At 73.5% G+C, this 114,573-nt stretch carries 97 protein-coding genes and 5 pseudogenes (1 of these 102 only partly in view); 57 read left to right on the top strand and 45 right to left on the bottom strand.

All coding sequences use genetic code 11. The annotated features are described in order from the left end of the window. Positions 1-346, bottom strand: the 5' portion of a protein-coding gene (locus tag ABZ862_RS14170; protein WP_360956880.1) for a DUF6479 family protein. Its footprint begins 23 nt before the window's first position; only the first 346 of its 369 coding nucleotides appear in the window; its start codon is at positions 344-346; its stop codon lies beyond the left edge, outside the window. Further along, positions 343-894 (bottom strand): hypothetical protein, encoded by a 552-nt coding sequence (locus ABZ862_RS14165; RefSeq protein WP_360956877.1) that lies wholly within the window; start codon positions 892-894, stop codon positions 343-345. Before ABZ862_RS14165 ends, ABZ862_RS14170 begins: the two co-directional genes overlap by 4 nt. Positions 895-1,237: 343 nt before the next feature. Between ABZ862_RS14165 and ABZ862_RS14160 the strand changes: the two genes are divergently transcribed. From ABZ862_RS14160 to ABZ862_RS14060, 21 genes and pseudogenes are all read left to right on the top strand, one after another. Beyond that, positions 1,238-2,377 carry a glutamate--cysteine ligase gene (locus ABZ862_RS14160; protein ID WP_360956874.1) on the top strand — a complete coding sequence of 380 codons (1,140 nt, stop codon included), beginning with the start codon at positions 1,238-1,240 and terminating at the stop codon, positions 2,375-2,377. A 134-nt stretch (positions 2,378-2,511) separates the two neighbouring features. Next, complete coding sequence (locus ABZ862_RS14155; protein WP_360956872.1) at positions 2,512-3,495, top strand: Rieske (2Fe-2S) protein; 984 nt, start codon at positions 2,512-2,514, stop codon at positions 3,493-3,495. A gap of 181 nt (positions 3,496-3,676) precedes the next feature. Beyond that, entirely contained in the window at positions 3,677-4,366 is a 690-nt protein-coding gene (locus tag ABZ862_RS14150; RefSeq protein ID WP_360956870.1) for a GAF and ANTAR domain-containing protein, read from the top strand. 242 nt (positions 4,367-4,608) lie between these two features. Then, positions 4,609-4,896, top strand: a complete 288-nt coding sequence (locus ABZ862_RS14145) for a gas vesicle protein (protein WP_360956868.1) — start codon at positions 4,609-4,611, stop codon at positions 4,894-4,896. Between the two features lie 45 nt (positions 4,897-4,941). Then, positions 4,942-5,382, top strand: a complete 441-nt coding sequence (locus ABZ862_RS14140; RefSeq protein WP_360956866.1) for a gas vesicle structural protein GvpA — start codon at positions 4,942-4,944, stop codon at positions 5,380-5,382. Then, positions 5,379-6,131: a GvpL/GvpF family gas vesicle protein gene (locus ABZ862_RS14135; protein ID WP_360956864.1), complete on the top strand. Its 753-nt coding sequence runs from the start codon at positions 5,379-5,381 to the stop codon at positions 6,129-6,131. Before ABZ862_RS14140 ends, ABZ862_RS14135 begins: the two co-directional genes overlap by 4 nt. A gap of 7 nt (positions 6,132-6,138) precedes the next feature. Beyond that, positions 6,139-6,399, top strand: coding sequence for a gas vesicle protein GvpG (locus ABZ862_RS14130; RefSeq protein WP_360956862.1), 261 nt, complete (start codon positions 6,139-6,141; stop codon positions 6,397-6,399). Next, a complete protein-coding gene (locus tag ABZ862_RS14125) occupies positions 6,399-7,055 on the top strand; it encodes a DNA primase (protein ID WP_360956860.1) in 657 nt (218 codons plus the stop codon). The genes ABZ862_RS14130 and ABZ862_RS14125 overlap by 1 nt, the downstream gene beginning before the upstream one ends. Continuing rightward, positions 7,052-8,161 (top strand): SRPBCC family protein, encoded by a 1,110-nt coding sequence (locus tag ABZ862_RS14120; RefSeq protein ID WP_360956858.1) that lies wholly within the window; start codon positions 7,052-7,054, stop codon positions 8,159-8,161. The genes ABZ862_RS14125 and ABZ862_RS14120 overlap by 4 nt, the downstream gene beginning before the upstream one ends. Continuing rightward, on the top strand, positions 8,158-8,532 hold the full coding sequence (locus ABZ862_RS14115; protein WP_360956856.1) for a gas vesicle protein: 375 nt from the start codon (positions 8,158-8,160) through the stop codon (positions 8,530-8,532). Before ABZ862_RS14120 ends, ABZ862_RS14115 begins: the two co-directional genes overlap by 4 nt. Continuing rightward, complete coding sequence (locus tag ABZ862_RS14110; protein ID WP_360956854.1) at positions 8,529-9,398, top strand: GvpL/GvpF family gas vesicle protein; 870 nt, start codon at positions 8,529-8,531, stop codon at positions 9,396-9,398. The genes ABZ862_RS14115 and ABZ862_RS14110 overlap by 4 nt, the downstream gene beginning before the upstream one ends. Next, positions 9,376-9,564, top strand: coding sequence for a gas vesicle protein GvpJ (gene gvpJ / locus ABZ862_RS14105; RefSeq protein WP_360956852.1), 189 nt, complete (start codon positions 9,376-9,378; stop codon positions 9,562-9,564). Before ABZ862_RS14110 ends, gvpJ begins: the two co-directional genes overlap by 23 nt. 20 nt (positions 9,565-9,584) lie before the next feature. After that, entirely contained in the window at positions 9,585-9,848 is a 264-nt protein-coding gene (locus ABZ862_RS14100) for a gas vesicle protein K (protein ID WP_360957356.1), read from the top strand. A 117-nt stretch (positions 9,849-9,965) separates the two neighbouring features. Continuing rightward, a pseudogene (locus ABZ862_RS14095) lies at positions 9,966-10,301 on the top strand (LLM class flavin-dependent oxidoreductase); the annotation flags it as partial. Between the two features lie 122 nt (positions 10,302-10,423). After that, positions 10,424-10,519: pseudogene (locus tag ABZ862_RS14090) on the top strand (cysteine hydrolase); the annotation flags it as partial. Positions 10,520-10,632: 113 nt separating this feature from the next. Then, a pseudogene (locus tag ABZ862_RS14085) lies at positions 10,633-11,520 on the top strand (FAD-binding oxidoreductase); the annotation flags it as partial. Positions 11,521-11,525: 5 nt separating this feature from the next. Further along, positions 11,526-12,581, top strand: a pseudogene (locus tag ABZ862_RS14080) (thiamine pyrophosphate-dependent enzyme); the annotation flags it as partial. Then, complete coding sequence (locus ABZ862_RS14075; protein ID WP_360956850.1) at positions 12,578-13,636, top strand: SDR family oxidoreductase; 1,059 nt, start codon at positions 12,578-12,580, stop codon at positions 13,634-13,636. The pseudogene ABZ862_RS14080 and the gene ABZ862_RS14075, both read left to right, overlap by 4 nt. Before the next feature lie 247 nt (positions 13,637-13,883). Beyond that, positions 13,884-14,144 (top strand): hypothetical protein, encoded by a 261-nt coding sequence (locus tag ABZ862_RS14070; protein WP_360956848.1) that lies wholly within the window; start codon positions 13,884-13,886, stop codon positions 14,142-14,144. Between the two features lie 202 nt (positions 14,145-14,346). Continuing rightward, complete coding sequence (locus ABZ862_RS14065; RefSeq protein WP_360956846.1) at positions 14,347-16,002, top strand: serine/threonine-protein kinase; 1,656 nt, start codon at positions 14,347-14,349, stop codon at positions 16,000-16,002. Continuing rightward, complete coding sequence (locus ABZ862_RS14060) at positions 15,999-16,703, top strand: hypothetical protein (protein WP_360956844.1); 705 nt, start codon at positions 15,999-16,001, stop codon at positions 16,701-16,703. Before ABZ862_RS14065 ends, ABZ862_RS14060 begins: the two co-directional genes overlap by 4 nt. A 28-nt stretch (positions 16,704-16,731) precedes the next feature. Here the strand turns inward: ABZ862_RS14060 and ABZ862_RS14055 are convergent, their stop codons facing one another. Beyond that, positions 16,732-18,249 (bottom strand): DHA2 family efflux MFS transporter permease subunit, encoded by a 1,518-nt coding sequence (locus ABZ862_RS14055; RefSeq protein WP_360957354.1) that lies wholly within the window; start codon positions 18,247-18,249, stop codon positions 16,732-16,734. Between the two features lie 223 nt (positions 18,250-18,472). Here ABZ862_RS14055 and ABZ862_RS14050 point away from each other — a divergent pair, with 223 nt between their 5' ends. Next, positions 18,473-18,910: a MarR family transcriptional regulator gene (locus tag ABZ862_RS14050; protein ID WP_360956842.1), complete on the top strand. Its 438-nt coding sequence runs from the start codon at positions 18,473-18,475 to the stop codon at positions 18,908-18,910. 58 nt (positions 18,911-18,968) lie between these two features. Here ABZ862_RS14050 and ABZ862_RS14045 read toward each other — a convergent pair whose 3' ends face one another. Then, a complete protein-coding gene (locus tag ABZ862_RS14045; RefSeq protein ID WP_360956840.1) occupies positions 18,969-19,358 on the bottom strand; it encodes a metalloregulator ArsR/SmtB family transcription factor in 390 nt (129 codons plus the stop codon). Positions 19,359-19,482: 124 nt separating this feature from the next. Between ABZ862_RS14045 and ABZ862_RS14040 the strand changes: the two genes are divergently transcribed. Further along, positions 19,483-21,477, top strand: coding sequence for a heavy metal translocating P-type ATPase (locus tag ABZ862_RS14040; protein WP_360956838.1), 1,995 nt, complete (start codon positions 19,483-19,485; stop codon positions 21,475-21,477). 51 nt (positions 21,478-21,528) lie between these two features. Here ABZ862_RS14040 and ABZ862_RS14035 read toward each other — a convergent pair whose 3' ends face one another. Continuing rightward, positions 21,529-22,782, bottom strand: coding sequence for an MFS transporter (locus ABZ862_RS14035; RefSeq protein ID WP_360956836.1), 1,254 nt, complete (start codon positions 22,780-22,782; stop codon positions 21,529-21,531). Positions 22,783-23,166: 384 nt separating this feature from the next. Here ABZ862_RS14035 and ABZ862_RS14030 point away from each other — a divergent pair, with 384 nt between their 5' ends. Together ABZ862_RS14030 and ABZ862_RS14025 are read left to right on the top strand one after the other, a co-directional pair. Beyond that, positions 23,167-28,263, top strand: coding sequence for a hypothetical protein (locus ABZ862_RS14030; RefSeq protein ID WP_360956834.1), 5,097 nt, complete (start codon positions 23,167-23,169; stop codon positions 28,261-28,263). Positions 28,264-28,424: 161 nt separating this feature from the next. Then, on the top strand, positions 28,425-29,999 hold the full coding sequence (locus ABZ862_RS14025) for an alpha-1,2-mannosidase (RefSeq protein WP_360956832.1): 1,575 nt from the start codon (positions 28,425-28,427) through the stop codon (positions 29,997-29,999). Positions 30,000-30,181: 182 nt separating this feature from the next. Here the strand turns inward: ABZ862_RS14025 and htpG are convergent, their stop codons facing one another. Continuing rightward, on the bottom strand, positions 30,182-32,116 hold the full coding sequence (gene htpG, locus ABZ862_RS14020) for a molecular chaperone HtpG (RefSeq protein WP_360956830.1): 1,935 nt from the start codon (positions 32,114-32,116) through the stop codon (positions 30,182-30,184). Positions 32,117-32,385: 269 nt separating this feature from the next. Here htpG and ABZ862_RS14015 point away from each other — a divergent pair, with 269 nt between their 5' ends. The 7 genes from ABZ862_RS14015 to ABZ862_RS13985 are packed head-to-tail and all read left to right on the top strand — an operon-like array spanning position 32,386 to position 40,139. After that, entirely contained in the window at positions 32,386-33,267 is an 882-nt protein-coding gene (locus tag ABZ862_RS14015; RefSeq protein WP_360956828.1) for a xanthine dehydrogenase family protein subunit M, read from the top strand. Positions 33,268-33,269: 2 nt separating this feature from the next. Beyond that, complete coding sequence (locus ABZ862_RS14010; RefSeq protein WP_360956826.1) at positions 33,270-33,836, top strand: (2Fe-2S)-binding protein; 567 nt, start codon at positions 33,270-33,272, stop codon at positions 33,834-33,836. Beyond that, positions 33,833-36,229, top strand: coding sequence for an aerobic carbon-monoxide dehydrogenase large subunit (locus ABZ862_RS14005; RefSeq protein WP_360956824.1), 2,397 nt, complete (start codon positions 33,833-33,835; stop codon positions 36,227-36,229). The genes ABZ862_RS14010 and ABZ862_RS14005 overlap by 4 nt, the downstream gene beginning before the upstream one ends. A gap of 55 nt (positions 36,230-36,284) precedes the next feature. Then, positions 36,285-37,181 carry an XdhC family protein gene (locus ABZ862_RS14000; RefSeq protein ID WP_360956822.1) on the top strand — a complete coding sequence of 299 codons (897 nt, stop codon included), beginning with the start codon at positions 36,285-36,287 and terminating at the stop codon, positions 37,179-37,181. Further along, positions 37,178-38,071, top strand: coding sequence for a MoxR family ATPase (locus ABZ862_RS13995; RefSeq protein ID WP_360956820.1), 894 nt, complete (start codon positions 37,178-37,180; stop codon positions 38,069-38,071). The genes ABZ862_RS14000 and ABZ862_RS13995 overlap by 4 nt, the downstream gene beginning before the upstream one ends. Further along, entirely contained in the window at positions 38,068-38,853 is a 786-nt protein-coding gene (locus tag ABZ862_RS13990) for an SRPBCC family protein (RefSeq protein ID WP_360956818.1), read from the top strand. Before ABZ862_RS13995 ends, ABZ862_RS13990 begins: the two co-directional genes overlap by 4 nt. After that, positions 38,850-40,139: a VWA domain-containing protein gene (locus tag ABZ862_RS13985; protein WP_360956816.1), complete on the top strand. Its 1,290-nt coding sequence runs from the start codon at positions 38,850-38,852 to the stop codon at positions 40,137-40,139. Before ABZ862_RS13990 ends, ABZ862_RS13985 begins: the two co-directional genes overlap by 4 nt. Here the strand turns inward: ABZ862_RS13985 and ABZ862_RS13980 are convergent. Beyond that, positions 40,090-41,046 (bottom strand): LysR family transcriptional regulator, encoded by a 957-nt coding sequence (locus tag ABZ862_RS13980; RefSeq protein WP_360956814.1) that lies wholly within the window; start codon positions 41,044-41,046, stop codon positions 40,090-40,092. The two genes, ABZ862_RS13985 and ABZ862_RS13980, sit on opposite strands and share 50 nt — an antisense overlap. A gap of 435 nt (positions 41,047-41,481) precedes the next feature. Here ABZ862_RS13980 and ABZ862_RS13975 point away from each other — a divergent pair, with 435 nt between their 5' ends. Further along, a complete protein-coding gene (locus ABZ862_RS13975) occupies positions 41,482-42,261 on the top strand; it encodes an SDR family oxidoreductase (protein WP_360956812.1) in 780 nt (259 codons plus the stop codon). 54 nt (positions 42,262-42,315) lie between these two features. On the opposite strand, the gene ABZ862_RS13970 is transcribed toward ABZ862_RS13975, so the two are convergent. The 5 genes from ABZ862_RS13970 to ABZ862_RS13950 all read right to left on the bottom strand — a co-directional run bounded on the left by ABZ862_RS13970 (position 42,316) and on the right by ABZ862_RS13950 (position 45,923). Beyond that, entirely contained in the window at positions 42,316-43,605 is a 1,290-nt protein-coding gene (locus ABZ862_RS13970) for a serine hydrolase domain-containing protein (protein ID WP_360956810.1), read from the bottom strand. 130 nt (positions 43,606-43,735) lie between these two features. Continuing rightward, positions 43,736-44,125, bottom strand: coding sequence for a roadblock/LC7 domain-containing protein (locus tag ABZ862_RS13965; RefSeq protein ID WP_360956808.1), 390 nt, complete (start codon positions 44,123-44,125; stop codon positions 43,736-43,738). Between the two features lie 324 nt (positions 44,126-44,449). Beyond that, entirely contained in the window at positions 44,450-44,761 is a 312-nt protein-coding gene (locus ABZ862_RS13960; protein ID WP_360956806.1) for a hypothetical protein, read from the bottom strand. Beyond that, positions 44,758-45,567 carry a hypothetical protein gene (locus ABZ862_RS13955; RefSeq protein ID WP_360956804.1) on the bottom strand — a complete coding sequence of 270 codons (810 nt, stop codon included), beginning with the start codon at positions 45,565-45,567 and terminating at the stop codon, positions 44,758-44,760. The genes ABZ862_RS13960 and ABZ862_RS13955 overlap by 4 nt, the downstream gene beginning before the upstream one ends. Next, the gene (locus tag ABZ862_RS13950; protein ID WP_360956802.1) at positions 45,564-45,923 is read right to left on the bottom strand and encodes a hypothetical protein; all 360 of its coding nucleotides are present in this window, start codon (positions 45,921-45,923) and stop codon (positions 45,564-45,566) included. Before ABZ862_RS13950 ends, ABZ862_RS13955 begins: the two co-directional genes overlap by 4 nt. A gap of 151 nt (positions 45,924-46,074) precedes the next feature. Between ABZ862_RS13950 and ABZ862_RS13945 the strand changes: the two genes are divergently transcribed. Beyond that, positions 46,075-46,440, top strand: a complete 366-nt coding sequence (locus ABZ862_RS13945) for a hypothetical protein (protein ID WP_360956800.1) — start codon at positions 46,075-46,077, stop codon at positions 46,438-46,440. 119 nt (positions 46,441-46,559) lie between these two features. Here ABZ862_RS13945 and ABZ862_RS13940 read toward each other — a convergent pair whose 3' ends face one another. The 3 genes from ABZ862_RS13940 to ABZ862_RS13930 all read right to left on the bottom strand — a co-directional run bounded on the left by ABZ862_RS13940 (position 46,560) and on the right by ABZ862_RS13930 (position 50,760). Then, complete coding sequence (locus ABZ862_RS13940; protein WP_360956798.1) at positions 46,560-49,343, bottom strand: HAD-IC family P-type ATPase; 2,784 nt, start codon at positions 49,341-49,343, stop codon at positions 46,560-46,562. A gap of 102 nt (positions 49,344-49,445) precedes the next feature. Next, the gene (locus ABZ862_RS13935) at positions 49,446-50,399 is read right to left on the bottom strand and encodes a polyphosphate kinase 2 family protein (RefSeq protein WP_360956796.1); all 954 of its coding nucleotides are present in this window, start codon (positions 50,397-50,399) and stop codon (positions 49,446-49,448) included. Between the two features lie 22 nt (positions 50,400-50,421). Further along, positions 50,422-50,760, bottom strand: a complete 339-nt coding sequence (locus tag ABZ862_RS13930; protein ID WP_360956794.1) for a three-helix bundle dimerization domain-containing protein — start codon at positions 50,758-50,760, stop codon at positions 50,422-50,424. Positions 50,761-51,094: 334 nt separating this feature from the next. Between ABZ862_RS13930 and ABZ862_RS13925 the strand changes: the two genes are divergently transcribed. Then, positions 51,095-52,042, top strand: coding sequence for a LysR substrate-binding domain-containing protein (locus tag ABZ862_RS13925; RefSeq protein ID WP_360956792.1), 948 nt, complete (start codon positions 51,095-51,097; stop codon positions 52,040-52,042). Here ABZ862_RS13925 and ABZ862_RS13920 read toward each other — a convergent pair. From ABZ862_RS13920 to ABZ862_RS13905, 4 genes are all read right to left on the bottom strand, one after another. Beyond that, positions 52,017-53,192, bottom strand: coding sequence for an acyl-CoA dehydrogenase family protein (locus tag ABZ862_RS13920; protein ID WP_360956790.1), 1,176 nt, complete (start codon positions 53,190-53,192; stop codon positions 52,017-52,019). The genes ABZ862_RS13925 and ABZ862_RS13920 overlap by 26 nt on opposite strands. Beyond that, positions 53,189-54,502 (bottom strand): CoA transferase, encoded by a 1,314-nt coding sequence (locus ABZ862_RS13915; RefSeq protein WP_360956788.1) that lies wholly within the window; start codon positions 54,500-54,502, stop codon positions 53,189-53,191. The genes ABZ862_RS13920 and ABZ862_RS13915 overlap by 4 nt, the downstream gene beginning before the upstream one ends. A 90-nt stretch (positions 54,503-54,592) precedes the next feature. Continuing rightward, positions 54,593-55,795: an MFS transporter gene (locus tag ABZ862_RS13910; protein ID WP_360956786.1), complete on the bottom strand. Its 1,203-nt coding sequence runs from the start codon at positions 55,793-55,795 to the stop codon at positions 54,593-54,595. Beyond that, positions 55,792-56,388 carry an XRE family transcriptional regulator gene (locus ABZ862_RS13905; protein WP_360956784.1) on the bottom strand — a complete coding sequence of 199 codons (597 nt, stop codon included), beginning with the start codon at positions 56,386-56,388 and terminating at the stop codon, positions 55,792-55,794. Before ABZ862_RS13905 ends, ABZ862_RS13910 begins: the two co-directional genes overlap by 4 nt. On the opposite strand from ABZ862_RS13905, the gene ABZ862_RS13900 reads away from it, so the two are divergent. The 5 genes from ABZ862_RS13900 to ABZ862_RS13880 all read left to right on the top strand — a co-directional run bounded on the left by ABZ862_RS13900 (position 56,387) and on the right by ABZ862_RS13880 (position 61,784). Continuing rightward, positions 56,387-56,938, top strand: coding sequence for an N-acetyltransferase family protein (locus ABZ862_RS13900; RefSeq protein ID WP_360956782.1), 552 nt, complete (start codon positions 56,387-56,389; stop codon positions 56,936-56,938). The genes ABZ862_RS13905 and ABZ862_RS13900 overlap by 2 nt on opposite strands. Before the next feature lie 176 nt (positions 56,939-57,114). Beyond that, positions 57,115-59,145: a regulator gene (locus ABZ862_RS13895; RefSeq protein ID WP_360956780.1), complete on the top strand. Its 2,031-nt coding sequence runs from the start codon at positions 57,115-57,117 to the stop codon at positions 59,143-59,145. A gap of 265 nt (positions 59,146-59,410) precedes the next feature. After that, complete coding sequence (locus ABZ862_RS13890; RefSeq protein WP_360957351.1) at positions 59,411-59,803, top strand: SsgA family sporulation/cell division regulator; 393 nt, start codon at positions 59,411-59,413, stop codon at positions 59,801-59,803. Between the two features lie 473 nt (positions 59,804-60,276). Further along, positions 60,277-61,107, top strand: a complete 831-nt coding sequence (locus tag ABZ862_RS13885; RefSeq protein WP_360956778.1) for an MHYT domain-containing protein — start codon at positions 60,277-60,279, stop codon at positions 61,105-61,107. Positions 61,108-61,355: 248 nt separating this feature from the next. Continuing rightward, positions 61,356-61,784, top strand: a complete 429-nt coding sequence (locus ABZ862_RS13880) for a copper-binding protein (protein ID WP_360956776.1) — start codon at positions 61,356-61,358, stop codon at positions 61,782-61,784. 40 nt (positions 61,785-61,824) lie between these two features. Here the strand turns inward: ABZ862_RS13880 and ABZ862_RS13875 are convergent, their stop codons facing one another. Then, positions 61,825-62,622, bottom strand: a complete 798-nt coding sequence (locus tag ABZ862_RS13875) for an SAM-dependent methyltransferase (RefSeq protein WP_360956774.1) — start codon at positions 62,620-62,622, stop codon at positions 61,825-61,827. Positions 62,623-63,078: 456 nt separating this feature from the next. Between ABZ862_RS13875 and ABZ862_RS13870 the strand changes: the two genes are divergently transcribed. The 7 genes from ABZ862_RS13870 to trxA all read left to right on the top strand — a co-directional run bounded on the left by ABZ862_RS13870 (position 63,079) and on the right by trxA (position 72,811). Continuing rightward, a complete protein-coding gene (locus ABZ862_RS13870; RefSeq protein WP_360956772.1) occupies positions 63,079-66,873 on the top strand; it encodes a family 78 glycoside hydrolase catalytic domain in 3,795 nt (1,264 codons plus the stop codon). Between the two features lie 146 nt (positions 66,874-67,019). After that, entirely contained in the window at positions 67,020-67,994 is a 975-nt protein-coding gene (locus ABZ862_RS13865; RefSeq protein WP_360956770.1) for an expansin EXLX1 family cellulose-binding protein, read from the top strand. 228 nt (positions 67,995-68,222) lie between these two features. Further along, the gene (locus ABZ862_RS13860) at positions 68,223-68,549 is read left to right on the top strand and encodes a rhodanese-like domain-containing protein (RefSeq protein WP_360956768.1); all 327 of its coding nucleotides are present in this window, start codon (positions 68,223-68,225) and stop codon (positions 68,547-68,549) included. Between the two features lie 85 nt (positions 68,550-68,634). Continuing rightward, entirely contained in the window at positions 68,635-70,020 is a 1,386-nt protein-coding gene (locus ABZ862_RS13855; RefSeq protein ID WP_360956766.1) for an MBL fold metallo-hydrolase, read from the top strand. A gap of 173 nt (positions 70,021-70,193) precedes the next feature. Next, a complete protein-coding gene (locus tag ABZ862_RS13850; RefSeq protein WP_360956764.1) occupies positions 70,194-70,457 on the top strand; it encodes a hypothetical protein in 264 nt (87 codons plus the stop codon). A 245-nt stretch (positions 70,458-70,702) separates the two neighbouring features. Next, a complete protein-coding gene (locus ABZ862_RS13845; protein WP_360956762.1) occupies positions 70,703-72,397 on the top strand; it encodes an aminotransferase class V-fold PLP-dependent enzyme in 1,695 nt (564 codons plus the stop codon). 42 nt (positions 72,398-72,439) lie between these two features. Then, a complete protein-coding gene (gene trxA / locus ABZ862_RS13840; RefSeq protein WP_360956760.1) occupies positions 72,440-72,811 on the top strand; it encodes a thioredoxin in 372 nt (123 codons plus the stop codon). A 107-nt stretch (positions 72,812-72,918) separates the two neighbouring features. Here the strand turns inward: trxA and ABZ862_RS13835 are convergent, their stop codons facing one another. Then, entirely contained in the window at positions 72,919-73,509 is a 591-nt protein-coding gene (locus ABZ862_RS13835; RefSeq protein ID WP_360956758.1) for a rhodanese-like domain-containing protein, read from the bottom strand. An 82-nt stretch (positions 73,510-73,591) separates the two neighbouring features. On the opposite strand from ABZ862_RS13835, the gene ABZ862_RS13830 reads away from it, so the two are divergent. Further along, positions 73,592-73,879 carry a metal-sensitive transcriptional regulator gene (locus tag ABZ862_RS13830; RefSeq protein ID WP_360956756.1) on the top strand — a complete coding sequence of 96 codons (288 nt, stop codon included), beginning with the start codon at positions 73,592-73,594 and terminating at the stop codon, positions 73,877-73,879. A 196-nt stretch (positions 73,880-74,075) separates the two neighbouring features. Here the strand turns inward: ABZ862_RS13830 and ABZ862_RS13825 are convergent, their stop codons facing one another. The 3 genes from ABZ862_RS13825 to ABZ862_RS13815 form a co-directional block, all read right to left on the bottom strand. After that, positions 74,076-74,819, bottom strand: a complete 744-nt coding sequence (locus ABZ862_RS13825) for a sulfite exporter TauE/SafE family protein (protein WP_360956754.1) — start codon at positions 74,817-74,819, stop codon at positions 74,076-74,078. Then, positions 74,816-75,199, bottom strand: a complete 384-nt coding sequence (locus ABZ862_RS13820; protein ID WP_360957348.1) for a rhodanese-like domain-containing protein — start codon at positions 75,197-75,199, stop codon at positions 74,816-74,818. The genes ABZ862_RS13825 and ABZ862_RS13820 overlap by 4 nt, the downstream gene beginning before the upstream one ends. Positions 75,200-75,264: 65 nt before the next feature. Beyond that, positions 75,265-76,635: an MBL fold metallo-hydrolase gene (locus tag ABZ862_RS13815; RefSeq protein WP_360956752.1), complete on the bottom strand. Its 1,371-nt coding sequence runs from the start codon at positions 76,633-76,635 to the stop codon at positions 75,265-75,267. A 281-nt stretch (positions 76,636-76,916) separates the two neighbouring features. Between ABZ862_RS13815 and ABZ862_RS13810 the strand changes: the two genes are divergently transcribed. Further along, positions 76,917-77,405, top strand: a complete 489-nt coding sequence (locus ABZ862_RS13810; protein WP_360956750.1) for an inorganic diphosphatase — start codon at positions 76,917-76,919, stop codon at positions 77,403-77,405. 34 nt (positions 77,406-77,439) lie between these two features. Here ABZ862_RS13810 and ABZ862_RS13805 read toward each other — a convergent pair whose 3' ends face one another. The 10 genes and pseudogenes from ABZ862_RS13805 to ABZ862_RS13760 form a co-directional block, all read right to left on the bottom strand. Continuing rightward, on the bottom strand, positions 77,440-79,152 hold the full coding sequence (locus ABZ862_RS13805) for an ABC transporter ATP-binding protein (RefSeq protein WP_360956748.1): 1,713 nt from the start codon (positions 79,150-79,152) through the stop codon (positions 77,440-77,442). Between the two features lie 250 nt (positions 79,153-79,402). Next, entirely contained in the window at positions 79,403-79,876 is a 474-nt protein-coding gene (locus tag ABZ862_RS13800) for a carboxymuconolactone decarboxylase family protein (RefSeq protein WP_360956746.1), read from the bottom strand. A gap of 252 nt (positions 79,877-80,128) precedes the next feature. Beyond that, entirely contained in the window at positions 80,129-83,134 is a 3,006-nt protein-coding gene (locus tag ABZ862_RS13795) for a glycosyl hydrolase (protein ID WP_360956744.1), read from the bottom strand. Between the two features lie 200 nt (positions 83,135-83,334). Further along, a complete protein-coding gene (locus ABZ862_RS13790) occupies positions 83,335-85,605 on the bottom strand; it encodes a M4 family metallopeptidase (RefSeq protein WP_360956742.1) in 2,271 nt (756 codons plus the stop codon). 872 nt (positions 85,606-86,477) lie between these two features. Beyond that, positions 86,478-87,146 (bottom strand): response regulator transcription factor, encoded by a 669-nt coding sequence (locus tag ABZ862_RS13785; RefSeq protein ID WP_360956740.1) that lies wholly within the window; start codon positions 87,144-87,146, stop codon positions 86,478-86,480. Beyond that, on the bottom strand, positions 87,143-88,459 hold the full coding sequence (locus ABZ862_RS13780; protein ID WP_360957345.1) for a histidine kinase: 1,317 nt from the start codon (positions 88,457-88,459) through the stop codon (positions 87,143-87,145). The genes ABZ862_RS13785 and ABZ862_RS13780 overlap by 4 nt, the downstream gene beginning before the upstream one ends. Positions 88,460-88,490: 31 nt before the next feature. Continuing rightward, positions 88,491-89,342, bottom strand: coding sequence for an ABC transporter permease (locus ABZ862_RS13775; protein ID WP_360956738.1), 852 nt, complete (start codon positions 89,340-89,342; stop codon positions 88,491-88,493). Next, complete coding sequence (locus ABZ862_RS13770; protein WP_360956736.1) at positions 89,339-90,286, bottom strand: ATP-binding cassette domain-containing protein; 948 nt, start codon at positions 90,284-90,286, stop codon at positions 89,339-89,341. Before ABZ862_RS13770 ends, ABZ862_RS13775 begins: the two co-directional genes overlap by 4 nt. A 156-nt stretch (positions 90,287-90,442) precedes the next feature. Continuing rightward, positions 90,443-91,501, bottom strand: a pseudogene (locus ABZ862_RS13765) (M23 family metallopeptidase); the annotation flags it as partial. A gap of 672 nt (positions 91,502-92,173) precedes the next feature. Further along, on the bottom strand, positions 92,174-92,626 hold the full coding sequence (locus tag ABZ862_RS13760; RefSeq protein WP_360956734.1) for a MerR family transcriptional regulator: 453 nt from the start codon (positions 92,624-92,626) through the stop codon (positions 92,174-92,176). 118 nt (positions 92,627-92,744) lie between these two features. On the opposite strand from ABZ862_RS13760, the gene ABZ862_RS13755 reads away from it, so the two are divergent. Continuing rightward, complete coding sequence (locus tag ABZ862_RS13755) at positions 92,745-93,818, top strand: alkene reductase (RefSeq protein WP_360956732.1); 1,074 nt, start codon at positions 92,745-92,747, stop codon at positions 93,816-93,818. A 34-nt stretch (positions 93,819-93,852) separates the two neighbouring features. Here ABZ862_RS13755 and ABZ862_RS13750 read toward each other — a convergent pair whose 3' ends face one another. After that, positions 93,853-94,524: a DUF6629 family protein gene (locus ABZ862_RS13750; RefSeq protein ID WP_360957342.1), complete on the bottom strand. Its 672-nt coding sequence runs from the start codon at positions 94,522-94,524 to the stop codon at positions 93,853-93,855. A gap of 191 nt (positions 94,525-94,715) precedes the next feature. On the opposite strand from ABZ862_RS13750, the gene ABZ862_RS13745 reads away from it, so the two are divergent. Further along, positions 94,716-94,931 (top strand): DUF4177 domain-containing protein, encoded by a 216-nt coding sequence (locus ABZ862_RS13745; protein WP_360956730.1) that lies wholly within the window; start codon positions 94,716-94,718, stop codon positions 94,929-94,931. 70 nt (positions 94,932-95,001) lie between these two features. Here the strand turns inward: ABZ862_RS13745 and ABZ862_RS13740 are convergent, their stop codons facing one another. The 3 genes from ABZ862_RS13740 to ABZ862_RS13730 form a co-directional block, all read right to left on the bottom strand. Beyond that, entirely contained in the window at positions 95,002-95,823 is an 822-nt protein-coding gene (locus tag ABZ862_RS13740) for an SAM-dependent methyltransferase (protein WP_360956728.1), read from the bottom strand. Positions 95,824-95,905: 82 nt separating this feature from the next. Continuing rightward, positions 95,906-96,157 (bottom strand): DUF397 domain-containing protein, encoded by a 252-nt coding sequence (locus ABZ862_RS13735; RefSeq protein WP_360956726.1) that lies wholly within the window; start codon positions 96,155-96,157, stop codon positions 95,906-95,908. Continuing rightward, on the bottom strand, positions 96,154-97,026 hold the full coding sequence (locus ABZ862_RS13730; RefSeq protein ID WP_360956724.1) for a helix-turn-helix transcriptional regulator: 873 nt from the start codon (positions 97,024-97,026) through the stop codon (positions 96,154-96,156). The genes ABZ862_RS13735 and ABZ862_RS13730 overlap by 4 nt, the downstream gene beginning before the upstream one ends. 322 nt (positions 97,027-97,348) lie before the next feature. Between ABZ862_RS13730 and ABZ862_RS13725 the strand changes: the two genes are divergently transcribed. Together ABZ862_RS13725 and ABZ862_RS13720 are read left to right on the top strand one after the other, a co-directional pair. Further along, the gene (locus tag ABZ862_RS13725) at positions 97,349-97,810 is read left to right on the top strand and encodes an ATP-binding protein (protein WP_360956722.1); all 462 of its coding nucleotides are present in this window, start codon (positions 97,349-97,351) and stop codon (positions 97,808-97,810) included. Between the two features lie 274 nt (positions 97,811-98,084). Beyond that, the gene (locus ABZ862_RS13720) at positions 98,085-100,010 is read left to right on the top strand and encodes a cellulase family glycosylhydrolase (RefSeq protein WP_360956720.1); all 1,926 of its coding nucleotides are present in this window, start codon (positions 98,085-98,087) and stop codon (positions 100,008-100,010) included. Positions 100,011-100,087: 77 nt separating this feature from the next. Here ABZ862_RS13720 and ABZ862_RS13715 read toward each other — a convergent pair whose 3' ends face one another. Then, positions 100,088-102,619, bottom strand: a complete 2,532-nt coding sequence (locus ABZ862_RS13715) for a SpoIIE family protein phosphatase (RefSeq protein ID WP_360956718.1) — start codon at positions 102,617-102,619, stop codon at positions 100,088-100,090. Positions 102,620-102,755: 136 nt separating this feature from the next. Here ABZ862_RS13715 and ABZ862_RS13710 point away from each other — a divergent pair, with 136 nt between their 5' ends. After that, entirely contained in the window at positions 102,756-103,259 is a 504-nt protein-coding gene (locus tag ABZ862_RS13710) for a hypothetical protein (protein ID WP_360956716.1), read from the top strand. A 59-nt stretch (positions 103,260-103,318) separates the two neighbouring features. Here the strand turns inward: ABZ862_RS13710 and ABZ862_RS13705 are convergent, their stop codons facing one another. The 5 genes from ABZ862_RS13705 to ABZ862_RS13685 form a co-directional block, all read right to left on the bottom strand. Further along, positions 103,319-104,425, bottom strand: coding sequence for an FAD-dependent oxidoreductase (locus ABZ862_RS13705; RefSeq protein WP_360956714.1), 1,107 nt, complete (start codon positions 104,423-104,425; stop codon positions 103,319-103,321). A 197-nt stretch (positions 104,426-104,622) separates the two neighbouring features. Further along, the gene (locus tag ABZ862_RS13700) at positions 104,623-105,771 is read right to left on the bottom strand and encodes an XdhC/CoxI family protein (RefSeq protein ID WP_360956712.1); all 1,149 of its coding nucleotides are present in this window, start codon (positions 105,769-105,771) and stop codon (positions 104,623-104,625) included. After that, a complete protein-coding gene (locus ABZ862_RS13695) occupies positions 105,764-107,887 on the bottom strand; it encodes a xanthine dehydrogenase family protein molybdopterin-binding subunit (RefSeq protein WP_360956710.1) in 2,124 nt (707 codons plus the stop codon). Before ABZ862_RS13695 ends, ABZ862_RS13700 begins: the two co-directional genes overlap by 8 nt. Beyond that, positions 107,884-108,894: a xanthine dehydrogenase family protein subunit M gene (locus ABZ862_RS13690; protein WP_360956708.1), complete on the bottom strand. Its 1,011-nt coding sequence runs from the start codon at positions 108,892-108,894 to the stop codon at positions 107,884-107,886. The genes ABZ862_RS13695 and ABZ862_RS13690 overlap by 4 nt, the downstream gene beginning before the upstream one ends. Further along, positions 108,891-109,469 (bottom strand): 2Fe-2S iron-sulfur cluster-binding protein, encoded by a 579-nt coding sequence (locus ABZ862_RS13685; protein ID WP_360956706.1) that lies wholly within the window; start codon positions 109,467-109,469, stop codon positions 108,891-108,893. Before ABZ862_RS13685 ends, ABZ862_RS13690 begins: the two co-directional genes overlap by 4 nt. 280 nt (positions 109,470-109,749) lie before the next feature. Between ABZ862_RS13685 and ABZ862_RS13680 the strand changes: the two genes are divergently transcribed. Then, on the top strand, positions 109,750-110,331 hold the full coding sequence (locus ABZ862_RS13680) for a TetR/AcrR family transcriptional regulator (RefSeq protein WP_360956704.1): 582 nt from the start codon (positions 109,750-109,752) through the stop codon (positions 110,329-110,331). Between the two features lie 109 nt (positions 110,332-110,440). On the opposite strand, the gene ABZ862_RS13675 is transcribed toward ABZ862_RS13680, so the two are convergent. Next, complete coding sequence (locus ABZ862_RS13675; RefSeq protein ID WP_360956702.1) at positions 110,441-112,312, bottom strand: M1 family aminopeptidase; 1,872 nt, start codon at positions 112,310-112,312, stop codon at positions 110,441-110,443. A gap of 288 nt (positions 112,313-112,600) precedes the next feature. Between ABZ862_RS13675 and ABZ862_RS13670 the strand changes: the two genes are divergently transcribed. Both ABZ862_RS13670 and ABZ862_RS13665 read left to right on the top strand, forming a co-directional pair. Beyond that, positions 112,601-113,356: a DUF2071 domain-containing protein gene (locus tag ABZ862_RS13670; RefSeq protein WP_360956700.1), complete on the top strand. Its 756-nt coding sequence runs from the start codon at positions 112,601-112,603 to the stop codon at positions 113,354-113,356. Positions 113,357-113,542: 186 nt separating this feature from the next. Beyond that, positions 113,543-114,517, top strand: coding sequence for a YhjD/YihY/BrkB family envelope integrity protein (locus ABZ862_RS13665; RefSeq protein WP_360957339.1), 975 nt, complete (start codon positions 113,543-113,545; stop codon positions 114,515-114,517). Positions 114,518-114,573: the final 56 nt, after the last annotated feature.

Here is a 114,573-nt window from a genome sequence, read left to right as displayed (position 1 = left end):
CGCCGAAGGAACCGCTGGAGCCGGAATTCCAGCGCGGTCGAGGCCGCTCCGGGCCGGGGCGGGTCGGCGCGTTGCCGAGCTGGTGCGGGGTGAGCCGGTCCTCGCCCTTCTCCGCCCTGGGCACCTCGTTGGGCTCCCTCATGTGCAGCCCTTCGTCGGCCGGGGCGGACCGGGGCCGGATCGGATGGTCCTTCGGACGGGGCGGAGCGGGCTCGCGCTGCCGGATCCGGTGGCCGAGCCGGAAGGACCACACCAGCCCGCCCGTCAGGAGCAGCCCGCACAGCAGGATGACGGCCACGCCCGCCACCGATCCCCCGGCGGCCAGGTACTGCGGAGTCGTGTTCATCGCCGCCGGGTACCCGCTGTCCGGCATCGGATGCCCTGGAGGCGTGGCGGACCCGGGTTTTCCGGCCCGGGGTGTTCCGGGGCTCGTTCTCCGGTACGCGGACCGGGGTGCCCGTCAGGAGGGCTGAGCGGGCGCCGCGGGGCACCCGGCCGGAACGCGGTCACCGGGCGGTGGCCGCTCTCGTAGCCCCCGGACAGGTTCTGCCGCACCTCGCCGGTCTCCTCGCCCTCCGCCGGCCGCTCGCGCGCCCCGGCCGGCAGGGCGTGGCACAGGGCGCGGGTGAGCAGGAAGGCGACGACCGGGGCGACGACGTCGTTGCCGCCGGCGATGATCGGCACCCCGTGGAAGGTGATGCCCGCGACGCCGAGGCCGGTGCGCACCGGCCGTTCGCGGGGCCGGTCGCAGAGGTGCTGTTCGTGCCGCCGCTCCCCCGTCAGCCGCTGCTCCACGAACGGGTAGGCGTACAGCAGGGCGGGCAGGACCACGGCCGGCAGCGGTACGTTCCACATGAGGGTGTGCCCGGCGACGTCCGTCTCCCACGGCGGCACGAGCCTGAGGGCCCCTCCGAGAGGGAATGCCTTGCGCAGCAGTCCGCCGGCTCCACGGCACGGTGCGCGGCAGGCCTCCCTGGGGCATCGGACCGCAGCGCTCCCGGCATCCGTTGCCCGCGGCGCGGGCGGCGAGTACCCGGCACGCGCGAAACACTCGTGCGCGCCGGGCACGGCACCCGAACGGCTGACGGCGGCGGCACGGCGCGGATTGCGTGTGACGTGCGTGACGCGGGTACCCGGCGTCCATGAGATTCAGCCCGGCGGACCGCCGGACACCCGGGCGGGACGGCGTCCCGCCCGGGGCAGGCGAGACGTCCGCCCGTAGTCCCCGGGAGGGGCCGTGACCGCGCGTATCGGAGTCGAAGAGGAGTTCCACGTCGTCGAGGTGGAGAGCGGCCTTCTGGTGCCGCGCGCCGACGCCGTGCTGCGGGAGCTGGACAGCGAGGTCTTCACCACCGAGCTGCAGCAGACGATCGTGGAGACGAACAGCGGTGTGCACGGCTGTCTGGACGATCTGTACCGCGACGTGGTGGGAACCCGGCGGCGGCTGGACGCGGCCGCCGCCGGGCACGGTCTCGCCGTCGCGGCGGCGGGGACGGTGCCGCTGGGGTCGACCGCGGCCGCGCGCAACACCGGAGGGCACCGCTACGAGCGCATGGTGGAGGAGTACCGCAAGGTCGCCGACGAACAGCTCATCTGCGGGGCGCACGTCCATGTGGACGTCCCGGACCGCGATCTGGCCGTGCGGATCATGTGCGAGGTGTCGCCGTGGCTGCACGTCCTGCTCGCGCTGTCCGCGAGTTCCCCCTTCTGGCTGGGCGACGACACCGGCTACGCCAGCTGGCGGACCATGGTGTGGCAGCGCTGGCCGACGGCGGGCCCGGCCGGGTGTTTCGCCGACGCCGCCGCGTACGACGCCGCCGTCCGCGATCTCGTCGGCTCGGGTGTGATCAGCGATCCGGGGATGGTCTACTACGACATCCGGCCGTCCGCGCACCAGGAGACGCTCGAGCTGCGCATCTGTGACTCCTGCCCGCGCGCCGAGACCGTGGTGCTGGTCGCCGCGCTCTTCCGCGCCCTGGTGGCCGACGCCCGTCACCGGCTGGCGGGGCCGGGGGCTCACGGCTGCGACGGCCGGCACGAATGGCTGCGCGCCGCGGCGTGGCGGGCCGCCCGGTCGGGCCTCGAGGGCGCCCTGGTCGATCCCGGGACCCGGCGTGAGGCGTCTGCGGCGCAGGTGGTGCGCGCTCTGCTGGAGCGGGTGCGCCCGCAGCTGCGGGCGGCGGGAGACTGGCAGACCGTCCGGGCGCTGGCCGAGCAGGCTCTCTCCGAGGGCACCGCCGCGTGCCGGATGCGCCGCACGGCCGAGGAGGAGGGGCTGCGGGCCTGCACGGACCTGGTCGTCGCGGAGACCCGCGGCGACCGCTCGGGGGACCGTCGGCCGGCGGCGTCGGCGCCGCCCGCTCCCCCCGGTGGGTGAGGCACGGCCAAAACCGGGCCCCGGCGCGGCCCTCATGGCCGTCGAGGGCGGCGCCGGGGCGCCTGGGGAACGGCGTCGCGAATAATGGGGTTCCGGTCTGTTTGTCCCTCTCCCGGCTGGGGACCCGGCCGCACATGACCACTGCACCACGTCGCCGCCGGATGCGGCAGAGCGGAGCACTGCGGCTGCTGGACCGCCTGGAGCGGGAGCCGCGGGCCGACACGCTCATCGATCTCCTGGGCAGAGGGGTGCGGGCCCTGCCGCTGGGACGCGGCCGGGACGCGCTGCACGGCACCTGGCTGGGGCACCCGCTCCATCCTCCGATGGTCCAGCTCCCGATCGGCAGCTGGCTGTCCGCCGCCGTCCTCGACATGCGTCCCGGCCGTTCGCGCGAGGCCGGGCTCCTGGTGGGCGTCGGCCTCGCGGCGGCCGCCCCGGCCGCGCTGGCGGGCGCGGTCGACTGGGCGGAGCTGCACCGCCAGCAGCAGCGCGTCGGGCTCGTGCACGCCTCGGCCAACATCGCCGCCGTGGGTCTGTACACGGCTTCGCTGGTCTCCCGTCTCCGGGGACGCACCGGCAGCGGCCGGCTGTACGGCTTCCTCGGGCTGGCGGCGGTCGGTGCCGGCGGCGTGCTGGGCGGCCATCTGGCCTACCGGCAGGCCTCCGGCGCCAACCACGCCGAGGACGTACCCCATCTCGTCACGCAGGGCTGGCACCGGATCGGCCGCCTGGACACCTTCCCGGCCGGTGAACTCGTCCGGCGCACCGTGGACGACGTACCGGTCGTGGTGGTGCGGGAGGACGACGGGGCGATCCACGCGCTCGCCGAGCGGTGCAGCCATCTCGCGGGGCCGCTGGCCGAGGGCACCCTGGCCGACGGCTGTGTGCGCTGCCCCTGGCACGGCAGCGAGTTCCGGCTCTCCGACGGCTGGAACGTCCACGGCCCCGCCACCGCGCCCCAGCCCGTCTTCGACACCCGGATCTCCGACGGGCAGGTCGAGATCCGGCTGCGGCAGGGCCACGGCAACGGTCACGGGCCGCGGCACGGGGCATCGGCGTCGGCCCCGGTCCGCGACGTACCGGCCGCGGGCGACGGAGGACGGCGCGGCACCGGCTGAGGGCGCCCGCCGGCGACGTCCGGGTGTCAGGTGCGACCCCGGTGGGCCGCCGCGGCGGGACCGCGGCGGCCCACCGGGGTGATCGCGGGTCGTCACCCGCGCCCCGCCGGGTAGGGGATGTCCGAGAGCACGGGCCGGACTTCGAACCTCCGGTCCCCCGGCGAACGGATCGGAGAGCGGGATGGACTGGCGCGGGTTCGCGGAGGAGATGGCGACCATGGCGCGGGACCTGCTGGCCCAGGAGTCCGTGGACGCGACGCTGCGGCGGATCACGCACACGGCCACCGCACTCGTCGAGGGGTGCGACGCGGCGGGTGTCCTCGTCCTGCGCGGCGGTGACATGCGGACTCTCGCCCCCACCGACGAACTGGTCGTCGAGTCCGACCGCCTCCAGGTCCGCCTCGGCGAAGGTCCGTGCTTCGACGCCGCCCGCAGCTCCGACGGGGAACGGGTCTTCCGGATCCCCGATTTCGGTGACACCGGCACGCGGTGGCCCCGCTACGTACCGCGGGCGCGCGGTCTGGGAGTGGGCAGCATGATGGGATTCCTGCTGTTCACCGACGACGAGGACCTCGGCGCCCTGAATCTCTACTCGCACCGGGCCGGCGCCTTCACCCGGGCGAGCGAGACGGCGGGCTGGCTGCTGGCCTCGCACGCCGCGGTCGCCTTCGCCAGCGCCCGCACCCAGGCGCAGATGGAGCAGGCCGTCGCCACCCGCCATGTCATCGGCGAGGCCATGGGCATCCTCATGGGCAGCCGTGACCTCACCGAGGAACAGGCCTTCGACGTGCTGCGCCGCCACTCGCAGGAGCACAACGTCAAACTCCGCGAGGTCGCCCGCCGGATCTGTGAGACGGGCCGCCCGGACTGACACCCGGCGCCCGCCGGCATCCGTCGGCGCCCACCGTGCCGGCCGGTTCCGCCCGGTTTCAGGTGCCGCGGAAGAGTACTCGCACCCCGCCCTCACGACGGGGCATCCGCAGCCCGTCTCCCACGAGGGTTTGGCCATAACTTTTGCGGCCACTCGACTCATATGGTGCACAAAGGGAAAATCCCCGCAACTCGGAACGTCCTCCCCTCCGGACCCCGGCGGGCGAGGACGGAACGATCACGATGACGGACCACGAGCAGGCGGACCCGATGCAGGTGCTGCGCGGGGCCCGCGAGCAGTTCGACGAGCTCACGGGCCTGGCCACCGAGAGCATCTCGTCCTTCGAGCCCTCGGGGGACGGCTGGTCCCTGGAGTTCGAGGTCCTCGAACTCGCCCGGGTGCCCGACACGATGAGTCTGATGGCGAGCTACCACGTCGATCTCGACGCGCAGGGCCGCCTCACCGGGTACCGGCGCGTCCGCCGTTATGAGCGCGGCCGGGCGGACGCCCACCGGTCCGGTCCCCGATAGCGGATCTCCCGACAAGCAGCTGCCGTATCCAGCCAAGGAGTGAGAATGACCGTCGTACCAGCACAACAGGCCGGGGGTGGGGGCGGAGGCAGCCTCTACGACGTGCTCGAGCTCGTCCTCGACAGAGGGCTCGTCATCGACGCGTTCATCAGGGTCTCCCTGGTCGGCATCGAAATCCTCAAGATCGACGTGCGGGTCGTCGTGGCCAGCGTCGACACCTATCTGCGGTTCGCCGAGGCGTGCAACCGGCTCGACCTGGAGGCGGGACCGCGCAAGAGCCCCGGTCTGCCCGACGTGATGGGCCAGATCACCGAGTCCGGCGCACGCGGCAAGTCCAAGGGCGCGCTGACCGGCGCCGTCGAGTCGTTCACCGACGCGTTCCGGCAGGGCCGGGACGAGAACTCCTCCCAGGAGGACGAGCCGGAGCCCGCGGCCCGCCCCCGCCGGAGCGCACCCGCACGCCGGAGGGAGAGGGACGAGAAGTGAACACCTACGTCTACGGCATCGTCGCACGCTCCCGTCCCGCCCTTCCCGAGGGCCTGTCGGGTGTCGGCTCCCCGCCCCGCCCGGTGCGGGTGCTCGCGGAAGGTGAACTGGCGGCGCTGGTCAGCGACGCTCCGGAGGATCTGCGTCCCAAACGCAGGGAACTGCTCGCCCACCAGAACGTGCTCGCCGAGGCCGGCGCGGGCGGCTGTGTGCTGCCCATGCGGTTCGGCAGCGCCGCCCCGGACGACAGCGCCGTCACGGCGGTCCTCGCGGAGCGGTCCGCGCACTACGCGGAACGGCTTGCCGCGCTCGACGGCAAGGCCGAGTACAACGTGAAGGCCGCCCACGTCGAGGACGCGGTCCTGCAACTGGTGGTGTCCGAGAACGCCGGCGTGCGGGAACTGGCCGAGGCGCAGCGGCAGTCCGGCGGCGGCAGTTACGAAGAACGCCTGCATCTGGGCGAGATGATCGCCGACGCCGTCAAGTCGAGGGAGGCCGTGGACGCGGCGGACCTGCGGACGGCGCTGGAGCACGTGACCTCGGCCATCGCCGCCGGCCCGGAGTCGACGGGCTGGCTGGCCAATGTCTCCGTCCTCGTCGACCGGGACGCGGCAGGGGATTTCCTGGCGGTCGTGGACGAACTCCGCCAGGAGCGTCCGCACCTCGACGTGCGGGTGAACGGCCCGCTGCCGCCGTACAGCTTCGTGGAACCGGGCCCCGCCGAACCGGCGGCCCCCTCCGGAGGGTAGCGGCGCCATGGGACTGATCTCGGAAGTGCTCCTGCTGCCGTTCGCTCCCGTACGGGGCAGCGGATGGGTCGTCCAGCAGGTGGTGCGGGAGGCCGAGCGGATCTACTACGACCCCTCGGCCATCCAGGCGGAACTCGCCCGTCTGGAGACACAGCTGGAGGCCGGTGAGATCTCCGAGGAGGAGTTCGACCGGCTGGAGGACGACCTCCTCGACCGACTCGAGGCCGCGAACCGGCGGACTGCGGCGACGAACGACGGGACGACATGATGAACCGGACAGCACTCGGCCTCGCGATCGGGGCCGGCTACCTGCTCGGCAGGACGAAGAAGATGAAACTCGCGATCGCCGCAGGCAGCCTGGTGGCGGGCAAGCGGCTCAATCTGAGCCCCGGAGCGGTGACCGAGCTGATCACCCGGCAGCTGAAGGACAACCCCCAGTTCAAGGAGATCGGCGGCGAACTGCGCAACGATCTGCGCGGGGTCGGCAAGGCCGCCTCGGGCGCGCTGGTCGAACGGCAGATCGCGGCGCTGGCCGACCGGCTGCACGACCGTACGGCCGGAGTACGCGGACGTCTCTCGGGCGAGGTGCCCGGCACTGGCAAGGACGCGGACACGCAGGAGGAGGAGCCGGACACCGGCGAGGACCAGGACACCGGAGGCGGTGCCGGCACCGGGCGCACCGAGGACGCCGGGGATGAGAAGGCCGAGGCACCCCGGCGCCGCAGGCCCCGCCGCGCCGAGGAGAGCGACAGGAGCGACGAGGACGAGCGGCCCTCACGCGCGAAGCAGTCCGGGAGTGGACCGGCGAAGAAGACCGCGGGCAGGGCGTCCGCCGCGAAGAAGGCGCCGGCCCGGAAGACGGCGAGCGCGGCCGGGCGGACCGCGCGCGCCGCAGGGCGCAAGGCAGGAGGCGACACGCGATGACAGAGACCGGCTCCGCGCCCTCCAGGAAAGCCGGACAGGCGGCGGGCGGTGGTCCGCTCTCCGAGGTGGCCCACAGCGAGGCCGCCGACCGCCTCAAGGAGGAGATGCAGGAATACCTCGCGGCCCAGGCCGAACGGCTCCTGGCCGGTGTCGGCCGCCGGCTCGGCGAGACCACCGGCAAGCTCAACGACATCGCCGAGGGCAAGAGCCCCGGCCTCGCACGGCTCGCGCTGGACGGCGGCCGGAAGATGGCCCAGGGCAAGGGACCGCTGCGTACCGCACTGGAACTCGGTGCCTCCCGCGCGAAGGACAACGTGATGGGCGCGCTCAAGAACCTCGGGGGCGGCAAGGGGAAGCGGAAGAAGGGCGCCGGCAAGAAGCCCACCGTGATCATCGAGCACATCGACGTCGGTGTGCCGCTGCGTACCGCGTACGACCAGTGGACGCAGTACCAGGACTTCAGCACCTTCGCCAAGGGCGTCAAGAGCGCGAGCCGCTCGGACGACGTCCAGTCGGACTGGCAGCTGAAGGTCTTCTGGTCCAACCGCAGTTGGAAGGCGAAGACCACCGAGCAGGTTCCGGACGACCGGATCGCGTGGGCCTCCGAGGGCGCCAAGGGCACCACGAGGGGTGTGGTCTCCTTCCACCGGCTCGCGGACAACCTCACCCGCGTCCTGCTGGTCATCGAGTACTACCCGTCAGGTCTGTTCGAGAAGACCGGGAACATCTGGCGCGCCCAGGGCCGCCGGGCCCGTCTCGACCTCAAGAACTTCGCCCGGTTCATCACCCTCAAGGGAGAGGCGGAGGACGGCTGGCGCGGCGAGATCCGCGACGGCGAGGTCGTCCGGTCCCACGAGGACGCGGTCGCGGAGGAGGACGAAGAGAACGGGGAGAACGAGGAGAACGAACCGGAGGGTTCCGCCGACGAGGAGGAACCGGAGGACGAGTACGAGGACGAGGAGCCGGAGGAGGAGTACGACGAGGAGGAGGCCGAAGGCGAGTACGAGGACGAGGAGGAACCGGAGGACGAGTACGAGGACGAGGACCAGGAGGCGGAGGAGGACGAGGACCAGGAGGAGGACACCCGGGTGGGGAGCCGGAGATGACCATGCCGAGCCGGCTCCCGGAGCCACACGGCCAGGGCGGCGGCACGAACCTGGCCGATGTCCTGGAACGCGTCCTCGACAAGGGCGTCGTCATCGCGGGTGACATCCGGATCAACCTGCTCGACATCGAGCTGCTCACCATCAAGCTCCGCCTGGTCGTCGCCTCCGTCGACAAGGCCAAGGAGATGGGCATCGACTGGTGGGAGGACGATCCCGCCCTGTCCTCCCGCGCGCGTCGCAACGAACTCGCCAAGGAGAACGCCGAGTTGCGCGAGCGTCTGACGCATCTGGAGGAACTGGGGACGGGCCGGGCCCAGGAGACGGCGGACCGCCCCCGTAAGAAGGCGGAGAGGAGCCGCGAGCCGCGATGACCGGACTGCGTTACGTCTACGCCGTCTGCCGGCCCCTCGGCACCCCTCTGCCGGCCGGCCTGCGGGGCGTCGCGGACGATCGGCCCCGGCTGCTCGTCCACCATGACCTCACCGCCGTCGTCAGCCGCGTACCGGCCGACGACTTCGCCGAGGAACCGCTCCGCGCCCATCTGGAGGACCTGGACTGGCTGGCCGCGACGGCACGCGCCCACCAGGACGTCGTCGACGCGCTCACCGCCGTCACCACCCCGCTGCCACTGCGGCTGGCCACCGTGTTCCACGACGACGGCGCCGTCCGCGCGATGGTGGAGGACCGTGCGGACGGCTTCCGTCGCGCCCTGGACCGGCTGAGCGGCCGGGTCGAGTGGGGCGTGAAGGTCTACGCCGTGCCCGACGCCGGCACCGGGCCCCCAGCCGGTGACGCGACCGGTGACGCGACCGGCGGGGCACCGCCCGCGAAGCCCGCCTCGGGCCGTGACTACCTGCGGCAGCGGCACCGCAGAGTCATGGCGCGCGAGACGGCCGCGCAGCGCGCCGAACGGCTCGCGGAGCAGCTGCACCACACCCTTTCCGCGCACGCGGAGGCGGCCCGGCTCCATCCGCCGCAGCGCGGCGCCCTGTCGGGCGTCTCCGGGACCAACGTGCTCAACGCCGCCTACCTGGTGCCCCGCGAGCGGTCCGGGGAGTTCACGGAACTCGTGGAACAGGCGAAGGACCAGGTGCCCGGCACGGAGGTGCTGCTCACGGGCCCCTGGGCGGCGTACTCCTTCCTGGAGTCCCTGATGGAACCGGAGCCCACCGCACCGGACGACGGCCCGGCGGCAGACGGAGGGGGACACGGCGATGACCGTCATGGAGCACCGTGAGATCGCCCTGGTGGACCTGCTCGACCGGCTGCTGGCCGGTGGTGTGGTCATCAAGGGCAACATCGTCCTGGCCATCGGGGACGTGGACCTCGTCCGTATCGACCTCGACGCCCTGATCAGTTCCGTGAACGACCGGGTGCCCGCGATCTGGGGAGGGCCGCTGTGACCGCCGCCCGCCCCGACAGGATGGACCTCACGCCCGACACGGTCGAGCGCGACCTGGTCAAACTGGTCCTCACCGTGGTCGAACTGCTGCGCCAGCTCATGGAACGCCAGGCGCTGCGCCGTTTCGGCCAGGGCGACCTCGACGAGGAGCAGGAGGAGCGCATCGGGCTCACGCTGATGCTCCTCGAGGAACGCATGGCCGAGCTGCGCGAGCGCTACGGGCTGCGGCCCGAGGACCTCAACCTGGACCTCGGCCCGCTGGGCCCGCTGCTCCCCCGAGAGTGACCGGACGGCACACGCCTCCCCGCCGTGACGCCCGCCCGGAAAGGGGTTCCGCGCGGGCGCCGGGCGGGTACCCGGGGCGCCGCGTTCCCGTGACGGCCGCGCACCCAGGGAGGCATGATGACCGGCTTCGGATACTTCCCCTCCGGCGAGGAGCACACTCCGGCACAGCTCGTCGAGCAGGCCCGTACGGCCGAGCGGGCCGGCTTCGACGCCCTGTGGATCTCGGACCACCACCACCCGTGGAACGACCGGCAGGGACAGAGCCCCTTCGTGCGGAACGTGATCGGGGCCCTGTCGCAGGCCGTGTCGCAGTCCGTGTCGCAGTCCGTGGAGACGGCGGTGACCTGTCCCCCGGTACGGACGCATCCCGCGGTGACCGCCCAGGCCGCCGCCAGCAGCGCGGTGCAGATGGACGGGCGGTCCCGGCCGGGTGCCGGCACCGGTGAAGCCCTCTTCGACTTCTACCGCACCGAGGTCCTGCCGCGGGTGCGCGGCTGACCGGGCCGGTGAGAGTCGTGGTGAGCACCACGGACGGACCGGACGGGACGGCGGGGCGCGCGCTCGTCGTCATCGACATGATCAACACCTACGACCACGAGGACGCCGACCTGCTGCTCCCGGCGGCCGGGCGGATCGTGCCGATGCTGAGGGAACTGATCGGCCGGGCCCGGGACGATGATGGCGCGGAACATGGGTGCCCGGATCCTGCCGGGGAAGGAAATCGGATTCCCGGGTACCCGGCCGACCGTGACGGACGGACATCCGTATCAGCCGGAGGGCGGCCATGAGTGAATCTGCAGGCGGGAAGGGTCTCGGCGGGCTGGCGTCCGCGCTGCGGGCCGGCGCCGACGCCGAGGTCCGGTTCGACGCGGGCAGCCGCGGGGCCTACTCCACGGACGGCTCCAACTACCGGCAGGTGCCCCTCGGGGTCGTGGTGCCGCACTCCGTCGAGGCGGGCGCCCACGCGGTGGGGATCTGCGCCCGCTTCGACGTGCCCGTGCTGTCGCGCGGCGGCGGGACGAGCCTGGCCGGGCAGGCCACCAACGCGGCCGTGGTGATCGACTGGACCAAGTACTGCCACGGCCTCGTCTCCGTCGACCCCGACGCCCGTACCTGTGTGGTGGAACCCGGCATCGTCCTCGACGAGCTCAACCGCCGACTGGCGGACCACCGGCTCCAGTTCGGGCCGAAGCCGTCCACCCACACCCACTGCGCGCTCGGCGGGATGATCGGCAACAACTCGTGCGGGGCGTCCGCGCAGGCGTACGGCAAGACGGTGGACAACGTACGCCGGCTGGAGGTCCTCACCTACGACGGGCTGCGCCTGTGGACCGGCCCGACCTCCCCCGCCGAGCGGGCGGAGATCGCCGCCGGGGGAGGCCGCCGGGCGGCGCTCTACGACGGCCTGGACCGCATCGTCACCGAGCACCTCGCGGACATCCGCCGCGGCTACCCGAAGATCCCGCGCCGGGTGTCCGGCTACAACCTCGACTCACTGCTCCCGGAGAACGGTTTCGACGTCGCCAGGGCACTGGTGGGCAGCGAGGGCACCCTCGTCACGGTGCTGCGTGCCGAGCTCGACCTGGTGCCCGTGCCCCGTCACCAGTCGCTGCTGGTCCTCGGGTACGACGACATCTGCCGCGCCGCCGACGACGTACCGCGTCTGCTGGAGCGCCGCCCCATGTCACCGGCGCCATCGGGCTGCTGGGCACCCGGCCGTCGTACGACATGATGCGGGAGTGCGACACGCTCCTCGTCGTCGGCTCGTCGTTCCCCTACACGCAGTTCCTGCCGGAGTTCGGCAAGGCGCGGGCCGTGCAGATCGACATCGACCCGCACATGGTGGGCCTGCGCTATCCGTTCGAGGTCAACCTCGTCGGTGACGCCGCCCGGACACTGCAGCGGCTGCTCCCGCTGCTGCGGCAGATGGAGGACCCGGCGTGGCGCAAGAAGATCGAGGACAACGTCGCCCGCTGGTGGGAGGTCATGGAGCGGCGGGCCGGTGTCGAGGCCGACCCGGTCAACCCGGAGCACGTGGTGCACGCGCTCAGCGGTGTGCTCCCCGGCAACGCGATCGTCAGCTCCGACTCCGGCTCGGCCGCCAACTGGTACGCCCGGCACCTGAGGCTGCACGGCGGGATGCGGGGGTCGCTGTCGGGCACGCTGGCCACGATGGGGCCCGGTGTGCCGTACGCCATCGGGGCCAAGTTCGCCCACGGCGACCGTCCGGCGATCGCGCTGGTGGGTGACGGGGCGATGCAGATGAACGGTATGGCCGAGCTGATCACGATCGCCAAGTACTGGCGGGAATGGCAGGATCCGCGGCTGATCGTCGCCGTGTTCAACAACCGGGACCTGAACCAGGTGACCTGGGAGATGCGGGCCATGGAGGGGGCGCCCCAGTTCCTGCCGTCGCAGTCCCTCCCGGACGTGCCCTACGCCGACTTCGCCCGCTCCGTGGGGCTGACCGGGATGCGGATCGAGAAGCCCGGCGAGGTGGGCGGCGCCTGGGAGACGGCGCTCGCGGCCGACCGGCCGTGCGTGCTGGACTTCGTGACCGACCCCGCCGTACCGCCCGTCCCGCCGCACGCCGCCCTCGACCAGATCGAGGCCGCCGCGGCCGCCGTCCTCAAGGGCGACAGCGACCGTGCCGCCATGGTCAGGCAGGGTTTCAAGGCCAAGGTGCAGGAATTCCTGCCGGGCGGCCGGCACGGTGGTGAGGAGCGGAAGTGAACGGCACGGGAACGGACCACGGAGCGGGAACGGACACGGCCCAGGTCGTCGTCGTCACCGGGGCCAGCGCGGGGATCGGCCGGGCCACCGCGCGGCTGTTCGCCCGGCGGGGTGCGTCCGTCGCGCTGATCGCGCGCGGCCGCGCCGGTCTCGAGGCGGCGGCCCGGGAGGTGACGGAGCTCGGCGGGCGCCCTCTCGTACAGGTGGCGGACACCGCCGACGCGCGGCAGCTGGAGACCGCGGCGAAGGCGGCCGAAGCGGCCCTCGGCCCCATCGACATCTGGGTCAACTGCGCCTTCACCAGCGTGTTCGCGCCGTTCACCGAGATCACCGCCGAGGAGTACGACCGGGTGACCCGGGTCTCCTACCTCGGCTTCGTCAACGGCACCCGGACCGCACTGGCCCGGATGCTGCCGCGTGACCACGGGACGATCGTGCAGGTCGGCTCGGCGCTGGGCGAGCGGTCCATCCCGCTCCAGTCGGCCTACTGCGGCGCCAAGCACGCCATCAACGGCTTCACCTCGTCCGTGCGGACCGAACTCCTACACAGCGGCAGCAAGGTGCGCATCACCGTCGTCCAGATGCCCGCGGTCAACACCCCGCAGTTCTCCTGGGTGCGCTCCCGGCTCCCCCGGCAGCCGCAGCCGGTGCCGCCGATCTACCAGCCCGAGGTCGCCGCACGCGGTGTGCTGCACGCCGCCGACCACCCGGGGCGCCGGGAGCGCTGGATCGGCGCCGGCACCGTGGCCACCGTCCTGGCGAACCGGCTCGCCCCCGCCCTGCTCGACCGCTGTCTCGCCCGCACCGGCTTCGACTCCCAGCAGACCGACCGGCCCGCCGCACCGGGCCCGGGCAATCTGCGGGTCCCGGCGGACGAGGCACCGGGCTCGGACCACGGAGCCCGCGGGGGCTTCGACGACCGGTCCCACGGCCGGTCGTGGCAGGCGGCTCTCGCCCGGCATCCCGTGGCGGCCGCCACCACGGCGACGGGGGTGGCCGCCACCGCGGTCGGCATCGGCCGGCGGCTCGCGGCGGCCCGCGGCGGGGCCCGCTGAGCGGCGGCCGCTCGCCCCGCGGGAAGGTCCGGCCGCCCGAAGCGGCCGGGCCTTCCCGATGACTGACACGGCGTCCGGCGCGGGGCGCGGCGGACCCTCCGGGACGGTTTCGGTCGGTGTCCTGTTTCGACGGTTCCTGCCCGAGACGTCTCAGCGGACGGCCCGCGCGGTGACGGTGCGGCCGCGGGGGCTTACACTCGGCAGCCGTTGCCAGCGCCTACCAGCCACCGACCGGAGTGAAGTGCCCGTGTTCCAGGACGCCCCCATCTATCACCGTCTCATCGCCGAACGCGGCGATGTGCCCGCACGCGTCCGGGACGCGGCAGCCAGCATCCGGCGTGATCTCGAAGCGGTGATACGGATCGAGGGTCCCGCGGGTCCCTACGACGCCGGCTACCAGGCCGGCCGTACGGCCGCCGCGCCTCCCGTCCAGCCGTCCCCTCAGCCGTCCGCCGCGCCGGCCGTGCTGCCCTACAACGCGCTCCCGCCCGGCAGACCGCAGCACTGAACGCCCGTCCCCCGGGGGAACCCGCCCGCGTGCGGTCGGCCGCCGGTCGGCGGGCCGTGGCGCCCGCCCTGTCGCGCCGCAACCGCTCCGGCCGGAAAGATGTCTCTGTACGCGTGGCCGGTCGCCGGACCCCGGGCGGGGACGGGGACCGGCGCGGACGCGGATGCCGGGACACGGCCGCGCGACGGAACCGGGGGACGGAATGAACGCATGGGCGGTGCCGGGGTACACCGAGTCGTCCGAGCTCGGGGCGGGGGCGAGCGGGCGGGTCGTCCTGGCCGTGCACCAGGAGACGGGGGTGCCGGTCGCGGTCAAGTACCTCAGCGAGTCGCTGCTCGCCCGGCCCGGCTTCGTGACGGGTTTCCGGGCCGAGGCGCGGCTGCTGGGCGGGCTGGAGAGCCCGTACGTCGCCGGGCTGTACGAGTACGTCGAGAGCCCGGACGGCGCGGCCATCGTGATGGAGCTGGTGGACGGCGTCTCGCTGCGGACGCTCCTGACCCGGCAGGGCCCGCTGGAGCCGGAGGCCGCGCTGGTGGTGCTCAAGGGCTCCCTGCTCGGCCTGGCGGACGCGCACCGGGTCGGGGTGGTGCACCGCGACTACAAGCCGGAGAACGTCCTGGTGGTACCGGACGGTTCGTCGAAACTGGTCGACTTCGGCATCGCCGTGGACAGCGGTACCCAGGTCGGCATCGCGGGCACGCCGTCGTACATGGCCCCGGAACAGTGGACCGGGGCCCCCGCCTCCCCGGCCGCCGACGTGTACGCGGCCACGGCGACGTTCTTCGAGTGCCTGACGGGCCACCGGCCGTACACCGGTGACAACCTCGCCGAGCTGGCGCTGCGCCACGTGGACGCGCCCGTCCCCGTGGGGGAGGTCCCGGAACCGGTACGGGACCTGGTGCTGCGCGGTCTGGCGAAGGACCCCGCGCGGCGGCCCGGCCACGCCGAGCTGTTCGTCGCCGAGCTGGAGGCGGTGGCCGGCGCCGCGTACGGCCCCGGCTGGGAGGAACGCGGCCGAAGCCGGCTCGCCGCGCTGGTGGCCCTGCTGCTCCTGTTGCTGCCGTCGTCCCGCGCCGGCGCCCGCACCACCACCGACACCGCCCGCACGGTCCTGGCCCGGCCCACGGCGCCGGGCGGACTCCGCCCGTGGCTGCCCGGCCGGGTGGGGCTGCTGCTGTCCGCGGCAGCCCTGCTCGTGGGTCTCCTGCTGGCCTACGGCGCACCGGCCGCGCCGGGTACGGCGGCCGGGCAGGCGGCCGGGGCGGCGGCCACCACCAGCACCGGCCCAAGCGGCGGAGCGGGGCCGGGAGGGGCCGCCTCGGCCACCCCGCTCACCTCGCCGGCACCGCCGGCCTCCCCGAGCGCATCGCCGTCGGCGGCGGAGACCACGGCGGCCCCCACCGGCACGGCGGACCCCACGGCCACCGCCTCGGCACCGGCGACGCCGTCCGCCGCACCGCCGTCCGGCGGCAGCGCGACTCCGCCGTCCTCGCCCACCGCGGCCTCCCCCACGCCGAGCGCCACCCCCGCCCCCGCGGTCAAGGACATCACGGTGTCGGCGTTCCAGCAGACGGGCCCCTGGACCGCCTCGGCGACGATCGGCGTGACCACGGACGGCACCGGCCCGGTGTCCGTCACGGTGACCTGGTACACCGGCGACGCGCCGGGCGCGCCCGGCGCCCCGGACGGCTCGGCCCAGACGTTCCAGCGCAGCGGCGCCACCCGGTACACGCTCAGCGTCGACCACACCTTCCAGAACGCGGGCTGCTACTGGACGGTGGGCGTGGTGACGGCCCCGGCCGCCGCCGGCAAAGGCGCCTCGCAGCAGCTCATGACGAGGCAGTGTGAGATCCGATGACGACCCCCGAGGACCGGGTCCCGGCCCCCGCCCCCGCCCCCGGCATCACCGACGCCGACGCCGACGCCGACTACAGCGCCACGGTGCTGTCCAGTCACTGGTTCCAGCGCCCCGAGCCGGAGCCCACCGCGACGGTGGCGGTTCCGGCGGCCACCCTGCCGGAGGCGGCGGCCACCCTGCCCGATCCGCCGGCGGTCCGGCCCGACCGCGTCGAGGGCACGGTGCTGCGCTTCGGGCCGGGAGTGACGGCGGCGCTCACCCACCGCACCCTGCCGGCGTTCACCGTCCCGCCCGCACCGGCACGCCCCCGGCGGCGCCTGCGCCGGCACGCGCTGCCGGTGCTGGTGCTGGTCTGTGTGCTCGCGTTGCTGCTCTGGCAGCGTCTGGGCCCGCCGGTCGGCGTGCGCGCGGTGTCGGTGACCTCCCGCCCGGCGGCGGTCGGCTGCGACGGCACCGCGGACGTCGTCGGCCTGGTCACCACGGACGGCCGCCCGGGCACCCTGGCCTACCGCTGGTACCGGAGCGACGGCACGTCCTCGGCGACCCTGCGCGAGTCCCTCTCCCGCGGCGAGCGCCACGCCCGGCTGCACCTGCGCTGGACCTTCCGGGGCAAGGGCCGCTACGACGCCCGCGCGGAGCTGCGGATCCTGTCACCGACACACCACTCGGCGGCCACTCCCCTGACGTACGCCTGTTCCTGACGGATCGTCAATTCTGTCCGTCGGCAAGTCACTTCACGGCTGAAGGGTGACCCTCACCCGCATCACCGGCGGGTCCCGCCGTCCCGGGGCCCGGGGCCGCCTTCGGCGCCGGGCCCCAATGAACCTTCTGGCGGCCGCGGCGCAGGACCGTGGCGCCCCGGCGGAGGGCCGAGGCACGGCCCCGGGCGCGGATCTCACCGCCCACCGCCGCGCGGGCCGGGCCGTCGGGGAGGGTGAAGGCGAAGACCGCCGTCACCGCGGCGATCGCCGCCAGGACCAGGTAGGCAGCCTGGTACGCGGCCACCGGCGGGTCGGTCACGGCGGTCGCCGGGGTGTTCAGGACCAGGGCGGTGGTCACCACCGCGGGGGCGAGGGCGCCGCCGGTCTGCCGTACCACGGTGTTCAGGGTGGACGCCTGGGCCAGGTCCCGGCGGTCGACGGAGGCCAGCGAGGCCACCGTCGTCGGCATGAAGACACCGCCCATGGCGATGCCGAGCAGGAACATGTAGAGCCGGAAGGTCCACAGGCCGGTGTCCTGGTCGCAGGTCGCGAACAGCAGCAGGACCAGGGCCACACCGGTCATGCCGCAGCCGACTATCAGCCGGGGGCCGATGCGGCCGTAGAGCAGGCCGGCCACCTGGACGGTCAGCAGGACGCCGAACGCCTCCGGGAAGGTGCTGGTGCCGGACTCCAGGGCGGTGCGGCCCAGGGCCTGCTGGAGGAAGAGCGGGCCGAGGTACATGGCGCCGAGGATCGGCACCAGGCCGACCAGGTTGATCAGGTTGGTGTCCCGGAAGAGGCGGTCCGCGAACAGCCGGAGCCTCAGCAGCGGTTCGGCGGTGCGCAGTTCGAAGGCGACGGCGGCGGCGAGCAGGACGGCACCGGCGGCGAGGGCGGTGAGCACGGCGGTGGACGTCCAGCCCTGGTTGGGGCCCTCGCACACCCCGAACATCACCGCGCCCAGACCCGCCGCGCTCAGCAGCAGCCCCGTCAGGTCGAAGCGGCCGGGCCGCTCACCCCGGTGCCCGGCGAGGAACAGCAGTCCGAAGAGGAGCGCCGGGAGGCCGATCGGCAGGTTGACGTAGAACACCCAGCGCCAGGAGAGGCGGTCGACCAGCAGGCCGCCGAGGATCGGTGCCGCGGCGGGGGCGATCTGCTGCGGGATGATCATGTACCGGGAGATGTGCACCTGCTCCGAGGAGCTGAAGGTGTGGAAGAGCAGGGCGGCGGAGGCCGGGAAGAGCACACCGGCGGACAGGCCCTGCACCGCGCGGAAGGCGACGAGTTCGCCGAGCCCGGCGGCGGCTCCGCACAGCAGGGACGAGCCGAGGAACGCGGCGAGCGCGGTCAGCAGCACGCGCTTGCCGCCGACCCGTTCGACCAGCCAGGCGGAGGCGGGAATGGCCATGGCCAGACAGACGGGGTACACCACGACGACGCCGTCCAGGGCGGCCGTCGTCAGGCCGAACTGACGGGCGATCGAGGGCAGCGCCACCGTGGTGATCGCCCCGTCGACGATCGCGACGAACGTCACGCTGACGCACATGACGGGGACGACCAGGCGCTGGCCCGGACGGCGGGGGAAGAGGGAGGAGAGGGGACGGTGTCGGAACGGCAGCAGCACATGCTGAGCATACTCACTATGCGCGTGCTCATAGAATCGGGTTTCGCGGTGGGACCCCGCCGCGCGGAACCCACAGCGCGTGCGGCACACGCGTCACGCACACAGGTGCGTCACGCACGGCACGCGCGGAGCGACGGGGAGCGGCATGGCGGTACAAGGCAGCAGCGACGTCCTGATCGACGAGCTCTACGAGACGACTCACCGGCTGCGCCAGTTCGTGGAGGCCCGGCTGCACGGCAGCGGTGCCTCCGTCGCCCGGCTCCGGGCGCTGCGGATGCTGGCCCGGGCCCGCGAGCCGTTGCGGATGCGGGATCTGAGCGAGATGACGGGCGTCGCGCCCCGGACGGCGACCAGCATCGTCGACAGCCTGGAACGGGACGGGCTCGTGGAACGGGTCCGCCACCCGCACGACCGGCGGGCGTTCCTGCTGCGCCTCACCGACGACGGCGTGCGGTGCCACCGCGAGGCGGAGGAGGTGGACCGGGTGGCCCTGGCCGAGGCGACGGGCGGTCTGGACGCCGAGGACCGGGAACGGTTCAGGGAGCTGCTCGGCCGCATCCGCGCGGCGACCGCCGCCGCCTGACGGCGGCGGTACGGGACGGCGGTACGGGGACGACCGTACGGCCGCGGCGGGATCTCGGCTACGTGCCGCCGGCGTCGGCGGCCGCCTCCATGCCTTCGGCGTCGCTCAGGCCCAGCCGCAGGTGCTCGATGTGATAGACGGCCTGGTCGAGGAGTTCGGCGACGTGCTGGTCGTAGAGCGCGTAGATCACCGACCGTCCGCGGCGGCGCCCCACCACCAGGCCGAGGTTGCGCAGCAGCCGCAGCTGGTGCGAGCAGGCGGACTGCTCCATGCCCACCTCGGCGGCGAGGTCGGTGGCGGCGCACGGGCCCTCGCGCAGCCGGGCGAGGATCAGCAGCCGGGAGGGGGTGGCGAGGGCCTGGAGGGTGGCCGCCACCCGCACGGCGTTGCCGGGGTCGAGACGTGCGGGCGGCACCGCGTACTTCGGGGGAGCTGCTCCGTGACCCATGCGGGCCATCCTACAAGCGACACTTGAACACTTCTTCATATGTACCTGTATCGTGGTCCCGACCGTCACCGTCGTCACGACCGTCACCGTGCCCTGGCCCCGATCCGTCGAAGGTTCCGCCCTCATGCCCTCCGCACCGGCCGACTTCCCCGCTCCCACGCCGCCCGGGACCCTGTCTCCCGCCGCGGCGGCGCCGTCACGGACCCGTACCCAGGTGTTCGCCCTGCCCGAGGCCCGCTGGGCCGCCGCGGCCGCGGTGCTGTTCCTGCTCGCCCTGCCGCTGTACCTCGCCGGCGCACCCGCCTGGACCTGGGGAACGCTGTACGCCCTCGTCTACGCCTGCGGCGGCTGGGAACCCGCCCTGGCGGGTCTGCGGGCGCTGCGGGAGAAGACCCTCGACGTGGACCTGCTGATGATCGTGGCGGCCCTCGGCGCGGCCGCCGTCGGTCAGGTGACGGACGGCGCCCTGCTGATCGTCATCTTCGCGACCTCCGGCGCGCTGGAGGCCCTGGCCACGGCCCGCACCGCCGACTCGGTGCGCGGGCTGCTCGGCCAGGCCCCGGCCACGGCGACCCGGCTCACGGCCGGGGGCGGCGAGGAGACGGTGGCCACCGCGGAACTCGCGGTCGGCGACACCGTCCTGGTGCGGCCCGGGGAGCGGATCGGCGCCGACGGCCGGGTGCTGGACGGCATCAGCGAGGTGGACCAGGCGACCATCACCGGTGAGCCGCTGCCCGTCCTCAAGGAGCCCGGCGCCGAGGTGTTCGCGGGCACCCTCAACGGGGCGGGCGCGCTGCGGGTCCGGGTCGGGCGCGACGCCTCCGACTCGGTGATCGCCCGGATCGTGCAGATGGTGGAGGAGGCCTCGCGGACCAAGGCGCCGACGCAGTTGTTCATCGAGAAGGTCGAACAGCGGTACTCCGTGGGCATGGTGGCGGCCGCCCTGGCCGTGTTCGCGGTGCCGCTCGCCTTCGGGGCGGCGCTGACCGGGTCGCTGCTGCGGGCGATGACCTTCATGATCGTGGCGTCGCCGTGCGCGGTGGTGCTGGCGACCATGCCGCCGCTGCTCTCGGCGATCGCCAACGCGGGCCGGCACGGTGTCCTGGTGAAGTCCGCGGTGGTGATGGAGCGTCTGGGCCAGGTCGACGCGGTCGCCCTCGACAAGACCGGCACCCTCACCGAGGGCACCCCGCAGGTCACCGCCGTGCGCCCGCTGCCCGGTGCGGGGTTGGGGGAGGAGGAGCTGCTGGCCGCCGCTGCGGCGGCCGAGCACCCCAGCGAGCACCCGCTGGCCCGCGCCGTGGTGTCCGCCGCCCGCGCCCGCGGGCTCCGGCTCGCCGCCGCGGAGGAGTTCACGTCCGCGCCGGGCGTCGGGGTGACCGCCACGGTCGGCGGCCGCAAGATCGCGGTCGGCACGCCCGCCCGGCTGCTGTCCGGCCACGGCGGGACCGGGGCCGCCGGCGCGGTCGTGGGCGAGTTGGAGGCGGACGGCCGTACCGCCGTGCTGGTGACGGTCGACGGCGTCCCGGCGGGGGTGCTCGGCATCGCCGACCGGCTGCGGCCGGACGCCGCCGCGACGGTCGCCTCCCTCACCGCGCTCACCGGCACGGCCCCGGTCCTGCTCACCGGCGACAACCCGCGTACCGCCGCCCGGGTGGCCGCCGACGTCGGCATCGCGGACGTCCGTGCCGGGCTGCTGCCGCAGGACAAGGTGGCCGCGATCCGGGAGCGGGAGCGGGCCGGGCGCCGGGTGCTGGTCGTCGGTGACGGGGTCAACGACGCGCCGGCGCTGGCCGCCGCCCATGCCGGCGTCGCCATGGGCCGGGCCGGGTCCGACCTGGCCGTGGAGTCCGCCGACGCGGTCGTCGTACGCGACGAACTGCTCACCGTGCCGGCCGTGGTGGCCCTCTCGCGCCGGGCCCGCCGGCTGGTGGTGCAGAACCTGGTGGTCGCCGGGGCGTTCATCTCCTGTCTGGTGGTGTGGGACCTGGTGGGCACGCTCCCGCTGCCGCTGGGCGTGCTGGGTCACGAGGGGTCGACGGTGGTCGTCGGGCTGAACGGGCTGCGGCTGCTGCGCGAAGGGGCGTGGGTGAAGGCCCGCGGGGAGGGCGGCGGCTGACCGGCCGGGCGGCCGGCTCCCGCCCCGCCCCGACTGCGGCTGCGGCTGCGGCTACGGCCGTTGGGCCCCGGCGCGCGCCACGAACGGCCGGGAGGCGACGGTGACGGCCACCGACACGGCGGCCAGCGTCACGATCGCCGCGCCGGGGCCGATCCACTGGGCCGTGGCCCCGGCGAGCGCCGCGCCGATGCCCTGCCAGGTCATCCGCCCGGCGGACTCGACGCCCTGGACCTGGCCGCGCACCGCCTCCGGGGTCAGCGCGAGCAACCGTTCCTGGAGCGGCAGGGTCGCCGCGAACCCGGCGCCCGCGACGCCCACGGCGACCACCAGCACCGGCACCGGCGGCCGGGCGGCGAACAGCAGATAGGGAACGGCGAGCAGCAGCCGCAGGGCGAACGCGTACCGGCGCCGCCGCCCGGCGTCGAGCAGCCGTCCGACGGTGAGGTCGCCGAGGAGCATCCCGGCGGACCCGGCCGCCAGCAGGGCACCGGCGTGCCGCGGGGCGTAGGAGAGGAACAGGGCCTCGCAGCCGACGACGAGGCCGTTGGGCACCCAGAGGTTGAGCAGCAGCACCCGTCCGCCGGGGCGGGAGAAGAGCTCGGCGTTGGCCGCCCAGGTCTGCCGCAGCCCGAGGCGGCGGGCGGGCCGGGCCGAGTGCTCCCGCACGGTCACAGCGACCACGGCCAGCGCGACGCCGGCGAGAACAGCGGCCGCACCGAACACCCCGTGCGGGCTCAGCCGTCGCAGCAGCAGGGCACCGGCGGCGTAGCCGAGGACGGCCGTGCCGCCGGAGGTGATGTTCATCAGGGACCGTGCGAGCGCGTAGGCCCGCACGGGCACCACCTCGGCCAGCAGTCCCATGCGCGCCCCGGTCCCCAGGGACTGGAAGAACCCCAGCACCAGAAGCAGCCCGAACCGGGCGGCGAGCGGCAGCCCGGGGACCGCCTGTACGGCGGTGCCGGCGAGCGCGGCGCACTGGAGCGTGACGAGGGTGCGGCGGGGACGGTGCCCGTCGGCGACCGACATGAGGGTGAGCGCGCCGAGCACGGTGGCGAAGGCGGCCCCGTACATGCTCACGGCGGTGAGGAACGGGGAGCGCGTCTGCCGGTCGACGAGCGTACCGAGCGCGAACCCGGAGAGGGTGCCCGCGGCGACGGTGAGGGTGAAACCGGCGTAGAGCCCGGCGAACTCACGGTTGCGGAGGAGGTCTCGGTAACCGGCGGGAGGAGGGGGCGATCCGGGGACGGTCTGCGGGCCGGCGGCATCGGGGTGCGAGGGCGACGAGGGCGACGAGGGGGAGGACATGAAAAAAGCCTTCGGACAGCCACATCGGGCGCCGAAGGCGAACACCGGGATTATAACACGCGGCCAGGAGCCGCATGCTGTTCCGCGTGAGCCCCTCCGACCGTCCACGCCGGGACATCGGACCTGATGATTCGTCACATGTGCAGTTGATGTACTGCTGTTGACGTCTCGATGTGCATCAGACGTCGTTATCCCGGAATGCCTCGCAGGGGCGGATTCCCAGGTCCCGGCGTCGTTAGGCTCCTCCGCGTGCGCTCACAGGGGCAGTCTTCGCAGGACGTCGGTTCCGGTTCGGTGAAGGGCAAAGGGAAGGGCAAGGCGCCGGCGGCGGCCTTACCCGCGAGCGGCGGTTCGTCTGCGCCGAAGGAGGATCCGTCGGCGCGGATGCTGCTCGGGCTCCAGCGCTCCGCGGGCAACTCCGCCACCGCGCGGGCCATCGACATCCGGCAGGCCGACGGCACGGGCAGAGGCAGACCTCGGCCCTGGGCGGCCAGGCTGGCGAGCCTCGACGAGAGCGAGGAGCCCGACGCCCGGGTCCTGCCCCCGTACCTCCTCGCGCTGGAGGCCGGCGGGCTGTCCACCGCCTACGGGGTGACCGGGCACCGGGCCGTCGCCCAGCGCATCGGCCGGGTCGTCGGGCACGAGGGCGGCTCCGTGGCGGACATCGCCGCCGCGCTCGGCGAGCGGCCGGAGACGTTCTACGGCCAGGGCCGCGCCTTCGTCGTCGAGGGCACGGAGGGCAGGACGTCGTACGACGTCACCGTACGGATCGCGAGGGCGCCGGGGGACAGACCGCCGGTCCTGTGGCCCAAGGACCTCGACGGCGCCGAGGACAAGGCGACCAAGGTCGACGTGCAGCACAACACCGCCGCCACCGTCTCCGACAGCAGCGGCAGTTCGCACACCCACGGCCTGGGCGGTACGGCGTTCGGGCTGGCCCCGGTCGCCCCCGCCCTGTGGGTCGGCGCCGCCGCCCGGGTCAACGCCCAGCCGTTCCAGGCCTCCCGGGAGTCCCGCGGCCAGAAGAACGTGGCCGAGCCCCGGGTACTGCGCAGCGACAAGGGGTCCGTGGAGGTGCCGCGGCAGGTGCGGTACCTCGTCCGGGTCAAGCGGCACGGGACGTCCGACGAACAGCGTTTCAGCCTTCAGGGCGGCCTCACCATGCGGGTGCCGACCGAGCACCTGGTCCATCCCGGCACCCGGGCGCCCGCTCCCGTGGCCCTCGACGCGGACACCTCGGCCGCCGTGGCACAGGCGGGCTCGCTGGGTCCGGTGGCCGTCTCGGACACCGCCGCGCCGCACCAGGGCGGCGGCGGTCTCTTCGACGCGGTCGCGTCCGTGCTGCACCCCTCGCTGACCGCCCCCGGCAGCCCCGGCCGGGCCCGGCTCTACGAGGTCACCTCCACCACCGCCGTGCTGGAGGACCTGCCCCGGCTGCTCGCCGACGGCGTGATGGGCGAGGACCTGCCCGGCAAGGATCCGCACACGACCGGCTCGTACCGGATGAAGGCCGACATCACCCATCTCGCACCGTCCTGGAGCACCGGCAAGACCCAGTTGCGCACCCATCAGCACGCCCAGCACACCGTCACGGACTCCGCGGGCAAGGGGCGGGCCGCCGGCGGCGGCGTCGGTCCCGCGATCGGGGTCGGCGTCATGGGCAGTGCCGCCGCCGTCCGGGGCACCGCCATGCCGACCGGGGCGGCCCGCAAGGCGCGGTTCAGCGTGGCCGAGCAGACCGTCTCCAGCCGCAAGGGCGCCGAGGTGCGCGGCGAGAAGGTGCTCTGCCTGGGCACGATCAGGCTGACCGTCGAGGGCACCGGGCCCCGCGGGCCGCAGCATGTGCTGCACCCGGAGCAGCGGGTCGCGCACCATGTGATGACCGCGTGGCTGAGCCTGCGCGCCGACGAGGCCAGGTCCCTCGGTCTGAACCCGCCGTTCGAGGTCAAGGACGACTTCATCAGCAGGCCCCGGCGGAAGAAGGCCACCGCACCGGGCGCGGACGCCGGCGGCGCCGGGCCGAGCACCGCCACCCCGGGCACGGACGTCGGGGAGGAAGAGGAGTTCGAGCGTCGTCTCCCGTTCGGCGCGATGGGATCCAGTGTCGTGGTGAGCCGGCTGGACACCAAGCCGCTCCTCAGGCAGATCACGGAGCATTTCGCCGGCAACCCCGAACTCAGGGGGTATCTGCCGCCGTTCGGTACCGAGCGGGGCGCGGTCGCCACCGATCCGGCGGACGCGGAGCAGCAGCGGCACAACTACCGTGAGCTGGTCACCGCCCTGTCGGAGACCAATATCCGTGTCAACAAGGACCAGTTGCTCACCTCCGGGGTGCGGGTGCGGCTGCGCCGCAAGTCCCGGATGCACGCGCACGACGTCCAGCTGACGGTGAAGGGGAGCCTCGGCGACATCGGGTTCGAGGGCGACATCAAGGACTGGCTGGTCCGCAGCCACTCCGGTGTCGCCGCCGGTGCCCAGAGCGGCCGGGCCAGTTCGCGTTCGCTCGGCGGGCTGGTGCTCGGGCAGGCCCGGCTGATCCCCGGCGCGCTGTCCGTGGGGGCGAGCTACGAGAAGACGAAATCGGGCGGGCGCCGCAACCAGGCGGGCCCGGCCACCCGGACCGATGTCCTCACCAACGGCGGCGAGGAGACCAGCGCGTTCCACGCCCCGCTCCGGATGGACGTCACCCTCACGAAGACCTCCCGGCTGCGCAAGACCGGCCGCGCCCTGGTGCCCGGCTCACCCGGCCAGGACACGCCGGAACCCACGCTGCTGGGCGGGCTGGTGGCCGATCCCCAGGACATACGGCTCCTCACCCCCACCGCGTTCACCCTCGACGACGAGGGCCACGACCGTCTCACCGCCGCCACCGAACGGCGCCGGGCCCGCCCCGGGCGTCTCCAGGAGGACTTCACCGTCGAGGGCATCGGCGACCTGGCCGGCCTGGACCCGCCGGCCCGGGCCGGCCGGCTGCTGCCGGAATGGACGCTGGTGGAGACCGTCGGGGACGGGCAGCCGATTCGCGATCTCGCCCTCGACCTGCTCGCCAAGGCCGCCGCGAAGAACAAGCGGGACCCGCGGAGCGGGCAGGACCGCAAGGACGAGGCGCTGGGGACCGAGGGGCTCGCGCCGCGGCTGGCGATCGAGGAGCGGTTCAGCCCGCAGGCGATCACGGGGGCGCTGCGGCAGGCCGTGTCGTCCGGCTGGGTGGTGAAGAACCTGCGCTACCCGCGCCGTCTCGCCGCACTGCACGGCGCGGTCGGCACCCGTATCGCCCTCGCCAACGCCCATGTCGTGCACGAGGGTTCGGGCCCGGGCACCGAGACGTTCATACTCGGCGGCCACCAGTCCGGCGGCCAGCGGAGCAGCGGCACGGCCTCCACCGTGCAGGGCGGCGCCACGGGCTCCGAGAACGGCCCGGAGTGGCGTGCCGGGCAGGGCGTGACCGTCAGCCACGGCTCGGGCCGGGGCGGCAGCACCGCGTCCGCGCTGTCGGGCACCGTCGAGCGCAACGCGCACACCCCGCGCAAACAGCCGCTGTACCTGGTCCAGTGCGACCTGGTGGTGCGGATGGTCGCCGAGGCGACCGTGGGCGGCGGCAAGGTGCAGGTGGCGAAGGGCGTGCGGACGCTGCCCGCCGCCGCGGCGGTGTGGCTCACCGCGCACCAGCTGACGCAGGCCGGCATCCGCGGCGCGCAGCTGCCCGAGTCCGCGCGCAAGGTGATCGACCCGGACGGCACCACGGCGGCGAAGGCCACGACCACCCCCGCGACCGCCGGGAGCACCGCCGAGGGCGCCGCCCCGGCTCCCGCCCCCATGGTCCCCGCCGCCAAGCCCGCTCCCGCCGTCGCCGCCCTGCCGCTCGGCACCGGTGTGCCGCTCGGCTTCGGCATGATCGAGCGGCTCCCGAACTTCGTGCCGCTGCTCGCCGGGCTGCGCGCGGCTCTGGCCCGCGGCAGGAAGGACGGGCTGGCCGAACGGCTGCTGCCGCGCCAGCAGGTGAAGGACCGCAACGACAACGTGCAGCGCCTGCTGCGTGTCCTCGACAAGGACGGCGCCACGGGTCTGCTCTCGTCGGCGATGGACGGCGGGATCACGGTCGAGCTGCTCGACGGCCGCGGCACCCCGTACTGGGCCGAGTTCCAGGTCCGGCGGCAGGGCCCGGGCACCTATCTGGAACAGGCGGCGGACGGCCGGGACATGGAGTTCATCACGTCCGCCGTCTCGCAGCGCGCCGAGTCCACCGAGACGTCCAGCACCACGGGTGTGGACGGCATGCTCGCCGGGTCCGCCAAACCGGACGTCGGCGCGGGCCAGTTGAAGAGCCTGGGCGGCGCGGCCGGTTTCGGTGTCGCCTCGGGCGAGCAGCACCGCAGCACCTCCGCGGGCCGCGGCCAGCTCGGTATGAAGACGGTCGCCGAGGCGAAGTCGGCTCCCTCGGTGAAGATGAACGTCCCGCTGGTCGCGACCCTCGACCTCTACGACGGCAAGGGCGGCCGGGTCGGACATGCCGCGCCGGTCCGGGGCGACATGCGCTTCCGCATCCTGGAGAAGGATCTGTCGGCCCTGAACCGGGTCCGGCCGGTCGCCGCACAGCCGGAGGCCGCGCCCGCCGTCCCCGCCGCCCGCGACGCGGACCCGGGCAGACTCGCCGCCTGGCGCTCGGGCGGTGTACGGCTGCCGCTGGAGGCCCAGGTGAACGGCTTCATGGGGGCGCCGCGGGTGAGGCATCTGCTCGACACCGCGGTACGGGAGGCGGGCGGCAACGCCCGGTTCCGGGACCGGGGCCAGGCCGCGGCGTACGCGCTGAAGGAGGCGGTGTCCACCGAGTGGCTGACCGCCGCCCTGCCGCTGCTGACCTCCGCAGGCGTGGAACTGCCGCCGGTGCACGCCACCGGGGTGGAGGGCCAGGACCTCACGGCGTCCCTGCACGCCAGGCTGCGCGCGGGGAAGGTGCTGGGCACCGGGGACAGCATGACGTTCGAGACGGTGGCGCAGAGCGATCTGTCCGCGCCCCGGCCCTCGCAGACGGACGGCGTCCGGACGACGGACCGGGGCAAGGCCGCGCGTGGTCTGTTCGGCTCGGGTCTCCTCAACGCCGACGAGTTCCGTCTGAACCAGTTCCTCGGCAACACCGGCGGCGCGGGCGGTGCCACCGACGGGATGGCGAACGCGTCGGGCTCGATGCCGCTGCACAAGCCGAAACTGAAGTCGGTCCTGGTCCAGTTCACCCTGGACGTGCGGGCGGTCGCCGAGGTCACCAACCGGATGCGCTCGTCCCGCTCGGTCACGGCGGTACGGGACGTGACCCTGCCGTACCCGGTGATCGTCCGCATGCCGGAGGAGGTGGTCCGCCGGGTGATCGCGGCGTCCGGAGGGGAACTCGGCGACGACGACGGCCTGCTGACGAAGAAGAAGGCCGCCACGGGCGCCGCCGCCGGCGGATCCGGCACGGCGTCCGGCAGCGGGGCGGCCGGGTAGCCGGCGTCGGGTGCGGCCGCAGGGGCAACCGCACTGCCCCTGTGCGCAGTTGTGGCGGCGGAGTCCCGCCGGACTGTCAGTGGCGGCCGTTAGTGTCCCGATCGACCGCCCGGACGCCGACGAGCCGGGCGGCTCCGCGCAACGATCGTGAGGAACCCCCCATGCTCCCAGTCTTCGCCGACTTCGCCGTCCGGCCGGTCGAGCTGTCCCGTGCCGTCGTCCGTCACCACCGGTGCGCCGTCGCCTCCTCGTACCTGGTCGTGGCGGCCGGGGGCCGGGTCGAGGTCGACTTCGTGGTGGACGACGGTGCCGGGACCGCCGAGGTCGCCGGGGCCGCCGAGGCCGTGCTGCGGATCACGGTGCTCGGCGCGGCGGCGCCGATGGACGTCGTGCTGAACGGCGAGGCGGTGGCCAAGGGGTTCCTGCTGCCGCACGACGACGGCCCCGGCGCCGTGCGGGAGTACGTGTTCGGCGTGCCCGGCGAGACGCTGCGGGCGGGTGTCAACGTCCTGGAGATCCACCACGCCGACCCGGACACCGAGGGCGGGCTGCTGAGGCTGCGCACGGTCGCGCTGGACCCCGCCGGGGAGGACGGCCGTGCCCGGCGCGCCCTCGCCGTCAGGGCGAACGGCGGCGTGCGCGTCTTCGCCACCGAGCGGCGTGCCGTGGACTTTGGCGTCTGGCAGCCGGGGCCGCCGCTCACGTTCCACGCCGGCCGGGACGACGCGGAGGAACCCGCGGCGCGGCTGGCATGGCGTGCGGCCGACGGCGCCGAGTCCTCCGTCGCGTTCCGTACCGACCTGTCGGGCTTCCACGGCCGCTTCCGCACCGCGGGCGGCGCGACCGGCGAGCTGCGCGGCACCCTGGTCGAGCGCCGCGCGCTGCCGGACGAGGGCACGGCCGGGACCGTACGGCATTTCGCCACCGAGGAGGAGCGCGACGGCGTGTGGCGTCCGGCGGGACGGCTCAGGCTGCTGCTGGACGACGGGGGCGCGCCGCTGGAGCGCGTGACCTGGAGCGACCACCGGGGCACCGGCGCGTCGGTCGGTCTGCGGATCGCGGCCGGGGCACCGGCCGCCGCGGTCCCGGCGGACGGGCTGCGCGATGTGACCGCCAAGGTGTCCCGCGTCGAGGCGAGCGACGAGTTCGAGCACTTCGGCGAGGTCGCGGCGAACCTGCTGCGCAAGGGCGACGGCAAGTGGCTGGCCCATGAGGACGCCCCCGAGCTGCGGTTCGTCTTTCCCGATCCGGTCGTCGTGACGGCGTACTCCCTCACCTCCGCCAACGACGCGTCGGACCGTGATCCGGCGGACTGGCACCTGGAGGGGTCCCACGACGGCTCGTCGTGGAGCCTGCTGGACTCCCGCGAGGACGACGAGTTCGAGCGGCGTTTCGAGACCAGGGAGTACACCGTCGCCCGCCCCGGGTCCTTCCGCCACTACCGGCTGCGGATCACCGCCAACCGCGGTGCCGACATGACCCAGTTGTGCCGCGTACGGTTCTTCGACGGCGGCGACGTACCGGCGGCGCGGCCCGGTGCGTACGACTTCACCGGCTACCAGGTGGGCGAGGACGGCGAACCGGTCGGCTACCGCGGCCTCCTGGTCCGGCCGGCCGCGCCCGGCACCCCGGAGGACGCCGAGGAGGTGCTGGCCGGTGATCTGACGGACACCGCGCGGAGCCTGCAGGAGGCGGCCCGTCTGCTGGACCGGCTGAACCGGTACCTGGGCCGCTGAGCGGACCTCGCCCGTGCGGGGGCCGCCGAGCCGGCGAGGTCCCCGCACGGCTCGGCGGCGGGGCCCGCGCGGAGACGGACGAACCGGGCCGCCCGGCAGGCCGCGGCGGCCGGGCGGCCGGGCGGCCGGGCTGATGTGCCCGGCGGCCCGGTGCCCAGAGCCCCGTGCGGGGCTCGGGGCCGCTAGACGGTCCGGCCCAGCCGTTCCGCGACCAGTTGGACGAAGCGGGCGGGTTCGCCGGGGCGGCCGCCCTCCGCGAGGACCGCCAGGCCGTGCAGCAGTTCGGCGGTCTCGGCGAGCCCGGTGCGGTCCTCACGTTCCCCGTACGCCCGGTTGAGGCCGCTGACCAGCGGGTGGCCGGGGTTGAGCTCGAGGATCCGCTTGGCGGCGGGGACCTCCTGGCCCATCGCCCGGTACATGTTCTCCAGTGCCGGCGTGAGGTCGCCCGCGTCGGAGACGACACAGGCCGGGGAGACGGTCAGCCGCGTGGACAGGCGGACGTCCTTCACCTCGCCGGCGAGCCGCTCCTTCATCCAGCCGAGCAGATCCGCGTACTCCTCGGCCTGCTTCTCCCGCTCCTCCCCCGCCGGTCCGCCGTCCTGCGCGTCCAGTTCGATCTCGCCCTTGGCGACGGACCTGAACCGCTTGCCCTCCGCCTCGCCGACGACGTCGACCCACACCTCGTCGACCGGGTCGGTCAGCAGCAGGACCTCGAGGCCGCGGGCGCGGAACGCCTCCATGTGCGGGGAGTTCTCGATGCTCTGGCGGGACTCGCCGGTGAGGTAGTAGATGTCGTCCTGGCCGTCCTTCATCCGCTCGACGTACTGCCGGAGCGTGGTCGGCTCGTCGTCGGAGTGCGTGCTCGCGAAGGACGCGACGGCGAGCAGGGCGTCGCGGTCGTCGCCCCCGGCGAGCAGGCCCTCCTTGAGGACGGCGCCGAACTCCCGCCAGAACCCACGGTACTTGTCGGGCTCGTTCGTCATCATGTCCTTGACGGAGGACAGCACCTTCTTGGCCAGCCGCCGCTGGATCATGCGGATGTGGCGGTCCTGCTGGAGGATCTCGCGGGAGACGTTGAGCGAGAGGTCGGCCGCGTCGACGACGCCCTTCACGAAGCGCAGGTGCGTCGGCAGGAGCGCGTCGCAGTCCTCCATGATCAGCACGCGCTTGACGTAGAGCTGCAGGCCGCGCCGGTAGTCGCGGGTGTAGAGGTCGTGCGGGGCGTGCGCGGGCAGGAAGAGGAGTGCCTGGTACTCGAAGGTGCCCTCGGCCTGGAGGCGGACGGTCTCCAGCGGGTCGCGCCAGTCGTGGCTGACGTGCTTGTACAGCTCGTGGTACTCCTCGTCGGAGACCTCGTCGCGCGGGCGGGCCCACAGGGCCTTCATCGAGTTCAGCGTCTCGGGTCCGGCCGCCGCGCCGGATGCCGCGCCGGAGCCGTCCTCGCCGTCCGGCGCCGCCGCTCCCGGGGCCGGCACGAGGCGGATCGGCCAGGTGATGAAGTCCGAGTACCGCTTGACGATCTCCTTGACGGTCCACACCGAGGTGTAGTCGTGGAGCTGGTTCTCGGGGTCGGCCGGCTTGAGGTGGAGGGTGACGGAGGTGCCCTGCGGGGCGTCACCGGCGGGGTCCAGGGTGTACGTGCCCTCGCCGCGCGAGGACCAGCGGGTGCCGCCGCTCTCCCCGGCCTTCCGGGTCACCAGGGTCATCTCGTCGGCGACCATGAACCCGGAGTAGAAACCGACGCCGAACTGCCCGATCAGCTGCTCGGCCCCGGCGGAGTCCTGGGCCTCCTCGAGCTCCTTCAGGAACTCCGCGGTGCCCGAGTTGGCGATCGTGCCGATGAGCTTGCCGACCTCGTCGTGGGACATGCCGATGCCGTTGTCCCGTACGGTCAGGGTGCGGGCTTCGGGGTCGAGCTCGATCTCGATGTGCAGGTCGGACGTGTCGGCGTCGAGGTCGTCGTCGCGCAGCACGGCCAGGCGCAGTTTGTCGAGCGCGTCCGAGGCGTTGGAGACGATCTCCCGCAGGAAGACATCCTTGTTCGAGTAGACCGAGTGGATCATCAGCTGGAGCAGCTGACGGGCCTCCACCTGGAACTCGAAGGTTTCGGTCGACATGGTCGGTGTGTCCCTCACAGGTGCCTGATCGGTGGTGGTCAGCAGGTCACCGCCACTTTAGACAGCGCCGGGGCCCCAGGTGGGCCGGACCACCGGGACGGGTGACTTAAGTGAACGGTTAACCGGTCGTTGACACTCCCCGGCCCGTGCCGCCCAATAGGCCACCTGAACCCGGGCCCCCACCCGACACCCGACACCCGGAACCCGGCGTCCCGGGCGTCCCGGCGAGCGCTCCGGTCCTGTGGCCGGACGAGAGAGGGGAAGGCGGCATGCAGGTCCCGGCACCGTTCGAGTACGAGAGGGCGGGCAGCGTCGCGGAGGCGATCACGCTGCTCGACCGGTACGGCGACACGGCGCGGCTGGTGGCGGGCGGGCACAGCCTGATCCCGATGATGAAGCTCCGGCTGGCCAACTTCGAGTACCTGATCGACATCAACGAGCTGCACGACGAACTGGGCTACATCCATGTGCTGCCCGGCGAGATCCGGATCGGCGCGATGACACGCCACCGGGAGCTGCTGGAGTCGGACGAGCTGGCCGCCGCGCTGCCGGTCTTCCGGGACGCGGAGCGCGTCATCGCCGACCCGGTGGTCCGCAACCGCGGCACGCTGGGCGGTTCGCTGTGCCAGGCGGACCCGTCCGAGGACCTGTCCGCCGTGTGCACGACGCTCGACGCGAGCTGCGTGATCGTGGGCCGGGACGGCGAGCGCGTGGTCACGATGGACGACTTCCACCGCGGCCCGTACGAGACGGCGGTCGGCGACGCGGAGATGCTGACGGAGGTCCGCTTCCCCGTCCGGCCGGGCGGCTCGAGTGCGTACGAGAAGGTGGAGCGCCGCACCGGGGACTGGGCGGTGGTCTCGGCGGGCGCCGCGGTGTGGCTGGACGGCGCCGGGCTGATCACGGACGCCCGGGTGGGACTGGCCGCCGTCGGCCCGAACACCGCGGGCATCCCCGGTGTCGCCACCGCCCTGCGCGGCCGGCGCCCCGGTGAGGAGACGTACGCGGCGGCCGGTGACATCGCCGCCGAGAACTGCTCCCCGGTCTCCGACCACCGGGGCAGCGCCGAGTACAAACGCCATCTGGCCCGTGAGCTGACCCGGCGCACCCTGCGCACGGCCGTCGCCCGGGCACGCGGAGAGGAGGTGTGATCATGCAGGTGACGACGACCGTCAACGGTGAAGAGGTCACCCGGGACATCGAGGGCCGACTGCTGCTGGTCCACTTCCTGCGCGACTGTCTCGGCCTCACCGGCACCCACTGGGGATGCGACACCAGCAACTGCGGTACGTGCGTGGTGTGGCTGGACGGCGAGCCGGTCAAGTCGTGCACGGTGCTCGCGGCGATGGCCGACGGGCACGAGGTGCGCACCGTCGAGGGCCTGGAGCAGGACGGCGTGCTCGATCCGGTGCAGCGCGGGTTCATGGAGTGCCACGGGCTGCAGTGCGGGTTCTGCACGCCCGGCATGATGATGACCGCCCGCGCCCTGCTGGACCGCAATCCGGACCCGGGCGAGCAGGAGATCCGTGAGGCGATCTCCGGGCAGATCTGCCGCTGCACGGGCTACGCGACCATCGTCCGTTCCGTCCGCTGGGCGGCCGCCGAGGAGGCGGGCACCCGCACCACGGCCGCCCCGGATCCGGAAGGGTCCACCGAGGCCGGCGGGCCCGCCGGACCCGCCACGGCCGCCACGGCCGCCACGCAGGGGAGCGCGTCATGACCACCGTCGCGGGAAACGGCCACCGCACCGCGTTCGTCGACAACGACAAGAAGCCCTGCGGGCACGGGCGGATGCTGCGCAAGGAGGACCCGCGCTTCGTGCGCGGCAGGGGCCGCTACGTCGACGACGTACAGCTTCCCGGCATGCTGCACCTGGCGATCCTGCGCTCGCCGCTCGCCCACGCCCGCATCGTGTCCGTCGACACCTCGCTGGCCGAGGCGCACCCGAAGGTCCGTCTGGTGGTCACCGGCGCGATGCTCGCGGAGCAGGGCCTGGCGTGGATGCCGACCCTGTCCAACGACGTGCAGGCCGTCCTCGCCACCGACAAGGTCCGCTTCCAGGGCCAGGAGGTCGCCTTCGTCGTCGCCGAGGACCGCTACGCCGCCCGGGACGCGCTGGAGCTGATCGACGTCGAGTACGAGCCGCTGGACCCGGTGATCGACGTACGGACCGCGCTGTCCCCCGAGGCCCCGGTGATCCGGGACGACCTGGAGGGCAAGCGCGACAACCACTGCTTCGACTGGGAGACCGGCGACGCCGCCGAGACGGAGGCCGTCTTCGCCCGCGCCGACGTCGTGGTGAGCCAGGACATGGTGTACCCGCGGGTGCACCCGGCGCCGATGGAGACGTGCGGCGCGGTCGCGGACTACGACACCGTGGACGGCAAGCTCACGCTGTGGTCCACCACGCAGGCCCCGCACGCCCACCGCACCCTCTACGCGATCGTCGCCGGGCTGCCCGAGCACAAGATCCGGATCATCTCCCCCGACATCGGCGGCGGGTTCGGCAACAAGGTGCCGATCTACCCGGGTTACGTGTGCGCGATCGTCGGCTCCCTGCTCTCCGGCAAGCCGGTGAAGTGGATGGAGGACCGCTCGGAGAACCTGATCAGCACCGGTTTCGCCCGTGACTACGTGATGCGCGGCGAGATCGCGGCGACCAGCGAGGGCAAGATCCTCGCCGTCCGCACCCATGTCCTCGCCGACCACGGCGCGTTCAACGGCACGGCGGCACCGGTGAAGTACCCGGCGGGCTTCTTCGGGGTGTTCACCGGCAGCTACGACCTGGAGGCGGCCTACTGCCACATGACGGCCGTCTACACCAACAAGGCGCCCGGCGGGGTGGCGTACGCCTGCTCGTTCCGCATCACCGAGGCGGTGTACCTGGTCGAGCGCCTCGTGAACTGCCTCGCCGACGAACTGCACGTCGATCCGGTCGAGTTGCGGATGAAGAACTTCATCCGCCCCGAGCAGTTCCCGTACCGGACGAAGACCGGCTGGGTGTACGACTCCGGCAACTACGCGCCCACCATGGAACGCGCCAAGGAGATCGCGGGCTACGACGCGCTGCGCGCCGAGCAGGCGGAGAAGCGGGCCCGGGGCGAGATCATGGGCATCGGGGTGTCGTTCTTCACCGAGGCGGTCGGCGCGGGGCCCCGCAAGGACATGGACATCCTCGGTCTCGGTATGGCCGACGGCTGCGAACTGCGGGTGCATCCCACCGGCAAGGCCGTCGTCCGGCTGTCGGTGCAGTCCCAGGGGCAGGGGCACGAGACGACGTTCGCGCAGATCGTCGCCGAGGAGCTCGGCATCCCGCCGCAGGACATCGACGTGGTGCACGGCGACACCGACCAGACCCCGTTCGGGCTCGGCACCTACGGCAGCCGCTCCACCCCGGTGTCGGGGGCCGCGGCGGCGCTGGTCGCGCGCAAGGTGCGCGACAAGGCCCGGCTGATCGCCTCCGCGATGCTGGAGGTGGCCGTCACCGACGTGGAGTGGGAGAAGGGCTCCTTCCATGTCGCGGGCGACCCGTCGGCGTCGGTCACCATCCAGGACGTGGCGATGCGCGCCCACGGCGCCGGTGACCTGCCCGACGGCGTGGAGGGCGGCCTCGACGCGCAGATCTGCTACAACCCGGAGAACCTCACCTACCCGCACGGCGCGTACATCTGCGTCGTCGACATCGACCCGGGCACCGCGAAGGTGACGGTGCGGCGGTTCGTCGCGGTCGACGACTGCGGCACCCGGATCAACCCGATGATCATCGAGGGCCAGGTGCACGGCGGGCTCACCGACGGCGTCGGGATGGCTCTGATGGAGATGATCTCCTTCGACGAGGACGGCAACTGCCTGAGCGGCTCGCTGATGGACTACCTCATCCCCACCGCCCTGGAGGTCCCCGACTGGGAGACCGGCCACACGGTCACCCCCTCGCCGCACCACCCCATCGGCGCCAAGGGCATCGGCGAGTCGGCGACCGTCGGCTCCCCGCCGGCCATCGTCAACGCCGTGATCGACGCGCTGGAGCCGTTCGGTGTCCGGCACGCGGACATGCCGCTCACCCCGTCGCGGGTGTGGGAGGCGATGCAGGGCAGGCCGATGCCGCCGATCTGAGCGGCGGCGGGGCGGACGGGGACGGGAGACGGCGGATGCCGAGAAGGAGGCGAGGATGACCGGCACGGTCGGCGCACGGGCGCTGGAACTCACCGAGCGGCGCGTGCCGTTCGTGCACGCCCGGGTGGTGCGCGCCCAGGCGCCCGCCTCCGCGCACCCGGGCGACGAGGCCATCGTGTACGGCGACGGCACGATCGACGGCTTCGTCGGCGGGGTGTGCGCGGAGAGTTCGGTACGGACGGCGGCGCTCGGCGCGCTGCACGACGGCGGGCCGCTGCTGCTGCGCGTCCTGCCCGAGGACGGCGCCGCCTTCCCGGACACCCCCGGCGCCCAGGTCGTCGTCAATCCGTGTCTGTCGGGCGGCGCGCTGGAGATCTTCCTGGAGCCGGTGCTGCCGCCGCCGCTGATCGAGGTCGTCGGGCACACCCCGATCGCCGAGGCGTTCGTCGCACTCGCCGGCGTCCTCGGCTACGCCACGGCCCGCTCGCTGCCGGACGGACCGCCCGCCGAGCAGACGGCCGCGGTGATCGTGGCGGGTCAGGGCCGGGACGACGCCGCGGCGCTGCGCGCCGCGCTCGACGCGCGCGTCCCGCACATCGCGCTGGTCGCCAGCCGCCGCCGCGGCGCCGCCCTCTTCGACGAACTCGGCCTGGACGACGCGGACCGGGCCCGGATCCACTCCCCCGCCGGGCTCGACATCAAGGCCCGGACGGCGGCGGAGGTCGCCCTGTCGATCCTGGCGGAGGTCGTCGAGGCGGTACGGACGAGCGGCCGGCGGCCCCTGCTGCCGATGGCCCCGCCACCGGTGGAGACGGTGGTGGACCCGGTGTGCGGGATGACGGTGGCTGTGAGTCCGGGCACCCCTCGTCTCACCACCGCCGACGGCGAGTTCTGGTTCTGCGGCCCCGGCTGCCGGGACCGGATGGCCCGGGAGACGGCGGCCGGCGGGTGAGCGAGCTGTTCACGGACGCCGACGAGATACGGCAACGCCTGGACGCGGTGGGTTACCTGGTGGACGAGGGCACCGCCACGGCGCTCTTCCTGGCCACGTCCCTGGGCCGCCCCCTGCTGCTGGAGGGCGAGCCCGGTGTCGGAAAGACCAGCGCCGCCAAGGCACTCGCCACCGCCCTCGACACTCCGCTGATCCGGCTCCAGTGCTACGAGGGCCTGTCGGCGGGCGAGGCGCTGTACGAGTGGAACTACCAGCGTCAGCTGCTCGCGATCCGGCTCACCGAGGCGCGCGGCAGCCATCTGTCCGACGCCGACCTGTTCACCGAGGAGTTCCTGCTCGACCGCCCGCTGCTGCGGGCCGTACGCCACCGCGGTCCGCTGCCGCCGGTGCTGCTGATCGACGAGATCGACCGGGCCGACGACGAGTTCGAGGCGCTGCTCTTCGAGTTCCTCGGCGAGTCCGCCATCACCGTCCCGGAACTGGGCACGTTCGCGGCGCTGCGGCCGCCCGTCGTGGTCCTCACCTCCAACCGCAGCCGCGAACTCCACGACGCGCTGCGGCGCCGCTGCCTCTACCACTGGATCGACTACCCCTCCCCCGAACGCGCCGCCGTCATCCTCCGCCGCTCGGTACCGGCCGCGAACGAGCCGCTGATCGCGTCCGCCGCCGAGTTCATCGGCCGGGTGCGCGGGCTGGAACTCGACAAGGCGCCCGGTATGGCGGAGGCCATCGACTGGCTCTCCGCGCTGGCCGCCCTGCGGGTGACGCGACTGGCCCGCGACGACATCGTCAGCACGCTCAGCGCGGTCGCCAAGAGTCCCGACGACCGCACCGCCATCACCGAGGCACTGGAAGAACTCGGCTACCCCCGACAAGCGAGGAAACCTTGAAGATCGACAACGAGTTCGGCGTCGCCGTCCCCCTCGAGCGGGCCTGGGAGGCCCTGACCGACCTGGAGTCCCTCGCCCCGTGCATGCCGGGGGCACAGCTGACGGGAGTGGAGGGCGAGGACTACAAGGGCCGGGTACGGGTCAAGGTCGGCCCGGTCGTCAGCCAGTTCGCGGGTGTCGCGCGGTTCGTGGAGAAGGACGAGACGACGCACTCCGCGGTGATCAGCGCCTCGGGCAAGGACACCAGGGGCGCGGGCAACGCCTCCGCGACCGTGCACGCCCGGCTGGCGGCCCGGGGCGAGGGCACGGTGGTGACGGTCAGCACCGACCTCAGCATCAGTGGGCGGCTGGCGCAGTTCGGCAGCGGGATGATCAAGGAGGTGTCGGAGAAGCTGTTCGCGCAGTTCGTCGCGAACGTGGAGGCGCAGCTGCTCGCGGCACCGCGGACCGGGACCGGGCCGGAGACGGCGGCCGGACCGGGGGCGGCAGAGGCCGCGGAACCGGCGTCGGTGGCCGCCGATGCCGCCGTGGTGCCCGCCGTGTCCGGTGCCGCGGCCGCCTCGGCGCCGGAGGCCGTCACGACGCCCGCCGCGGCGTCCACCGCCGCATCCGCCCCGGTCGCCCCGCCGGTCGCGGCCCCCGCCTCCCCGCCGAGGCCCGTGGCCGACGACGAGCCGCTGGACCTGATGAAGCTGGCCGGGGCGTCCGTGTACAAGCGGCTGATCCCGGTGGCCGTCGGGGTCGTCGTCGTCGGCGTGGTCGTCTGGCTGCTGGTGCGATGACGTCCGGCGGCCCGCTGCTGCCCGCCGTCGACCGCGCCGCGTTCGCCGTGGCGCTCACCGGACGGCTCAGGGAGTGCGGTCTGGCCGCCGGTCTCACCGCCACACAGGATTTCGCGCGGGCCCTGGCCCGGACCACGCCCACCACCCGTACGGCCCTGTACTGGACGGCCCGCGTCACCCTGGTGCGCGATCAGCCGGACCTGGCGGTGTTCGACCGGGTCTTCGACTCCGTCTTCGGCGAGGCCGTGCCGGGTCTGGACCCCGCCGCCCGGCGCACCGGCCCCGGCACCCTCACGCCCGACGAGGACGGGACGGGACGCCGGCCGCCCGCCGGGCCCCGGGACAGTGCCGGCTCCGCCCCGGGGGACGCGCTGCCCTGGATCACCCTGCCGCCCGCCGACCGTGCCGGGCGTGAGGAGACGCACCACCTCACCGTGCCGCAGCGGCTGCCGAGCCGGCTGGCCGCCGAGGTGGACACCCCGTTCCAGCAACTCGACCCGCGGGATCTGGAGCTGATCGGGCGCTGGCTGGAGACGGCGCTGCGGGAGTGGCCCACCCGCCGCACCCGCCGGTACACCGTGCGGCGGGGCGGCCCTCGGATCGCCGTCCGCGAGACGACGGCGCGCTCCCGGCGCACGGGCTGGGAGCCGGTACGGCTGGTGCGGGCCGGGCCGCGGCGCAGGCCCCGCAGAGTGGTCGTCCTGTGCGACGTCAGCCGGTCGATGCAGGCGCACGCGGTGGCGTATCTGCATCTGATGCGTGCCCTCGCCCGTACGGTGGACGCCGAGGTCTTCGCGTTCGCGACCTCGCTGACCCGGCTCACGACGGTGCTGGCCCACCGCTCCGCCGGGGCGGCGGTCGATCTGGCGACGGAGCGTGTCACGGACCGGTTCGGCGGCACCCGGATCGCGCACTGCCTGGGCACGCTGCTCGCCTCGCACCACGGCGGCGCCCTGCGCGGCGCGGTGGTGCTGATCTGCTCCGACGGCTGGGACGGCGACCCGCCGCAGGAGCTCGCCGCGGCCATGGCCCGGCTGCGGCGCCGTGCGCACCGCGTGATCTGGCTCAACCCGCGGGCCGCCGCCCCCGGCTTCGAACCCCGGACCTCGGCCCTGGCCGCGGCGCTGCCCTACGTCGACCTCCACCTCCCGGCGGACTCCTTCGCCGCGCTGCTGCGGGTACCGGGCGAGATAGCGTGCTGCGACCGCGGACGGGGCACGTGCCGGGCCGCCGGGGTCAGCTCCACAGTGTCACGTGGACGGCCGGGCGGAAGCGGCCCGCGGTGACGCCCGCGCCGCGCAGCATGGCCTGGATCGCGCGCGGGGTGGTGACGAAGCGGCGCAGCTCGGCGGCGACGGGTGACACGTCACGGTCCTTGAGGGCCAGCAGGTTCCAGGAGCCGCGCAGCGGGAGCGCGGGTCCGGCGAGTCTGCACAGGTCTTTGGCGGCGAGGTCCTTGGCGACGGCGAACGCCACGGCGAGGGCCACGCCCTTGCCGTGCTTGGCCTCGTCGAGGGCGGCGGCGTGGCTCTGGAAGATGCGCTGGTTGTGCTCGGGTACGCCGAGGCGGCGCAGCACGGCCGGGACCATACCGGTCCTGCCGACCGCCGAGGGGCCCAGCAGCCAGGTCTGGTCGCGGAGCTCGGCGGCGGTGACCCCGCCCGCCGCGAGCGGGTGGTCGCGGCCCACGACCGCGATCACCTGGTAGTTGAGGAAGGGGGTGCAGGAGAGCGCGTCGTCCACGACGGCGGGCCGGGGTCCGATGGCCACGTCGACGGCCCGGGTGAGCAGCAGCGGGGCGAAGTCCTGCGGTTCGTGCACGCTCAGCTCGACGTCGAGGTCGTCGGCGCGGCCCGCGAACAGCTCGATGAGGCCGGGCGCGGCGTGCTCGGCGAACAGGGCGGACCCGGCGATCCGCAGCATGCGGCGGCCGGATCCGGCCTCCCGCACCTCGAGGATGGTGCGGTCCTGGAGGCCCAGCATCTCGGCCGCGCGGCTGGCGAGCCGCAGTCCGCCGGGGGTGAACGCGAGTCCGTTCGCCGTCCTGGTGAACAGCCGGTCGCCCAGCTCTTTGCGCAGGTGGGCGATGTGCATCGAGACGGCTGCCTCGCTCACCTCCAGATCGGCCGCGGCGGCCTTGACGGACCCGAGGCGGACCGTCGCGGCGAAGGCTCGCAGCTGTGCCGGGGTCAAGAGGAACCTCCCGCGTTCACCACGGGTGACCGATCACCAGTGACCTGCAAGCCAAATTAGCGCACCGGTTCCCCAAGGGCCACAGTCCGTGACGATCTCGTGCGAAGGGGGCGGGAGCCGGCCGGTGGTGGAGGCGGGCGGCAGGAGACCGAGCCCGTCACGACGGGGGAGAGTGACGGGCCCGGCCCTCGTCCACGGTGCCACAGCGGCGGCCGTCGTGCAGCCGCGGGGCGCGTGGCGGCGCGGGCCGTGGCCGGTTACCGATGCCGCCCGCGGGGCCGCGGCGACCTGGCTGCCAGGCCGGATGCCGTCCGGCCCGGCGGCACGGCGGTCCGGCACGGACGTCCGGTCCCCGACGGCCACCCGGTGTCCGCGTGGTACGGGCGGCGGGGGCCGGTCGTCCGGCGGGGTCCGCCGCGGCGCTACGGTGCGGGGATGGACGCGCGCGGTTATCTCTCCGAACTGTTCTCCCTCGACGGCCTGGTCGCGATCGTGACCGGGGGCAGTTCCGGCATCGGGCGGGCCGTCGCGGGGGCGCTGGCGCGGGCCGGGGCGAGCGTGGTGATCGTGGCGCGCGACGAGGCCGGGCTGGCCGGGGCGGTGGCGGAGCTGACGGCCCAGGGCTGCCGGGCGGCCTGGGTGAGCGCCGATCTGGGCGGCCGGGACGGGGTGCGCGAGGCGGCGGAGCGGGCGGCCGGGGTGTTCGGCGAGCCGGACATCCTCGTCAACAGCGCCGGGATCAACCTGCGCCCGCCGATGGGCAAACTGGGCGAGGACGTGTGGGACGCGACGATGGCGCTGAACCTGGAGGCGCCGTATCTGCTGGGCCGGCGGTTCGGCCCGGGGATGGCCGGGCGGGGCTTCGGGCGGATCATCCACATCAGCTCCCAGCAGGCGCACCGGGCCTTCGTGCAGAGCGGGGCCTACGGTGTCTCGAAGGGCGCGCTGGAGTCGCTGGCCCGCTCCCAGGCCGAGGCGTGGTCGCCGTACGGGGTCACCTGCAACACTCTGGTGCCGGGGTTCGTCATGACGCCGCTGAACGCCCGGCTGTCGTCCGATCCGGAGAAGGTGGCGGCGCTGGCCGCGCGTACCCTGACCGGGCGCAACGGCCTGGCGGAGGACTTCGCCGGTGCGGCGGTGTTCCTGGCGGGGCGGTCCTCCGGCTATGTCACCGGGCAGTCGGTGTTCGTCGACGGCGGGTTCTCCGTGCACTGAACCGCTCTCCGGTCCCGGGGGCGGGCCCCGGGACCGGATGGGCGCGGTGGCCGGCTACCGGGCGGCCGGTGCGGCCGGGAGAGCGAAGACGTGGGCCGGTGAGATGATCCGGGTGATCGCCTCGCCGAGCACCGTACTGGGCTCCTGGCCCCGGTAGTCGATGTCGGTGTTGAGCAGGACGACGAGGGTCGCGCGCGCCTGGGGCAGATAGACCGTCAGGGACTCGTAGCCCGGCAGGGAGCCGTTGTGGCCGATCCAGCCCTGCACCTTGAAGATGCCGAGCCCGTAGCCGGCGCCCGGGACCGGGGTGGCCGGGGTGATCAGCCGCTGTTTCTGCAGGGCGGGGCTGATCAGCCGCTTGCCGCTGGGCAGTTGACCGGTGGCGACGGTGCGCGCCCAGACGCGCATGTCCTGCAGCGTGGAGATCATGGCACCCGCCGCCCAGCCCCAGGAGGGGTTCCAGTCGGCCGCGTCCTCGACCTTGCCGCTCGCCGTCTGGTTCGTGTAGCCCTGCGCGTGCGGCCGCGGGAACTCGCTGCCGGTCGGGAACAGGGTGTGGGTGAGCCCGGCGGGGGTGAGGATGTGCTGCTGTATGTAGCCGGCGAGGGACTGACCGCTGATCTTCTCCACGACCAGGCCGAGGAGGATCAGATTGGTGTTGCTGTACTCGAACTTCGCGCCGGGCGGGAAGTTCACGGGGTGTCCGAAGGAGTAGCCCAGCAGTTGCCGCGGGGTGAACGGCCTTCTCGGATTCGAGGTGAGCGCCTTGTAGAAGGCGTCGTCCGCCGAGTAGTTGAACAACCCGCTGCGCATCCCGGCCAGCTGGCGCAGCGTGATCCGGTTTCCGTTCGGTACGCCTGCGATGTACCTGCCGATGGGATCGTCGAGCCCGATCTTCTTCCGGTCGACGAGCTGGAGCATCGCCGTGACGGTGAAGGTCTTGGTCTCGCTGCCGATGCGCAGGAACAGGCCGGTCCGCATGGGCAGACGGGTGTTCTTGTCGGCGACGCCGAAGGACTTGACGTACTGCCCCTTGTCCGGGGTCCAGATGCCGACGCTGACGCCGGGGATGCCGGCCTGCCCCATGACCCGTCGTACGGTGGTGTCGAGCTGCCGCTGGACGGCCGGGGTGAGGTCACGGACCGCACCGCCGGCGGTCGGGGCCGGGGTCGGTGAAGGCACCCGGGCCGCGGTGGACGGCGGGGCGGACGGCAGCGCGACCGCGGTCCCGCCCGCGGCCGACGCCATCAGCGTCCCCGCCGCCGCGACCGCGACGGTCCCGCCGCGCAGCCGGCGCAGCCATGGGGAAGGTCCTGGCAGATGGGTGGAGTACCGCTGTGTCATGGGCAGCTCCCGCGTCGGTGAATCCGTGCCGCACAGCCGCGGCCGGACCGGGACGCAGGCCGCTCGCGGCCCGGCGCCATCAGCATAGGAGCGCCTCAGCGGCCCCGCCCGTCGTGGCCCGTCCCACCCGTCACGCGGGGACGTCGTACGCGAAGATCCGCACCAGCTCCTCGATGGTGGAATGGAGTTCGCGGTGCAGGGCGGTGAGGTCGAGCCCGTCGTCGCCGACGACGGTCAGCAGGGCGCGCTCGTTGATGGCCTGGACGACGACGTGGCAGCCGACGCCCCGGGTGGCCACGTCCCGCAGCCCCTTCGCCCCGGCTTCCTCCGCCATGCGCCGGCCGAGGCTGAAGGTGGCGGCGGAGAGCGCGGCGATGGACTCCGGGTGGACGGCGTCGGTGTCGGCGGCGACCAGAAGGCCGTCGACGGTCGAGATGACGGACTCGCTGACTCCCATCACCTTGTCTCGCAGGGCCGTGAGCACCGCGATCAGCGGCTCGGGCCTCTGGCTACTGGGCATGAACACTCCTGGGTGGGACGTCGGAACGGTGAGACGGTCGGTGCGTGAAACGGTCGGTGCGTGAAACGGCCGGGCGGTGAGGACGGCCGTTCGGCCGAACGGCTGAACGGCCGGCTCGGGGAAACGATCGGCTCGGGGAAACGATCGGCTCGGGGAAACGGTCGGGCGGTGAGGCGGAGGAACGGTGACGCCGGGGGGAGGAACGGCCGAACGGTGCGGCGGCGGACCGGCGGCGTGCCGGTGAGGGCGGCCGCGCACCGCCGTCGCCGTCTCCGCCCCTGACTTCATGGTCGCCGCCGGCGGCACGACGGTTCCACCGCAGGCTCAGAGACGGTCGCGCAGCAGCGCGTGGACGCGTCTGAGGAGGTCCGCGTCGGGCTGGTGGTCCGCGAGATCGGCGGGCGGGGCGGGCAGTCCGCCGGAGCCGCCCGGACGACGCGCGGCGAGGGCGGCCCGCTGCGGCAGCGGGACGTGCGGGCCCTGGGCCCCGCCCCGGGCCGGGACGGCCACCGCGCCGGACACCGGGATCCGGTCCCGGGCCGGATCCCGGCCCGGGCCCTCGCCACGGTCGGCGCGCAGTGCGCGGGCCGTGGCGAGGATGCGGCGCCTGGCTGTTCTGCGGCGGCGTGAACTCACGCGCCGTCCTCACGGTGCAGGGGGTGCGCCCCGGGTCTGCGCCGGGGAAGCTGCACGGCCTCGGGCGGCGGCACCGTGCGGTCCCCGGGCAGCCGGGGCGCGGTGCTGGGGCGGCCCGCCGTGCCGGGGACCTCGGGGCGTACGAGGCCGAGCTCGTGCATCTGCGCCAGGTCCAGCATGACGGCGTAGGTGCCGCGGCCCACCGCGAAGGCGACGTCCCGGGGGGTGCGGCGGCCGTTGATCACCCGGAGCAGTGCCGCGTACCGTGGCGGGACGTGCACCGGCAGGGCCGCGGCCGGGCGGATCCGGGTGCGGGCGAACTCCGCGGGCGGCCCCCACATCCGGTCGATCAGTGCCAGGCGCCGGTTGGTCTCGGCGGCGAGGCGGCGCGGTGCGAAGCCCGGACCGGAGACCGGGGCCGCGGTCACGTCGGCGACCTCCCAGTCGCCGGGCGGGCCCAGGGTGAGTGCGAAGGCGGCGTCGAACACGGCGGCGGTGCAGACGATCTCGAACTCGGCTCTGCCGAGCAGTCCGCGGGCCTCGAGTTCGTCCCCGAGGCGGCCCTCCCGGCCGTCGCAGGCGGCGCAGGCCGCCGTCCAGGGCTCGTCCTCGACGCGGCCGGACTTGAGGAGGACCGATTCGACGCTGGGCGCGCCGGGGGTGTCGACGGCGATGACCAGGCCCTTGCGCAGATGGATCCTGCCGCCGGGAGCCCCGGTCACCAGGACGGTGCCGTCGTGGCCCGCGTCGTACAGCGCGTTGAGCAGGGCGGGGACGTTTCGGGGGGTGCGGACGGCGGCGTTCACGCGGCGCCTCCCGCCTCGATCGAGTACAGACCCAGTTGGTGGAGGGCCATGGCGAGGTTGGCGCGGCCGCGTTCGAGTCTCGCCGTCAGCAGCAGGGCGTCGCCCTGGCGTGGCAGCACTCTCAGGACGAGCTGGTACCGGCTGCCGGTGACGACGACGCTCTCCAGGTCCCCCTGTGCTCCCGCCGCGTGGAGCCGGTCACCGAGGGAGGCGGCGAACCGGCTGCACTCCACGGCGTCCGTGCCCCCTTCGCCCACCTCGCCGTAGGTCAGCCCGGTGACGGCATCGACGAGTGCGGCTCCTGTGATCCCCGGCACGTCGAGCAGACGGCCCAGGGAATCTTCGACTGATGACACCGACACCCTTTCACGAACACTTCACATGACATCAGTAAACACAGTAGTTTAATCCGAAAGCGTCAGGACAGGGTGTCCGTACGACTTTTTCTGACAACTTGTCATAAGGGTCGTCAAAGCCGTGTCGTACACGGATGGAAGGCAGCAACACATGAGCATCGAGACCGCACTCAAGGAAGCCATGGCGATCGACGGCGCCATCGGCGTGGCCGTGGTCGACTACGAGAGCGGTATGTCCCTGGGCACCCTGGGCGGCGGTCCGGCGCTGGACCTGGAGATCGCTGCCGCGGGCAACACGGAGGTCGTCCGCGCCAAGGCACGGACGCTCGCCACGCTCGGCATGGAGGACACGGTCGAGGACATACTGATCACCCTGGGCCAGCAGTACCACCTGATCCGCCCGCTCGCCAGCAGCAACAGCAGCCTCTTCCTCTACCTCGCCCTCGACCGGAACCGCGGCAACCTGGCCCTGGCCCGGCACGCCCTCAAGCGCATCGAGAGCACCCTGGAGGTCTGATCCGCCCGGCCCGGCGGCCGTTCGTCCCGGGCTTCCGGCACAGCCCGTCCGGCGGGCCCGGTGCACGGTGCGTCGCCGCCGTGTCCCGGGTCCGCGGTCCTGTTCCCCCGGCACGCCCGTCACACCGTCGTGGCCGCCGCGTCCGCCGTGTCCGGCACGTCCGGTGTGTCCGTCGCGCTCCTCGGCCGGCGGGCCAGCAGCTTGCCCAGCTCCCACAGCCCGAGCAGCACGATCGCCGACAGCAGCGCCCAGCCGAACTCCCGCGCGTTGATCTGCGTGGTGCCGAGCATGCTCCGGAACCCGTCGAGCTGCGTGGCGAGAACGGCGAGGACGATCTGGGCCAGGGCCGCCCTGTTCATCTGCTTGCTGTCGAACGTGGCCGGGGTCAGCACCGAGTCCGTCTCGCTGCGGCACTCGAAGGCGGCCACCACCAGACACAGCGCGAACGCCGTGAACGCCATCGAGTTGCCCACGGCGGCACTGCCGTAGCGCACCTGGCCGATCTTGATCAGTCCGAGCAGGATGACGGTGAGGGCCAGTCCGCCCAGCCCGACCGTCGTGACCACGGAGCGGGTGAGCACCGACTCGCCGCGCGGCCGCGGACGGCGCCGCATCAGTCCCGGGCTCTCCTGGTCGAAGCCGAGGGCGAAACCGAACGACGCGTTGACCACGAAGTGGATCCACAGCACCTGCGCCGGGCTGAACGGCTCGCCGCCCGCGATGTTGAAGAGCGTGGCCCCGAGGAACGTCAGCACGAAGGTCACCAGGAGCAGGAGCACGAACCGGATGTACTTGCTCAGATTGTCGTAGATCTTCCGGCCCTGTTCGACGGCGTAGACGATCGTGGCGAAGTTGTCGTCGGAGAGGATCATGCGTCCGGCGTTCTTGGCGACGTCGGTGCCGCTGCCCATGGCGATGCCGATGTCGGCGGCCTTGATGGCCGGGGCGTCGTTGACTCCGTCCCCGGTCATCGCGACGACATCGCCCTTCTTCTTGAGCAGCCCTGCCAGCAGCACCTTGTGTTCCGGCGCGACCCGCCCGACGACACCGATCCCGTCGATCCGGGCCAGTTGCTCCTGCTCGGGCAGCGCCGCGAACTCGGCGCCGAGGACCGCATCGCCGGTGATGCCGAGGCGGCGGGCGATGGCGGCGCCGGTGGTGACGTCGTCCCCCGTCACCATGCGGACCCGGATGTGCGCGGCCTGCGCGCTCGCCACCGCGGCGCGGGACTCCTCGCGCGGCGGGTCCACCATGGCGACCAGGCCGGTCATGGTGAGTCCGGTGACCAGGGCGAGCAGATCGCCGTCGGGGTCGAACCCGGCCGGGTCCAGATCGCGGACGGCGGCGGCCATCACCCGGTGCCCCTCGCCGGCCATCCGGTCGGTCTCGATCTCCAGACGCTCGCGCAGGGCGTCGTCCCACGGCACGGTCCCGTCGGCGGTGAGCGCGCCGGCCACCCGCGCCGTCACCGCCGGTCCGGCCCCCTTGACGAAGCAGCGCACGACCGGGCGGCCCGCGGCGTCGACGGCGGAGTTGAACGTCGCCATCAGTTTGTAGGAGGGATCGAACGGCAGGGTGGCGAGGCGCGGGAGGCGGTCCCGGGTGGCATCGGTGTCGAGGCCGGCCTTGTGCCCGAGGACGAGGAACGCGCCCTCGGTGGGGTCGCCCACCACCTCCCCGTCCACCAGTCGCGCGTCGCTCGCGACGACGAACGGCAGGATCGCCTCCTCCACGCCGGCCCCGCGTCCGGCCGCGTGCCGGACCTGGCCCGCGAGGTCGTAGCCCGTGCCCGAGACGGTGTAGCGGTCGGTGGCGCTCAGCACCTCCACGACGGTCATCTGGTTCATCGTGAGGGTGCCGGTCTTGTCCGAGTTGATCGCCGAGGTGAAGGCCAGGGTCTCGACCGAGGGCAGTTCCTTGACGATGGCGTTGCGCCGGGCCAGGTTCACGCTGCCGACCGAGAGGATCGCCTGGGTCACGGTCGGCAGGGCCTCGGGGATGGCGGCGATGGCGAGGGAGACCGCACTGACGAACAGCGCGTCCCACGCCTGGCCGCGGGCGCGTCCCATGGCGAACATCACGATCATGGTCAGGCCGGCCGCTCCCGTGATCCAGATCGTGAGGGTGTTGAGCTGCTTGGTCAGCGGCGGGACCTCGCGCGCGGTGGCGGACAGCATCCCGGCGATCCTGCCGAGTTCCGTGTCCGCGCCGGTGCCGGTGACGACGAGCAGTCCGCTGCCGTGCGTCACCGGGGTGTTCATGAACGCCATGTCCGTCTGGTCGCCGGGCCCCAGCACGCCGCCGGACGACGCCGCCCCCGGCACCGAGGTGTCCTTGACGGCGGGAACGCTCTCCCCGGTGAGCGCGGACTCGTCGATCTGGAGGGAGTTGGCCTCGATGATCCGGCCGTCGGCGGGCACCTGGTCGCCCGCCGCGATCAGCACGATGTCGCCCACCACCAGCTGTTCGGCCGGTATCTCCTGCTCGGTGCCGTCCCGGCGCACCCGGGCGGTGGCCTTCATCATCGACTTCAGCGCGTTCATCGCGCTCTCCGCCTTGCCCTCCTGCCGCAGGCCGCCCACCGCGTTCAGCAGGGTGAGCAGCGTCAGCAGGACGGCCGTGCTCCATTCGGCGATCACGAGGGAGACGACGGCGGCACCCAGCAGGACGAGCTGCATGTAGCTGCGGTACTGGTCGAGGAAGCGCAGCCACATCGGCCGCGGCTTCTCCTCGGGCAGCGCGTTCGGACCGTTCGCGGCCAGCAGTTCGGCCGCCTTCGCCGCCGTCAGCCCGGCCGCGGGCTCCACGGTGAAGGACGCGGTCACGTCACGGGCGGGGCGCGCGTACCAGTCCGGCCGGGTCCGGGGCCGCTGTCCTGCCGGGATCGACTGCAAGGCCGCCATGGTCGTGTCTCCGATCGGGATCGGTCGTTCCCCCCGTACCGGACCTCTGTGCCGCTCCCGCCCGGCACGCCTGCGCACCGGGCGGGAGCGGCACAAGGACGGCTAGCCTTTGGGCATCCGGTGCCGGGCCGCGTACGGGTCTGCGGGCTCCCCCTTGGGTGCCTCGGCCTCCAGGCCCTCCTTGGCGGCCAGCAGCTTCTTCCTGGCCTCCGCCGGGACCTTGGGGTACCGGGGGTCGATCTCCATCAGCGTGTGGGCGAGGATCGCCGCCGTGCACAGCCGCGCGAACCACTTCCGGTCCGCCGGTACGACGTACCAGGGCGCCCAGCGGGTGCTGGTGTGGGACAGCATCTCGGAGAACGCCGCCCGGTAGTCGTCCCAGTAACGGCGCTCGTGGACGTCGGCCGCGGAGAACTTCCAGTTCTTGTCCGGCAGGTCGATGCGCTTCAGGAAACGCATCCGCTGCTCCTCCTTGGAGAGGTTCAGGAAGATCTTGACGATCATGAAGCCGTTCTCGGTCAGATACCGCTCCCAGTCGTTGATCTGCCGGTAGCGACGCTGCCAGATCTTCTCCGTCCGGGCGCTGTCCGGCAGTTTCTGCCGCTCCAGGACCTCGGAGTGCACCCGCACGACGAGAACCTCCTCGTAGTGCGAACGGTTGAAGATCGCGATCTCGCCGCGGCCGGGCAGCCGCTGGGCGTAGCGCCACAGGTAGTCGTGGTCGAGTTCCTCGGCGGAGGGCACCTTGAAGCTGCTGACCTTCACGCCCTGCGGGTTCACCCCGCTCATCACGTGCCGGATCGTGCCGTCCTTGCCACCCGCGTCGAGGCCCTGGAGGCAGAGCAGTACGCCGTAGGTGTCCTGCGCGGCGAGCCGGTCCTGGTACTCGGCGAGCAGTGACACGCCGACCTTCAGAAGTTCGTCGCTGTGCTCCTTGCGGATCTGTCCCTTGAAACCGGGGTCGAAGTCCTCGTCCAGGTTGACATGGGAGCCGGGTTTCACGCGCAGCGGCTCGATGAGCTCCGCGACACGTTCGGCTCTGCTGGCTCGTGCCATACCGGCCCTTCCCTCTCTGCGCTCATGGTGCGGACAGCGGGTCGCCCTGCGGCGGTGCCGGACGGGACCGGCGGGCGGCGGAGTCGAGGGCGGCGCGGGCCCGGCGCTCGACGAGGATGGGCACGAAGGCCCGGACCCTGGCCTGCCGGAAGGCATCGCGGGCTTCCGCCACGGCGCGCTCGACGGTGGTGCCGTCGAGCGAGCCGTAGGCCCGGCACAGGCGTCCGAGCACGTCGCGTACGGCGTCCTCCTCGTCGCGCCGCAGCCGTGTCCCGGGGTGCTCCCGACCGCGCTCCTCGACGCTCACGGGTTCCCCGAAGCCCACGGGCTCCTCCAGGCTCACGGGCTTCGTGAGCCTCACGGGTTCCGTGAGCCTCACGCCGGCGCCGCCCGGTCCGCCCGGACCACCGGGGCCGGGTGGTGCGCCGTCTGTGAGGCCCCGGACAGGGCGGATCCGCAGTGCGTTGCGCAACGTCACAGATCGCATGCCGCACGCCTCCTGACCTCGTGCACCAAGCGCCGTTCATCACCTGTTCGTGGGTCCCACCAGCCTCATTCTCAGGCCGGAACGGCAAGATCGCCCTTCGGGCGGCACGGCTCTGCGGGACGGCCGCACCGGCGTGCCCCGTCCCGCAGAGCCGTGCCGCCCGCCGGTGTTATCGTCGGCCCACGCCGGGCGGAGTACGGAGGGCCCCGTGGAACTGCGCTGGCTGGAGTCGTTCGTCACCGTCGCCGAGGAACTGCACTTCGCGCGGGCGGCCGACCGGCTGCATCTCGCCCCGTCGGCGCTCAGCGCCCAGATCAGGGCCCTGGAGTCGCATCTGGGCGTACGGCTGATCGACCGCGGACGGCGGGCCCGTCCCGCCCTGACCGGCGCCGGGCGGCTGTTCCTGGAGGAGGCGCGGCTCACCCTCGCGCAGGCCGCCCGTGCCGAGGCGGTGGGCCGGCGGGCCGGGCGCGGTGAGCTGGGGCAGGCGCAGATCGCCTACGTCGCCTCGGCCGCGTTCTCCGGGGTGCTGACCGACGTCCTCACCCGCTGCTCGGCCGACGGCGCCGAACTCACCCTACAAGTGAGGGAGTTGGAGACCCCGGCACAACTGGAGGCGCTGGCCTGCGGGGACGTCGACGTCGGTTTCCTGCGCTGGCGCCCGCGCTACCCGCCCGAGGTCACGGCCGTCGGTCTGCTCACCGAGGAGATCGTCCTGGCGCTCCCGGCGGGGTCACCGGCGGCGGCGTACGACGCGGTCCCGGCCGCACGGCTGCGCGACGAGTGCTTCGTGGCCCCGCACTTCGACGAGGAGTACGGCTGCCGGGACCAGATCCTCGAGGTCGCCGCGTGCGGCGGGTTCAGTCCGCGGTGCGCTCCCCCGGTACGGGACTACGTGGCCGCGCTGACGCTGGTCGGGGGCGGTCTCGCGGTGGCGCTGGTGCCCGCCTCGCTGCGCCGGGTGCGGATCCCGGGCGTGGTCTACCGGCCGCTGGCGGACGTGGCGCCGGCCACCCGGCTGGTCGGCGCCTTCCGCAGGGGCGAGACCTCGCCCGCGGTGCGCACGGTGATCCGCAGGATGCGGGAGGCGGCCTCGGCCGCCGCCTTGCGGGAGACCGCGTCCGGGGACGTCAGCGGAACGCCGCGTGCCCGGTGAGCGCCTGCCCGATGACGAGGGTGTGCATCTCGGCGGTGCCCTCGTAGGTCAGCACGGACTCCAGGTTGTTGGCGTGGCGCAGTGGCGAGTACTCCAGGGAGATGCCGTTGGCGCCGAGGATCGTGCGGCACTCCCGGGCGATGGCGACGGCTTCGCGCACGTTGTTGAGCTTGCCGGCGCTGATCTGCTCGGGGCGCAGCCGGTCGGTGTCCTTCAGCCTGCCCAGGTGGACGGCGAGCAGCGCCGCGGAGCCGAGGGAGACGGCCATGTCGGCGAGCTTCTTCTGGGTGAGCTGGAAGGCGCCGATCGGCTTGCCGAACTGGACCCGCGAGCCGGCGTAGTCCATGGCCGCCTGCAGCGAGTCCCGGGCGGCGCCCACCGCGCCGAACAGGATGCCGAAGCGCGCCTCGTCGAGGCAGGACAGGGGTGCGCGCAGTCCCTCGGCGAGCGGCAGCCGCGCGGCGTCGGGCAGCCGGACGCCGTCGAGGTGCAGTTCGGAGGTGACGGAGGCGCGCAGCGACATCTTCTGCTTGATGTCCCGTGTGGTGAAGCCGGGTGTGCCGCGTGGCACGAGGAAGCCGCGTACGCCGTCCTCGGTCTGCGCCCAGACGGTGGCCACGTCGGCGATGCCGCCGTTGGTGATCCACGTCTTGGTGCCGTCGAGGATCCAGTCGCCGCCGTCGCGGACGGCGCGGGTGCGCATGCCGGCGGGGTTGCTGCCGAAGTCGGGTTCGGTCAGGCCGAAGCAGCCGATGGCCTCGCCGGCGGCCAGCCTGGGCAGCCACTCGCGCTTCTGCTCCTCGGAGCCCCACTTCCGGACGGAGTACATGGACAGGGAGCCCTGCACGGACACGAAGCTGCGGAACCCGGAGTCGGCGGCCTCCAGTTCGAGACAGGCGAGGCCGTAGGAGACCGCGTTGGTGCCCGCACAGCCGTAGCCCTCCAGGTGCATGCCGAGGACGCCGAGCTTGCCCAGTTCCGGGGCGAGTTCGCGGGCGAAGTGGGCGTTCTCGAACCATTCGGCGAGGTGCGGGCGCACCCGTTCGGTGAGGAACCTGGCGACGGTCGCCTGGATCTCGCGTTCCTCGTCGGAGAGGGTGACGGCGAGGTCGAGCAGGTCGAGCGGGTCCTTCAGGGGCTTACGGCTCATCGGGGCTCCTGGGGGTGGGTCACGGGTGTCGGGTCGGGCACGGGCGGGCCGGGCACGGGGGCGTCAGGTGCGGGCGGACCGGGTGCGGGCACGGCGGATGCGGGCACGCCGGATGCGGGCGGACCGGGGAGGACTTCGGCGGTGTGCTGTCCGAGGTGCGGTGGGGGCAGCCGGTAACGGGCCGGGGTGGCGCCGAGGGCGATGGGGCAGGCGATCTGGCGGGCGGGGGCGCCGCCGGGCGGATCCGGGGGAATCTCCACGATGCCGGGCAGTCCGAGCCGCTCCGCGTACGCGAACGCCTCGTCGAGGGTGTTGACGGGCCCGGCCGGCACGCCCGCCGCGAGCAGGACGTCCGTCCAGTGGTCCGCGTCGGCGGCGGCCAGCCGTGCGGCGAGGAGGCTGCGGAGTTCGGCGCGGTGGGCGACCCGGTCGGCGTTGGTGCGGAAGCGGGCGTCGGCGGCGAGGCCGGGCTCGCCCACGACGCCGGCGAGAGCGGCGAACTGGCGGTCGGTGCCGACGGCGACGGCGAGGGGGCGGTCGGCGGCAAGGAAGGTCTCGTAGGGGGCGATGCTCGGGTGGGCGTTGCCCCGACGGCCCGGGACGACGCCGGCGACGGCGTAGCCGGACGCCTGGTTGACCATGGCCGACAGCAGTGAGCCGAGCAGGCTGACCTCGATGCGCTGTCCCTGCCCGGTGGCGTCCCGGTGGCGCAGCGCGGCGAGGATGCCGAGGGCGGCGTGCAGCCCGGTGACGACGTCGACGACGGCGACGCCCGTCCTCACCGGCTCGCCGTCCGGCTCGCCGGTGACGCTCATCAGTCCGCCGACGGCCTGGACGAGCAGATCGTAGCCGGGGAGCGCGGCGCCCGCGCCGCTGCCGAAGCCGCTGATCGAGCAGTAGACCAGCCCGGGCTGCCGGGCGCTGAGTCCGGCGTGTCCGAGGCCGAGGCGTTCCATGGTGCCGGGCCGGAAGTTCTCCACGACGACATCGCATCCGGCGACCAGCGCGCGGGCCCGGTCGCGTCCGGCCGCGGACGCGAGGTCCAGGGTGACGGAGCGCTTGTTGCGGTTGACGGACAGGAAGTAGGTGGAGGTGCCGTCCCGGTCGGCGGGCGGCCGCCAGGCCCGGGTGTCGTCACCGGTGCCGGGCCGTTCGATCTTCACGACGTCGGCGCCGAGGTCGGCGAGGAGCATGGTGGCGTACGGTCCGGCGAGGACCCGGGAGAAGTCGGCGATGCGCACGCCGTCCAGCGCGCCGCGTCCCGCTGTGCCGGGTCCGCCGCCGGTGTCCGGCGTCCTGTGCTGGCCCACGTCGTCTCCTCTCCGCCGCCCGGCCGGACGGCCGGGGTCCGCCGTGCTCCGGCACGGCCCCCTCACCCTGGCCCGGCGGAGGATCACCGGTCAACGACGTACCCGCGCATCTTTGTGCGCGCCGGACGCACCGTCCGCCAGGGCCCCGGTCCGGCCCAGGAGCCCGGCGGCGAGCAGGACCGCGGTGGCGGTGAGGGCGGCGCCCCGCCAGCCGAAGCGGTCGAGCAGGGGCGCGGCGGCCGCGGTGCCGAGGGCGCCGACGAGGAAGTACAGCACCAGGTAGACGCCGCTGAGGCTGCCGCCGCGGTCGGGGTCGATGCCGATGACGCGGCTCTGGTTGGCGGCCTGGGCGGCGAAGCAGCCCGCGTCGAACAGGGCGAGGCCGAGGACGGTGACCGGCGGGGATCCGAGGCCGGTGGTCAGCAGGGCGGTGCCCGCGGCGGCGGTGAGCATGCTCACGGCGATGACCGTGCCGGGCGTGTGGCGGTCGGCCAGGCGGCCGGTGAGCGGGAGCGCGGCGAAGCCGAGGAGGCCCGCGAGGCCGTAGAGGCCGATGGCGGCGGGGCTGAGGGAGTACGGCGGGCGGCCGAGGGCGAGGGTGAGGGCGACCCAGACGAGGTTGAAGGCGAAGTACCAGAGGCCGCCGCACAGCACGGCGCGGCGCAGGGCCGCGTGCCGCCGCAGCAGGCGGGGCAGCGAGGCGACGGTGGTCAGGTAGCCGCCCCGGTACGGCGGCCGCTGCCGGGGCAGGAGCCGCAGGGCGGCGAGCGCGCACAGCAGGACGAGCGCGGCGAAGGCGAGCAGCATCCGCCGCCAGCCGAGGGCGTCGGCGAGGGCGCCGCCGGCGAGCCTGCCGAGCAGGATGCCCGCGGACAGGCCCGTGGCCACGCCGGCGACGGCGGTGGCGCGCCGTCCGGGCGGGGCGTGCCGGCCTGCGATGCTGCTGCCCTGGGCGGCGACCGAGGCGGTCGCACCGACGGCCAGGTACGCGGCGAGCAGGATCCCCACATGGGGCGCGCTCGCGGCCAGGACGAGGGCGGCGGCCAGGGCGGTGAGCTGTCCGGCGACCAGGCGGTGCGGGGGCAGCCGGTCGACGAGCGGGAGCAGCAGGGCGAATCCGGCGGTGCAGCCGGTGAGCGCGGCGGTCGGGACGAGGCCGATCACCGGGGCCGGGGCGCCGAGTTCGCGGGCGACCTCGGTGAGCGCGGGCTGGATCGCGTAGTTGTTGGAGATCGCCACCGCGGCGACGACGGCGAGCAGCAGGGTGCGGCCCCGTTCCGGCGGCGGGGTCACGGCCGCTGGTCCTGGGTCAGGACGACGGCGTAACGGCATTCCGTGGCACCGGTGTTGACGAAGGTGCGGGGTGCGGGCCCGCCGAGTTCGACGGTGTCGCCCGCGTCGAGTTCGTGCACGGTGTCACCGTCGTGGAAGGCGAGGCGTCCCTCCAGCACCCACACGACCTGCCGGACGAAGGCGAAGGCGGCGGCCGGATACGGCACTTCGGCCCCGGCGGGCAGCCGGATCTCGGCGATCTCGGCGGGGAAGCCGGGCCGGGTGATCTGGCGGCGGCGGTATCCGGTGGCGGGGTCGGTCCACTCGGCGGCCTCGGCCAGGCGCCGCACCTGTGTGCCGCTCCCGGCCGGATCGCCGTCGGGTGTGCCCTCGGCGAGCGCGAGCAGGGAGGCGACGCTGAGCCGGAACGCGGCGGACAGCTTGCCGAGGACGACGGCGGTGGGGCTGCTCTCGCCGCGCTCGATCCTGCTGATCATCGCCTGGGAGACTCCCGAGGCCTCCGCCAGCTGCGCCAGTGTCCACCGGCGGCGTTCCCGCTCGGTGCGCACGCGGGCGGCGATCTGCCCGACCAGAGGATCTACTATGTTGGACATGAATCCACTATACGAGAAGAACGAGGGCGGCACGGTGGTGGTGCGGCCCGCGCGCCCCGGTGACGCGGAGGCCGTCCGCGCCATCCGCAACCACGCGATCGAGCACTCGACGGCGCTGTGGACGGACACCCCGCTGTCCCCCGCCGACGGTGTCGCCTGGCTCGCGCAGCACCTCGCGCGCGGCTCGGCGTTCGTCGCCGAACTGCCGGGCGCGCCGGGCGAGGTCGCCGGTTTCGCCGCGTACGGCCCCTGGCGGCAGCTCGACGGCTACCGCCACACGGTGGAGAACTCGGTCTATGTCCGCGAGGACCGGCACGGGCTCGGCGTCGGTACGGCGCTGCTGGGGACGGTCGTCGGCGCGGCGCGCGACGCCGGGCACCACGTCATGATCGCGGGTATCGAGGCCGGGAACGGCGCGTCGGTCCGGCTGCACGAGCGGTTCGGGTTCGAGGACGTGGGCACGGTGCGGGAGGTCGGCGTGAAGTTCGGCCGCTGGCTGGACCTGACGCTGATGCGGCTGGAGCTGGGCGGGACGGACCCGGGTGCCTGACCCGGCGTCACACGACTTGCGAGTGACCGGTGTCGTCCCGCGAGCCGTCCGCCCTCTTCCGGCGGGCGGCCCACCGGCCCCGCCCGGTGCCCCGGGACCGCTTCGCGCCCCTTCACACGATCGCGTAAGAGTCAAATCGGGGCACGCACGGGCATCGGACACGCGAGACTGCCCCTGTGCTGAGCAACCTGCCCGCGATCCCCGCCGAGTTCGTCGGCCGCCTGGGCGAAGTGGCCCATGTCTCGCGGTTGCTGCGTCTGCACCGGCTGGTCACCCTCACGGGGCCGGGCGGAGTCGGCAAGAGCCGGCTGGCGCTGCACAGCGCGGACACCGAGCGGAAGACACGTCGGCTGACCGTGCGCTGGGCGGATCTGTGGCAGCTCACGGACGACCGTGCGCTCGTCGCCGCCGTCGCCGACGCACTCGGCTTCGCCGACCACACGGCGGGGGCCGCCCTCGACGCGCTCGTCACGTGGCTGTCGGGGAAGGACCTGCTGCTCGTACTGGACTCCTGCGAGCATCTGCTGCCCGGCTGCCAGGCCCTGGTGGGGCATCTCCTGGAGCACTGCCCGGGACTCACCGTCCTCACGACCGGCCGGGAGCCGCTCGGCCTGCCGGGCGAACACCGGGTGGAAGTGGAGCCGTTGCCCGCCAGCACGGACGCCGTGCATCTGCTGGGCCGGCTCGCCGCCGCCATCAGCAGACCGCTGACCGGCACCCCGGACATGATCGTGGCGACCCGGCTGTGCCGCCGTCTCGAGGGCATCCCCCTCGCCGTGGAGCTGATCGCCGGGCAGCTGCCGGACCGCACCCTGGAACAGATCGACGCGGACCTGGCCTCCCGTCTCGACCTCGCCGCCACCGGCCCGCGCGGCGGCCCGCCGCGGCACCGGGCACTGCGCACCACCATCGGCTGGAGCCATGAACTGTGCCTGCCCGCCGAGCGGTTGCTGTGGGCGCGGCTGTCGGTGTTCCGCGGCGCGGTGGACGCGTACACGGTGCGGGCGGTGTGCGCGGGCGGCCCGCTCGCTCCCCCGGACGTGATGCCGGCGCTCGCCGGGCTGGAGCGCAAGTCGGTGCTGAGCCGTCGCGGCGACGTCTATCACATGCTCGACACCGTCCGGGAGTACGGCCGTATGTGGCTCGGCGAGCTCGGCGAGAGCGGCGAACTCGCCGACCGGCACGCCCGTTACTACCTGGAGATGGCACGACGCGCCGACGAGGGCTGGCTGGGGCCCGATCAGACCCGCTGGTACGCGTGGATCGGCGCCGTGCACGCCGACCTGTGCGCGGCGCTGGACCGGCTGCTCGACGTACGGCCGCACGACGCCGTGGAGCTGAGCGGCGTCCTGGGCTTCTTCTGGAGCTGCTGCGGCCGTCTGCCGGAGGCCACGCAGTACCTCGAGGACGCGCTGGGCTCGTCCGCCGAGCCCGGTCCCGGCCGGGTCCGGGGGCTGTGGGCGCTGGGCGTGGTCCGGGTGCTGCGGGGCGAACTCGAGACGGGGCGGGCCCTCGCCGATATGTGCCGTCACGAGGCCGAGACCCGGGGCGATCTCGACGGCGTCCTGCGTTCCGCGTACCTCATGGGGCTGATCCATCTGCTCGGCGGCCTCCCCATGGCCGCCAGGCATGTGGTGGACCTCGGTCTGCAGCAGGGCGGTGGCGCGCCGCGGGAGACGGCGGCCCATGTGCTGTGCCGGCTGGTGCGGGTCTTCGCGCTGACCGCGCAGGGCCTGCTGGAGCAGGCGCGGCGGGAGGCCGAGGAGCTGCGGCGGCGCAGCGCGGCGCACGGCGAGTGGTGGGCCCGTTCGTACGCCGACTACCAGCTCGCCCTCATCGCCCTGTTCGAGGACCGCGCGGCACGGGCGACGGCGCACGCCGTGTCCATGCTGGAGGGCAAGCGCCGGATCGGCGACAGCTTCGGGGTGGCCCTCGGGCTGGACGTGCTGGCCTCCTCGCTCGCCGCGCAGGGCGCGGGCGAGCGCGCGGCCGCCGCGTTCACGGCGGGCGAGACGTTCTGGGGCGCGGTCGGACATCCGCAGCGGGGGACACCGGAGCTCGGTCCGGTGCGTGAGCGGTACGAGCGCACCGCCCGCACCCTGCTGGGCGGGGAGCGGTACGACGACGTGGTCGCCCGGACGCTGCTGCGGGACCCCGGCGAGGTGCTGGCGGAACTGCTGGAGCCGCCGCCCGGGGAGAACCCCTGACGGGAACCCGGGCGGGGCTCCCGGCGACACCCCGGACGAGGGCGCAAGTCGGGGCCCGCGGACAGTGACGCCGCGGAAGGACAATCGTTGAAGAAGATGTGAATCTTATGTGCTCACCGACGGCCCCGGGGGACGGCGTCCCCCGGCAGCGCCCCGCCGCGTCCCGCGTGGCCGACGCACCCGCGCCCCGCACCGCCCCGTCCGCCCGGCCTCACCACGGCGGAGCCGGCCTGTGAGGCCCGGCCCGGTGCGTGCCGACCTGGACATGGCCTATCTGGTCTCGGCCCACGACTCCCTCCGGGTGCCCGTGGAGCTGCGCTTCGACCCCGGCGATCCGCTCGCCGTGCGCATCACCTTCAACCCCGGCGACGACACCGCCGTGACCTGGCGGTTCGCGCGCGATCTGCTGGCGGGCGGTGTGCAGCAGCCGTGCGGTGAGGGGGACGTGCACATCGCCCCCGCGAGCCCGGGGTGCTTCGACGACGTGCTGATCAGGCTCCAGGTGGGCGGCGCGGTCGCGCTGTTCCTCTGCTCCACGGCCCCGCTCATGGCGTTCCTCGACCGCACCCACACCCTGGTTCCGCTGGGACTGGAACACCGGTACTCGGATTTCACCGCACGGATCGACGAGGCGCTCGACGAGATCCTCGCGGCCTGACCACCGCGTGCGGGCCACCGCACGCAGTGGCCCTGTCACTGCACGAGAGCATATGCGGCGGACATAGGCGACCTGTCGGCATATCCCTCGGTGTATCGATTCGGTCGCGAAGAGTCGCACTTCGGGGGTAAAACATGTGATGCCTGTGCTTGAATGACGCACGAATCGGCCATTGGCCGGTTCTCGCTGTCCGCCGTGCCGGCTTCGCCGCGCCACGGCGGTACGGCTCGCGAAGGGCGTCGGACGCATTCCGCGCGCAGGGGGAGCGCACACGGACGCGGGGCCGGGCACCGGGGGGACACAGCAGGCCGACGATCTCGGCGATGCCTCCCGGCCTCCGGACAGCGCCCGGCCGGGCCCCGGCCGCGGTGCACGGCTTCCGTCGGCCGCCGCTCTCCCGTACTCCGACGCGTCCGGCTTCCGCCGCTCGCGGATCCCTGCCGTCCCCGAACCAGACGAAGAAGGTCGTGCCGATGAGTGCCACCGTGTCCGAATTCCACTACGGGGCGGTCACCCCGATCACCGCCTATCTGATGGCGTGTCTCGGCTCGGCACTGGGCCTGCGCTGCACGACCCGCTCGATGCGCAGACGGCCCGGTCAGCGCCGCTGGGGCTGGCTGCTGCTCGGGGCCGTGTCCCTGGGCTGCGGCATCTGGACCATGCACTTCATCGCCATGATCGGCTTCAGTGTCGAGGGCGCGCTGGTGAGCTACGACCCGGTCAAGACGGTCCTCAGCCTCCTGGTCGCGATCGCCGTGGTCGCCCTCGGGGTGTTCCTGGTCGGTTACCGGGGTGCCGGAGCCGTGACGCTCGGCACCGCCGGCCTGTTCACCGGCGTCGGGGTGGCCGCGATGCACTATCTCGGCATGGCGGCCATGCGGCCCGGCGGCACCGTGCACTACGACATGCCGGTCGTCGCCGCGTCGGTGGTGATAGCCGTGCTGGCCGCGACCGCCGCCCTGTGGGCGGCCGTCTCCGTCAGCGCCGTGTGGGCCACCGTGGGCGCGAGCCTCGTGATGGGTGCCGCCGTGTCGGCCATGCACTACACGGGCATGGCGGCCGTCAACGTGGAGCTCACCGCCTCGGCCGCCGGCCGGGAGTCCTCGACGAGCCTCCTCGCGTTCCTCCTCGTCATGCTCGCCGGCCCGCTGGCGGTCCTGATCGTCTCCGCCGTGGTCGTGATGTTCGACCCGGAGGTCATGCTCGGCTCGGACGACTGGGAGAACGGCGCCGACCGCTCCGCCCCGCTCGCGGCTTCCGGCGCGCAGTCGAACATGTTCTCGCGCACACAGGGCCGGCGGTAGCGGAACAGCGGCGGCCTGAGGACGGCGGCCTGAGGACGGCGGCCGGAAGGACTCCCCGCGGACCGACGACGCCCCGCGGCCCCATGGCGCCCGGCGGACTCATGACGCCGGACGGACGGCATCGGGGCGCGTCGCGGGCGCGCTGAACGGCACGGCTCTCGCCTGCGTATCCCCTCCGAAGGGGCATTCAGCTCCTGACGGGGACAAACCCGGCGGCCCCCGGACGGGTCGCGAAGGGGATGAGCCGCATGAACCGAACCATCCGCACGGCACTCCCGCGGCGCGCCGCCCTCGGCGCCACGGCGCTCGCCCTCACCGGCGCCGCGGCCCTGGCCGCGTGCTCCGCCGGGGGCGGCGGCCACACGGGCGCCGCCTCCGCCATGACCGCGGCCCGGGCGGGAACCCGGGTGACGGTCACCGAGACCGAGTACAGCCTCAAGCTGTCCCGGTCCTCCTTCACCCCGGGGACGTACACCTTCACCGCCCACGACACCGGCAGGCTGGACCACGCCCTGGAGATCGACGGCCCCGGCGTGTCGGACGTCAGGACCGGGCTCCTCCAGACCGGTCACACCGGCACGCTGACGGTCACGCTCAAGAAGGGGGCCTACGAGCTGTACTGCCCCGTCCCCGGCCACAGGCAGCTGGGGATGGTGCAGCACATCGAGGTCCGCTGAGACGCCGGGATCCGCCGGGCCGCCGCGGCGGCGAACGGGCTCAGGCCGTCTTGAAGCCCACGCCGCCGTAGAAGCCGATCTCCTCCGACCGGGGCGGCGGCGTGCCCTCGGGCCGCCAGTACGGGACCTGGACCAGGCCGGGCTCGATCAGTTCGAAGCCGTCGAAGAAGGCCTCGACCCCGGCCCGGTCGCGGAGGTTCATGGTGGCGGTGGCCTTGTTGTAGACGGCCTGGGCCCCGCTGCGGTCGGCGAAGTCGCCGGTGGCGTGGGACAGGACGAGACAGCTGCCGGCCGGCAGCGCGTCGCGCAGGGTGGCGACGATCTGCCGGGGGTTCTCCTCCTCGGTCACGAAGTGCAGGAGCGCGACGAGGAGCAGGGCCACCGGCCGGTCGAAGTCGATGACCTTGCGGACGTCGGGGTGGTCGAGGACGGCTCGGGGGTCGCGCACGTCCCCCAGGACGATGCTGGTCGCGCCCGTGCGGCCGAGCAGCGCGTTGCCGTGGGTGTAGACGATCGGGTCGTTGTCGATGTAGGCGACACTCACCTCGGGCGCCACCTCCTGCGCGATCTCGTGCACGTTCGGCGAGGTGGGCAGACCGGTGCCGAGGTCGAGGATCTGGCGGATCCCGGCGCCGACGACATGACGGACGGCGCGCTGCATGAACGCGCGGTTGGCGCGCACCCCGATCCGTGCCTCGGGTGCCGCGGTGACCAGCTCGTCACCGGCCTCGCGGTCCACCTCGTAGTTGTCCTTGCCGCCGAGCAAGTAGTCGTAGATCCGGGCAGGATGCGGCCTGCTGGTGTCGATCTGATCGGCCTGGAAGCCGTCCTGTGTCACGCTGCACTCCTCTCGACGGACCGCGGCCGCGGCCCCTGCCCACCACCGGGCCAGACCAGTTTCCTACATCAACTCGCCCGTGATCGCACGTGGTTGCCCGCCGGACCGCGGGCCGAGGCGCCCCGGCCCGGGACACGGAAGGACACAACGGAACAAAGCGCGGCGAGAGGACCCCTGCCGGACCGCGGTATTGCGCCACGCCGGTCCGGCACCTCCACCGGCGCGCCGGAGGAGCCGCAGCAGCACGCCGGCACCGGCGGAACACCCCGGGGCACGGGCCCCGTCCGTCCCGTCCGTCCCGCCCTGAACATGTGCCGCACCTCTTGACGGTCCCAGTCAACTCTCGTACGTTTCCCTCGCATTGCCGGTTTGAAACGTTTCAGCAACCCTTCCGCCGCCGTTTCGGACCCGTACGAGTCGCCCTGCTCCATCCGCACCGTGTGAGGGAGTACATCCGTGGCCAGTCAGACACCGTCCCCCGACCCCTCCTCCCCCGGCTCCGCTTCGCCCGACCCCTCCTCCCCCGGTTTCACCGCCGCACAGGGCCCGCTGAGCCGACGTCACCTCCTCGGCATCGGTTCCGCGCTCGCCGCCGGGACGCTCGCCGCGGGAGCGGTCGGCGCGTTCGCCGGGACCGCCCGTGCCGGAACCGCCGCGCCCGCCGCACCCGTGGCGCTGTCCCGGGCCCGCTGGATCTGGTACCCGGAGCCGGCGGCGGACCGTGCCGCAGCCGCGGGGCAACACCGTTACTTCCGCCGGAGATTCACCGTCGCCGAGGGCGACGTGACGGAGGCCCAGTTCGTCGTCAGCGGCGACGAGACGGTCGACGTGTGGCTCAACGGGCAGCCCCTGGCCGGGTCCTCACGGTCCGCCGGTTCCTGGCGCCGGGCCCTGTACGTCGATCTGCGGTCCGCGGTGAGACCCGGGGTCAACACCCTCGCGCTGGCGTGCCGCGGCGGCGGCACGACGGCCGGGGTCATCGGGCGGCTCCGTGTCCGCGCCGGCGGCAAGACCATCGACCTCGCCACCGACGGCAGCTGGTCGGCGGGCAAGGACGTGGCCGAGGGCTGGGAGAAGGCCGCCGCGGACGGCGCGGGCTGGCCCACCGCCCAGGAGCTGGGGACGTACGGGGTCGCGCCCTGGTTCGCCCGGGTCGGCGCTCCGGACATCACCGCCAAGTCGCCCCTGAAGGTGACCGGTTGCACCGTCGAGCACCGCGGCGAGCCGCTCGGGGTGGACGCCGCGCGCCCGCGTTTCGGCTGGCGGCTCGGATCGTCCGCGGCGGCACGGGACTGGCAGCACCAGAGCGCCTACCAGATCCGGGTCTCCGCATCGCGCAAGGGTGGCAACGTTGTCTGGGACAGCGGGCGGGTGGTGTCCGGGCAGCAGCTCGGCATCGCGTACGGCGGCCCCGGACTGCGCAGCCTCACGCGGTACTTCTGGCGGGTGCGGGTGTGGGACACCCAGGGGCGGGCGGGCGCGTGGAGCGCGCCGCGGTGGTTCGAGACCGGGCTGCTGGCCGCCGCCGACGAGTGGCGCGGCGCGTTCGTCGGACAGCCCGCGGCGCCGGATCTGTCGGGCGCCTCGTGGATCTGGTACCCGGAGGGTGATCCCGCCTCCGGGGTGCCCGTCGGGACACGGTACTTCCGGCGGACGTTCACGCTGAGCGGCGCCCCGTCCGCCGCGAGCCTGGTGGTCACCGGGGACGACACCGCGGACGTCTGGGTCAACGGCAGCCTGGTGAGCACCTCGCCCCGGGTGACCGACTCCTGGAAGAGCGCGGCGCTCGTCGACGTCACCGGCCGGCTCACCGCCGGGTCCAACACGATCGCGATCGCCTGCACCAACACCACGCAGTCCCCCGCCTCGGTGATCGCCAAGCTGGTGGTGACCGGTGGGCCGACGCTGGTGACCGACGCGGCGTGGAAGGCCGGGCAGGACGAGCAGCAGGACTGGCAGCAGGACGGGTTCGACGACGGGGCCTGGCCCGCGGCGCGGGCGGTCGCGCAGTACGGCGGCGGGCAGTGGGGATCCCAGGTGGGGGTGGTGAAGCCGGCGCCGCTGCTGCGCAAGAGCTTCACGGTGCGCGGCCGGGTGGCCTCCGCCCGGCTGCTGACCACCGCACTGGGGCTGCACGAGACACGGCTCAACGGCGTCAGGGTGGGCGCCGACGTCCTCGCGCCCGGCTGGACGGACTACGCCAAACGCCTGCAGTACAAGGTCTTCGACGTCACCGACCAGGTGCGGCAGGGCACGAACGTGCTCGCCGCCCGGCTGGGCAACGGCTGGTACTCCGGCAGCCTGGGCTTCGCGGGGAGCCGGCACTACGGGACGCAGCCGTGGTACTCGGCCCAGCTCGTCGTCACGTTCACCGACGGCAGCACCCGGACCGTCGCGACGGACGGCACCTGGCGGACGGCCACGGGCGGGATCCGGGCCGACGACCTCTACAACGGCGAGACCTTCGACGCACGGCTGGAGGTCGACGGCTGGGACGGCACCGCCTTCGACGACAGCGCATGGGCCGCCGTGGCCGTGTCCGGCGCGAGCACGCCCGTACTGGTCGCCCAGGCCGACAACGGTGTCACCGTGCAGGAGGAGTTCCGGCCCGTCGCCGTCACCCAGCCCCGGGCGGGCGTCTGGATCTTCGACCTGGGGCAGAACTTCGCCGGCTGGAACCGGCTCGCGCTCGCCGGTCCAGCGGGGACGACGGTCACCGTCCGGCACGGCGAGGTCCTCAACCCCGACGGCACGCTCTACACGGCCAATCTGCGCGCCGCCCAGGCCACCGACCGCTTCACCCTGGCCGGCACCCAAAGCACCGAGACCTACGAGCCGACGTTCACCGTGCACGGCTACCGTTACGTGGAACTCACCGGCCTGCCGGACGGATTCACGCCGGACCAGGACACCGTCACCGGCCGCGCGGTGTGGACGGACACGGCACGGCCGGGCACGTTCACCGCATCCGACCCGCTGCTGGAGCAGTTGCAGCACAACATCGTGTGGGGCGAGCGCAGCAACATGCTCTCGATCCCGACCGACTGCCCCCAGCGGGACGAACGGCTGGGCTGGACCGGTGACATCGCCGCCTTCTGCGCCACCTCCACCTTCAACCTCGACACCCACACGTTCCTCGCCAAGTTCGCCGACGACCTCACCGACGCCCAGCAGTCCGACGGCGCCTTCACGGATGTCGCGCCCGCCGTCATCGGCGGCGCGGGGACGGCCGGCTGGGGCGACGCGGGCACGATCGTCCCGTACACGGTGTGGCAGCGCTACGGCGACGTGGGCGTCGTGGACCGGCACTTCGCGGCGATGGCGAAGTGGGTCGACTATCTGCGGTCCACCGCGGGCAGCGATCTGATCCGGGACCGGACGACCTACGGCGACTGGCTCAACGTCAACGACAACACCGCGCAGAACATCGTCTGCACGGCCTTCTTCGCGCGGTCGGCCCGGCTCGTCGCCGAGATGGCGGCGGCGACCGGACGGACGGCTCAGGCGGCGTCGTACGGGGACCTGGCCGACCGGGTCGCGGCGGCCTTCACCGACCGGTTCGTCGCGGCCGACGGCACGGTGAGCGGCAACACGCAGACCGGCTACGTCCTCGCGCTGGCCTTCGGACTGCTGCCGGACGCGCTGGTGCAGCCCGCGGCGGACAAACTGGCCGCCAAGGTCGCCGCGACGGACGGGCATCTGAGCGTCGGGTTCCTCGGCGTGGAGAACCTGCTGCCGGTGCTGGCCGATCACGGGCACGCGGACACCGCGTACCGGATCCTGCTGCAACGCGGCTTCCCCGGCTGGGGGTACATGATCGAGAAGGGTGCCACCACGATCTGGGAGCGGTGGGACGGCATCCGCGCCGACGGCTCGTTCAACGACCCGGGCATGAACTCCTTCAACCACTACGGCCTGGGCTCGGTCGGCGACTTCCTGTACCGCTACGTCGGCGGGCTCTCCCCGGCGAGCCCCGGTTACGCCGCGCTGCGCATCGCGCCCCGGACCGGCGGCGGCCTCACCTCGGCGGGCAGCACCCACGAGACGCCGTACGGCACCGCGCGCAGCGACTGGCACGTGGCGAAGGGCACGGTGACGCTGCGGGTCACGGTGCCCGCGGGCACCCACGCCACGGTCACGGTGCCGACCTCACGGCCGCGGTCGGTCGCCGCCCCGGACCTGGCGGTCCCGGCGGGTGGGGCGACGTACTTCGTGCCCGCAGGCACGTACACCTTCACCGCCGAGGGCTGAGTCCGCTCCCGGTGGGCGGGCCCGTCCCGGGCGGCCCGCCCACCGGGCCCGCCGGTGTCCGTACCAAACCGGCGGCAACCTTTTCGCCCACGGCGGCGACCGAGTTCGTGCATCATCGACTCCAACTCACCTGAACGGAACGGTGCATGAGCGCAAGGAGACGGGCGGCGCGCGGACCGCGGCGCCGGCCGACGGCCACCGCGGCGGCCCTGACCACGGCAGGCGTGCTCGTCCTACTGGTCGTCGCGCTGCTGCCCGGCGGCGACCGGGAGGGCGGCAGCGGGCACACCGCGGCCACGGCGGTCGCCGAGGCCCCGGTCACGCCCTCGACCGCCGCCCCCGGCACCCCCGGCACGACGGCCGCCGCCACACCGCGAGCCGGTGCCACGAAGAAGCCGGGCACATCCGCCTCCCCGCGACCCGCTCGTACCTCCGCCCCGGCGTCGGCCCCGGCCCGCGCGTCGGCCGGGAGCACCGCTCGGGCGGCCTCCGGGTCCGCCCCGCTGGCGGGCCGCATCCGGCCCGGCACCACCTACCGGGGTGTCGCCACGTTCTACGACACCGACGGCACCGGCGCCTGCCTCTTCGACGCGAGCGGTGACGTCATGACCGGCGCGATGAACACCGCCGACTACGAGTCCTCCAAGGCGTGCGGGGCGTATGTCCTCGTCCGGGCGGCGAACGGGGCGGCCGTCACGGTCCGCATCACCAACGAGTGCCCCGGTGACTGCGCGTCCGGCCAGATCGACCTGAGCGCACAGGCGTTCGCGAAGCTCGCCGCGCCCTCGGCCGGGCGCGTCCCGATCACCTGGCGGCTGCTGAGCCCCGCCACCTCGCAGACGGTCTCGCTCCGCTACAAGACCGGCTCCACCGCGTACTGGTGCGGGCTGCAGGTCATCGGGCACCGCAATCCGGTGGCCCGTCTGGAGCTCCGGACGAGCGCGGGCGGCTGGCGGGTGCTGCCGCGCGCGGACTACGACTACTTCCTCGCCGAGGACGGCGGCGGCTGCGGCGGTGCGGTGCGGATCACCGACATCTACGGCGAGCGCCTCACCGTCGCCGCGCTCCCGGTGCGCGCGAACGCCGTCCAGGCGACCGGCGTCCAGTTCGCCCGGCACTGATCCGCGGGCCGGGCCCGTCCCGGCGTCCTCCGCTCCCTCGTACAGGGCCCCGCCGCCGGCGGGGCCCTTCGTGCGTCCCGTCCGTCCCCTGTCTTCCGCCTTCCGGACTCCCCTTCTCCTGTCTCCCACCTCCCCGACACATACCCCCTGGGGTATTTGACCTGAGCCGCGGCGGCATCGTAAGCTCGCCGACAAGAAACCCCCGGGGGTATACAAGGAGGCGCGTACATGGCTCGTGAAGCAGGAATCGACACGTTCGCGGCCGCCTGGGCCGACGGCGCCGTGGTGGTCGACGTCCGGGAGCCCGGCGAATACGTCGCGGGGCACGTTCCCGGCGCCCGGCTGATGCCGCTGAGCTCCGTGCTCTCCCGGGTCGGCGAACTGCCCATCGACCGCCCGGTCTACGTGATCTGCGCCAGCGGCAACCGCAGCAGGACCGCCACCGACTGGCTCGGCTCCCGCGGGATCGACGCCTGGTCCGTGAGCGGCGGCACCCTCGGCTGGATCCGCGGCGGTCGTCCGACCGCCACCGGGGCGCACCAAAGCGCTGCCTGAACCCCGGCCCGGGTTCCGCCGACCCGCAGCAGCGCGGCCGCAGCTCCACATCACCCGCATCACCAGACCCGGAGGACACCTCCCGATGTACTTCGCCCAGTACTACCTCGACTGCCTCTCCCAGGCGTCGTACCTGATCGCCGACGAGACCACCGGCAGGGCCGTCGTGGTGGACCCGCGTCGTGACGTCTCCGAGTACCTCAGTGACGCCGAGGCGCACGGTTTCACCGTCGAGGCCGTCCTCAACACCCACTTCCACGCCGACTTCCTCGCCGGTCACCTGGAGATGGCGAGCCGCACCGGTGCCTGGATCGGCTACGGCCGCCGCGCCGAGGCCGAGTACCCGATCCGCAAGCTCGCCGACGGCGAGCACATCAGCCTCGGCGACGTGCAGCTGGAGATCCTGGAGACCCCGGGTCACACGCCGGAGTCGATCAGCGTCGTGGTGTACGAGCACGCCGACGACACGGTGCCCTACGGCGTGCTGACCGGTGACGCCCTGTTCATCGGCGACGTGGGCCGTCCCGACCTGCTCGCCTCCATCGGCGTCACCGCCGACGAGCTCGGCCGGATGCTCTACGACACCGTCCAGAACAAGCTGATGGGGCTGCCGGACGCGGTCCGGGTCTTCCCTGCGCACGGCGCGGGCTCCGCCTGCGGCAAGAACCTCTCCACCCAGCGGCAGTCCACCATCGGCGAGCAGCGCGCCACGAACTACGCCTGCCGGCCGATGGGCGAGGAGGAGTTCGTCGCGCTGGTGACCGCCGGACAGCCGTCCGCGCCGGCCTACTTCGTCTACGACGCCATCCTCAACCGCAAGGAGCACGGCCTGTTCGGCTCGGCCGAGGCCCCGCAGCCTCTGTCGGTCGAGGAGTTCATGGAGCGGCGCGCGGGCGGCGCGGTCGTGCTGGACGCCCGTTCCCCGCAGGACTTCGCGGCCGGTCATCTGCGCGGCTCGGTCAACGTGCCCGCCGACGGCCGGTTCGCCGAGCAGTCCGGCATGGTCGTCGCCCCCGACCAGGACGTGATCGTGATCGCGCCGCAGGACCGCGAGGAGGAGATCGTCACCCGGCTCGCCCGCATCGGCTTCGACAAGGTCGGCGGCTGTCTGCGCGAGCCCGAGGGCGCCTTCCCCGCCCTGGCCGACCGGATGACGCAGGCCAGCCGTCTCACGGTGGACGAGCTGCGGCAGGCGCTGGCCGGTGACGAACCCCCGCTGGTGCTCGACGTGCGCAACACCTCCGAGCGCGAAGAGGGCGCCGTCGAGGGCTCGTTGCACATACCGCTGGCCGAACTGGCCCGCCGCGCGGACGAGATCCCGCAGGGCCGTCCGCTGGTCGTGCACTGCGCCGGCGGTCACCGCTCGTCCGTCGCGGCCAGCCTGCTGCGCCACCAGGGCCGCGACGACGTCTCCGACCTGCTCGGCGGCTACGGCGCGTGGCTCGCGCAGTCGGTGGCGGTCGAGGCGTAGGGCCCGGCCGGAGCGGGGTCCGGAGGGCGTCCCACCGGGCCGGGGTCCACGGGCGGGCCGGGAACAATCCCGGCCCGCCCGGCGCTGTTTCGAGTAGTTCCCCATACCCCGCCGGGTACGGAGGGGCCGGGGCCGGGGACCGTCCCCGCACCTCATGGAAGGGCGTGAGAGCGATGACCACGACTGGACCCCTCCGGTCCCGCACGACCGACGACCCGCCCCTCGTGACCGGCTGCGGGCGCCGGATCGAAGTGCACTGCCTGCGGTTCAGGGCGCCGGGCCACACCATCGGCCGGGTCGCCCTCGCCGTGGGCCAGGACCAGAGCGGGGAACCCGGGATGTGGGCGGCGCTCACCCCGGACGAGGCCCGCCGGCTCGCCCGGCTTCTCCTCGACCACGCGGACACGGCGCAGCACGACACCCGGTCGGCGGACTGACCGCCGCCACCGGCTCCCGCAGCCGCCCCGGCCCCGCCTCACGGCCAGCGTCCTGCCGCTCCCCGGCCGGCCGCCGCGCCGCCCGGTGACGACCGGTTGCAAAACCGCCCCCGCTGGGCCGAACGGCCCCGGGCGGGTTCCGTCGTCCTCTCGCCCGGCCGGTCCGGGCACGGTGCACTGGAAGCCGGCGGCGGCGCGTGCCGCCGGGGAAGGGCCGGGACATGACTGGCACAGCACCACGGACCGTGAGCGTCCCCCCGACGCCTGACGCCTCCCCCCTCCTGGCCCGCATCCGCCGCGGCCTGATCGGTGACGACGAGGTGCTGGACGGCCCCTACGGCCCCAAGCGGATCGTCTACGCCGATTACACGGCCTCCGGCCGCTCCCTGGACTTCGTCGAGGACTTCGTGCGCGAGCAGGTCCTGCCGCGCTACGGCAACACCCACACGGAGAGTTCCAGCACCGGGCTGCAGACCACCCGGCTGCGGGAGGACGCGCGCCGGATCGTCCGCGACGCGCTCGGCGGCACCGAGGACGACCTCGTCATCTTCTGCGGTTCGGGCGCCACCGCCGCGGTGAACAAGCTGATCGGCATTCTCGGGCTGCGGGGCCCCGGGCAACTCCCCGAAGCGGAGCGCCCGGTGGTGTTCCTGGGGCCGTACGAGCACCATTCCGACGAGCTGCCCTGGCGCGAGTCGGCCGCCGACGTCGTCGTCGTCGGCGAGGACATCGGCGGCCATGTCGACCTGGCGGACCTGGAGGCGGCGCTGCGGCGGTACGCGGACCGGCCGCTGCGCATCGGCAGTTTCTCCGCCGCCTCCAACGTCACCGGGATCCTGACCGACACCGACCGCATCGCCCGGCTGCTGCACGCGCACGGCGCGCTGTCGTTCTGGGACTACGCGGCGGCGGCGCCGTACGTGCCGGTCCGGATGGCCCCGAGCGCGCCGGGCGCGGACGACCACAAGGACGCGCTGTTCGTCTCCCCGCACAAGTTCGTCGGCGGCCCGCAGACCCCCGGGGTGCTCGCCGTACGGCGTGAGCTGGTGCGCAACCCCGTGCCGACGGCGCCCGGCGGCGGCACCGTCCTGTTCGTCGACCGGCACGGCCACCGCTATCTCGACGACCCGGTGGCCCGGGAGGAGGGCGGCACCCCGGCGATCGTCGAGTCGGTCCGCGCCGGGCTGGTCTTCGCCCTGAAGCAGGCCGTGGGCACCGGCACCATCCAGGCGGCGGAGGAACGCCACTGGACGTACGCGCTGGCCCGCTGGGACCGGGTCCCCGGGATCGAGATCCTCGGCAGCCGCCACGCCCGGCGGCTGGCCGTCGTGTCGTTCCGCGTCCGGTACGGCGAAAACGCCTGGCTGCACCACAACTTCGTGGTGGCGCTGCTGAACGACCTGTTCGGGGTGCAGTCCCGCGGCGGCTGCTCGTGCGCGGGCCCGTACGGGCACCGGCTGCTGGGCATCGACGACGCCACCTCGCACGCCCTGCGGGACGAGGTGCTGCACGGCTGCGACGGCATCAAACCCGGCTGGGTGCGCCTGAACTTCAACTACTTCATCAGCGACACCGTCCGCGACTACCTGGTGGACGCCGTCGAGCTGATCGCCGCGTACGGCCACCGGCTGCTGCCCGACTACCGCTTCGACCCGCGCACCGGGCTGTGGCGCCATCACGCCGGTCCCGCCGGTCCGCCGCTGCGCCTGACCGAGGTGCGCTTCGGCGCCGGCGGACCGCTCACGGCACCCGGTGCGCGGCGGCGCACGCTGGGCGAGGAGGCGCTGGCCGGTCAGCTCGCCGGCGCCCGGGCGCTGCTCACCACCCGGCCGGACCGGCTGGACGACGGTCCGACCGGGCTGCCCGACGGCTTCGAGCGGCTGCGGTGGTTCCCGCTCCCTCCCGGCTGCCTGGAACAAAAACAGCGCCCGGCTCGTTGAACCGTATACCCCACCGGGTATATGAGAAGGAGTGTCGTCCCCATGCCGACCATCGAACTGACCAAGGACAACTTCGAGGCCACGGTCACCGGCAACGAGATCGTGCTGATCGACTTCTGGGCCGCCTGGTGCGGGCCGTGCCGGATGTTCGCGCCCGTCTTCGAGACGGCCGCCGCGCGCAACCCCGACATCGTGTTCGGCAAGGTCGACACCGAGGCAGAGCCCGAGCTGGCCGCCGCCTTCCGCATCTCGTCCATCCCCACGCTGATGGCCGTCCGCGACCGGACGGTGCTGTACGCGCAGCCGGGCGCGCTGCCGCCGCAGGCGCTGAACGACCTGATCACCAAGATCCGTGAGGCCGACATGGACGAGGCCTGCGGCAAGGCGTCCGCGCCGTCGGCGGACCTCGGTTGACAAAGCGGCCGGACCCCGGACGCACAAGGGCTCCGGGGCGCGTGCGAGACACGCGCCCCGGAGCCCTTGTGCCGTTCCGGTGGCGTCCGCGCCGCCGGGCCGGCCCGTCAGCGGCGGCGCAGTTCGGCGAGCGCGGCCTCCAGGTCCACGCCGCGCGGCCGGTTGTGCGGCAGCTTGCCGAGCATGACCGCCATGGCGCAGGTGTTGGTCACCGCGGAGAGGACCAGGCCACTCGCGACGGCCGCCGGGACCAGCAGCAGGGCGGGGTGGACGAGGAAGCCCAGGAGCACACCGATCAGCACCAGGGAACCGGCGCTGAAGCGGACCTGGCGCTCCATGCTCCAGGTGTTGCGGGGCGTCTCGCAGACGGCGGGGCGGTGCAGTTCGTGGCCCTGGGAGGCCCAGGCGCCGGTGCCGCCGGAGAGGGTCGCGGTGGGGATGCCCTCCGCGGCCAGCTGCTTGCAGGCGTTCTCCGAGCGGGCGCCGGAGGCGCACACGACGAGCACGTCGCCCTGCTCGGCCGCGTGCCGGATCTCCGGCAGGGCCCGCCGGAGGGTGTCGAGGGGGATGTTGACCGCGCCGGGCAGGTGGCCGGAGCCGTACTCGGCGGGGGTGCGCACGTCGATCACGGTGAACTCGTGCAGGCGGGAACTGGCCTGATCGGTGCCCAGGGTGACGGGGATGACGGGGGCGCTCATGACAGATGTGATCCTTAGTGTGCTACGGCGTCCCGGACCGGGACGCATGGTACCCCTAGGGGTATTTTTTCAAGGAGAGACAGTGGAACTGGAGCTTGCGGGTGCCGAGCTGAAGGCCGTGCTGAACCGGCTGCGCCGGGCGCAGGGCCAGATCTCCGGGGTGATCCGGATGATCGAGGAGGGCCGCGACTGCGAGGAGGTCGTCACGCAGCTCGCCGCGGCGTCCCGCGCCCTGGACCGGGCCGGGTTCGCGATCATCGCGGCCGGTCTCCAGCGGTGCATGGCGGACATCGAGTCCGGCCGCAGGAACGGCGAGGACGGCGAGGAGATCCGCACCCGGCTGGAGAAGCTCTTCCTGTCGCTGGCGTGAGACGGGCGCTTCGTCGCGCCCTTCCACGACCGTGGGGACGTGGGCCTCCCCTCTCGTCGTCGTGATGTCCGCTGTCGTACCGCGGGGCTCGTACCACGCCGTTGTGGTGCGGGCTCTTCCCGCCGCCGGTGCCGTACGGCACCGGCACATCCGTTCCCGGGCCCGCACCGCCGGGGCCCGGTGCCGAGGTCTGCCGTCACAGCACCGCGTCGGCGAGCATCAGGGAGGCGACCAGGAGCAGCACCATGGCGAAGATCCGCTGGAGCATGCCCCCGGACACCTTGGCGGCCAGCCGCTTGCCGTCCCAGGCGCCGAGCACGGCGGCCGCGGCGAACGGGGCGATCAGGCCCCAGTCCAGGCCGTCGGCCGTTCCGGCCCGCATGGCGAGGGCGGCCAGCGAGTTGACGGTGATCACCAGCAGGCTGGTGCCGACCGCGGCCTTCATCCGCAGACCGAGCACGCTCACCAGCGCCGGTACGGCGAGGAAGCCCCCGCCGACACCGAGGACGCCGGTGACCGCGCCGAGTCCGGCGCCCGCGGCCGCCGCCTTGCCGGGGCGGACCGTGGTGACCGGCCGGGCCCGTCGGGGCCGCAGCATGCGCACCGCCGCCACCCCGGCCACCGCGGCGAAGGCCATGGTGAGGACCGGGCCCGGCAGACGTCCGGCGAGCAGTCCGCCGAGCATCGCGGGCACGATGCCCGCCGCGGCGAACATCAGCCCCGTGCGCCAGCGCACATTGCCGTCACGGGCGTGCGCGATCAGCGCGGTGGCGGAGGTCACGGTGACGATGACGAGGCTCGCGGTGGTGGCCGCGACCGGGGTGAAACCGAGCAGGTAGATCAGCGCGGGGACGGCCAGCACGCTGCCGCCGCCCCCGAGCGCGCCGAGGGCCAGGCCGATGACGGCGCCGGCGGCCAGGGCGAGGATCAGAGCGCTCACGCGACCGTGCCGCTCTGTCCCTTGCGGGCCACCACGGGCAGTCCGGCCCGTGCCCACGCGTGCATCCCGCCGGTCACGTCGACGACGTCGGCGCCGCGGGCGGCGAGCAGCTCGGCGGCCTGCCGGGAGCGGTTGCCCGAGCGGCATATCACCACGAGCTGCCGGGACCGGGCCCGCGGCGGCAGTCCGGCGCCGGCGGCGATGGCCGACAGGGACAGGTGGACGGCCCCGGGGGCGTGCCCGGCCTGCCATTCACGGGGTTCGCGGACGTCGAGCAGCACGGCGCCGCCCGGCTCGCCGCCGGTGTGCCCGGTGCGGGCGGCGGCCTCCTGGACGGTCACCCGGGCCGGTCCGCCGCGGCCTCGTCGGAACAGGTTCAGCACGGCTCTTGACTCCTTGGATCGATCGGGACCGCCGGTCGGTTCCGGCTGTCCGGCGGGACGGCTCAAACGGTGCGGACGGTGAGTCCGGTGTGCCCGGCCGAGTCGAAGCCGTCGTCGACGGCGACGACGTCACGGCCGGTGGCGTGCAGCAGGGAGGCGGCGATGCCGGCACGCATCCCGCCCGCGCAGTGCACCCACACCTGGCCCGCGGGCACCTCGGTGCCGCGCCGGTACAGCTCGTGGACCGGGATGTGCACCGAGCCCTCGATGTACGCGGCGGCCCGCTCGGAGTTCCGGCGCACGTCCAGGACGACGACGCCGTCGCCGGGGTGGCGGGCGGCGAGGTCGGCGAACGTCGCGCGCGGGAAGGAGACGGGGCTCTCGTCCTCGCGCACCCAGTCGGAGGGTGCGCCGGTGGCGGCGGCCGCGGGCCGCTCGATGCCCACCCGGGCCAGCTCGCGCTGGGCCGAAGCGATCTGCTCCGCCGACTCCGCGAGCAGGGTGACGGGCCTGCCCCACGGGATCAGCCAGGCCAGGTAGGTGGCGAGCTGTCCCTCCGCCTCGAAGTTGAGGGAGCCCGCCACATGACCGGCGGCGAAGGCCACGCGGTTGCGCAGGTCCACGACCCACTCCCCGGCGGCCAGCCGCGCGGCGATCCGGTCCGCGTCGGCGACGGCGGGCGGGGTCAGGTCGAGGGGGCGGGGCCCCGCAGCGTTGGCCGGGCCCATGTGGGTGTAGTACGCGGGGATGTCGTCGAGGCCGGCCAGCAGGTCGGCGACGAAGGTGTCGACGTCGCGGGTGAGCGCGCCGTTGGACGCCTTCTCCTTGCCGATGGTGGTGGTGGCGCCGCCCTCGGCCTGGGTGGACGAGCAGAAGCTGCCGAACCCGTGGGTGGGCAGGACGGCGGTCTCCTCGGCGAGCTCGCGGGCGAGGCGGTGCGCGGAGGCGTGCTGCGCGCGGGCCAGCTGCTCGGTGAGCCGGGGCTCGACGAGGTCGGGACGGCCGACGGCGCCTATGAGCAGCGAGCCGCCGGTGAAGACGGCGACCTCGGCGCCGTCCTCCTCCAGGACGTAGGAGGTGTGGTGCGGGGTGTGGCCGGGGGTGGCCATCGCGCGCAGGGTCAGGCCGGCCGCGGCGTCGATCCCGGTCCGGTCGCCGTCGCGCACCGGCACCCTCTCGAAGGCGACGTCCGCTCCGGCGGGCACCAGGTAGGCGGCGCCGGTCACCCGGGCGAGCTCGAGGCCGCCGGTGACGTAGTCGTTGTGCAGATGCGTCTCGGCCACGTGCGTGATGCGCACCCCGCGCCGGGCGGCCGCGGCGATCACCTGGTCGAAGTCGCGCGGCGGGTCCACCACCACGGCGGTCCGCGCGCCGCCCGCCACATAGCTGCGGTTGCCGAGCCCGGACACCTCGATCGTGTCGACGAAGAACACCCGTCGCTCCCTTTCGTTCGAAATTACCCCCGGGGGTATGTCATCGACCGTAACACGTGTACCCCCGGGGGTATTTCAAAGGTCGAGCAAACACTAAAGGAGCGCAGGTGGGAGCGGGTGCGCCGACCGGCCCGGCCCGCTGCCCCGACCGGCCCAAGACAGCCGCACACGGATCGCCTGGAATGGACGGGGCCGCTTCGCCGCCGGGTGCCGCCCGCACCCCGGAGGGGCCCCGGACCACGGGGCGCCGGCCGGCACCACCACCGGACGAGGAGGTCGTTGTGGACGCTGCCGTGTTCGACGTGATCGTGGAGATCCCGCAGGGCTCCCGCAACAAGTACGAGATGGACCACACCCTCGGCCGCATCCGGCTGGACCGGATGCTGTTCACCTCCACCCAGTACCCGGCCGACTACGGCTACATCGACGGCACGCTCGGCGGCGACGGCGACCCGCTCGACGCGCTCGTCCTCGTCGGGGACCCGACCTTCCCCGGCTGCGCGATCGCGTGCCGGGCCGTCGGGATGTTCTGCATGAAGGACGAGCACGGCGCGGACGAGAAGGTGCTGTGCGTCCCGGCGCACGACCCGCGCTGGGCGGACGTGCGGGACATCGCCGACCTCCCCGAGTACGACCGCCTGGAGATCACCCACTTCTTCGAGGTCTACAAGGACCTCGAACCCGGCAAGTCCGTGGAGGGCTCGCACTGGGAGGGACGGGAGGCCGCGTACGCGGAGATCGCGGCCTCCCGGGCCCGTGCGGGCGCCTGACCGCCGGCCCAGGCGCAGTTGACGTATCGTCAGGTCAGGGCAGCTCGGCGGGCGCCGCGTCGTCGTCCAGGAAACCGCCCGACTGGTGCTGCCAGAGCCTGGCGTAGACGCCGTCCCGGGTGAGCAGGTCCTGGTGCGTGCCCTGCTCGGCGACGCGGCCGCGGTCGAGCACGACGAGCTGGTCCATGCCCGCGACCGTGCTCAGCCGGTGCGCCACCACCAGCGCGGTACGGCCCTCCATCAGCCGCCACAGCGCCTCCTGGACGAGGATCTCGCTCTCCGAGTCCAGTGCGCTGGTCGCCTCGTCGAGCAGCAGGACCGGTGCGTCGCGCAGGATGGCGCGGGCCAGGGCGACGCGCTGGCGCTGGCCGCCGGAGAGCTTGACGCCGCGCTCGCCGACCATGGTGTCGAAGCCGTCCGGCAGCGCGTCGGCGAACTCCGTCACGTGCGCCGCCTCGGCCGCGCGGCGGATCTCGGCCTCGGTGGCGTCCGGGCGGGCGAAGGCGATGTTGTCGCGCAGGGTGCGGTGGAACATCGCGGGGTCCTGCGGCACGTACGCCATCAGACCGCGCAGCTCGGCCTGGCGCAGCCTGGCGATGTCCTGGCCGCCGATCAGGATGCGTCCGGCGTCGATGTCGGTCATCCTCAGCAGCAGCCGGGTGAGCGTGGTCTTGCCGCCGCCCGAGCGGCCGACGAGTCCGGTCTTCGTCCCGGCGGGCACCACCAGGTCGAGGCCCTCGAACAGCCGCTCCGCCCCCGCGTGGGCGAAGGTCACCTTCTCGAAGCGCACCTCGGCCGGGCCCTGCGGCACGCGGCGCAGCGGCTCCGGGTCGGCCGGGTCGAGCACGGTCGGCGGGTCCAGCAGCAGTTCGGTGAACTGCGCCGCCTCCGTCATCGCGCGTTCCATCCGGCGGTAGATCTGGTTGAAGTCGAACATGATGCGCGTGGCGTTGCTGTAGTAGGTGAAGGCGACCACCACGGCCTCCACGCCGTGCGTACCGCCGTGCAGCACGACCGCGAGCAGCAGACCCAGCGCGTTGGTCAGCACGGACAGCGGCGCGACCAGGGTGTCGATGCGCAGATTGCCGTAGTCCCAGGCCCGCAGGGTCAGCCGGCGTGACTCGGCGACCCGGGAGCGGTGTTCGGCGGCCTCGCGCTCCTCGGCGGCGAACGCCCGTACGGTGTCCATGTTCATGAGGCTGTCGGCGACGTGTCCCGACATCCAGGAGATGGCCTGCTCCCGGTCGGCGACGAGCCGCTGTCTGCGCCGGATCAGCGGGACCACGCACACCCCGGTGACCGCGATCATCGTCAGCAGGCCGACGACGAGCAGCGGTTCGTAGCCCCACAGCACCACGGACCCGAACAGCAGCGGCACCAGACTGCCCGTCACCTGGAAGGTGAGGGTGTCGACGAACTCCTCGAAGCGGGAGGCGAACCCGAGCACCCGCTTCGTCAGGGAGCCGGCGAAGTTGTCGTGGAAGAACGCGGCGTCCTTGGCGAAGAGTTCGTCCATGCCGATGACGTAGAGGTGCTCGATGCCGAGGGCGTCGAGCCGGTTGAGGCAGTGCAGTCCGAGCCTCCACAGCGCCTCCGCGAGCAGCAGGACGCCCGCGAAGACCGCGATGTACGGCAGTGTCGCGGCGGCGCCGGTGCCGGCCCCGGTGGCGATGCGGCCGACGAGCCTGGCGACGACCAGCGGCGCCACGTAGCTGATGCCGATGTTGCCGAGTGCGGGCAGCAGCATGGCGGGCACCGTCAGACGCCGCAGCTTCTTCAGCTCCCTTCCGTAGTGGCGAAGTGCGAGAAGTACCGAACCCTTGCTCGGCGGACCCTCACCCGATGCAGGCAATACGATCCCAACCCTGTGTAGTCATGGGGAAGCTCTCGGTGCGGAAACCGCAGTGTCCCGCGCCGCCGCCCGTACGGTCCACGCGATTTCGCGTCCATCGCGCGGACCGTGCGGGGCCTCCCCGTGACCGGGGCGGTGGGGCGTGTCAGGCGAACTGGCCGACCCGGTAGTCGCCGGCGGGCTGGCGGACGACGACGTTGAGCCGGTTGTAGGCGTTGATGACGGCGATCAGGCAGACCAGCGCGCCGAGCTGGTCCTCGTCGTAGTGCCGGGCGGCGTTCTCCCACGCCTCGTCGGTGACGCCGCCCGCCGCGTCGGCGATCCGGGTGCCCTGCTCCGCGAGCTCCAGCGCGGCGCGCTCGGCCTCGGTGAACACGGTGGCCTCCCGCCAGGCGGCGACGAGGTTGAGGCGCTGCTGGGTCTCGCCGGCGTGCGCGGCCTCCTTGCTGTGCATGTCGGTGCAGAAGCCGCAGCCGTTGATCTGGCTGGCCCGCAGCTTCACCAGCTCCTGCGTCGCCAGGGGCAGCGACGACTCCGACAGCGCTCGGCCCGCCGAGTTGAGGTACTTCCCGAACTTGCCCGCGACGGGGACGGTGAACAGATTCAGACGAGCGTCCATGGTGAACTCCGGTGTCGTTCTCTCGGTTTCCACCCCTGTGACGAGCCGGCCGGGCGCCGTGTGACATGCGGCGGTGTGATGCGGGTCACCGCGGAGACGCACGGACGGCACGGGGCGGGTGCGCACCCGCCCCGTGCCGTCCGTTTCCCGTGCCGTCCGTGTCCCGCGGCGGCCGGTGTCTCAGACCGTCCGGTCGCCGGTGTCTCAGACCGTCCGGTCGCCGGTGTCTCAGACCGTCCGGTCGCCGGTGTCTCAGACCGTCCGGTCCGTGTACGGCACCAGCCGCACCGGCCCCACCAGCCCGTAGGCCTGGCGGGTCACCGTGCCGAAGACGGCGGGCTGGACCGCCCTCAGCCGGTTGACGAGCGGGGTCGCGACCTCGATCTCGACGGTGTTGTCCCCGCCGTGCAGCAGGCCGCCGAGGTCGACCACGGGGTGCAGCCGGTCGCCCGGGGCGGCGGCCGTGCCGTTCACCGTGACCCGGTAGGTGTCGCTGACCTGGCCGAGTTCCAGCACGGCGCCCTGGGAGGAGTCCCAGTCGTCCGGCAGGGTGACCGTCGTGCGGTACCGGCCGATGCCCGCGGAGTCGGCCAGTTCGGGGATCTGCGACCAGGGCAGCAGGGTGTCGAGCGTCAGCGTCCGGCGCACCGTGTCGGTGTGCGTGGCGTCCGGCCCCGGGTACCAGTCCTCGACCTCGAGTTCCCAGCGGGCCGGGGTGACCGGGCCGGGCACGGCGGGGACGGTCATGGTGACCGTGCGCCCGGTGGACAGGCGGGTGGTGTAGCTGCCCGCCCTGGTGGCGCGGACGGCGAGGCCGCCCGGCGCGAACACGGCCGTGTCGGCGTCCGTGGCGACGGCGTGCGGGCGGTTGCCGTTCCGGTCGCCGAACATCCCCGGCCGTCCCAGGGCGACGATCATGACCTGGCCCGGCTGGAGCGTGACGCGCACGGTGAAGTCGTCGCCGTCCGCGGTGTAGCGGGCGATCCGGCGGGCCTCGCCGGTCCACGGGTCGAGCAGGTACGGCACCGTGGTGCCGTCGCCCCCGGTCCGGTGCAGCGTGACCTCGTGGTCGATCGCGGCGACGGCCGGTTTGACGGTCTCGGCGTGCTTGCCGTTGCACAGGTAGTAGAAGTCCGCCGCCTCGGAGGTCCGGTGGGCGTTGAGGAGCGTCGAGGAGACGGCGTAGCGGGCGTCGGGGGTGACGCCGAGGCCCTTGAGGGCGTCCCCGACGAGCGTCTTGTCGGTGACCCGGGCGACGTTGGGCAGCGCCAGCAGCCGGGTGAGGACGCCGCGCAGCCGGTCGGTCTCGCCGTCGGCGGGCACGCCGGGGGTGAGCGCCTGGTCGAAGGCGCCGTACAGGACGACCGGGAGGCCGGCCTCGGCGAGGTCGAGGATCTTGCCGGCGTCGTCCAGGGCCAGGGTGGGCGTGGACGAGTAGAAGAAGTCCCCCTCCACGAAGAGCGCCTTGTAGGCGGGCCCGTCGGGGGCGAGGCGTCTGCCGGACACGGTCGCCGACGGCAGGTCGAGCAGCGGGCCGCTGAGGAACTGGTGGGTCCAGCCGAGCGGGATGCCGGTCGAGGTGAACCAGGAGGCGCCGATGCCGGTGGCGGTGTAGCCGGTCTGCCGGAACACGGCGACGTCGGCCTGGGGGGTGCCGGTCCGCAGGACGCGGTGCACCCGGCCGAGGTAGCCGGAGATGTCACCGATGTGCCGCCAGGTGGGCTGGCGCGGGCCCCAGGACTCGCCGTAGCCGGGGGTGCCGTTGTACGGGCTGAACGCGGCGAAGCCGGGCCAGGCGACCTGCGGGGCGGTGGCGTAGGAGAAGCCGTGCAGGACCGTCTGGTTGACGCCGGCCGCGTAGGCGCCGCCCATGGTGCGCAGGATCTTGTCCCAGGTCGTGCTGTACGCGGTGCCGCTGTAGGCGCCCGCCTCGCAGGACAGCACCGTGTGCCCGGCCATGTCGCGGCCGCCCGCCAGGCAGCGGTAGTCGTCGAGGTTCTTGAAGCCGAGGGACTCGCCCTCGGGGATGTCGAGGAGGGCCGCGGAGGCGATGGCGTCGGTCTGCAGACCGTACGGCTGCGAGCGCAGCCGCATGCCCATCGAGTGCGCCCAGTCCCGCAGGGCGCGGATGTGGTGACGGTTGAACAGGCCGGAGACGGTCTCCCAGAAGTCGTGCCGGATCTGCCGGGTCAGCTGGGCCTCGAAGGCGAAGACCTGGTTGCTGTTGTCCAGCACGATCGCGGGCAGGTACGGGAGCAGGGGCCGGCCGGTGTGCTTCTCGAAGGCCTCGGGCAGGGCCGTGGTCCACACCAGCCCGGTGCTCTCCAGCTCCACCGAGTCCTCGAAGAACGTGCCGCCCGCGGCCGCGAGCAGCCTGCGGATGACGGGAGTGAGCAGTTCGTCCTCCCAGTGGCCGGTGACGGCTGCGGTGCCCTCGGCGCCGAAGTGGTCGACGACGTATGCCGACGGCGCGGTGTGCGGGCCCGATTCGGGCTGCTGGGCCGAGCCGCGCTGCCAGTAGGCGATCAGGACCCAGTCGCCGGTGGCGGGCGCCGTCCAGGTGATGTTCCCGCCCGTGACGGAGGCGGTCAGGTCGACGACGCTCGCGGCGTCGAGTCCGATGATCTTGCTGGTCGAGTTGGCCGTGTCGATCCGCGCGGCCTGCACACCGGTCAGCCGCTGCCTGGTGACGCCGGAGGCGGCGGCGCGCAGCGGCGCGGGCACGGCCCCCTGATAGGTGGTGCCGGCGGCCACGGTCACCCGGCCGTGGGCGAGCTCCTGGGCGGCCGCCGTGTCGTCGGGACCGACGCCCGGGACGGCCACGGGCCAGCTGGGGCCCAGGGTGAGGTCGACGGTGACGCCGCGTCGGGCGGCCTGGCGCAGCGCCGACTCGACGCCGTCGCGCCACGGTCCGCTGCCCCAGCCGTGGTGGGCGGTGTCCAGGACGGACTTGTCCTTGATGCTGTGGTGGACGGCGGCGATCTCGACGCCGCCGAAGCCGGCGTCGGCGATCTGGTCGATCTCCCGGGCGATCTCCGCCGGGTCCACCAGGCCGTCCGGCCACCACCAGCGGAACCGGGGGCGCACCGCCTGGGGCGGGTTGGCGAACCAGTCTCCGGATGGGCCGCCGGCCACCGCGGGCAGCGCGGTCGCGGCGGGCGCCGCGGGCCACAGGGCCGCCGCGGTGCCGGCGGCCAGGGAAGCCGCCAGGAGCGAACGGCGGGAGATCCCGCGACGCTGCGAGACATGTCGACGCATGGAGCACCTCAGGATTGAATCGTTTCAATTAGCGTGGAACGCCGGAAACTTAAGCCGGTGCACCTGGCAAGGTCAAGATGTCTGCTCCCTGTACTTCGGGGGTGAGTTCGCCTATGAAAGGCCCGGCCGCCCCGGAACGCGCGATACGTTCCGGGGCGGCCGGGCCGGCGGGTCGGACAGGAGGTCAGGACGTCAGGGCGTCAGGGCGTCAGCTGCCACTGCTGGATGTAGCCGACGTCGATCGCCGCGTGGTCCTGGACGCGGAGCTTCCAGGTGCCGGTGACGGGCTGTGCGGAGGCGTCGACGGTGAACGTCTGGTCGACGTTGTCCGCCGAGCCGCCGCTGCGGTTGAGCAGGGAGTACACGGTCCCGTTGGGGCCGACGAGATCGACGGTGAGGTCACCCCGGTAGGTGTGCACGATCTTGACGTAGACCGAGGTGGTGGCCGAGGCGTTGCCGTCGCGGCCGGTGACGGTGATGGGCGACTCCACGGCACCCGCGTTGTCGGGGATGTCGACGCGGGTGGTGCTGGCGAAGATGTCCGCCACGCGCCAGGAGAAGCTCACCGTGGAGGCCGCTCCGGTGGCGTCGGTCACCGTGACGGTGACGGCGCTGGTGCCGAGGGTGGTCGGTACGCCCGAGATCAGTCCGGTGTCGCTGAGGGTCAGTCCGTCCGGCAGGCCGCTCGCCTGGTAGGTCAGCGCGGAGCCGGTGTTGGTGGTGAAGGCGCTGAGTTGCAGGCTGACGCTCTGTCCGACCCCGCTGATCTGGTCGGCCGGGGCGGCCAGGTTGACGCCGAGGGAGATGCGCTGCCCGACGTCGATGGCCGCCCAGGCGTCCGCGACGGCCAGGTAGGTCGGGCTGTAGGCGCCGAACAGGTCGGCCGCGGCCTGCAGGGTCGCGGTGCGGGCGCCCGCGTAGTCGGTGGTGGAGGTCATGTACGTGCTCAGCGCGCGGTACCAGACGCGCTGCGCGTTGTCGATGCCGATGCCGGTGACCGGGAGTCCGTCGTAGGTGGGGCTGTCGTACGCGACGCCGTTGACGGTCTTCGCGCCGCTGCCCTCGGACAGCAGGTAGAAGAAGTGGTTCGCGGGACCGGAGGAGTAGTGCACGTCCACGCTGCCCAGCGTGGAGCTCCAGTAGTCTCGGGACGCGCCGTCCTTGGAGGGCTTGTCCATGTAACGCAGCGGCGTGCCGTTGCCGTTGATGTCGATCTTCTCGCCGACCAGGTAGTCCGGCACGTCGGACGCCAGGTTCGCGTGGAACTCCACGGCGGCGGCGAAGATGTCGGAGGTGGCCTCGTTCAGGCCGCCGGACTCGCCGCTGTAGGTGAGACCGGCGGTGGCGGCGGTGACGCCGTGGCTCATCTCGTGCGCGGCGACGTCGAGCGCGGTGAGCGGGTGGGTGTTGCCCGAACCGTCGCCGTACGTCATGCAGAAGCAGGTGTCGGACCAGAAGGCGTTGACGTAGCTGTTGCCGTAGTGGGCCCGGCTGTAGGCGGCGACGCCGTCGTTGCGGATGCCGTTGCGGCCGAAGACGTCCTTGTAGTAGTCCCAGGTGGCAGCCGCGCCGAACGCCACGTCCACGCCCGCGGTCTGACGGTTGCTCACCGTCCCGTCGCCCCAGACATCGTTGTCATCGGTGAAGAGGGTGCCGGTTCCCGAGGTGCCCTGGTTCAGGTCGTAGGTGCGGTGCCCGGCGCGGTCGCCGTCGACCAGCTGGTACGTGGAGCCGGACGGTGTGGTGCTCAGCGGGACGGTGCCGCTGTACTCGCCGGTGCCGGTCCCGGTGTTCACGCCCTGGTACGAGAAGAGCGTCTTGCCGGAGGCGGCGTCGGCGACGACGTGCAGTTCGCTGGGCGTGCCGTCGTGCTGGAAGCCGCCGACCACGGACTCCCACGCGAGCACCGGCTTCGCGTCGCCCGCCCAGACGACGAGACGGGAGCCGCCGTCGGCGACCGGCTTCTCGGCGTGCTTCTTCGCGGCGACCGCGAGCGCCCTGTCCGCCGCCTTCGCCCCGGTGACCTTCGGGGTGAGGGTCGGGAGTGTGAGGGCGGCCTTCTCCGCCCTGGTCACCGTGAGGTCGGCGCCCTTGGTGTGGACGACCAGGTCGCCGCCGAGCACGGGAAGTCCGGCGTAGGTGCGCTCGTAGCGGGTGTGGACGGTGCCGTCGGCGTCCTGGGAGACGTCCTTGACGACGAGTCTCTCCTTGGCGCCGAGGCCGAGTTCACCGGCGGTGTCCGCGGCCCGGGCACCGGCCTGCCTGAGGAGCGCCGCGTGGCGGGCCGGGGTCAGGCGGGCGGGGGCGGCGGCCGCGCGGGGGGTGGCGAGGATCTTCGCGTGGCCGCGGGGCGCCGGTGCGGCGGAGGCGGTGGAGGTCTGCACCCCGGCGGCGAGGAGGACGCTCACCGCGGTGAGGGCCAGGGCTGCGGCGCGGGCGGGGGGATGCGAACGACGGTCTGACCGGAACAAGGGGTCTCCTTGGGTGACGTAGGCCCTGGGCAGGGCAGGGCAGTACGACGGATCGGCCGGGGTCGGCCGGTCCGGCGGCACGCGCGGGTGAGGAGGGCGCACGGCACTGAGGGACGCGGGGTCGGGTCCCGCTCGGCGGTGCGCGGGGGTGAGGTGGGGGGAGGTGGGGGAAACGAGGTGGGGGGCTCGTGAACACCCGGTGAAGGGTGAACAGAAGAGTGACATCCGCCTCACAGATTTGTCATGGTGGCGACAAGACAACGGCTGGAACTGATGGTTGCCCAGGGATGTCGGGGAACACCCGTGAACAGCGCGACACGCCGTGCGACCTGCGGCGGACGGTGGGATGCGGCGGTGCTGGGGCGGGTGTGGCCGACGGGGCGTGGCCGATCCGTGTCGGCGGCCGCGACGCCGCGACCGCGACCGCGCCGCAGAACCCGCCGGGTTCGCGACGGCCGTACCGCCGCCGGACGGCGGGTCGGCGCGCGGCACCGCACGGAGCGGGATCCTGCCCGGCCTCACCGTCACCGCTCCGGACGGCGCCCGGCCGCCCCGTGACCGCCGGCGGCCGTCGCCGATGCACGGCGGGGCACGGCGGGTACGGTTCGGCCGGCGGGCCGCCGGGTCCTGCGGACCGGATGCGGCCGGAGCCGGAACGGTCACGCAAGCCCTGGACGCCCGCCCCGCCCCGCGCCGAGACGGTCGAGGGAAGCCACAGCGGTCACACCGAACCGAGACGCTCACACCCGGCCGGGCCGGGGCGCGGAGCCGGAACCGTCACACCCGACCGGAGCGGGCCCCGCAGAGCCGCAGCCACCCGCCGAACCAAGACGCTCACGCCCGGCCGGGGCCGGGGTGGGGAGCCGTAGGGGTCATGCCGTGCCGGGGCGGGCGAGGCCGAGGTCGTAGGCGAAGATGACCGCCTGGATGCGGTCCCGGGCTCCTATCTTGGCCAGGACCCTGCCCACATGGGTCTTCACGGTGGACTCGGAGAGGACGAAGCGGGCGGCGATCTCGCCGTTGGTCCAGCCCTTGCCGATGGCGACGAGGATCTCGCGCTCCCGCTCGGTCAGAGCGGTCAGGCGGGGGTCGGCGGCCGGGTCACCGGCGGGGTGTGTGACGTGCCGGGCGTACTCGTCCAGCAGGCGGCGGGTCAGGGCGGGGGCGATCACCGCGTCGCCGCCGGCCACCGCGCGGATCCCGGCCAGGAGTTCCTCGGGCCGCGCGTCCTTGAGGAGGAACCCGCTGGCCCCGGCGCGCAGCGCGGCGTGGACGTACTCGTCGACGTCGAAGGTGGTCAGCACCAGGATGCGGGAGCGGCCGCCGGTGCCGACGATGCGGCGGGTCGCCTCGATGCCGTCCATGCCGGGCATGCGGACGTCCATCAGCACCACGTCGGGGCGGAGTTCGGCGGCCTTGCGGACGGCCTCGGCGCCGTGCGCGGCCTCACCGACCACCTCCGTCTCCGGCACGGAGTCCAGCAGGAGGCGGAAGCCGTAGCGCTGCAGCGGCTGGTCGTCCACGACGAGCACGGTGGTCACGGGGTACCGTCCCTGGGGCTGAGGTCGAGCGCGGCGGTCACGGTCCAGCCGCCGCCGGGCGCCGGGCCTGCGGTGACGGTACCGCCGTAGAGCGCCGCCCGTTCGCGCATGCCCATGAGGCCGTGTCCTTCCCCGTCGGGCGGCGGCCCGCCGGGGCCCGGTGGCCCGGCCGGGCCGGTGTCCTGGACGCGGACGGTCGCCCGGGTGTCCTCGGCGGCGATCGTCAGGGTGACCCTGCTGCCCGCGCCGGCGTATCGGAGGCTGTTGGTGAGGGCTTCCTGCGCGATGCGGTAGACCGTCAGCTGCACGCCCGCGTCGAGCGCGCCGACGCGGCCGTGGCTGCGGTAGACCACCTCGAGACCGGCGGCGCGCACCCCGGCGCACAGCGCCTCGACGTCCGCGAGGCCGGGCTGGGGGCTGAGCTCGGGCCCGTCCGACGCCCCGTCCGACGCCTCGCGCAGCACGCCGAGCACCCGGCGGAGTTCGCCGAGCGCCTGGCGGCCGGTGTCGCCGATGAGCAGCAGGGCCTCCGTGCCGCGGGCGGGGGCCGCCTGGGCCGCGTACGCCCCCGCGTCGGCCAGGGTGATGATCACGGACAGGTTGTGGCCCACGATGTCGTGCATCTCCCGTGCCACCCGGGCCCGTTCGGTCGCCGTCGCGAGACGGGTGCGCTGGTCCCGCTCTGTCTCCAGCCGTGCCGCCCGCTCCCGCAGCCCGGCCAGCTGGGCGCGCCGGATGCGCACCGTGAGGCCGATCGCGAGGGGCGCCGCAGCGGCGACGAGCAGGAAGAACAGCGCGTCCCAGACGGAGACCACCGGCGACACGCGCAGCGCGACCGGCAGCATGGCGGCCGTCATCGCGGCGCAGGCCCAGGGCAGTTGGTTCAGCCGTCCGTGCAGGGCGAGGCTGTAGAGGGCGACGAGCAGCGCGATGTCGGCGCGCAGCGCCACGCCCAGCGACCACTGGAGCAGGAACACGGCGGTGACGGCGCCGAAGGCCGTGAGGGGCCTGCGGCGCCGCCACAGCAGCGGCAGGACGAGGCCGGCCTGGAGTGCCAGGGTCTCGGCGGCGGACGGCTCGCTCAGCGCCAGCCGCAGCCGGTGGCGGCCCTCGGCGTCCCCGCTGCCGGGGTGTCCGTGCAGCAGGTCGGGCAGGCCGAACATCAGCAGGACCAGGAGCACCACGGTGGCGTCCAGGACCCAGGGCCGGGCGCGGTCGGCGTCCCGCAGCCGCCGCCCGGCGCGGCCGAGCCGGCCGAGCAGCGGCGTCATGACACCGGCGTCGTCGACGGCCGTGGTGGTCATGGGGGTCATGGTGGTCATCCGTCCATGGTGCGGCCGCCGCTCAGGCGTCGGTGCGCACCATCCGGTAGGCCGCGCCGCCGAGTGCGAGGGCCGTCCAGGCGAGCAGGGTCAGCAGCCCCGCGCCGGGTGACAGGGTGGTGGAGTCGTGGGTGAGGGCGAACATCGCCTCGCCCGCGTTGCTCGGCAGGTAGGGGCTGATGTCGTCCTGCCAGGAGCTCGGCAGCAGCGAGATCAGGCCGGGGATCAGCATCAGGGCGGCGACCAGGACGGAGATGCCGCCCGCCACCGAGCGGAGCAGCGCGCCGAGGGCCGTGCCGATGACGCCGACGAGGCCGAGGTAGAGTCCGGCACCCAGCAGGCTGCGGACGACGCCCGCGTGCGAGAAGCCCAGCGCGGCGGGGGTGCCGTCGACGATGCCGTGGGCGAAGAGGAAGACGGCGAACGAACCGGCGGTCGCGACGACGACCGTGACGAGTCCGAAGACGGCCGCCTTGGACCACAGCACCGGCAGCCGGCGCGGCACCGCGGCCAGCGTGGAGCGGATCATCCCGGTGGAGTACTCCCCCGCGGTGACGAGGACGCCGAGGACGCCGAGGGCGAGCTGGGCGAAGTTGGTGCCGAAGAGGGAGAGGCTGACGGCGGTCTGGGCGGCGAAGTCCCTCCGCAGGGTGCCGTCGCCGTAGCCGGACTTGTAGCGGGCGGCGGCGATCATGCCGAAGGCCAGCAGGAAGAGCAGGCCGAGGCCGAGGGTGATCCAGCTGGAGCGCAGCGACCAGAACTTGGCCCATTCCGAGCGCAGCACGCGGGGTCCGGTCACCTTGCAGACGGGTCGGGGAGGGCCCTGCCGGTCCCCGTCGGGGCGGGTCTCCTGGGCGGTGGTCAGTGAGGTCATGCCGCGCTCCCGACGGTCTCGGCGGTCCCGGCGCCGTTGGTGGAGCCGTGGTATTCCACCGCGTCCCTGGTGAGGTCCATGAACGCCTGTTCCAGGGACACGGTGTGCGGGGTCAGCTCGAACAGGGCGATGCCGTGTTCCGCGGCCCTCAGCCCGATCTCGCGGGCGGACAGGCCGGTCACCTGGAGCTCCTCGGCACCCACCTGCCCGGTGACGCCGACACCGGGGCCCAAGAGGACCTCCCGCAGCCGCGCGGGGTCGGCGGTGACCACCCGTACGGTGTCGCCGCCCGCCTCGGCGACGAGGTCCCGCACCGTGGTGTCGGCGAGCAGCCGGCCCCGGCCGACGATGATCAGATGGTCGGCGACCAGGGCCATCTCGGTCATCAGATGCGACGAGACGAACACCGTACGGCCCTGGGCCGCGAGCGAGGTGAGCAGCGTGCGGATCCACAGCACGCCCTCCGGGTCGAGCCCGTTGACCGGCTCGTCCAGCATCACCGTGGCCGGGTCGCCGAGCAGCGCGGCCGCGATGCCGAGCCGCTGGCCCATACCGAGGGAGAAGGCCCCGGCGCGTTTCTTGGCCACGCTGCCGAGACCCGCGAGCTCGATCACCTCGTCGACGCGGCGCAGCGGGATGCCGTGGGTCAGGGCGAGCGCCTTGAGGTGCTGGTACGCGGAGCGGCCCGGGTGGACGGACCTGGCCTCCAGCAGCGCGCCGACCTCCTGGAGCGGTGCCCGGTGCTCGGCGTAGCGGCGGCCGCCGACCGTCACGGAGCCGCTCGTGGGGGCGTCCAGGCCGACGATCATGCGCATCGTGGTGGACTTGCCGGCGCCGTTGGGGCCGAGGAAGCCGGTCACCGTGCCGGGCCTCACCGTGAAGTCCAGCCGGTCCACGGCGGTCTTCTCCCCGTACCTCTTCGTCAGCTGCCTGGCCTCGATCATGCGGGTGCCTTCCGTCGGCGTACGGCTCACGGCGCCCGGCGGACGCCTCACCTGCCACGTTAGGCACCGGACCGGCCCAAAACGGTCGTACCCCGGGTTGATCCACGCCTCAGCGTGTCGTACCGCGGTACCACGCGGACGGCGGGCGGCCCGGTGTCAGGTGCCGCTCTTGACGCCCAGCCAGGGCAGGGGGTCGTTGTAGGCGCCGTCGTAGATCACCTCGAAGTGGAGGTGGGGGCCGGTGGACAGGCCGGTGGAGCCGGCGAGCCCGACCGGTGTGCCGGCCCGGACGCTCTGGCCCGTGGTGACCTGGAGGGCGGACAGATGGCTGTACGTCGTCTGCAGCGGCTTGCCCGCGAGGGTGCCGTGGTCGACGACGACGCGGTTGCCGTAGGCCTTGGTGAACGCCGCGAACACCACGCGGCCCTCGCGGGCGGCGTAGACCTGGGTGCCCTGGGTCGCGGCGAAGTCGACGCCCGTGTGCAGTTTGGTGACACCGGTCAGCGGGTGCTTGCGGGTGCCGAACGGCGAGGTGACGGTGAGACCGCCGGCCAGCGGCGCGGAGAGCACCGCGCCCGCGGGGGCGACCGGGGCCGCGCTCCCGGCGGCCGCGGCGGCCTGGTCGAACGCCTTGTAGCGCGGCAGAAGGGCCTTCACCTCGGAGACGTACGTGCTCGCCCCGGCGGGGACGCGGCCGGCCCCGGTCACGGCGTCCGTACCGGTCGCGTAGGCGGCGAGGGTCAGGTCGACGAGGTCACCGTTGATCCGCCCCTCCGTCCTGAGGCCGGTGACCTTCGCGGCGAGGGAGCAGTCCTGTCTGCCCAGCGCGGTGATGGCGTCCGCCGGTTCGGCGGGCGAGGAGTGTCCGTCGCCGTCGGCGTCCTTGCCCCAGGTCTTCCATCCGGCGGCGGAGAAGGCGGCGATGCCCTCCTGCCCGGACGGCGTCGCCGTCGCCTCCTTCCACCCGGAGAGCTGGTCGATCTGGGCGGCCAGCAGCGACGGCGTGACCACGCTGCAGCCGTCCGCGGCCTTGCGCAGCCAGGGGAGGTAGCTCTCGGCCGCCGACGCGGCGTCATCGTGCCGCGGCCCGGAGTCCTGCGCCCAGTCCGGCGGGAAACCACCGTTCAGCGCCATGAACCCGGCGACACCGGGGAGGGCGATGAGGCAGGGGACGACGAGAAGGGTGACGGGCCCGGGCCCCCGGCGCCTGGGACGCAGAACGGGGATGCCGGTACCGCGGTCGCCGCCCGGGTCCGCCGGGAGCGCGGCGGGTGGCTCCGCGGGGTCCGCCGGGGGCGCATCGCCGGGATCCGCCGGGTGCTGCGGGGCACCGGCGGCGGACCGCGCCGCGTCGGGGTCAGGCGCGTGCGCGTCGACGGCGTGCGCCTCGGCAACGGAAGAGCCGTCCCCGCCCCCGGGCCGCCGGACGCCGGCCGCACGGGGCCGGGCGCGCACGGGCCCGCCGGACGGCAGCCGCGGCCCCGTGTCCGCGGTGCCGTCGGCGGGCGGGTGGTGGGTGGGGGTGTCGGCCGGTGGCCGGGGGCCGGGCAGCGGGACGCCCGGGCCGGACAGGTGGCCGGGGGTCCGGCGCGCCGCGGCGGTGGGCGTCGCGGGTCGGCCGGGGGTGAGGGGGGCGGGGTCCGCTGTCGGCGGGATCGCGCGCGTGTCGTCGTTCACCGGGCCGGGTCCACCGGGGTGCCGGACGGGCCGGCGTGCCGTTCCGCGGCTGGTGTCGACGGCCTGCGGGGGCGGAAGTCGTTCCTCACGCGCGAAGGCTAACGAGGCGGTCGGCCGTTGTCGCCGGCCGCCGGGGCACGGTCCGCTGCCCTCAGGGGCCGTCCGGCGGATCACCCCGGAGGAGCGGACGGACCCCCGGCCGTGCCGTCGTCACCTGCCGGTTCCGCCGCGGCTGCACGCACCGACCGCCGCCCGCCCGGGCCGACGGGTCCCGTCGGTCTCCTCCGGCCCGTCCGCCGGAAAGGCCGGCCTGTGCCGGTGGGCCCGGTTGGTGGCGATCAGGGTGTCGAGCGCGTCCCTGGCCCGCTGGAGTTCGGCGATGTGCTCGGACAGGCGGGCGCGTTCCTCGATCATGCGCTGCTGTGCGGCGTCCGAGGTGTCCTCGCCCGGGTCGTCGACGCAGGGCAGCAGTTCGGCGATGGTCCTGCTGGACAGTCCCGCCGCGTACATGCGCTGGAGGAACGCGACGCGTTCCGCCTCGGCCGGTGTGTAGTGCCGCTGCCCGCCGGGGCTGCGGGTGCTGGTGAGCAGCCCCTGCTGCTCGTAGTAGCGCAGCGATCTGACGCTCACCCCGGTCCGCGCCGCGAGTTCCCCGATCCGCATCCGGCCGCTCTCTCCCCTGTGACGTGGCCCACAACCACTTGCCCCTGACATTCGTGTCAGGTTTTAGCGTAACCGTGTGTCCGGACGACGGGCACGCGGATGACGAGGAGTTCCCCGGATGAAGACCCTGTTCGACAGCCATGCGCTCGGCGGCCTCACCCTGCCCAACCGGGTGGTGATGGCTCCGATGACCCGGGTCAGGGCGGCGGCGGACGGACTGGCGACGCCGTCGATGGCCACGTACTACGCGCAGCGGGCGACCGCCGGACTGATCGTCAGCGAGGGGGTGCAGCCGAGCCTGATCGGGCAGTCCAATCCGGGCACCCCGGGTCTGTACACGGACGGACAGGTCGCCTCCTGGCGGCCGGTGACCGCCGCCGTGCATGCGAACGGCGGCCGGATCTTCGCCCAGATCATGCACGGCGGACGGGTCTCGCACCCCGACACCACCGGGCTGCGGCCCGTCGGCCCCTCCGAGGTCCCCGCCACCGGCGAGGTGTTCACCCCGGCCGGTATGCGGCCCGCGCCCGTGCCGCGCGCCCTGGCCACCGAGGAGGTGGGCGAGCACGCCCGGTCCTACGCCGACGCCGCCCGCCGGGCCGTGGACGCCGGGTTCGACGGTGTGGAGCTGCACGGCGCGAACGGTTATCTCATCTCGCAGTTCCTGTCCTCGAACGCCAATCTGCGCACCGACCGCTACGGCGGTCCGGTCACCGGCCGGATCCGGTTCGCCGTGGAGGCCGTGTCCGCGACCGTGGACGCGATCGGTGCCGCCAGGACCGGCATCCGCCTCTCCCCCGGCGGAGGCTTCTGGGGTGTCGAGGAGAGCGACGTGCCCGGGCTGTACGCCGCGCTGCTCGCCGAACTCGCCCCGCTCGGCCTGGCGTACATCCACCTGGAGGCGACCAGCGAGGAGGAGGTGCTGACCGGACTGCGCCGGGCCTGGCCGGGCACCCTGATCATGAACCCGGTGCAGCCGATGGGACCCAAGCAGACCGGGCGGGTCGAGGCCGATCACTGGCTCGGTCTCGGCGCCGACCTGATCAGCTTCGGGCGCGCGTTCATCGCCAACCCCGATCTGGTCGAGCGGCTGCGGATCGCGGCACCGCTCGCGCCGGTCGACGACGCGACGTACTTCCAGGGCGGCGACACGGGATATCTGACGTACCCGGCGTACCAGCACACCGCCTGACGGACGTCTGCCGTCCGCCGGCGGACGGCCGTCGTCACGCACCCCCGGCGGACCGCCGTCGTGGCGGCCCGCCGGCGGACCGCGGCCGCGGTGCGGACCGGCGCACCGTACGGGCCCGGCCCAGGAGCACCACCGAGCACAGCGCCGCGACCGCGCACCACGTCGACACGAACTCCAGCCGCCACAGCGCCCAGCAGACCGCCGCGCCCACGGCGGCCAGCACGCCCAGGACGACCAGCGGCCGTTCCCCGGACAGCAGCAGCGAGCCGGCCGTGGCGAACAGATAGCCCGCGGTGAGCAGGGCCGCGTGGGGCAGGGCGAAGACGTAGCCGACGGTGTGGCCGCGGATCTCGGCGGTCACCGGGCCGGTGGCGATGCGGCAGGCGAGGACGGCGGCGGTCACGACGCCCGCGGCGAGCGGGAGGAGGAGCACGGGCCGGGCGCGGCCGGGGACGGCGCAGAGCACGGCCGCCGGGACCCACAGGGCCAGCAGGGGCAGCGCCACGACGGCCCAGGCGACGACGGCGGGTCCGCTGCCGCCGCCCGCGTGCCAGACGGCCGCCTCCGTGAGCTGGTGGGCACCGAGCAGCAACGGCAGTGCGGCCAGCGGGAGTCGGCGCAGGTCACGGACCTGCGCCACACAGGCCGCGCCGACCGCCGAGATCCCGGCGCCCGCCACGAGATCGGCCGTCGCGCTCCAGCACATCACACCCCCAGGGGGTCGCGGCCGGCGGTGCGTGCTTCCGTCCCGCACCACGCTACGCGGCGTACCGCGCACGGGCCGCCGTGACCTCGGGCGCCGGAGATGATTGGCTGGGCGCGAGCACGTCACGCGCGCACCTCACGCGCGCACGCACCACCGCCCGCACGGGCCGATCCGCAGGAGGAATCACCGCGATGAGCAGCGCCTACACCTACGAGTACAAGGTCGCCACCTTCCGGGAGTCGCTGATCGGCGACGCGCTGGACAGCGACAAGCTGGAGAAGGTCCTCAACAAGCACGCGGAGGACGGCTGGGCCCTCAAGGCGATCACCTCCGCCGACGTGAAGGGCCGTATCGGTCCCGGCGCGGTCGAGGGTCTGCTGCTGACCTTCGAGCGGCCGCGCGCCTGACCGCCCGGCTGCGGTGCATTGTCCTCCCGTGGCCGCCGGACGGCGGCCACGGGAGGTCCCCGCCCCCGCACTATGGCTTGATGCCCACCCCGGTCCACAGGCTGACCTGGGCGTCCGTGAGGTCCTTCGCCCGGGCCTCGGTCTCGTCGTCGGGGCGCCAGCGGTGGCCCACGGAGACACCGGGGTCGAGCAGTTCGAGGCCGTCGAAGAAGCGGGCGACCTCGTCCTGGGTGCGGAACCGCACCGGCGTGCCGGCCTCCGTGTAGATGTCGGTGATCTTGTGCCAGGTCGACGGGTCGAAGTCGGCCGTGCCGTGACTGAGCGCGAGCGCGCTGCCGGAGGGCAGCGCGGCGAGCAGGCGGCCGACGAGGCCGTACGGGTCCTGCGCGTCGGTGACGAAGTGCATCAGGGCGTTCAGGGACAGCGCCACGGGCCGGTCCAGGTCGAGCACCTGAGCGAGTTCGGGGCCGTCCAGCAGGGCCTCGGGGTCGTTCACGTCCGCCTCGATGTACATCGTGCGGCCCTGCGCGGTGCTGCGCATCAGGCGCTCGGCGTACTTGAGGACGAGCGGATCGTTGTCGGCGTAGACCACGCGCGCCTCGGGGGCCACGGACTGGGCGACCTGGTGGAGGTTCGGCTCGGTGGGGATGCCCGTGCCGATGTCGAGCCACTGCCGGATGCCGTGCTCCCGGGCGAGGACCCTGGTCGCGCGGTGCATGAAGGCGCGGTTCTCCCGGGCGCACAGGAACACCGACGGGAAGGCCTCGGCGACCGTCGAGGCGGCCCTGGCATCGACCTCGAAGTGGTCCTTGCCGCCGAGGTAGTAGTCGTACATCCGGGCGGAGTGCGGCCTGCTGGTGTCGAGGTCCCGCGCGGCGTGGGTACTGCTCATCATCTCCCCTTCGGTGGTGTGCGTCGGTGTGCCGGGCAGGCCGCGGCCGGGGCCGGCACGGTCCTTCCCGCTCGTGTGCGGTTCAGCCGGCCGTCAGGTGATCGGCCAGTCCCTGTTTGACTCCCAGGACGAACGCCCTGATCTCCTCCGGCGTGTAGATCAGCGCCGGGCCCGCCGGGTCGGTCGACTGGCGCAGGGCCACCCTGCCGTCGGCGAGCTGCTTCGTCTCCACGCACTGACCTCCGTTGGGCCCGCTCCACGGGCACTCCCAGCCCTGCTCGCCGAGTTCCGAGGCGGGCATCCCGTTGTAGAACCGGGCGTCGGTGGTGGTCATGAGTACTCCTTGCGCATGCGGTCAAGAAGCGCCCTGCTGTCCGCGGCCGAGGTCAGCAGCGACATACGGTTGTGGGCCTCGAGGTGGGCGGCGACGTCGGCGCGCTCGTCCAGGTACATGGAGGCGGACAGGATCTCGCTGTAGACGATGTCGGGCAGCTCCGGCTCCTCGAACCGGAAATAGGTGAACGGGGCGCAGGCCCCGACATGGGCGCCGGCGGTGAACGGGACGACGTCCACGCTGACGTGGCCGAGTTCCGAGACCTCGAGGAGCCGGTCGATCTGCTCCCGCATGATCTCGGGGCCGCCCACCACCCGGTGCAGCACGGCCTCCTCCATGACCACCCACAGCGTGGGCGCGTCCGCCCTCTCCAGCAGGCCCTGGCGGCGCAGCCGGGCCGCGACCCGGCGCTCCAGCTCCTCCTCGTCGCCGTTCGGGAAGCCGCCGCGCAGTACGGCGCGCGCGTACCCGTACGTCTGGAGCAGGCCGGTGACGTAGTGGGGCTCGTAGGTGCGTAAGGTCTTGGCGCCCGTCTCGAGACTGACGTACGCGGTGAACCAGTTGGGGAGCACGTCGCGGTACGCGTGCCACCAGCCGGGCTCGTTGGCCCGTTCGGCCAGCGCGACGAACTCGTCGATCTCCTGCTGCCCGGCCCCGTAGGTCTGCAACAGCTTCTCCACGTACAGGGGCTTGAGGCCGACCTCCGCCTTCTCCAGACGGCGGATGGTCAGAGGCTTCACCCGCAGGGCCCGGGCCGCGTCCTCCAGCGAGGCCCCCGCGTTCACCCGCATGTCCTGCAGTCGCCGGCCGAGGATCATGCGCAGCACCGTGGGAGCACTCGTACCGGCGCCCGAGCGAGCCTCGTTCACACCCATACCTCCTGAGTGACCGTCAACGGTGCGATTGTGGCAGTGACTTGATGATGGCACCAGTCCGATACCGGCGCGCTGAAATTATCAGGGAGTCGGTTGCACCGTGAACTCACCAACGAGCATGATGACTTCGTGAGCGATCCCACCGAGCGCACGCATCACCCGTGTCACACGCCGCACACCCAGCGGAACCGCCGCGCTCACTCGCCCGACCCGTGAGGGGCATCCCCCTCACACGCCTGCCGGAGAAGGACCACTCCCCTCCTTCGTCACGCGTCACCCTCCCCCTGCGCCCCTCGCTCGACGGAAGGCGATCACCGTGACCCCCCACACCGCTTCGGCCCACGGCCTCTTGACCCCGGCCGGTCCGCGCCGTTCCCGCTGGCTCGACCTGCCCACCCACCGGGCGAGCGTGAAGATCGCCCGTGACGTGGTGCGGGAGCAGCTGTTCGCCTGGCGCCAGGCCGGGGACCTGTGCACCGACGCGGTCCTGCTGATCTCGGAACTGGCGACCAACGCGGTGCTGCACGCCCGGGGCGGGCGCATGCTGTGCGGGGTGGAACTGCTCACGGACGCCCAGTTACGCGTCGAGGTGCACGACGAGAACTCCGGGGAGCAGCACGGCGAGCTCGGTCTGCCGGCCCGGCGCTTCCCCGCCTCGCACGCCGAGAACGGGCGTGGTCTGCTGCTCGTCCAGCAGATCGCCGACGCCTGGGGAGTGACCCGCTCCACCCGCACCACGGGCAACGCGGTGTGGGCCGCCCTGCACACCGGCGTCTGAGGTCCGCGTCCCCGGCGGTCCTTTCCGGCCGGGGTCGCCGGCGGCACCGGGACCGGCATCGCCCGGCGCGCCGGGGCAGTACGGGAGCGGGAAAGCAGCGGTGCGGTTGAAGCCGCGCGGGAGCGGGAAACCAGCAGGGCGGGACCAGACCTGCCGCATCACCCGCATCACCCGCGCCGCCCGGATCACCGGTTCACCGCGTCCGGATCATCCGCCGTCCCGTGCGCTCCGCTCTCTCCTGCCGGGAAAGACCTCCCTCCTGCCGAGGAAAACGATGCCGAAGTCCACGATTGTCAAGTACCTGACATTCTGGGCGATGCTGCTGCTGTGGGCCACGGCGCCCGCGGCCGTGGCCGCCCCGGCACCGCGGGCCGCCCCGCCCGCCGTACATGCCGCCACCACCACCGCCACCGCCACCGCCCGGACCTGGCAGCCCCCGCTGTCCACCCGCGGACGTTACATCGTCGACGCGAACGGCGACCGGTTCCGGCTGAAGTCGGCCAACTGGGACGGCGCGCAGGGGTCCTGGACGGGCAGCGGCAGCGAGTCGGACGACACCCAGCACCACGCGGGGCAGAACTCGCACGGCATCCCGCTGGGCCTGGACCGGGCACCGCTCTCCCGGCTGATGTCGGACTTCCGTGAACTCGGCATCAACAGCGTCCGGTTGCCGTTCTCCAACGCGATGATCCACGCGACGGCGGCGGTGCCCGACTCCGCCGTGGCCGCCAATCCGCAGCTGCGCGGCGACACCCCGCTCCAGGTCTTCGACGCGGTCGTCACGGCGCTGTCCGACGCCGGGTTCGCCGTCATCCTCAACAACCACACCAACACCTCCCGCTGGTGCTGCGGGGTGGACGGCAACGAGCGCTGGAACAGCAGCCAGACCACCCAGCAGTGGGCGGACGACTGGGTGTTCATGGCCCGCCGGTACGCGGGCGACCCGGGCGTGGTGGGCGCCGACCTGTACAACGAGGTCCGCCGCGACGTCCTCGACGACCCCAACTGGGGTGCGGGGGACGCCCATGACTGGTTCGCCGCCGCACAGCTCGCCGGCGACCGCATCCTCACCGAGGCGAACCCGAACCTCCTGATCGTCATCGAGGGCATCAACTGGACCGGGCTGCCCGTGGACGGCCTCCCGCACGGCCGCCCGATGCTCACCCCCGCGGGCACCCTCTCGCACACCCTGGTCGACTCCCGCAAACTGGTCTACTCCGCCCACTTCTACGGCTACACCGGCCCGAACCACTCCGGCGCCACCGGGATCGGCGAGACCCACGACGCCCGCTACCAGGACCTCAGCCGCACCGACCTCTACCAGGCCCTGTACGACGAGGCGTTCTTCGTCGAGGACGGCGGCAGGCACTACACCGCGCCGGTGTGGATCAGCGAGTTCGGCATCGGCGCCGGGGAGACCGGCACCGCGGCCCGCACCTGGTTCGGCAACATCACCGACTACTTCGCCGACCACGACACCGACTTCGCCTACTGGCCGCTGGTCGGCTGGGAGGGCCACGACGACTGGGCCCTGCTCCGCTACGACGAACAGGGCGGCCGGCACGGCCTGCTAGACGACTCCGACTGGCGCCGCACCGCCTGGGACCACCTGATGACCGCGCCCGCCCTGACGGGCCCCGTGCCCGCGACCCCGGTGTGGCGGATGCTGAACACCGACCACGGCGACTTTGTCCAGTCGCTGCGGGTGCGCGCCCAGGGCGACTGGGACTCCGGCGCCTCCAAGGCGGTCTGTCCCGACGGACTGCGGCTGACCGGGCTCGGCCACACCTCCGGCCGGGGCCTGTGCACCGACGCCACGGCGGGCGACCTGCGGGCGAGCGGCACCGGCCAGGTGGTCGTCACCGACGAGCGCTACGTCCCCTCCGGCGGCGACTGGGCCTCCGGGTACACCAAGCTCCAGTGCCCGGCCGGTGACTTCCTCATCGGCTACAGCCACCGCGGTACGCGCACCTCGGCGGCCCTGTGCGTGCCGGCCCGCGTCACCCTGGGCGGCACCTCGCGCACGGTGTGGTTCGACCGCTCCGACAACCGGCCCTCCGACGCCTCGGGCGGCGACTTCGCCACCCAGGACTACAAGGGCCAGTGCGGGGACGGGGAGTACGCCGCGGGCATCGCCTTCACCACCCGGTTCGCCGCCTACCCCGGCCCGGACGCCCTGCTGTGCCGCACCCTGCCGTGACGTCCTGACCGCCGTCGGGCGCGCGACCGGCCCGGTCCTCGGCCCGCGCGCTCGCCGCGCGGGCCGAGGACCGGGTGCTAGTCCAGTTCCTGTTCCGCCCAGATGATCTTCCCGCCGCCCGGTGTGTAGCGGGCGCCCCAGCGGCGGGTGAGCTGGGCCACGAGGAACAGGCCGCGGCCGCCCTCGTCCGTGCTGCGGGCGTGTCTGAGCCGGGGCGCGGTGCTGCTGGAGTCGGCGACCTCGCAGGTCAGCCGGGAGTCGCGCAGCAGCCGCAGCCGGATGGGCGGGGTGGCGTGCCGCATCGCGTTGGTGACCAGCTCGCTCACGATCAGCTCCGTGGTCATGGCCAGGTCGTGCAGTCCCCACTCCGCCAGCTGACGGGTGGTACGGGCCCGGAGTTCCGCCACGGCGGCCGGGTCGACGGGCACCTCCCAGGACACCACCCGGTCGGCGCCGAGGGCGTGGGTGCGGGTCAGCAGGAAGGCGACGTCGTCGGAGCGGATCAGGGGCACGAGCTGCCGCACGGCGGTCGTGCACAGGTCCGCCAGGCCGGCGGCGGGCCGGGACAGCACCTCGCCGAGCCGGGCCATGCCGGACTCGATGTCGCCGTCGGGTCCCTCGACCAGACCGTCGGTGTAGAGCCCGAGGAGACTGTGCTCGGGGAGTTCGATCTCGCAGGACTCGAAGGCCATCCCGCCCAGGCCGAGCGGGGGTCCGGCGGGCGGCTCGGGGAAGGAGACCTGCCCGCCGGGAGTGACGACGACGGGGGGCGGGTGGCCCGCCCGGGCCATGGTGCACCGCCGGGTCACCGGGTCGTAGACGGCGTACAGACAGGTCGCCCCGAGGAAACCGGCGGTGCTCTGCCGGCCCTCCTCGACGTCGGTCTCCTCCTCGCTCAGCCGCAGCACCAGGTCGTCGAGGTGCGCCAGCAGTTCGTCCGGGGGCAGCTCCATGTCGGCGAGGGTCTGCACGGCGGTGCGCAGCCGTCCCATGGTCGCCGCGGCGGCGATGCCGTGGCCGACCACGTCGCCGACGACCAGGCCGACGCGGGCACCGGACAGCGGGATCACGTCGAACCAGTCGCCCCCGACCCCGCCCGTGGCGTCCGCGGGCAGATAGGAGGAGGCCGCCTCCAGGGCCGTACCGCCGGCCAGCGCCTGCGGCAGCAGGCTCCGCTGGAGCGTGACGGCCGCGGTGTGCTCACGGGTGTAGCGGCGGGCGTTGTCCACGCACAGGGCGGCCCGCGCCACCAGTTCCTGGGCGGCCAGCACGTCGTCGGACCCGTAGGACACGGGGTTGGCGGACCGGGCGAACGTGGTCAGCCCGAGCGTGGTGTTCCGGGCCCGCATCGGTACGGAGATGAGGGAGTGCAGTCCGAGCTCGCGGACCCGCGCGGCGGTCGCGGGCTGCCGGCCGGCCCACGTCCCGTCGTCCGGGTCGAGCACCGGGACGAGGACCGGCCCGCCGCCGGTCAGCAGGTCCACGCCGAGCCGCGGGGGCAGGAGGTCGGCCCGTTCACCGGTCCGCGCGCAGCCCTCCGGCAGGACCTCGTGCACACAGCGCAGAGCCGCGCGGCGCAGCACCGGCCGTACCGGCTCCGGCACCGCCCCGGCCGGCCGGTCGCCGAGCCCGCCCGTGTCCAGGACGGGTTCGAGCAGGTCGACGACGACGAAGTCGGCGAACCGGGGTACGGCGAAGTCGGCGAGTTCCTGCGCGGTGCGCAGCACGTCCAGGGTGGTGCCGATGGCGGCGCCGGCCTCGTTGATCAGGGTCAGCAGGGTGCGGGCGGCCCACCGCTCGGTGACGTCGAGGACCATGTAACAGATACCGGTGACGGTGTCATCGGCGCCGAGCAGCGGGAAGAAGGACGACGAGTAGGCGCGCCGCCGGTGCGGGTCGGCCCAGCTCCAGCCCAGGTACTCGTAGTCGGTGACCGGGTTCCCGGTCGCCAGGACCTTGCGCATCAGCCCCTCGAGGGTGTCGGCCTGGAGTCCCGGCAGCAGATCGCTCAGCCGGCGCCCCAGCCGCTGTTCCCTGGGCACGCCGCCGAAGCGCTCGAGGGTGTCGTTGAGCCACACGTACCGCAGCTCCGGGTCCATCACGGCCATGCCCACCGGGGAGCGGGTCAGGAAGCCGTCCAGGACGGACTGGCCCATGGTCCACCGCGGGCGCCGCTCGCGCGCCGAGACCAGGAAGCACTCCCGGGCGCCGGACGGCTGGGCGACGCGGAAGGAGGCCGACACCCGCAGGTCGGCGTCGACACTGCGGCCGTCCCGGTGCCGCAGCGGGACGAGACCGCTCCAGCCCATCCCGGCGCGGCACCGTTCCACGATGCCGGCCACCCGGACCGGGTCCCCGGCGGTGGCCAGCAGCCGCCCGGCGGACCGGCCCACGACCTCGGGCGCCGGACGGCCGAGGAGGGTTTCGGCCGCACGGGTCCAGCCGATCACCGTGCCGTCCGCGGCCAGCAGCGCCGTGGCGTCGGTGGACGCGTCGAACAGTTCGCCGGGCACGACGGCCGGGGGCCCGCCCGCACCGGGCACGCCGGGTGCGGGTGCTTCGGGCCCGGCCGCCGCGGGCGCTTCGGGGTCGTGGTGCGAAGAATCCATCGATTCCATCCTTTACACCACGATGCCCCTTCGCGCCCGTCCGGGAATTATCTGGAGGCCGCCTCCTGTTCTTGTCGGGGAGGACAGCTCACGTGGACAGCGGCACGGGAGACGACGGCGGAACGAGGTGGCGGCGATGATCACGACGAGCCCGATGACCGAGGACCCGGTGACCGCCCTCGCCGTGCCGTCCGCGCCGGGGACGGCGGCCGTACCGGCCTCCCCGGCTCCGGCGCGCCCCGACGGGGACGAACGGCGCAGGCGGCGCGTCGTGGAGCTGCTGGCGCTCTCCGTGCTCGGTCTGATCCCCTGGACGGTGCTGATGGCGCTGACCCTGCCGTCCGACTACCGGGTCCACCAGTGGCGCACCGCCTGGGTGGGCTTCGACATCCTGCTGCTGACGGCCGCCGGGGCGACGGCGCTGCTGGCCCGCAAGCGGCACGGCGGCGCCGTGATGGCCGCGCTGGCCACGGCGGTGCTGCTGGTGTGCGACGCCTGGTTCGACGTGTCGCTCGACTTCGGCACCCCGGCGGTCTGGGCGTCCGCCGCGCTCGCCGTGTTCGTGGAGCTGCCGCTGGCCGCCTTCCTCACCTACCGCGCCCACACCCTGCTCCGGCTGCACTGGGCACCGCGGCAGTAGCCCGTCCGCTGCCGCCCGGGGCCGGCGGTCCGCCCCCTGGGCCCGGCCGTCCGTGCGGGTCAGTCCGTGGCGTAGTTGAGCTGGCGTCTGACGTAGGGGGTCATCAGGGTGCGGGCCTTCGCCAGGGTGGAGGTGCGGGTGCCCAGGATCGCGGTGTCGCCGCCGGGCACCGGGAGCATCGTCAGCCCGTCGGCGGAGCCGAACGGGACGATCATCGGGGTCCGGTGGAACGCCCGGTACAGGCGGAGGTCCCGGCGGTGCCGGCCCGGACTCTGCAGATGGTCGCGGATGTTGTGGGCGGCGAGGTCCGCCTGGGCCAGTGCGGCGGGCGTGATCTTGAGGTCGGTGGCGTCGTTGACGTCGCCGATCGCGAACACGTCCGAGCGGCCCTCGACGCGCAGGGTGCGGTCGACCTTGATGTGCCCGGACGCGGTCAGCCAGTCGCCGAGTCCCGCCATGCGCAGCCAGAACGTGTTGGGGGTCGTGCCGGTCGCCCAGTACGACAGGTCGGCCTCGAGGACCTTGCCCCGGGCGTCGCGGTAGGTGCCGAACTCGCTGCCCGGGGACATGAAGGAGTCGAGCCGCACCGTCACGCCGTGCGACTCCAGCCATGCGCGGGCCCGCCGGCCGGCCGCGGCGCTGCCCGTGGCGTGCATCAGCTCCGCACCCGAGTGGGCGAGCGTCACCCGCGCGTCGGGCCTGGCCAGACGTATCTCCGCGCTGAGTTCGACGCCGGACGGCCCGCCGCCGACGACGAGGACGTGCTCGGCCGCGGAGATCTTCTTCTGGTGCAGGGCGAACGACTGCATCGCCTCCTCGGCCGTGGTCCCGGCGAAGCGGGCGGGTTCGGGGTAGTCGGCGCCGGTGGCGATGACCAGCACGTCGTACGGGAGCCGTTCGCCGGAGCCGAGCACGACCTCACGTCCGGCCGTGTCGATGCGGACCGCCTTGCCGACGGCCACCCGCCCGTTCTGCAGCAGCCGGTCGTACGGGATGAGCGGGGTCACCGTCCACTCCGGGCGCACTCCCGCGCGCAGGGAGGCGATGCGGTGGAAGAAGATCTCCTTGCGGTCCACCAGGGTGACCCGGGTCGCCGTGTCCAGCCGCTTCGCCAGACGGACACCCGCGTATCCGCCGCCTATCACCACAACTTCGCCGTCGCGCAAGCCGAGTCTCCATCGCCTGTGGGGGGGTCGGGCGTGACTCGGCCGTCGGGCGACGCCGTCGTCACTCGCCTGGCGGTGAGCGTAGCGCCTGCGTCCGGCCCGGGACCCCGTGCCCCGCAAACCGGTCCCGGGACAACGGAGTCGCCCGGCCCCCCGACGACGGTCGGGGGGCCGGCGGCGGGCGGCCCGGGACGCGGTCAGGCCGCCGTGGCGTCCCCCGGCCGCGGTGGCCAGCCGTCCCGGTGGATCGGCGTGCCGGACCGGGTGAGCGGGACACCCGTGCCGCCGCGCCGTACGGCGACGATCTCCGCGGCGATGGACACGGCCGTCTCCTCCGGGGTGAGGGCACCGAGATCCAGCCCGATCGGCGACCTGAGCCGCGCCAGCTCCCCTTCCGTCAGCCCCGCTCCACGCAGCCGCCGTTCACGGTCGGCATGCGTGCGGCGGGAGCCCATGGCGCCGACGAACGCCACGGGCAGCCGCAGGGCGACCGCCAGCAGGGGTACGTCGAACTTGGCGTCGTGGGTGAGTACGCACAGCACGCTGCGCGCGTCGGTCGCGGTGCGCCGCAGATAGCGGTGCGGCCAGTCGACCACCACCTCGTCCGCCTCGGGGAAGCGGGCCGCGGTGGCGAAGACGGGACGCGCGTCGCACACGGTCACGTGGTGGCCGAGGAACTTGCCCGCCCGCACCAGCGCCGCCGCGAAGTCGATCGCCCCGAAGACGATCATGCGGGGCGGCGGCTGGCTGGACTCCACGAGCAGGGTCAGCCCGCCGGGACAGCGGGCGCCGTCCTCCGAGAGCTCGACGGTGCCGGTGCGGCCCGTCTCCAGCAGGGCACGGGCCTCGGCCGCCGCCGTCCGGTCCAGCACGGCCGCGCCGCCCAGGCCGCCCTCCCGGGACCCGTCGGGCCGGACGAGCAGGGCGGTGCCGAGCAGTGCGGCCGGGCCGCGGACGACCCGGGCCACGGCCACCGGGACGCCCGCTCCGGCATCCGCCAGGGCCGCCCGCAGCACAGCCCTGGCGGGCGAGTCGGCTCCGACCGGCATGACCATCACATCGAGGACCCCGCCGCAGGTCAGGCCCACGGCGAAGGCGTCCTCGTCGCTGTAGCCGAAGCGCTCGACGACGGTCCTGCCGTCGTCCAGCGCCGCCCGGCACAGCTCGTACACGGCGCCCTCGACACAGCCGCCGGAGACCGAGCCGACGACCGTGCCGTCCGTGTCGACGGCGAGTGCGGCCCCGGGGCCGCGCGGCGCGCTGCCGCCCACGGCGACGACCGTGGCGAGGGCGAAGGTGCGGCCCTCGGCCAGCCAGCGCCGCAGGTCGGCGGCGATGTCAAGCACCGGGGGCCGCCGTCAGGACACGGTCGGGCCGGATCGGGAGGCTGCGGTGCCGTGCACCGGTGGCGTGCCAGACCGCGTTGGCGACGGCCGCGGCGGCGCCCACGGTGCCGACCTCGCCGATGCCCCGGATGCCGATCGGGTCGTCCGGGTCCGGGGCGTCGACCCAGTCGGCCTCGATGTGCGGCACGTCGGCGTGGCTGGCGACGTGATAACCCGCGAGGTCGGCGCCGACCAGCCCGCCGGTGGCCCGGTCGCGGACCGCCTCCTCGTGCAGGGCCATGGACAGGCCCCAGATCATGCCGCCCACCAGCTGGCCGCGCGCGGTGAGGGGGTTGACGATGCGGCCGGCCGCGAAGATGCCCAGCATGCGCCGCACCCGCACCTCACCGGTCGCGGTGTCGACGGCGACCTCCGCGAACTGCGCCCCGAAGGAGTGCCGTTCGCGCTGGGCGAGCGCCCCGACGGCCTCGCTGGTGTCCGACCGCACGGTGATCCCCTCGGCGGGGATCTCCTCACCCGTGACGATCCGCTCACGCAGTTCCCGGCCGGCCTCGATGACCGCCCAGGCCCAGGAGCGGGTGCCCGCGGAGCCGCCCGCGATCATCGCGAAACCGAAGTCGCTGTCCCCGATACGGACCTCCACCCGGTCCGGGGTCACACCCAGCGCGTCGGCGGCTACCAGGGTGAGCGCGGTCCGGGCACCGGTGCCGATGTCGGCGGCGGTGATCCGGACCGTGAAGGTGCCGTCCGGCCAGGCCGTCGCCGCGGCCGTGGAGGGCATCGCCATGGCCGGGAAGGAGGCGGCGGCGGTGCCGGTGCCCAGCAGCCAGCGGCCGTCCCGGCGCACTCCGGGGCGCGGGTCGCGGTCCGCCCAGCCGAACCTGCGGGCGCCCTCCTCGAAGCAGCCCCGCAGATTGCGTCCGGCGTAGGGGAGCCCGGAGACCGGGCCCGTCTCGGGTTCGTTGCGCAGCCGCAGCTCGACGGGGTCGACGCCGCACCGCTCGGCGAGTTCGTCCATGGCCGCTTCCAGGGCGAACGAGCCCGGGGCCTCGCCCGGCGCGCGCATCCAGGTCGGGCTGGGCACGTCGAGCCGGACGACCCGGTTGGCCGTGCGGTGGGCGTCGGCGTCGTACATCACCCGGGCCGGTCCCGCGGCGGGCTCGACGAACTCGTACACGGTGGAGGTGGCGCTGAGGGAGCTGTGCTCCAGCGCGCGCAGCCGTCCGCCGGCATCGGCGCCGAGCCTGACCCGCTGCACGGTGGGGCTGCGGTACCCGGCCAGCGAGAACATCTGACGGCGGGTCATGACGACGCGCACCGGCCGCTGGAGGTGGGTCGCGGCCATCACGGCGGCGACCTGGTGGGCGCGTACGCCCTTGCTGCCGAAGCCGCCGCCGACGTGCTCGGAGCGGACGTGCACGGCGCCGGGGTCGAGGGAGAAGAGGCCCGCGAGTTCGCCGACCACCCAGCCGGCGCCCTGGTTGGAGTCGATCACCTCCAGCCGTCCGCCGTCCCAGTGGGCGGTGGCGGCGTGCGGCTCCATCGGGTTGTGGTGCTCTTCGGGGGTGGTGTACTCGGCGTCCACGACGAAGGCGGACGCGGCGAGCCGGTCCTCGAGGCTGCCCTTCTCCGTCTCGCCGGGCATATGGCCGCTCAGCGTGTAGGCGGCCGGATGGCCGGGCACCAACTCGACGTCGTGAGGCTCCTCTTCGTAGCGCACGACGAGCGACTCGGCTGCCTCGCGGGCCTGTTCGGAGGTCTCGGCGACGACCAGGGCGACCGGCCAGCCGAGGCTGGGTACCCGGTCGTGCTGGAAGAGGGCGCACGTCGGGTCGGGAGGCGTGCCGAGCATGCTGGTGTAATCGGTGTTCAGGTGGGGGGCGCTGCGGTGGTCCAGCACGGCGAGCACGCCCGGCATGGCGAGCACCGGCCCGGAGTCGATCGCGCCGATGCGGCCCTTGGCGACGGTGGACAGCACCAGCCAGCCGTAGGCCAGTTCGGCGAAGGGCACCTCGCCCGCGTAACGGGCGGCGCCGGTGACCTTGTCGACCCCCTCGACCCGGATGTGGGCGGTGCCGACGGCGCCGGTCACGCGGTGTTCGGCGGTCGTGGTCATCGTACGGACTCCTCGGACTCCTGGGCGTTTCCGGTGAGTCGGCCGAGGACGGCGACGACGAGGTTGCTCATCAGGGGCACCTTGTAGCGGTTGTGGGGCAGCGGGCGGGCCGCGGCGAGTTCGGCGTCGGCGGCGGCGCGGAAGGCGGCCTCACCGGCCGGCTCGCCGATCAGCGCCTGTTCCGCCGTGCGGGCCCGCCAGGGCCGGGAGGCCACGGCTCCGAAGGCGAGCCGTACGTCGTGCACCACGCCGTCCCGGACGTCGAGCGCGGCGGCGACCGAGCCGATGGCGAAGGCGTACGAGGCCCGTTCGCGCACCTTGCGGTAGTGGGAGTTGGCCGCGAAGGGTGCCGGGGGCAGGGTGACGGCGGTGATCAGGGCGCCGGGCGGCAGCGCGGTCTCGCGGTGCGGGGTGTCGCCGACGGGGAGGTAGAGGTCGGCGATCGGGACCTCGCCCGGTCCGCCGGCACTCTCGTAGTGGACGACGGCGTCGAACGCGGTCAGGGCGACGCCCATGTCGGAGGGGTGGGTCGCCACACAGTGTCCGGAGGCGCCGAGCACGGCGTGGTTGTGGTGCTCCCCCTCGATCGCGGGACAACCGCTGCCCGGGACCCGCTTGTTGCACGGCCGCGTGATGTCGGCGAAGTAGGCGCAACGGGTGCGCTGGAGCAGATTGCCGCCGACGGTGGCCATGTTGCGCAGCTGCCCGGAGGCACCGGCGAGGACGGCCTGGGTCAGCGCCGGGTAGCGGCGCCTGACCTCGGGATGGACGGCGAGGTCGCTGTTGGTGACGGTGGCGCCGATGCGCAGTCCGCCGTCCGGGGTGGACTCCACCCGGTCTAAGGGCAGTTCGCGGACGTCGACGAGGCTGCCCGGTCGTTCCACGCCGGTCTTCATCAGGTCGACGAGGTTGGTGCCGCCCGCGAGGAAGCGCGCGCCGGGATCGGCGTCGAGCAGGGCGAGGGCGCCAAAGACGTCGGTGGCGCGCCGGTAGGCGAACTCCTTCACGCGGCCGCTCCCTCGGGCGCGGCGGCGGTGGCGCCGGCCTGCTCCGCGGCGGCGCGGGAGACCGCCTCGACGATCTGCACATAGGCGCTGCACCGGCACAGATTGCCGCTCATCCGCTCCCGGATCTCCTCGGCGGTGAGGTCCGGCACCCCGGCCTCGGGGCGGACGTCACCGGTGACGGCGCTCGGCCAGCCCGCGGCGTGCTCCTCGAGCACGGCGACGGCCGAACAGATCTGGCCCGGCGTGCAGTAGCCGCACTGGTAGCCGTCCAGTTCGAGGAACGCCTGCTGCACCGGGTGGAGTTGCTCGCCCCGGGCGAGTCCTTCGACGGTGGTGATCTCCCGTCCTTCGGCCGCCACGGCGAGCTGGAGGCAGGACACGGCCCGCCGGCCGTCGATCAGTACGGTGCAGGCACCGCACTGGCCCTGGTCGCAGCCCTTCTTGGTGCCGGTCAGGTCGAGCCGCTCGCGCAGCGCGTCGAGCAGGGTGGTGCGGTGGTCGACGGTCAGCGGGTGCTTCTCGCCGTTGATGTGCAGGGTGATGGCGCTGGACGCCTGCGAGGGCGCTTGAGCCATGGTCGGCCTTCTTTCACAGGTGCGGTGCGCGTCTGCGGGGGACGCGCCGACAAGCGGGAAGGACAGGAGGCGTACAGTGCACGCGGCTGTGTGTCGCAGCAGGTCACGCAGGTAGGGGGTGGCAGGACACGGGCAGCCGCGGTGTACGCGGGCATGTCGGCCGACGGCGTTCACCGGTATGATGAGCCGAAGCGGACAGCTGTCCGTTACCCGGGAGCGTAACGGACAGCTGTCCGCTCAGCAAGGGCCGGACCCTGACGAGGGCCCGGAAGGAGGACCCGTGGCGGAGAGACGTGGCGCGCCGCAGCGCTCGGACGCGCAGCGCAACCGTGAGCGCATCCTGGAAGTGGCGCTGGCCGAACTGACGTGCTGCGCCGAGACACCGCTGAGCGCGATCGCCAGGAAGGCCGGCGTCGGACAGGGCACGTTCTACCGCAACTTCCCGAACCGGGAAGCCCTGGTCCTGGAGATCTACCGCCACGAGACGCAGCAGGTGACCGCCGCCGCGGCCCAGTTGCTCGCCACCCGGGAGCCGGACCGGGCGCTGCGCGAGTGGATGGACCTGCTCGCCAGGTACGCCATGGCGAAGGCCGGTCTGGCCGAGGCGATGCGCCTGTCCACCAGCACCTTCCCCGGCCCGGCCAAGCCGGGCTACGCACAGCTGCTGGAGGCGCTCGAACTCCTGCTGCGGGCCAACGAGGAGGCGGGCACCGTCCGCCCCGGCGTGAGTGCGGACGACTTCATGCTGGCCATCGCCGGCCTCTGGCACATCGACCCGCGCGGTGACGACTGGGAGAGCCGGACGACCCGGCTCCTGGACTTCGTCATGGACGGACTGCGGGCGGGCGCGGCCGGGCGGTAGCCACCGGGCGGACGGCACGGACGGGCAACACAGCCGGGCAACACGGCCGGACGGCACGAGCGGGCCGCCGGAGCAGCGCGGCCCGTCCGTGTCGTGTCGGCCGCCCGGGTCAGCCGTCGATGCGGTGCGTGGTCCAGAACGAGGTCAGGTCCGTCGTGGTGGCGGCCTGCGCGGCGGCCTTGAACTCGGCCGTGGTCGAGACGCCGTACCAGTGCGAAGTGGCGTAGCTCTTGAGGAGGTTGGCCATCGCGGTGTCGCCGAGGACGCGCCGCAGATCGTGCAGGGCGCACTTGCCGTAGCCGTAGACCACGGTGGAGTACCGGGAGGAATGGGCGTCCCAGTAGGCCATGGAGTCGGTGATCGTCTCGGCCGACGACGCCCACGACACGCTGCTCCAGCAGCCGGTGCCGGTCTTGCCCTGGGCGAGATCGGTGGCGTAGTCGGTGAACGCCTCGTCCAGCCAGGGGCTGTTGTACTCGTCGTCGCCGACGATGCCGTACCACCACTGGTGGGCGATCTCATGGGTGAGCGCCGTGGTGCTGACCAGGTCGAGGACGAAGCCGGGGTACTCCATGCCGCCGAACCAGAAGTTGTTGTCGATGACGGCGTCCAGCTCGCCGTAGGGGTAGGCCCCGAAGCGGGCGGCGTGGGCGTCGACGGCGGACTCGGCGGTGCTGAGCATCGACTGGGCGCTGGAGGAGCTGATGCCGGACACGGAGTAGACGTTGACGGGGGTGCCCGCCGCGGAGGTGCCGGAGACCTTGCTGAACGGTCCAGCGGCCCAGGCGAAGTCGCGGACCTTGGCCGCGGTGGCCGTGGTGACGGTACGTCCGCTGGAGCCGGCGGTGTCGGCGGAGGTGCCGGTGGCCGGGACCAGGAGGCTCGTGGGGTGGTCGAGGGTCACCTTGAAGTCGGCGGCCAGGGAGTAGAACGACTCGCCGTTGTTGGTGTACGGGTCGAGGTGCCAGCCCGCCGCGTCCCGTACCGCGAGGACGGGAAGGGCGTTGCCGATCATGCTGAACGAGCCGTCGTAGCCGAACCGGTCGGCGCCGCTGGGCACGGTGATGCCGAGGTCGAAGCCGATCGTGGCGCTCTGGCCCTGTGCCAGCGGGCCGGGCAGGTCGATCCTCAGCGCGGTGCAGGCGACGGACAGGGCCCCCGCGGTGCCGCCGGTGACGTTGGTGACCGTGATCGGCGGGGCCGAGCAGGTGCCGTGGTAGTTGTCCCACAGCCGCAGATAGACCTCGCTGAGCGCGGTGGCGGCGGCGTTGGTGAAGGTGACGCTCTCATGACCGGTCCACACCGTGCCGGCGGTGTTGCTGCTGAGGCTCATGGTGTACGCCGGCGCGGACGGTGTCCGGGTGGCGTCGGCCGGCGGGGTGGTGGTGCCGTCGGCGGTGTCGAGCGCGATGTCGTCGAGGACGAAACTCGTCTGGAGGCTGGAGTCCTCGGTGCCGGTGAAGGCGACGCTCACGGTCTGCCCGGCGAACGAGGACACGTCGAAGGACTTCTGGACGTAGCCGGTGTTCCTGTCCAGGTTCGAGTACGTCGCGAGGGTGGTGCCGCCGATCTTCGCCGTGAGCTTGTCGTAGGCGGTCGACGAGGTCGTCTCGGCGGTGTCGATGTGCAGCCAGAAGGTGAGGGTGGCGGTGGCGCAGCCGGACGGGACGGTGACGCTCTGGGAGAGCGTGTCGGTGTGCGTGCCGCCGGTGCCGTCCAGCCAGGCGTAGGAGGAGCCGCCGTGCGCGCTCTGGCCGGTGCCGCTGGTGATCACCGTGGAGGCGGACTGGGTCCAGGGCGAGGTGCCGCTCTCGAAGCCGCCGTTGACGACGGACTGGGCCGGGGTGCAGGCGGCGGCCACCGGGGCGGCGGAACCGGCGGCGGGTTCGGCGGAGGCCGGGGTGCCGGGCAGGAAGACGGCGGCCAGCGCGGCGGCGACGAGCGCACCGGCGACGCGGGCCTTGTGGGGGGTCGGTCTCACACGTGACTCCTTTGTGGCGGCCGGGGATTCGGCCTGCTCGGTGGCCGTCCGCGCCGGCAGGGGTGCGCCGGTCGGGCGGCCGCGGTTCGCGCGAGGGCGGGTGAGCCGCCGTCGCACCCTCATGGGGTCAGGGGCGACGGCTCCGGGAAGCCTGCCAGATTTGACTGGGTCATGTCACGACCGCGACGGCAGCGGGACGCCGCGGCCCGCTCACCGCACTCCGCCGTCCACCGTCCGCCGGGGGTCGGTGAGCCGTACGCGGGCGTCTCCGTGCTACGACATCGCCTCATGGAGACCGAACCGATCACCCCGTCCACGCCCCGCCCCGTACGGCGCCCGACCTTCGTCCAGAACTGGCGCCGACTCACCTTCCTGCACTGGCCGGTGGCGCCGGAGGCGGTGGCCGGGATGCTGCCGCCGGGGACCCGCCCCGACACCCTCGACGGGCTCACCTACGTCGGCCTGGTGCCGTTCCAGATGCACCGGGTCGGTCTCGGGCCGGGTCCCGGGCTGCCGTATCTCGGCACGTTCTGCGAGACCAATGTGCGGCTGTACTCGGTGGACACGGAAGGCCGGCGCGGCGTGGTGTTCCGCTCCCTGGACGCGGCCCGGCTGCTCCCGGTGCTGGCGGGCAGGTTCGGCGTGGGGCTGCCGTACATCTGGTCGCGCATGCGGATGCGGCGGGACGGGGACGTGATCACGTACGAGTGCCGCCGCCGGGGCCGCTCGGGCCGCGGCGCGCACAGCACGGTACAGGTCCGGACCGGCGCCCCGGTCGGCGCCCCGTCCTCTCTGGAGCACTTCCTCACCGCCCGGTGGGGCCTGCACGTCTCCTGGCGGGGCCGCACGGTGCATCTGCCGAACGAGCACGCCCCGTGGCCCCTGTACCGGGCCGAACTCCTCGGCCTGGACGACACGCTGGTCCGGGCGGCGGGTCTGCCGCAGCCGCCCGGACCGCCGGTGAGCGTGCTGTACTCCCCCGGGGTCGCGGTCAGGTTCGGCGCGCCGTCCGTGCTGCCCGCGCCGCCGGCCGGTGACCGCTGACCCGCCGGCCCGCCCCGGAACGTGTCGCACGTACGGACCCACCGGCACGCTCCATTAGCCTCCATCTGTCCGGAAAGTGAAGATTCCCGCTCGCTGAAGATCCGCACTCACCGGGGATCCGGCGGACGGCCGGACGGACGGCACGACGGGCGGCACGACGGGCGGACGAGGGGGCGGCGGGTGGGCATGACGGCGGGCGGCAGGCGCGAACGCGCCCTGCGGACGGCGACGTTCTGGCTGCGGCCCGCCTTCGCGCTGCGGGTCCTGGGCCGGTTCCAGCGGATCGTGGGCTTCGACCGCTCGATGGCGCTGGCGTCCAGCGCCCTGACCGCGATCGTGCCCCTGACGGTGCTCATCGGCGTGGCGCTGGGCGGCCTCTGGGACCACGACGCCGCGGAGCGGATCATCGACCGCTACGGTCTGAAGGGGGAGGGCGCGGCGGCGGTCAGGGCCGCGCTGCCCACCACGACCGGCGAGAACGGCGCGGGTTTCGGCGTCTTCGGGGCCGTGTTCCTGATGATCTCCATGCTGAGCTTCGCGCGGGCGGCGCAGCGGTTGTTCGAACAGACCTGGGAACTGAGACCGCTGAGCGTGCGCAACTCACGCAACGGGCTGGGGTGGCTCCTGTCCCTGGGCGCGTACACGACCGTCAGCGGCTGGCTCTACACCGTGCTGGGCGGTGACGGGCCCGGTCTGGTCGCCGCCGCCGTCGAGGTGCCGCTGACGGCGGTGTTCCTCCTGTGGAGCGGCCGCCTGCTGTCCGCGAAACGCCTCACCGTCCGGGACCTGCTCCCGTTCGGCATCGCCGCGGCCGTCCTGTCGGGCGCGTACTCGGTGGCGGCGACGGTGTACCTCCCGCGCCTGTTCGACTCCTACGTCGGGCGCTACGGCACGGTGGGCGCCGTGTTCGCCATGATCTCGGCGCTGTTCGGGGCGATGCTCGTGATGGTCGGATCGGCGGCGCTGGGCCGGGAGATCCGCGACGAGCTCGACCGGATCGGCGCCGGTCTGCGCCCGTCGGAGGACGAGGTGCGCCGCGAGTGGTCGGCCTTCGTCGAACGGACCCGCTCCCACTGGTCCCGCCGGCGGACCTCGCGGCAGCGCTCGGGCCGGCGTCCGCCGGAACCCCCGGAGGCGCCGGAACCCCCGGCGCCCCGCTGACCGTCGTCCGTCCCGCACCCGCGCACCCGGCGTCCGGGCCGGTCCGTGCGGACCGG

Origin of the sequence: Streptomyces sp. NPDC047000, assembly GCF_040644295.1 — a bacterium.
In the GTDB taxonomy this organism is placed as follows: domain Bacteria; phylum Actinomycetota; class Actinomycetes; order Streptomycetales; family Streptomycetaceae; genus Streptomyces.
This window is presented reverse-complemented; position numbering and strand designations above follow the sequence as displayed.

Bases quoted from the DNA above. Each gene is read 5' to 3' on its own strand.
- ABZ862_RS13795 (WP_360956744.1), bottom strand. From the start codon at position 83,134: ATGCGTCGACATGTCTCGCAGCGTCGCGGGATCTCCCGCCGTTCGCTC.
- ABZ862_RS13935 (WP_360956796.1), bottom strand. From the start codon at position 50,399: ATGGCACGAGCCAGCAGAGCCGAACGTGTCGCGGAGCTCATCGAGCCG.
- ABZ862_RS13685 (WP_360956706.1), bottom strand. From the start codon at position 109,469: ATGGCTCAAGCGCCCTCGCAGGCGTCCAGCGCCATCACCCTGCACATC.
- ABZ862_RS13695 (WP_360956710.1), bottom strand. From the start codon at position 107,887: ATGACCACGACCGCCGAACACCGCGTGACCGGCGCCGTCGGCACCGCC.
- ABZ862_RS14040 (WP_360956838.1), top strand. From the start codon at position 19,483: ATGCCCTCCGCACCGGCCGACTTCCCCGCTCCCACGCCGCCCGGGACC.
- ABZ862_RS14110 (WP_360956854.1), top strand. From the start codon at position 8,529: ATGACCGGACTGCGTTACGTCTACGCCGTCTGCCGGCCCCTCGGCACC.
- ABZ862_RS14120 (WP_360956858.1), top strand. From the start codon at position 7,052: ATGACAGAGACCGGCTCCGCGCCCTCCAGGAAAGCCGGACAGGCGGCG.
- ABZ862_RS13885 (WP_360956778.1), top strand. From the start codon at position 60,277: ATGAGTGCCACCGTGTCCGAATTCCACTACGGGGCGGTCACCCCGATC.
- ABZ862_RS13780 (WP_360957345.1), bottom strand. From the start codon at position 88,459: ATGACCCCCATGACCACCACGGCCGTCGACGACGCCGGTGTCATGACG.
- ABZ862_RS13855 (WP_360956766.1), top strand. From the start codon at position 68,635: ATGTACTTCGCCCAGTACTACCTCGACTGCCTCTCCCAGGCGTCGTAC.
- ABZ862_RS13760 (WP_360956734.1), bottom strand. From the start codon at position 92,626: ATGCGGATCGGGGAACTCGCGGCGCGGACCGGGGTGAGCGTCAGATCG.
- ABZ862_RS14065 (WP_360956846.1), top strand. From the start codon at position 14,347: ATGAACGCATGGGCGGTGCCGGGGTACACCGAGTCGTCCGAGCTCGGG.
- ABZ862_RS13755 (WP_360956732.1), top strand. From the start codon at position 92,745: ATGAAGACCCTGTTCGACAGCCATGCGCTCGGCGGCCTCACCCTGCCC.
- ABZ862_RS14045 (WP_360956840.1), bottom strand. From the start codon at position 19,358: ATGGGTCACGGAGCAGCTCCCCCGAAGTACGCGGTGCCGCCCGCACGT.
- ABZ862_RS13970 (WP_360956810.1), bottom strand. From the start codon at position 43,605: ATGACACAGCGGTACTCCACCCATCTGCCAGGACCTTCCCCATGGCTG.
- ABZ862_RS13905 (WP_360956784.1), bottom strand. From the start codon at position 56,388: ATGTCCAACATAGTAGATCCTCTGGTCGGGCAGATCGCCGCCCGCGTG.
- ABZ862_RS13865 (WP_360956770.1), top strand. From the start codon at position 67,020: ATGAGCGCAAGGAGACGGGCGGCGCGCGGACCGCGGCGCCGGCCGACG.
- ABZ862_RS14010 (WP_360956826.1), top strand. From the start codon at position 33,270: ATGCAGGTGACGACGACCGTCAACGGTGAAGAGGTCACCCGGGACATC.
- ABZ862_RS14025 (WP_360956832.1), top strand. From the start codon at position 28,425: ATGCTCCCAGTCTTCGCCGACTTCGCCGTCCGGCCGGTCGAGCTGTCC.
- ABZ862_RS13770 (WP_360956736.1), bottom strand. From the start codon at position 90,286: ATGATCGAGGCCAGGCAGCTGACGAAGAGGTACGGGGAGAAGACCGCC.
- ABZ862_RS13900 (WP_360956782.1), top strand. From the start codon at position 56,387: ATGAATCCACTATACGAGAAGAACGAGGGCGGCACGGTGGTGGTGCGG.
- ABZ862_RS14000 (WP_360956822.1), top strand. From the start codon at position 36,285: ATGACCGGCACGGTCGGCGCACGGGCGCTGGAACTCACCGAGCGGCGC.
- ABZ862_RS13940 (WP_360956798.1), bottom strand. From the start codon at position 49,343: ATGGCGGCCTTGCAGTCGATCCCGGCAGGACAGCGGCCCCGGACCCGG.
- ABZ862_RS13880 (WP_360956776.1), top strand. From the start codon at position 61,356: ATGAACCGAACCATCCGCACGGCACTCCCGCGGCGCGCCGCCCTCGGC.
- ABZ862_RS14100 (WP_360957356.1), top strand. From the start codon at position 9,585: ATGGACCTCACGCCCGACACGGTCGAGCGCGACCTGGTCAAACTGGTC.
- ABZ862_RS13750 (WP_360957342.1), bottom strand. From the start codon at position 94,524: ATGTGCTGGAGCGCGACGGCCGATCTCGTGGCGGGCGCCGGGATCTCG.
- ABZ862_RS13775 (WP_360956738.1), bottom strand. From the start codon at position 89,342: ATGACCTCACTGACCACCGCCCAGGAGACCCGCCCCGACGGGGACCGG.
- ABZ862_RS13890 (WP_360957351.1), top strand. From the start codon at position 59,411: ATGGCCTATCTGGTCTCGGCCCACGACTCCCTCCGGGTGCCCGTGGAG.
- htpG (WP_360956830.1), bottom strand. From the start codon at position 32,116: ATGTCGACCGAAACCTTCGAGTTCCAGGTGGAGGCCCGTCAGCTGCTC.
- ABZ862_RS13720 (WP_360956720.1), top strand. From the start codon at position 98,085: ATGCCGAAGTCCACGATTGTCAAGTACCTGACATTCTGGGCGATGCTG.
- ABZ862_RS14155 (WP_360956872.1), top strand. From the start codon at position 2,512: ATGACCACTGCACCACGTCGCCGCCGGATGCGGCAGAGCGGAGCACTG.
- ABZ862_RS13920 (WP_360956790.1), bottom strand. From the start codon at position 53,192: ATGAGCCGTAAGCCCCTGAAGGACCCGCTCGACCTGCTCGACCTCGCC.
- ABZ862_RS13835 (WP_360956758.1), bottom strand. From the start codon at position 73,509: ATGAGCGCCCCCGTCATCCCCGTCACCCTGGGCACCGATCAGGCCAGT.
- gvpJ (WP_360956852.1), top strand. From the start codon at position 9,376: ATGACCGTCATGGAGCACCGTGAGATCGCCCTGGTGGACCTGCTCGAC.
- ABZ862_RS14115 (WP_360956856.1), top strand. From the start codon at position 8,158: ATGACCATGCCGAGCCGGCTCCCGGAGCCACACGGCCAGGGCGGCGGC.
- ABZ862_RS14145 (WP_360956868.1), top strand. From the start codon at position 4,609: ATGACGGACCACGAGCAGGCGGACCCGATGCAGGTGCTGCGCGGGGCC.
- ABZ862_RS13985 (WP_360956816.1), top strand. From the start codon at position 38,850: ATGACGTCCGGCGGCCCGCTGCTGCCCGCCGTCGACCGCGCCGCGTTC.
- ABZ862_RS13965 (WP_360956808.1), bottom strand. From the start codon at position 44,125: ATGCCCAGTAGCCAGAGGCCCGAGCCGCTGATCGCGGTGCTCACGGCC.
- ABZ862_RS14130 (WP_360956862.1), top strand. From the start codon at position 6,139: ATGGGACTGATCTCGGAAGTGCTCCTGCTGCCGTTCGCTCCCGTACGG.
- ABZ862_RS14125 (WP_360956860.1), top strand. From the start codon at position 6,399: ATGAACCGGACAGCACTCGGCCTCGCGATCGGGGCCGGCTACCTGCTC.
- ABZ862_RS14140 (WP_360956866.1), top strand. From the start codon at position 4,942: ATGACCGTCGTACCAGCACAACAGGCCGGGGGTGGGGGCGGAGGCAGC.
- ABZ862_RS13850 (WP_360956764.1), top strand. From the start codon at position 70,194: ATGACCACGACTGGACCCCTCCGGTCCCGCACGACCGACGACCCGCCC.
- ABZ862_RS13710 (WP_360956716.1), top strand. From the start codon at position 102,756: ATGATCACGACGAGCCCGATGACCGAGGACCCGGTGACCGCCCTCGCC.
- ABZ862_RS14015 (WP_360956828.1), top strand. From the start codon at position 32,386: ATGCAGGTCCCGGCACCGTTCGAGTACGAGAGGGCGGGCAGCGTCGCG.
- ABZ862_RS13670 (WP_360956700.1), top strand. From the start codon at position 112,601: ATGGAGACCGAACCGATCACCCCGTCCACGCCCCGCCCCGTACGGCGC.
- ABZ862_RS13975 (WP_360956812.1), top strand. From the start codon at position 41,482: ATGGACGCGCGCGGTTATCTCTCCGAACTGTTCTCCCTCGACGGCCTG.
- trxA (WP_360956760.1), top strand. From the start codon at position 72,440: ATGCCGACCATCGAACTGACCAAGGACAACTTCGAGGCCACGGTCACC.
- ABZ862_RS13860 (WP_360956768.1), top strand. From the start codon at position 68,223: ATGGCTCGTGAAGCAGGAATCGACACGTTCGCGGCCGCCTGGGCCGAC.
- ABZ862_RS13945 (WP_360956800.1), top strand. From the start codon at position 46,075: ATGAGCATCGAGACCGCACTCAAGGAAGCCATGGCGATCGACGGCGCC.
- ABZ862_RS14005 (WP_360956824.1), top strand. From the start codon at position 33,833: ATGACCACCGTCGCGGGAAACGGCCACCGCACCGCGTTCGTCGACAAC.
- ABZ862_RS14055 (WP_360957354.1), bottom strand. From the start codon at position 18,249: ATGTGCGTCAGCGTGACGTTCGTCGCGATCGTCGACGGGGCGATCACC.
- ABZ862_RS13740 (WP_360956728.1), bottom strand. From the start codon at position 95,823: ATGAGCAGTACCCACGCCGCGCGGGACCTCGACACCAGCAGGCCGCAC.
- ABZ862_RS13665 (WP_360957339.1), top strand. From the start codon at position 113,543: ATGACGGCGGGCGGCAGGCGCGAACGCGCCCTGCGGACGGCGACGTTC.
- ABZ862_RS13745 (WP_360956730.1), top strand. From the start codon at position 94,716: ATGAGCAGCGCCTACACCTACGAGTACAAGGTCGCCACCTTCCGGGAG.
- ABZ862_RS13735 (WP_360956726.1), bottom strand. From the start codon at position 96,157: ATGACCACCACCGACGCCCGGTTCTACAACGGGATGCCCGCCTCGGAA.
- ABZ862_RS14050 (WP_360956842.1), top strand. From the start codon at position 18,473: ATGGCGGTACAAGGCAGCAGCGACGTCCTGATCGACGAGCTCTACGAG.
- ABZ862_RS14030 (WP_360956834.1), top strand. From the start codon at position 23,167: ATGCTGCTCGGGCTCCAGCGCTCCGCGGGCAACTCCGCCACCGCGCGG.
- ABZ862_RS13800 (WP_360956746.1), bottom strand. From the start codon at position 79,876: ATGGACGCTCGTCTGAATCTGTTCACCGTCCCCGTCGCGGGCAAGTTC.
- ABZ862_RS14060 (WP_360956844.1), top strand. From the start codon at position 15,999: ATGACGACCCCCGAGGACCGGGTCCCGGCCCCCGCCCCCGCCCCCGGC.
- ABZ862_RS13715 (WP_360956718.1), bottom strand. From the start codon at position 102,619: ATGGATTCTTCGCACCACGACCCCGAAGCGCCCGCGGCGGCCGGGCCC.
- ABZ862_RS14035 (WP_360956836.1), bottom strand. From the start codon at position 22,782: ATGTCCTCCCCCTCGTCGCCCTCGTCGCCCTCGCACCCCGATGCCGCC.
- ABZ862_RS13805 (WP_360956748.1), bottom strand. From the start codon at position 79,152: ATGCTGCTGCCCGCACTCGGCAACATCGGCATCAGCTACGTGGCGCCG.
- ABZ862_RS14150 (WP_360956870.1), top strand. From the start codon at position 3,677: ATGGACTGGCGCGGGTTCGCGGAGGAGATGGCGACCATGGCGCGGGAC.